The organism is Flavobacterium sp. JAS, from assembly GCF_020991455.1.
Taxonomy (GTDB): domain Bacteria; phylum Bacteroidota; class Bacteroidia; order Flavobacteriales; family Flavobacteriaceae; genus Flavobacterium.
On record NZ_JAJMOX010000005.1, the window covers coordinates 1 to 115,343 of the forward strand.

The 115,343-nt window shown below is 32.5% G+C and carries 106 protein-coding genes and 2 tRNA genes (1 of these 108 running past the window's edge); 54 read left to right on the forward strand and 54 right to left on the reverse strand.

What is annotated here, in order from left to right; all coding sequences use genetic code 11:
- Nucleotides 1-293 precede the first annotated feature (293 nt).
- Together LPB88_RS07870 and LPB88_RS07875 are read left to right on the forward strand one after the other, a co-directional pair.
- The gene (locus LPB88_RS07870) at nucleotides 294-746 is read left to right on the forward strand and encodes a DUF1569 domain-containing protein (protein ID WP_230714314.1); all 453 of its coding nucleotides are present in this window, start codon (nucleotides 294-296) and stop codon (nucleotides 744-746) included.
- A 24-nt stretch (nucleotides 747-770) separates the two neighbouring features.
- Complete coding sequence (locus LPB88_RS07875; protein WP_230714316.1) at nucleotides 771-1,205, forward strand: nuclear transport factor 2 family protein; 435 nt, start codon at nucleotides 771-773, stop codon at nucleotides 1,203-1,205.
- A 4-nt stretch (nucleotides 1,206-1,209) separates the two neighbouring features.
- Here LPB88_RS07875 and nth read toward each other — a convergent pair whose 3' ends face one another.
- Together nth and LPB88_RS07885 are read right to left on the reverse strand one after the other, a co-directional pair.
- Nucleotides 1,210-1,854, reverse strand: coding sequence for an endonuclease III (gene nth, locus LPB88_RS07880; RefSeq protein ID WP_230714318.1), 645 nt, complete (start codon nucleotides 1,852-1,854; stop codon nucleotides 1,210-1,212).
- Nucleotides 1,855-1,902: 48 nt separating this feature from the next.
- The gene (locus tag LPB88_RS07885) at nucleotides 1,903-2,769 is read right to left on the reverse strand and encodes an alpha/beta fold hydrolase (protein ID WP_230714320.1); all 867 of its coding nucleotides are present in this window, start codon (nucleotides 2,767-2,769) and stop codon (nucleotides 1,903-1,905) included.
- 138 nt (nucleotides 2,770-2,907) lie between these two features.
- On the opposite strand from LPB88_RS07885, the gene LPB88_RS07890 reads away from it, so the two are divergent.
- The 6 genes from LPB88_RS07890 to LPB88_RS07915 all read left to right on the forward strand — a co-directional run bounded on the left by LPB88_RS07890 (nucleotide 2,908) and on the right by LPB88_RS07915 (nucleotide 12,560).
- Entirely contained in the window at nucleotides 2,908-4,335 is a 1,428-nt protein-coding gene (locus tag LPB88_RS07890; protein ID WP_230714322.1) for a glycogen synthase, read from the forward strand.
- On the forward strand, nucleotides 4,325-5,605 hold the full coding sequence (locus LPB88_RS07895; RefSeq protein WP_230714324.1) for a glucose-1-phosphate adenylyltransferase: 1,281 nt from the start codon (nucleotides 4,325-4,327) through the stop codon (nucleotides 5,603-5,605). The genes LPB88_RS07890 and LPB88_RS07895 overlap by 11 nt, the downstream gene beginning before the upstream one ends.
- 55 nt (nucleotides 5,606-5,660) lie before the next feature.
- Nucleotides 5,661-7,565 carry a 1,4-alpha-glucan branching protein GlgB gene (gene glgB, locus LPB88_RS07900; protein ID WP_230714326.1) on the forward strand — a complete coding sequence of 635 codons (1,905 nt, stop codon included), beginning with the start codon at nucleotides 5,661-5,663 and terminating at the stop codon, nucleotides 7,563-7,565.
- A gap of 202 nt (nucleotides 7,566-7,767) precedes the next feature.
- Complete coding sequence (locus LPB88_RS07905) at nucleotides 7,768-10,167, forward strand: glycoside hydrolase family 31 protein (RefSeq protein WP_230714328.1); 2,400 nt, start codon at nucleotides 7,768-7,770, stop codon at nucleotides 10,165-10,167.
- Between the two features lie 85 nt (nucleotides 10,168-10,252).
- Nucleotides 10,253-11,062, forward strand: coding sequence for a M48 family metallopeptidase (locus tag LPB88_RS07910; protein WP_230714330.1), 810 nt, complete (start codon nucleotides 10,253-10,255; stop codon nucleotides 11,060-11,062).
- 178 nt (nucleotides 11,063-11,240) lie between these two features.
- Nucleotides 11,241-12,560 (forward strand): MFS transporter, encoded by a 1,320-nt coding sequence (locus tag LPB88_RS07915; protein ID WP_230714332.1) that lies wholly within the window; start codon nucleotides 11,241-11,243, stop codon nucleotides 12,558-12,560.
- A gap of 35 nt (nucleotides 12,561-12,595) precedes the next feature.
- Here the strand turns inward: LPB88_RS07915 and LPB88_RS07920 are convergent, their stop codons facing one another.
- From LPB88_RS07920 to LPB88_RS07945, 6 genes are all read right to left on the reverse strand, one after another.
- Nucleotides 12,596-14,434 carry a serine hydrolase gene (locus LPB88_RS07920; protein ID WP_230714334.1) on the reverse strand — a complete coding sequence of 613 codons (1,839 nt, stop codon included), beginning with the start codon at nucleotides 14,432-14,434 and terminating at the stop codon, nucleotides 12,596-12,598.
- Between the two features lie 28 nt (nucleotides 14,435-14,462).
- On the reverse strand, nucleotides 14,463-15,593 hold the full coding sequence (locus LPB88_RS07925; protein ID WP_230714336.1) for a serine hydrolase: 1,131 nt from the start codon (nucleotides 15,591-15,593) through the stop codon (nucleotides 14,463-14,465).
- Between the two features lie 53 nt (nucleotides 15,594-15,646).
- The gene (locus tag LPB88_RS07930; RefSeq protein WP_230714345.1) at nucleotides 15,647-16,372 is read right to left on the reverse strand and encodes a head GIN domain-containing protein; all 726 of its coding nucleotides are present in this window, start codon (nucleotides 16,370-16,372) and stop codon (nucleotides 15,647-15,649) included.
- A gap of 21 nt (nucleotides 16,373-16,393) precedes the next feature.
- Nucleotides 16,394-17,452, reverse strand: a complete 1,059-nt coding sequence (locus LPB88_RS07935) for a hypothetical protein (RefSeq protein ID WP_230714347.1) — start codon at nucleotides 17,450-17,452, stop codon at nucleotides 16,394-16,396.
- On the reverse strand, nucleotides 17,436-17,969 hold the full coding sequence (locus LPB88_RS07940; RefSeq protein ID WP_230714349.1) for an anti-sigma factor: 534 nt from the start codon (nucleotides 17,967-17,969) through the stop codon (nucleotides 17,436-17,438). The genes LPB88_RS07935 and LPB88_RS07940 overlap by 17 nt, the downstream gene beginning before the upstream one ends.
- Nucleotides 17,970-18,060: 91 nt before the next feature.
- Nucleotides 18,061-18,615, reverse strand: coding sequence for an RNA polymerase sigma factor (locus LPB88_RS07945; protein WP_230714351.1), 555 nt, complete (start codon nucleotides 18,613-18,615; stop codon nucleotides 18,061-18,063).
- Between the two features lie 269 nt (nucleotides 18,616-18,884).
- Here LPB88_RS07945 and LPB88_RS07950 point away from each other — a divergent pair, with 269 nt between their 5' ends.
- The 8 genes from LPB88_RS07950 (at nucleotide 18,885) to LPB88_RS07985 (ending at nucleotide 27,959) form a co-directional block, all read left to right on the forward strand.
- The gene (locus tag LPB88_RS07950; protein ID WP_230714353.1) at nucleotides 18,885-19,580 is read left to right on the forward strand and encodes a hypothetical protein; all 696 of its coding nucleotides are present in this window, start codon (nucleotides 18,885-18,887) and stop codon (nucleotides 19,578-19,580) included.
- A gap of 259 nt (nucleotides 19,581-19,839) precedes the next feature.
- Nucleotides 19,840-22,293, forward strand: a complete 2,454-nt coding sequence (gene lon / locus LPB88_RS07955; protein WP_230714355.1) for an endopeptidase La — start codon at nucleotides 19,840-19,842, stop codon at nucleotides 22,291-22,293.
- Between the two features lie 303 nt (nucleotides 22,294-22,596).
- The gene (gene porQ / locus LPB88_RS07960; RefSeq protein WP_230714357.1) at nucleotides 22,597-23,616 is read left to right on the forward strand and encodes a type IX secretion system protein PorQ; all 1,020 of its coding nucleotides are present in this window, start codon (nucleotides 22,597-22,599) and stop codon (nucleotides 23,614-23,616) included.
- Nucleotides 23,617-23,620: 4 nt separating this feature from the next.
- Nucleotides 23,621-24,223, forward strand: coding sequence for a murein L,D-transpeptidase catalytic domain-containing protein (locus LPB88_RS07965; RefSeq protein WP_230714359.1), 603 nt, complete (start codon nucleotides 23,621-23,623; stop codon nucleotides 24,221-24,223).
- 133 nt (nucleotides 24,224-24,356) lie between these two features.
- Nucleotides 24,357-24,959, forward strand: coding sequence for a murein L,D-transpeptidase catalytic domain-containing protein (locus LPB88_RS07970; protein ID WP_230714361.1), 603 nt, complete (start codon nucleotides 24,357-24,359; stop codon nucleotides 24,957-24,959).
- 46 nt (nucleotides 24,960-25,005) lie between these two features.
- Complete coding sequence (gene cmk, locus LPB88_RS07975) at nucleotides 25,006-25,698, forward strand: (d)CMP kinase (RefSeq protein WP_230714369.1); 693 nt, start codon at nucleotides 25,006-25,008, stop codon at nucleotides 25,696-25,698.
- 68 nt (nucleotides 25,699-25,766) lie between these two features.
- Nucleotides 25,767-27,143, forward strand: coding sequence for a nucleoside permease (locus LPB88_RS07980; RefSeq protein ID WP_230714371.1), 1,377 nt, complete (start codon nucleotides 25,767-25,769; stop codon nucleotides 27,141-27,143).
- A 156-nt stretch (nucleotides 27,144-27,299) separates the two neighbouring features.
- Nucleotides 27,300-27,959 (forward strand): hypothetical protein, encoded by a 660-nt coding sequence (locus LPB88_RS07985; protein WP_230714373.1) that lies wholly within the window; start codon nucleotides 27,300-27,302, stop codon nucleotides 27,957-27,959.
- Between the two features lie 2 nt (nucleotides 27,960-27,961).
- Here the strand turns inward: LPB88_RS07985 and LPB88_RS07990 are convergent, their stop codons facing one another.
- Nucleotides 27,962-28,477 (reverse strand): hypothetical protein, encoded by a 516-nt coding sequence (locus tag LPB88_RS07990; RefSeq protein ID WP_230714375.1) that lies wholly within the window; start codon nucleotides 28,475-28,477, stop codon nucleotides 27,962-27,964.
- 182 nt (nucleotides 28,478-28,659) lie between these two features.
- On the opposite strand from LPB88_RS07990, the gene LPB88_RS07995 reads away from it, so the two are divergent.
- Nucleotides 28,660-29,901, forward strand: a complete 1,242-nt coding sequence (locus tag LPB88_RS07995; protein ID WP_230714382.1) for a hypothetical protein — start codon at nucleotides 28,660-28,662, stop codon at nucleotides 29,899-29,901.
- A gap of 378 nt (nucleotides 29,902-30,279) precedes the next feature.
- Entirely contained in the window at nucleotides 30,280-32,058 is a 1,779-nt protein-coding gene (gene rpsA / locus LPB88_RS08000; protein WP_089354646.1) for a 30S ribosomal protein S1, read from the forward strand.
- A gap of 217 nt (nucleotides 32,059-32,275) precedes the next feature.
- Here rpsA and LPB88_RS08005 read toward each other — a convergent pair whose 3' ends face one another.
- The gene (locus LPB88_RS08005) at nucleotides 32,276-32,800 is read right to left on the reverse strand and encodes a biopolymer transporter ExbD (protein WP_230714384.1); all 525 of its coding nucleotides are present in this window, start codon (nucleotides 32,798-32,800) and stop codon (nucleotides 32,276-32,278) included.
- Between the two features lie 12 nt (nucleotides 32,801-32,812).
- Nucleotides 32,813-33,343: a biopolymer transporter ExbD gene (locus tag LPB88_RS08010; RefSeq protein ID WP_230714387.1), complete on the reverse strand. Its 531-nt coding sequence runs from the start codon at nucleotides 33,341-33,343 to the stop codon at nucleotides 32,813-32,815.
- A 210-nt stretch (nucleotides 33,344-33,553) separates the two neighbouring features.
- Here LPB88_RS08010 and LPB88_RS08015 point away from each other — a divergent pair, with 210 nt between their 5' ends.
- Complete coding sequence (locus LPB88_RS08015) at nucleotides 33,554-34,108, forward strand: fasciclin domain-containing protein (protein WP_230714389.1); 555 nt, start codon at nucleotides 33,554-33,556, stop codon at nucleotides 34,106-34,108.
- A gap of 414 nt (nucleotides 34,109-34,522) precedes the next feature.
- Here the strand turns inward: LPB88_RS08015 and LPB88_RS08020 are convergent, their stop codons facing one another.
- The 8 genes from LPB88_RS08020 to LPB88_RS08055 all read right to left on the reverse strand — a co-directional run bounded on the left by LPB88_RS08020 (nucleotide 34,523) and on the right by LPB88_RS08055 (nucleotide 42,872).
- A complete protein-coding gene (locus tag LPB88_RS08020) occupies nucleotides 34,523-35,368 on the reverse strand; it encodes a DMT family transporter (RefSeq protein WP_230714391.1) in 846 nt (281 codons plus the stop codon).
- 109 nt (nucleotides 35,369-35,477) lie between these two features.
- A complete protein-coding gene (locus tag LPB88_RS08025) occupies nucleotides 35,478-35,618 on the reverse strand; it encodes an SsrA-binding protein (RefSeq protein WP_089354517.1) in 141 nt (46 codons plus the stop codon).
- Between the two features lie 89 nt (nucleotides 35,619-35,707).
- The gene (locus LPB88_RS08030; RefSeq protein ID WP_230714393.1) at nucleotides 35,708-37,147 is read right to left on the reverse strand and encodes a serine hydrolase; all 1,440 of its coding nucleotides are present in this window, start codon (nucleotides 37,145-37,147) and stop codon (nucleotides 35,708-35,710) included.
- A 114-nt stretch (nucleotides 37,148-37,261) separates the two neighbouring features.
- A complete protein-coding gene (locus LPB88_RS08035) occupies nucleotides 37,262-39,019 on the reverse strand; it encodes a M56 family metallopeptidase (protein ID WP_230714395.1) in 1,758 nt (585 codons plus the stop codon).
- Nucleotides 39,020-39,024: 5 nt separating this feature from the next.
- Nucleotides 39,025-39,393 carry a BlaI/MecI/CopY family transcriptional regulator gene (locus tag LPB88_RS08040; protein WP_230714397.1) on the reverse strand — a complete coding sequence of 123 codons (369 nt, stop codon included), beginning with the start codon at nucleotides 39,391-39,393 and terminating at the stop codon, nucleotides 39,025-39,027.
- 27 nt (nucleotides 39,394-39,420) lie between these two features.
- A complete protein-coding gene (locus LPB88_RS08045) occupies nucleotides 39,421-41,019 on the reverse strand; it encodes a M56 family metallopeptidase (RefSeq protein WP_230714398.1) in 1,599 nt (532 codons plus the stop codon).
- Nucleotides 41,020-41,025: 6 nt separating this feature from the next.
- Nucleotides 41,026-41,394: a BlaI/MecI/CopY family transcriptional regulator gene (locus LPB88_RS08050; protein WP_230714399.1), complete on the reverse strand. Its 369-nt coding sequence runs from the start codon at nucleotides 41,392-41,394 to the stop codon at nucleotides 41,026-41,028.
- Between the two features lie 260 nt (nucleotides 41,395-41,654).
- Entirely contained in the window at nucleotides 41,655-42,872 is a 1,218-nt protein-coding gene (locus LPB88_RS08055; RefSeq protein WP_230714402.1) for an MFS transporter, read from the reverse strand.
- Nucleotides 42,873-42,970: 98 nt separating this feature from the next.
- On the opposite strand from LPB88_RS08055, the gene LPB88_RS08060 reads away from it, so the two are divergent.
- From LPB88_RS08060 to LPB88_RS08090, 7 genes are all read left to right on the forward strand, one after another.
- A complete protein-coding gene (locus LPB88_RS08060) occupies nucleotides 42,971-43,570 on the forward strand; it encodes a DUF1684 domain-containing protein (protein ID WP_230714404.1) in 600 nt (199 codons plus the stop codon).
- Entirely contained in the window at nucleotides 43,570-44,217 is a 648-nt protein-coding gene (locus LPB88_RS08065) for a TatD family hydrolase (RefSeq protein ID WP_230714406.1), read from the forward strand. The genes LPB88_RS08060 and LPB88_RS08065 overlap by 1 nt, the downstream gene beginning before the upstream one ends.
- 124 nt (nucleotides 44,218-44,341) lie before the next feature.
- On the forward strand, nucleotides 44,342-45,058 hold the full coding sequence (locus LPB88_RS08070; RefSeq protein ID WP_230714408.1) for a ThiF family adenylyltransferase: 717 nt from the start codon (nucleotides 44,342-44,344) through the stop codon (nucleotides 45,056-45,058).
- Between the two features lie 139 nt (nucleotides 45,059-45,197).
- Nucleotides 45,198-45,860, forward strand: a complete 663-nt coding sequence (locus LPB88_RS08075) for an HAD family phosphatase (protein ID WP_230714411.1) — start codon at nucleotides 45,198-45,200, stop codon at nucleotides 45,858-45,860.
- 69 nt (nucleotides 45,861-45,929) lie between these two features.
- Nucleotides 45,930-46,772 carry a DUF2911 domain-containing protein gene (locus LPB88_RS08080; protein WP_230714413.1) on the forward strand — a complete coding sequence of 281 codons (843 nt, stop codon included), beginning with the start codon at nucleotides 45,930-45,932 and terminating at the stop codon, nucleotides 46,770-46,772.
- A gap of 364 nt (nucleotides 46,773-47,136) precedes the next feature.
- Nucleotides 47,137-47,661: a TetR/AcrR family transcriptional regulator gene (locus LPB88_RS08085; protein WP_230714415.1), complete on the forward strand. Its 525-nt coding sequence runs from the start codon at nucleotides 47,137-47,139 to the stop codon at nucleotides 47,659-47,661.
- Between the two features lie 3 nt (nucleotides 47,662-47,664).
- Nucleotides 47,665-48,078 carry a nuclear transport factor 2 family protein gene (locus LPB88_RS08090; RefSeq protein ID WP_230714417.1) on the forward strand — a complete coding sequence of 138 codons (414 nt, stop codon included), beginning with the start codon at nucleotides 47,665-47,667 and terminating at the stop codon, nucleotides 48,076-48,078.
- Here the strand turns inward: LPB88_RS08090 and LPB88_RS08095 are convergent, their stop codons facing one another.
- The 13 genes from LPB88_RS08095 to LPB88_RS08155 all read right to left on the reverse strand — a co-directional run bounded on the left by LPB88_RS08095 (nucleotide 48,079) and on the right by LPB88_RS08155 (nucleotide 63,508).
- A complete protein-coding gene (locus LPB88_RS08095) occupies nucleotides 48,079-48,708 on the reverse strand; it encodes an MCP four helix bundle domain-containing protein (RefSeq protein WP_230714419.1) in 630 nt (209 codons plus the stop codon). It abuts the gene before it with no gap.
- Between the two features lie 37 nt (nucleotides 48,709-48,745).
- Entirely contained in the window at nucleotides 48,746-49,354 is a 609-nt protein-coding gene (locus tag LPB88_RS08100; protein WP_230714420.1) for a hypothetical protein, read from the reverse strand.
- Nucleotides 49,355-49,710: 356 nt separating this feature from the next.
- A complete protein-coding gene (locus tag LPB88_RS08105) occupies nucleotides 49,711-51,435 on the reverse strand; it encodes a sodium:solute symporter (protein ID WP_230714422.1) in 1,725 nt (574 codons plus the stop codon).
- A 122-nt stretch (nucleotides 51,436-51,557) separates the two neighbouring features.
- Nucleotides 51,558-54,089 carry a PIG-L family deacetylase gene (locus LPB88_RS08110; protein ID WP_230714424.1) on the reverse strand — a complete coding sequence of 844 codons (2,532 nt, stop codon included), beginning with the start codon at nucleotides 54,087-54,089 and terminating at the stop codon, nucleotides 51,558-51,560.
- Nucleotides 54,090-54,338: 249 nt separating this feature from the next.
- Nucleotides 54,339-54,875 carry a hypothetical protein gene (locus LPB88_RS08115; RefSeq protein WP_230714426.1) on the reverse strand — a complete coding sequence of 179 codons (537 nt, stop codon included), beginning with the start codon at nucleotides 54,873-54,875 and terminating at the stop codon, nucleotides 54,339-54,341.
- Nucleotides 54,876-55,065: 190 nt separating this feature from the next.
- Nucleotides 55,066-56,877, reverse strand: coding sequence for a hypothetical protein (locus LPB88_RS08120; protein ID WP_230714428.1), 1,812 nt, complete (start codon nucleotides 56,875-56,877; stop codon nucleotides 55,066-55,068).
- 85 nt (nucleotides 56,878-56,962) lie between these two features.
- Entirely contained in the window at nucleotides 56,963-58,063 is a 1,101-nt protein-coding gene (locus tag LPB88_RS08125; RefSeq protein ID WP_230714429.1) for an AI-2E family transporter, read from the reverse strand.
- A gap of 111 nt (nucleotides 58,064-58,174) precedes the next feature.
- Complete coding sequence (locus tag LPB88_RS08130; RefSeq protein WP_230714431.1) at nucleotides 58,175-58,705, reverse strand: mechanosensitive ion channel domain-containing protein; 531 nt, start codon at nucleotides 58,703-58,705, stop codon at nucleotides 58,175-58,177.
- 10 nt (nucleotides 58,706-58,715) lie between these two features.
- On the reverse strand, nucleotides 58,716-59,300 hold the full coding sequence (locus LPB88_RS08135; protein WP_230714433.1) for a Maf-like protein: 585 nt from the start codon (nucleotides 59,298-59,300) through the stop codon (nucleotides 58,716-58,718).
- Nucleotides 59,293-60,219: a geranylgeranylglycerol-phosphate geranylgeranyltransferase gene (locus tag LPB88_RS08140; protein WP_230714435.1), complete on the reverse strand. Its 927-nt coding sequence runs from the start codon at nucleotides 60,217-60,219 to the stop codon at nucleotides 59,293-59,295. Before LPB88_RS08140 ends, LPB88_RS08135 begins: the two co-directional genes overlap by 8 nt.
- Before the next feature lie 149 nt (nucleotides 60,220-60,368).
- Nucleotides 60,369-60,896, reverse strand: a complete 528-nt coding sequence (locus LPB88_RS08145) for an HAD family hydrolase (RefSeq protein WP_230714443.1) — start codon at nucleotides 60,894-60,896, stop codon at nucleotides 60,369-60,371.
- The gene (locus LPB88_RS08150; protein ID WP_230714445.1) at nucleotides 60,880-61,641 is read right to left on the reverse strand and encodes a Rossmann-like and DUF2520 domain-containing protein; all 762 of its coding nucleotides are present in this window, start codon (nucleotides 61,639-61,641) and stop codon (nucleotides 60,880-60,882) included. The genes LPB88_RS08145 and LPB88_RS08150 overlap by 17 nt, the downstream gene beginning before the upstream one ends.
- A gap of 178 nt (nucleotides 61,642-61,819) precedes the next feature.
- Entirely contained in the window at nucleotides 61,820-63,508 is a 1,689-nt protein-coding gene (locus LPB88_RS08155) for a glycoside hydrolase family 28 protein (RefSeq protein WP_230714447.1), read from the reverse strand.
- 311 nt (nucleotides 63,509-63,819) lie between these two features.
- On the opposite strand from LPB88_RS08155, the gene ccsA reads away from it, so the two are divergent.
- Nucleotides 63,820-67,041 (forward strand): cytochrome c biogenesis protein CcsA, encoded by a 3,222-nt coding sequence (gene ccsA / locus LPB88_RS08160; RefSeq protein ID WP_230714452.1) that lies wholly within the window; start codon nucleotides 63,820-63,822, stop codon nucleotides 67,039-67,041.
- Between the two features lie 95 nt (nucleotides 67,042-67,136).
- Here ccsA and LPB88_RS08165 read toward each other — a convergent pair whose 3' ends face one another.
- The 4 genes from LPB88_RS08165 to LPB88_RS08180 form a co-directional block, all read right to left on the reverse strand.
- Nucleotides 67,137-67,868, reverse strand: a complete 732-nt coding sequence (locus LPB88_RS08165; protein WP_230714454.1) for a DUF3667 domain-containing protein — start codon at nucleotides 67,866-67,868, stop codon at nucleotides 67,137-67,139.
- Nucleotides 67,869-67,957: 89 nt separating this feature from the next.
- Complete coding sequence (locus tag LPB88_RS08170) at nucleotides 67,958-68,347, reverse strand: DoxX family protein (protein WP_230714456.1); 390 nt, start codon at nucleotides 68,345-68,347, stop codon at nucleotides 67,958-67,960.
- Between the two features lie 92 nt (nucleotides 68,348-68,439).
- On the reverse strand, nucleotides 68,440-69,228 hold the full coding sequence (locus LPB88_RS08175) for an anti-sigma factor domain-containing protein (protein ID WP_230714458.1): 789 nt from the start codon (nucleotides 69,226-69,228) through the stop codon (nucleotides 68,440-68,442).
- Nucleotides 69,228-69,758, reverse strand: a complete 531-nt coding sequence (locus LPB88_RS08180; RefSeq protein WP_230714459.1) for an RNA polymerase sigma factor — start codon at nucleotides 69,756-69,758, stop codon at nucleotides 69,228-69,230. The genes LPB88_RS08175 and LPB88_RS08180 overlap by 1 nt, the downstream gene beginning before the upstream one ends.
- 350 nt (nucleotides 69,759-70,108) lie before the next feature.
- Here LPB88_RS08180 and LPB88_RS08185 point away from each other — a divergent pair, with 350 nt between their 5' ends.
- Together LPB88_RS08185 and LPB88_RS08190 are read left to right on the forward strand one after the other, a co-directional pair.
- On the forward strand, nucleotides 70,109-70,261 hold the full coding sequence (locus tag LPB88_RS08185) for a hypothetical protein (protein WP_230714461.1): 153 nt from the start codon (nucleotides 70,109-70,111) through the stop codon (nucleotides 70,259-70,261).
- Nucleotides 70,262-70,648: 387 nt separating this feature from the next.
- Nucleotides 70,649-71,236 carry a glutathione peroxidase gene (locus LPB88_RS08190; RefSeq protein WP_230714463.1) on the forward strand — a complete coding sequence of 196 codons (588 nt, stop codon included), beginning with the start codon at nucleotides 70,649-70,651 and terminating at the stop codon, nucleotides 71,234-71,236.
- Nucleotides 71,237-71,492: 256 nt separating this feature from the next.
- Here the strand turns inward: LPB88_RS08190 and LPB88_RS08195 are convergent, their stop codons facing one another.
- A complete protein-coding gene (locus tag LPB88_RS08195; RefSeq protein WP_230714465.1) occupies nucleotides 71,493-71,990 on the reverse strand; it encodes a GNAT family N-acetyltransferase in 498 nt (165 codons plus the stop codon).
- Between the two features lie 88 nt (nucleotides 71,991-72,078).
- Nucleotides 72,079-73,257, reverse strand: a complete 1,179-nt coding sequence (locus LPB88_RS08200; protein WP_230714467.1) for a thioredoxin fold domain-containing protein — start codon at nucleotides 73,255-73,257, stop codon at nucleotides 72,079-72,081.
- Nucleotides 73,258-73,431: 174 nt separating this feature from the next.
- Between LPB88_RS08200 and menD the strand changes: the two genes are divergently transcribed.
- From menD to LPB88_RS08245, 9 genes are all read left to right on the forward strand, one after another.
- Nucleotides 73,432-75,093 carry a 2-succinyl-5-enolpyruvyl-6-hydroxy-3-cyclohexene-1-carboxylic-acid synthase gene (menD, locus tag LPB88_RS08205; RefSeq protein WP_230714469.1) on the forward strand — a complete coding sequence of 554 codons (1,662 nt, stop codon included), beginning with the start codon at nucleotides 73,432-73,434 and terminating at the stop codon, nucleotides 75,091-75,093.
- A gap of 96 nt (nucleotides 75,094-75,189) precedes the next feature.
- Entirely contained in the window at nucleotides 75,190-75,531 is a 342-nt protein-coding gene (locus LPB88_RS08210) for a DUF2853 family protein (protein WP_230714471.1), read from the forward strand.
- Nucleotides 75,532-75,679: 148 nt separating this feature from the next.
- A complete protein-coding gene (locus tag LPB88_RS08215; protein ID WP_230714479.1) occupies nucleotides 75,680-76,537 on the forward strand; it encodes a S1 RNA-binding domain-containing protein in 858 nt (285 codons plus the stop codon).
- 854 nt (nucleotides 76,538-77,391) lie between these two features.
- Entirely contained in the window at nucleotides 77,392-78,225 is an 834-nt protein-coding gene (locus tag LPB88_RS08220) for a 1,4-dihydroxy-2-naphthoyl-CoA synthase (RefSeq protein ID WP_017498510.1), read from the forward strand.
- Between the two features lie 98 nt (nucleotides 78,226-78,323).
- Nucleotides 78,324-79,286, forward strand: a complete 963-nt coding sequence (gene menA / locus LPB88_RS08225) for a 1,4-dihydroxy-2-naphthoate octaprenyltransferase (RefSeq protein WP_110835213.1) — start codon at nucleotides 78,324-78,326, stop codon at nucleotides 79,284-79,286.
- A gap of 29 nt (nucleotides 79,287-79,315) precedes the next feature.
- Nucleotides 79,316-79,993: a metal-dependent hydrolase gene (locus LPB88_RS08230; protein ID WP_230714482.1), complete on the forward strand. Its 678-nt coding sequence runs from the start codon at nucleotides 79,316-79,318 to the stop codon at nucleotides 79,991-79,993.
- Between the two features lie 177 nt (nucleotides 79,994-80,170).
- A complete protein-coding gene (locus tag LPB88_RS08235) occupies nucleotides 80,171-80,683 on the forward strand; it encodes a DUF2199 domain-containing protein (RefSeq protein WP_230714484.1) in 513 nt (170 codons plus the stop codon).
- A 41-nt stretch (nucleotides 80,684-80,724) separates the two neighbouring features.
- Nucleotides 80,725-81,927 carry a M48 family metallopeptidase gene (locus LPB88_RS08240; protein ID WP_230714486.1) on the forward strand — a complete coding sequence of 401 codons (1,203 nt, stop codon included), beginning with the start codon at nucleotides 80,725-80,727 and terminating at the stop codon, nucleotides 81,925-81,927.
- Nucleotides 81,928-82,068: 141 nt separating this feature from the next.
- Nucleotides 82,069-83,115, forward strand: a complete 1,047-nt coding sequence (locus LPB88_RS08245) for an o-succinylbenzoate synthase (RefSeq protein ID WP_230714488.1) — start codon at nucleotides 82,069-82,071, stop codon at nucleotides 83,113-83,115.
- Nucleotides 83,116-83,161: 46 nt separating this feature from the next.
- Here LPB88_RS08245 and LPB88_RS08250 read toward each other — a convergent pair whose 3' ends face one another.
- Together LPB88_RS08250 and LPB88_RS08255 are read right to left on the reverse strand one after the other, a co-directional pair.
- Nucleotides 83,162-83,713 carry a hypothetical protein gene (locus LPB88_RS08250; protein WP_230714490.1) on the reverse strand — a complete coding sequence of 184 codons (552 nt, stop codon included), beginning with the start codon at nucleotides 83,711-83,713 and terminating at the stop codon, nucleotides 83,162-83,164.
- A gap of 19 nt (nucleotides 83,714-83,732) precedes the next feature.
- Nucleotides 83,733-84,644, reverse strand: a complete 912-nt coding sequence (locus LPB88_RS08255; protein ID WP_230714492.1) for an OmpA family protein — start codon at nucleotides 84,642-84,644, stop codon at nucleotides 83,733-83,735.
- A 198-nt stretch (nucleotides 84,645-84,842) separates the two neighbouring features.
- On the opposite strand from LPB88_RS08255, the gene LPB88_RS08260 reads away from it, so the two are divergent.
- Together LPB88_RS08260 and LPB88_RS08265 are read left to right on the forward strand one after the other, a co-directional pair.
- Nucleotides 84,843-85,316: a CYTH domain-containing protein gene (locus LPB88_RS08260; protein WP_230714494.1), complete on the forward strand. Its 474-nt coding sequence runs from the start codon at nucleotides 84,843-84,845 to the stop codon at nucleotides 85,314-85,316.
- 5 nt (nucleotides 85,317-85,321) lie between these two features.
- Nucleotides 85,322-86,287, forward strand: a complete 966-nt coding sequence (locus LPB88_RS08265; RefSeq protein WP_230714496.1) for a YpdA family putative bacillithiol disulfide reductase — start codon at nucleotides 85,322-85,324, stop codon at nucleotides 86,285-86,287.
- A gap of 118 nt (nucleotides 86,288-86,405) precedes the next feature.
- On the opposite strand, the gene LPB88_RS08270 is transcribed toward LPB88_RS08265, so the two are convergent.
- Both LPB88_RS08270 and msrA read right to left on the reverse strand, forming a co-directional pair.
- Nucleotides 86,406-87,974, reverse strand: coding sequence for a YdiU family protein (locus tag LPB88_RS08270; RefSeq protein ID WP_230714498.1), 1,569 nt, complete (start codon nucleotides 87,972-87,974; stop codon nucleotides 86,406-86,408).
- 168 nt (nucleotides 87,975-88,142) lie between these two features.
- Nucleotides 88,143-88,676, reverse strand: coding sequence for a peptide-methionine (S)-S-oxide reductase MsrA (gene msrA, locus LPB88_RS08275; RefSeq protein WP_230714500.1), 534 nt, complete (start codon nucleotides 88,674-88,676; stop codon nucleotides 88,143-88,145).
- Between the two features lie 181 nt (nucleotides 88,677-88,857).
- On the opposite strand from msrA, the gene LPB88_RS08280 reads away from it, so the two are divergent.
- The 3 genes from LPB88_RS08280 to LPB88_RS08290 all read left to right on the forward strand — a co-directional run bounded on the left by LPB88_RS08280 (nucleotide 88,858) and on the right by LPB88_RS08290 (nucleotide 92,348).
- Entirely contained in the window at nucleotides 88,858-90,345 is a 1,488-nt protein-coding gene (locus LPB88_RS08280) for an aminotransferase class V-fold PLP-dependent enzyme (protein WP_230714502.1), read from the forward strand.
- 258 nt (nucleotides 90,346-90,603) lie between these two features.
- On the forward strand, nucleotides 90,604-91,464 hold the full coding sequence (locus LPB88_RS08285) for an AraC family transcriptional regulator (RefSeq protein WP_230714503.1): 861 nt from the start codon (nucleotides 90,604-90,606) through the stop codon (nucleotides 91,462-91,464).
- Nucleotides 91,465-91,742: 278 nt separating this feature from the next.
- A complete protein-coding gene (locus tag LPB88_RS08290; RefSeq protein ID WP_230714505.1) occupies nucleotides 91,743-92,348 on the forward strand; it encodes an NAD(P)H-dependent oxidoreductase in 606 nt (201 codons plus the stop codon).
- Nucleotides 92,349-92,771: 423 nt separating this feature from the next.
- Here the strand turns inward: LPB88_RS08290 and LPB88_RS08295 are convergent, their stop codons facing one another.
- From LPB88_RS08295 to LPB88_RS08315, 5 genes are read right to left on the reverse strand one after another with little or no spacing between them, the layout of a single operon-like run.
- Nucleotides 92,772-93,242 carry a nuclear transport factor 2 family protein gene (locus tag LPB88_RS08295; RefSeq protein ID WP_230714507.1) on the reverse strand — a complete coding sequence of 157 codons (471 nt, stop codon included), beginning with the start codon at nucleotides 93,240-93,242 and terminating at the stop codon, nucleotides 92,772-92,774.
- A 47-nt stretch (nucleotides 93,243-93,289) separates the two neighbouring features.
- Nucleotides 93,290-93,817 (reverse strand): hypothetical protein, encoded by a 528-nt coding sequence (locus tag LPB88_RS08300; RefSeq protein ID WP_230714509.1) that lies wholly within the window; start codon nucleotides 93,815-93,817, stop codon nucleotides 93,290-93,292.
- Nucleotides 93,818-93,826: 9 nt separating this feature from the next.
- On the reverse strand, nucleotides 93,827-94,303 hold the full coding sequence (locus LPB88_RS08305) for a hypothetical protein (protein WP_230714511.1): 477 nt from the start codon (nucleotides 94,301-94,303) through the stop codon (nucleotides 93,827-93,829).
- Nucleotides 94,304-94,309: 6 nt separating this feature from the next.
- Complete coding sequence (locus tag LPB88_RS08310; protein ID WP_230714516.1) at nucleotides 94,310-94,987, reverse strand: peptidoglycan DD-metalloendopeptidase family protein; 678 nt, start codon at nucleotides 94,985-94,987, stop codon at nucleotides 94,310-94,312.
- An 11-nt stretch (nucleotides 94,988-94,998) separates the two neighbouring features.
- On the reverse strand, nucleotides 94,999-95,664 hold the full coding sequence (locus tag LPB88_RS08315; RefSeq protein ID WP_230714518.1) for a spermidine synthase: 666 nt from the start codon (nucleotides 95,662-95,664) through the stop codon (nucleotides 94,999-95,001).
- Nucleotides 95,665-95,728: 64 nt separating this feature from the next.
- Here LPB88_RS08315 and LPB88_RS08320 point away from each other — a divergent pair, with 64 nt between their 5' ends.
- Entirely contained in the window at nucleotides 95,729-96,280 is a 552-nt protein-coding gene (locus LPB88_RS08320) for a 1-acyl-sn-glycerol-3-phosphate acyltransferase (protein WP_230714520.1), read from the forward strand.
- An 83-nt stretch (nucleotides 96,281-96,363) separates the two neighbouring features.
- On the opposite strand, the gene LPB88_RS08325 is transcribed toward LPB88_RS08320, so the two are convergent.
- On the reverse strand, nucleotides 96,364-96,840 hold the full coding sequence (locus LPB88_RS08325; protein WP_230714522.1) for a helix-turn-helix transcriptional regulator: 477 nt from the start codon (nucleotides 96,838-96,840) through the stop codon (nucleotides 96,364-96,366).
- A gap of 312 nt (nucleotides 96,841-97,152) precedes the next feature.
- On the opposite strand from LPB88_RS08325, the gene LPB88_RS08330 reads away from it, so the two are divergent.
- The 4 genes from LPB88_RS08330 (at nucleotide 97,153) to LPB88_RS08345 (ending at nucleotide 102,086) form a co-directional block, all read left to right on the forward strand.
- Nucleotides 97,153-98,307 carry a M14 metallopeptidase family protein gene (locus LPB88_RS08330; protein ID WP_230714524.1) on the forward strand — a complete coding sequence of 385 codons (1,155 nt, stop codon included), beginning with the start codon at nucleotides 97,153-97,155 and terminating at the stop codon, nucleotides 98,305-98,307.
- A gap of 77 nt (nucleotides 98,308-98,384) precedes the next feature.
- A complete protein-coding gene (locus LPB88_RS08335; protein WP_007805990.1) occupies nucleotides 98,385-98,864 on the forward strand; it encodes an Lrp/AsnC family transcriptional regulator in 480 nt (159 codons plus the stop codon).
- A 90-nt stretch (nucleotides 98,865-98,954) separates the two neighbouring features.
- The gene (locus LPB88_RS08340) at nucleotides 98,955-101,540 is read left to right on the forward strand and encodes a phosphoenolpyruvate carboxylase (protein WP_230714526.1); all 2,586 of its coding nucleotides are present in this window, start codon (nucleotides 98,955-98,957) and stop codon (nucleotides 101,538-101,540) included.
- 30 nt (nucleotides 101,541-101,570) lie between these two features.
- On the forward strand, nucleotides 101,571-102,086 hold the full coding sequence (locus LPB88_RS08345; RefSeq protein ID WP_230714528.1) for a DinB family protein: 516 nt from the start codon (nucleotides 101,571-101,573) through the stop codon (nucleotides 102,084-102,086).
- A gap of 118 nt (nucleotides 102,087-102,204) precedes the next feature.
- Here LPB88_RS08345 and recQ read toward each other — a convergent pair whose 3' ends face one another.
- From recQ to aroB, 5 genes are all read right to left on the reverse strand, one after another.
- Nucleotides 102,205-104,523 (reverse strand): DNA helicase RecQ, encoded by a 2,319-nt coding sequence (gene recQ, locus LPB88_RS08350; RefSeq protein WP_230714530.1) that lies wholly within the window; start codon nucleotides 104,521-104,523, stop codon nucleotides 102,205-102,207.
- A gap of 171 nt (nucleotides 104,524-104,694) precedes the next feature.
- Nucleotides 104,695-105,102 carry a DNA primase gene (locus LPB88_RS08355; protein WP_230714532.1) on the reverse strand — a complete coding sequence of 136 codons (408 nt, stop codon included), beginning with the start codon at nucleotides 105,100-105,102 and terminating at the stop codon, nucleotides 104,695-104,697.
- Nucleotides 105,103-105,109: 7 nt separating this feature from the next.
- The gene (locus tag LPB88_RS08360) at nucleotides 105,110-106,078 is read right to left on the reverse strand and encodes a deoxyhypusine synthase family protein (protein ID WP_035681188.1); all 969 of its coding nucleotides are present in this window, start codon (nucleotides 106,076-106,078) and stop codon (nucleotides 105,110-105,112) included.
- Nucleotides 106,079-106,184: 106 nt separating this feature from the next.
- Complete coding sequence (locus LPB88_RS08365; protein ID WP_230714534.1) at nucleotides 106,185-107,588, reverse strand: arginine decarboxylase; 1,404 nt, start codon at nucleotides 107,586-107,588, stop codon at nucleotides 106,185-106,187.
- A gap of 296 nt (nucleotides 107,589-107,884) precedes the next feature.
- Complete coding sequence (gene aroB, locus LPB88_RS08370; protein WP_230714535.1) at nucleotides 107,885-108,952, reverse strand: 3-dehydroquinate synthase; 1,068 nt, start codon at nucleotides 108,950-108,952, stop codon at nucleotides 107,885-107,887.
- A gap of 270 nt (nucleotides 108,953-109,222) precedes the next feature.
- On the opposite strand from aroB, the gene LPB88_RS08375 reads away from it, so the two are divergent.
- Nucleotides 109,223-110,392, forward strand: a complete 1,170-nt coding sequence (locus tag LPB88_RS08375; protein WP_230714537.1) for a proline dehydrogenase family protein — start codon at nucleotides 109,223-109,225, stop codon at nucleotides 110,390-110,392.
- Nucleotides 110,393-110,491: 99 nt separating this feature from the next.
- On the opposite strand, the gene LPB88_RS08380 is transcribed toward LPB88_RS08375, so the two are convergent.
- Nucleotides 110,492-112,282 carry an ABC transporter ATP-binding protein gene (locus LPB88_RS08380; RefSeq protein WP_230714539.1) on the reverse strand — a complete coding sequence of 597 codons (1,791 nt, stop codon included), beginning with the start codon at nucleotides 112,280-112,282 and terminating at the stop codon, nucleotides 110,492-110,494.
- A 264-nt stretch (nucleotides 112,283-112,546) separates the two neighbouring features.
- Between LPB88_RS08380 and LPB88_RS08385 the strand changes: the two genes are divergently transcribed.
- From LPB88_RS08385 to LPB88_RS08405, 5 genes are all read left to right on the forward strand, one after another.
- A tRNA-Val gene (locus tag LPB88_RS08385) sits at nucleotides 112,547-112,624 on the forward strand.
- Nucleotides 112,625-112,925: 301 nt separating this feature from the next.
- Nucleotides 112,926-113,000: transfer RNA gene (locus LPB88_RS08390), tRNA-Val, on the forward strand.
- A 155-nt stretch (nucleotides 113,001-113,155) separates the two neighbouring features.
- Nucleotides 113,156-113,998, forward strand: coding sequence for a methylated-DNA--[protein]-cysteine S-methyltransferase (locus LPB88_RS08395; RefSeq protein ID WP_230714541.1), 843 nt, complete (start codon nucleotides 113,156-113,158; stop codon nucleotides 113,996-113,998).
- 63 nt (nucleotides 113,999-114,061) lie between these two features.
- On the forward strand, nucleotides 114,062-114,598 hold the full coding sequence (locus LPB88_RS08400) for a cysteine hydrolase family protein (protein WP_230714543.1): 537 nt from the start codon (nucleotides 114,062-114,064) through the stop codon (nucleotides 114,596-114,598).
- A gap of 35 nt (nucleotides 114,599-114,633) precedes the next feature.
- On the forward strand, nucleotides 114,634-115,343 hold the 5' portion of the coding sequence (locus LPB88_RS08405; RefSeq protein WP_230714545.1) for an MBL fold metallo-hydrolase. It continues 142 nt past the right edge of the window; the window shows 710 of its 852 coding nt (coding positions 1-710); its start codon is at nucleotides 114,634-114,636; its stop codon lies beyond the right edge, outside the window.

The window sequence follows — 115,343 nt, forward strand, 5'->3', positions numbered from 1 at the left end:
TAGTTTAACCGCAAAGTGCGCAAAGCTGTTTGTTATTATCTTTCTTTTTGCAACAGTAAGCTCTTTTTACCATAAAGCGCGTTAGGGATGGAAGCGATGTCCTTTTGTGATACTCAAAACTTCTCGAAATACTGAAACCTCTATCACAAAAGATTTAGCGGACAGCCCGACCCGGAGGGAAACGCTATAATCAGGATTATTTGTAATTAATTTACTAGTAAAATCCTCTTTATATCTAATATTTTATATTTTTGCTCCTCTATAATTACCAAAATTTAAAAGTCAACCACATTATGAAAAATATTTTTGATAAAGAGATTTGTGATGATTTTATAAATCGAATTAATAAACTTAGTCCGGATTCAAAGGGGCTTTGGGGAAAAATGAATGTTTCTCAAATGCTGGCGCATTGTAATGTATCTTACGAAATGGTCTATGATAATATTCATCCTAAGCCCAACGTTTTAATGAGGTTCATTTTAAAATCGCTTGTAAAGAATAAAGTTGTCGATGATAAGTCATACGCTAGAAATAATGGGACAGCACCACAGTTTATAATTAAAGGTGATCGTAATTTTGATATCGAAAAGGATCGGTTAATTGCTTATATTAGTAAAACGCAAGAACTGGGAGAAAAGGAATTTGACGGAAAAGAATCTCTTTCTTTTGGTAAATTGAGTTCTGGAGAATGGAATAATATGTTTAGTAAACATCTGGAGCACCATTTGAGTCAATTTGATGTTTAATTGTAAATTTTAATCTGATTTTTTATGAAAATATATGTTGTATTAGCTTTACTATTGGTTGGATTAGCCTCAAATGCACAACAGCAGGAAGTACAGAAAACTATTGAATCTTTTTTTCAAGGATTTCATCAAAAAGATACGATTAAACTGAAATCAGTATGTTTTGATAAGATTATTTTGCAATCTATTAGCGAAAGTAAAACTAAGGGGAATAAATTATCTGATGAAACGGCGAAGGAATTTTATAAATCAATTGCTACAATTCCATCTAATTTGAAATTCAACGAAAAGGTTTTAAGTTATAATATTCAAATAGACGGGAGTATGGCGCACGTTTGGGCACCATATGAGTTTTATTTGAATGATAAACTAAGTCATTCTGGAGTAAATACTTTTACTTTGTTTAAAGAAAAAGACACGTGGAAGATTATTTATCTGATTGATACCAGAAGAAAATAATATTTTAAATCACTTCTGTTAGATAATAATGGCAAGAGTCTGCAATTAGACATTCTTCGCATTTTGGTTTTGGTCTACAGGTTTCTCGGCCCAGGAAAGAAATTGCCATTCCAATTTCAGACCAGATATTTTTTGGCAGAACTTGCATAAGATCTTTTTCGGCTTTGATTCCATCTTTACTATCTTTTATTATTCCAATTCTTGGCGCTACGCGAATTACGTGTAAATCGGCAATAATACCTTCGGCAGGTTTATGAGTTTCTCTTAGAATTACATTGGCGGATTTTCTTCCGATACCTTTTAACGCTGTCAAATCCTTCATGTTTAAAGGAATATCTTCATCATTCTGGATCGTTTTGGCAATTTCCAAAAGCCATTGTGCTTTTGTTGGATAATTTCGAACTTTACTGATATAAGGAATAAATGTCTCCGAATCAGCTTTGGATAAACGGTTTAAAGTGGGATATTTTTCAAATAAAACAGGTGCAATTTTATTAATATTAGCATCAGAATCCTGAGCAGATAAAACAACCATTACCAATAATTGATAAATATTTTGATATTCCAGAGGATGTCTTTTTCCTTTATATTTCTCTAATATTGGTGCAAGTTTTGTTTCCCAATTAGATGTTTCTCCAAATAAATCCATTTTTATTTTCTTTAGAATTAAATAACTAAAATCGTAACTGTCACAAAATTAGTTAGTTTTGATGAAATCTAGTGCTTTTTTAATAACATTTTGATTTCCAAGTATTTTTCTGTGTCCTAATCCATCTGTTAGAAATAAAGTTCCGTTTTCGAGTTGTTTGTGAATATGAATTCCGGCTTTGACCGAAACTTCAGGATCATCATTATCATGAATAACTAAAACTGGAATTTTTACTTTCTGAGCTGCTTTATAAGCCGAAAAATCATCCATTTTTACTTGGTATTTAGCTTCAAAATGGTTGCGAAGACGTTCACTTATTTCTTGTTTTAGACCAAGTTTCAAGATAAAATCATCTATTATATCCTGAACAATATCTCCACTTCCTATTACTATGGCTTTATTTACCTTAAGCTCATCTTTTATTGCATTTAAAACTGACATTCCGCCTAGTGAATGTCCGATTGCGATTTCAAATGGACCATATTTTTTGTCAATTTCCAGAATAGAAGCAATAAACTCAGACATTATGGTCATTTTTCCTTTTGATTTTCCATGTGCCGGAGCGTCAAAACTAACAGTCGAATATCCATTTTTTAAAAGTTCGTCGGCTATTTTAAATAATTGCGTACCACGTCCTGACCAGCCATGAACTAGCAAAATTTTTCGGTCGCTTTGTCCGTAGTGATAGGTCACAACGCTTTGATTAATTACCGGAACATAAACTGTTTCCTGAATGCTTTTTTGATCCATCTCAAACTCACGTTTGGGAATTTTATGTTTTATTGGTGTGGTAAATAGTCTTGCTGCGTATGATGTAACCAATTTGGTTGAAATAAAAGCACAAATTTTGCAGGATATAATTATAAACTGCGGAATTTCTAATGATTTAATAGGATTATTTGTCTTTTTTGTCATATCAATAAATTTTATTTGAGGGAGGAATTGTGCTTATTTTTTCCTAAATTTAAAAAACATAAAAGTAGTACATTAATGAATGTTTACTGAAAAAAATAATTCACAAATTACTGTTTAATACGTTTATAAAATTTTAGAATGGAAATATTTCATATCAGTGCAGAATGTTACCCAATGGCAAAGGTTGGCGGATTGGCAGATGTAGTTGGCGCTTTGCCTAAATATCAAACCAACGCAGGTCATCAGGTTAGGGTTGTAGTGCCTTGTTATGATACAAAATTTAGACAGGAGAACGATTTTGAATGTGTTCATTGGGGTAGCGTTAAATTGGGAAACTTTAATTTTCCGTTTAGCGTTTTAAAAGAAACAACTAATAAGCTTGGTTATGAATTGTATCTGATAGAAATTAATGAATTGTTTAATCGCTCAAATGTATATGGATATGAAGATGACATAGAGCGTTTTTTATCTTTTCAAATAGCAACTTTAGATTGGTTTTTAGCACGTAAAACAGTTCCGGATGTTATAAATTGTCATGATCACCATACAGGAGTAATTCCGTTCATGATAAAATATGCTCATAAATATGAAAAGTTAAGTGCTGTAAAAACGGTTATTACAATTCATAATGGCCTATATCAGGGTTGGTTTGGTTTTGACAAACTTCATTATTTACCGGAATTTGATTTGATTCATGTTGGATTTTTAGAATGGAATAATTCTTTAAATTCTTTAGCCGTTGGAATTAAATGCGCTCACGCTGTTACAACTGTTTCTCCAAGTTATTTAAACGAAATAAATATCTCAGCTAATGGATTGGAAGTATTGTTTAATTCTGTTCGATTTAAATCAAGAGGAATTTTGAACGGAATTGATATTGAGGTTTGGGATCCTTGGAAAGATACGATGATTGCCGAAAATTATTCGATTGAAACTTTTGAACATGGAAAACAGATGAATAAAGAAAAGCTGTGTGAGCAATTTGAATTAGATCCCAATAAGCCTTTATTTAGTTTTATTGGTCGTTTGTTTGAAGAAAAGGGAGGAGATTTATTACCTCAGGCTTCAGCATTGGCTTTATCTGAAAATTTCGACAATATCAATATTCTGATTTTAGGATCTGGAAATTCCATTATTGAAGAACAATTGTTACAATTGCGAAACGATTATAATGGTAATTACAATGTTTTTATTGGTTATAACGAAGAATTAGCCCATTTGATTTATGCAGGATCAGATTATATTTTAATGCCTTCAAGAGTGGAGCCTTGCGGGTTGAATCAAATGTATGCTTTGCGTTACGGAACGGTTCCGATTGTGAGAAGAACCGGAGGTTTGCGTGATACTGTCGTTGACTTTGGTGATAATGGAAACGGAATATGCCATGATCAGGCTTCTGTTGGTGATATTTGTTATTCTATAAATCGTGCTATCAAGTTGTATGACGATAAAATAAGTTTCAATAAAATTGTAAAGAAGGGAATGGCAACAGATCATTCCTGGGAGAGAGTTTGCCAAGAATATATCGAGATATACAACCTAATAATTGAGAAAAATGAAATTTAAAAAGAAAAATGTAGTTGCTATTATTTTAGGAGGAGGACAAGGATCACGTTTGTTTCCGTTAACAGAAACAAGATCAAAACCAGCTGTACCAATTGGTGGAAAATACCGATTGGTTGATATTCCAATTTCAAATTGTATCAATTCTGATATTTTTAAAATATTTGTTTTGACACAGTTCAACTCAGCATCTTTGAATGCACATATCAAAAATACCTTCAATTTTAGCATTTTCAGCCAGTCATTTGTTGATATTTTGGCAGCAGAACAAACTCCGGATAATCCAACGTGGTTTCAGGGAACTGCTGATGCTGTTCGACAATGTATGTCACATTTTTTGAAACACGAATTCGATCATGCTTTAATTTTATCTGGCGATCAGTTATATCAGATGGATTTTAACGAAATGCTGGAAGCTCACATTGCCGCAGATGCTGAAATTTCGATTGCTACTTTGCCTGTAAATGCTAAAGATGCGCCGGAATTTGGAATCTTGAAGACTAATCACGAAAGTTGTATAGAAGCTTTTATTGAGAAACCTGATGCATCACTTTTACCGGAATGGGAATCTGAAGTTAGCGAGCAAATGCAGGAAAAAGGTAAAAAATATTTAGCTTCAATGGGAATCTATATTTTTAACCGTCAATTATTAGAAGATTTAATGGCAGATCCGGAAACGAAGGATTTTGGAAAAGAAATCATTCCGCAGGCCGTTGGAAAACATAAGATTTTGAGTTATCAATATGAAGGATATTGGACAGATATCGGAAATATTGAATCATTCTTTGAAGCAAATATTGGTTTAACGGCAGATATTCCGGAGTTTAATTTGTTTGATAACGACAATAAAATCTTTACAAGACCAAGACTATTACCTCCTTCTAAGTTTAGAAATTCAATTATAAATCAGTCCTTAATTTCGGAGGGTTGTATTATCAATGCAAAAGAAATCAAAAGTTCGGTAATAGGTATTCGTTCCAGAATAGGTGCAGGTACTGTTCTTGAAAACTGCTACGTGATGGGGAACGATTTTTATCAGGATCTTGATGAATTGAATCATGAAGCAAGTATCAATAAAATTCATGTGGGAATAGGCGAAAATTGCTTTATACAAAATGCTTTGGTGGACAAAAATGTTAGAATAGGAAACAACGTTCATATTGCGGGAGGAAAGCATTTGGATAATTTTACAAACGAATTATACAGTATAAAAGACGGAATTGTTGTGATTAAAAAAGGAGCTATTCTCTCGGATAATTTTAGAATAGAATAAAATTTGAAAGAAATTCCAATAAAAAAATGCCAAATTCCAATTATAAAAAACAAACATGAATAAAGTTATCACGCATTCTCTATTTACTGATTTTGATATTGATTTATTCAAAGCCGGAAAACACTTCAGATTATACGAAAAGTTAGGAGCGCATTTAGTTGAAGTTAACGGAGTAAAAGGCGTTTACTTTGCAGTTTGGGCTCCAACGGCTCAATCTGTTTCGGTAGTTGGTGATTTTAATTATTGGACACAAGGCGAGCATTTATTGCAAGTGCGTTGGGATTCCTCAGGTATATGGGAAGGGTTTATTCCTGAAATTACAAAAGGAGCGCTTTATAAATATAAAATTCAATCTAATATAAACGGAATCGTAACCGAAAAGGCAGATCCGTTTGCTTTATATTGCGAAAAACCACCTCATACAGCTTCTGTCGTTTGGGATTTGGATTATAATTGGAAAGACGAAAATTGGATGCAGAATCGTCAGGAGAATAATGCTCTCGATAAACCTTATTCGGTTTATGAAGTGCATTTAGGTTCTTGGAAACGTGCCGAAAATAATCGTTTTTTAACTTATTTGGAACTGGCAGACGATTTAGTAAAATATGTTAAGGAAACAGGTTTTACGCACGTAGAATTTATGCCAATCATGGAGTATCCTTACGATCCTTCATGGGGTTATCAATTGACGGGATATTTTGCACCAACGTCTCGTTTTGGGAAACCACAGGATTTTATGGTCTTGGTCGATAAATTACATCAGTCTGGAATTGGGGTAATTTTAGATTGGGTTCCGTCGCATTTTCCTGATGATGCACATGGTTTAGGTTTCTTTGATGGATCTAACTTATACGAACATCCGGATCGCCGTAAAGGATATCATCCGGATTGGAAAAGTTTGGTTTTTAATTACGGACGAAATGAAGTTCGTGCTTTTTTAATAAGTAACGCTGTTTTTTGGCTTCAGCAATATCATGCCGATGGATTGAGAGTTGATGCCGTTGCTTCGATGTTATATCTTGATTATTCTCGTAATGATGGCGAATGGGAACCTAATATTTATGGCGGAAGAGAAAATCTTGAAACCATAAGTTTCCTTAAAGAATTCAATGAGGTAATCTACGCTAATTTTGATGGAGTTCAAACCATTGCTGAAGAAAGTACTTCTTTTCCTATGGTTTCAAGACCTACTTTTACTGGTGGTTTAGGTTTTGGAATGAAATGGATGATGGGCTGGATGCACGATACTTTAAAATATTTTCAGAAAGAAACGGTTTATAGAAAATACCATCAGAACGATTTAACTTTCTCGATGACGTACGCTTTTACCGAGAATTTTATGTTGCCATTTTCTCACGACGAAGTGGTTTACGGAAAGAAATCTATTGCCAATAAAATGCCGGGTGACGAATGGCAAAAATTTGCTAATCTAAGATTGCTTTATGGTTATATGTTTACGCATCCGGGAACTAAATTATTGTTTATGGGATCTGAATTTGGACAAAGTGACGAATGGAATTTTGAGAAGAGTTTAGATTGGCATTTATTACAATATGATTATCATTCCGGAATTAAAAAAGTTATCACAGATTTGAATCAGTTATATAAATCCCGTCCTGCATTGTATGAAAAACAATTTACAGGAGAAGGTTTCGAGTGGATTAATTACTCAGATCATCAAAACGCTGTTTTATCTTATATCCGAAAAGGAAATAATCCGAATGAAAATCTAGTGGTAGTTTGTAATTTTACGCAAGTGGTAAGAGAAAATTACAGAATTGGAATTTCGCAAAAAGGTAAATTGGAAGAAATATTTAATAGTGATGCAACAATTTACGGCGGAAGCGGTGCTGGAAGCTCTAAATCAGTAAAAATAGAAGCTACTCCTTATGATGGCAGGGATTTTTCGGTCGAATTAACTTTGCCTGCTTTAAGCGTTACCGTTTATTCGTTTGTATAGAAAGATGGAGATTAATTTGTAGAATGCCGTTTTATCAGTTTAGCGTTCTTAAATTATCGAATTGGTGATTTTTCAAGCCGTTATTTAGTACTCATTCAGAAAAAACGTTTTCGTGAATAATCCTTTTATTCATAGGGGTTTACCAAGTTTTTTTGTATGTTTGAAATGAAGATTAGTTTTATATAATTAATTCATTAGCGATATGATTACAAATACATCATTAGAATATAAAGGCGATTTATACCCATCAAAAATTGTCTCATTTGATCATGAAGGCGATTCTATCTTTTTTCATACTGACAATAAAGTAATCTTAAAAGTCACTATTCTCAGAGATAGTCTAATTCGTTTTCGTTTTACTACAAAAGGATATTTTAGCAACGACTTTTCGTATGCAATTGATAAAACACAGCTTCACGGTTATAATTTCTTAGAACTTACTGAAGAGGAAACGTATTTTTTGATTAGAACCAGTAAAGTCAAATGCAAAATTCAAAAAGTAGATCTTCGTCTCTCTATTTACGATTTAAACGATCTTTTGATTCTCGAAGATGAACTTGGTTTTCATTGGGAAGAAAGTTATGAATATGGCGGAAATATCGTAAAAATGAGTAAATCTTCTAAAGATGGAGAATGTTTTTACGGTCTTGGCGACAAAGCTACTCAGATGAATTTGAAAGGCAAAAGATTAGAAAATTTTGCTACCGATCAATATGCTTACCAAAAAGAACAAGATCCTTTATACAAAGTAGTTCCGTTTTATATTGGGTTACACAACAAGCAATCTTACGGGATTTTCTTTGATAATACTTTTAGGACTTTCTTTGATTTTTGTCAGGAAAGAAGAAATGTCACCAGCTTTTGGGCTGAAGGCGGCGAGATGAATTACTACTTTATTTACGGGCCACAAATGCAGGATGTGGTAACAACTTATACAGATTTAACAGGTAAGCCAGAATTACCGCCACTTTGGGTTCTGGGATATCATCAATGTAAATGGAGTTATTATCCGGAAAGTAAAGTAAAAGAAATTACTTCAAAATTCCGAGAATTGAAAATTCCTTGCGATGCCATTTATTTGGACATTGATTATATGGAAGGTTTCCGATGTTTTACCTGGAATAAAGAGTATTTTCCCGATCCAAAACGAATGGTTGCAGAACTGGCCGAAGACGGTTTTAAAACGGTTGTAATCATCGATCCGGGAATTAAAATTGATAAAGATTACTGGGTTTATAAAGAAGCTTTAGAGAAAGATTATTTCTGCAAAAGAGCCGACGGTCCCTATATGAAAGGTAAAGTTTGGCCAGGCGAATGTAATTTCCCAGATTATACAAATCCCGTAGTTAGAGAATGGTGGGCGGGCTTATTTAAAGAATTAATTTCAGACATTGGTGTAAAAGGAGTTTGGAATGATATGAATGAACCTGCTGTTATGGAGGTTCCAAATAAAACCTTCCCAATGGATGTTCGCCATATTTACGACGGAAATCCTTGCAGCCATAGAAAAGCGCATAATATCTACGGAACACAAATGGCAAGGGCGACTTATCATGGTGTAAAGCGATTTGCATATCCCAAACGCCCATTTGTAATAACAAGATCTGCTTATTCAGGAGCTCAGCGCTATACATCGTCCTGGACAGGTGATAACGTTGCAACCTGGGAGCATTTATGGATTGCCAATATTCAGGTACAGAGAATGTGTATTTCCGGAATGGGTTTTACAGGTTCTGATATTGGAGGTTTTGCTGAACAGCCAACAGGAGAATTATATGCGCGTTGGATTCAATTGGGTGTTTTTCATCCGTTTTGCAGAACGCATTCTTCGGGAGATCATGGCAATCAGGAACCTTGGGCTTTTGATGAAGAAGTGATCAATATTACACGCAAATTTGTGAGTCTTCGCTACCAGTTATTGCCTTATTTATATACGATGTTCTGGCAGTACATTGAAGAAGGAATCCCGATGTTGAAACCATTGGTTTATTATGATCAGGATGATACTCAAACGCATTATCGTAATGATGAATTTATCTTTGGAAACCAGATTTTAGTATGTCCAATTCTTGAACCTAATGCTGTAGGTAGACGTATGTATATACCAAGAGGTGAGTGGTATAACTATTGGACAAATGAATTTGCAACAGGAGGAAGAGAAGTTTGGGTAGATACCAAATTTGATGAGATTCCGGTTTTTGTAAAAGCAGGAGCGATAATTCCAAAATATCCTGTACAGCAATATGTAGGCGAACTTGAGTTTGATGAATTAGTGCTTGATTTATATTTTAAAAACGGAAAAGAGAAATCAGTAGTTTACGAAGATGCTCAGGATGGTTACGATTACAAAAAAGGACGTTATAGCTTTTTATCTTTCACGGCAGTGGGAAAAGAGAAAGAATTAATAGTACAATTGCATAAAGAAGGAAAATACGATACGCCCTATAGCAAGTATAAAATTAACTTGATTGGTTTGCCGTTTAAAGTTACAGAAATTGAAATTGACAATGAAAATATAGCCTTTGACAAAATTGCTTTTGATGAAAATCATTTCTTAATTGTTGATAAAGAGTTTACAGAACTACATATTATTGGAGAATAAGTAAATTCTGATAAATTTTAAGAAAATTATATAAAACAAGATGTAATAATAATTGTATTTTTGTGCGTTGTAAAATATCAAAATCATGAAAAAACATTTAATATTAGGATTATTTGCCGTTGTTTTGGCTGGATGCGCAACGAATCCAATTACAGGAAAACAGAGTTTAAACTTTGTTTCAAACAGTGAACTATTTCCTACCTCATTTCAACAATACAGTACTTTTTTAACGGAGAATAAAGTTATTACAGGAACTGCTGATGCAAAAAGAGTTGATTTGGTAGGATCAAAAATTAAAGCTGCTGCTGAAAGATATCTCACTTATTTAGGTCAGTCACAGTATTTGAAAGATTATCGTTGGGAATATAAACTTGTAGATAACAAAGAAGTAAATGCATGGTGTCTTCCAGGCGGAAAAATTGTTGTTTATTCCGGAATTTTACCAATAACTCAAAACGAATCAGGATTAGCTACCGTTATGGGACATGAAGTTTCACATGCATTAGCCAATCACGGTGCACAAAGAATGAGTGCAGCACAATTGCAATCAATAGGAGGTGCTGTTTTGGATGCTGCTACAAGCAGTAAATCAGCACAAACCAAAGAAATATTTTCTCAAGCTTACGGAATGGGTACAGAAGTAGGAGTGATGCTTCCGTTTAGTAGAAGCAACGAAAGTGAAGCGGATAAAATAGGATTAACATTAATGGCAATCGCAGGTTATAACCCAGATGATGCAATTGCATTCTGGACCAGAATGTCTGCCAATTCAGGAGCTGCAGGAACGCCAGAGTTTATGAGCACACACCCTTCTGATGCTACAAGAATTGCGAATTTAAAATCGTTAATTCCAGATGCGAAAGCTACAGCACTTAAAGTTGGTGTTATTAAATAAAGATATTTAATCGATATAATCACAAAAGCTATTCTTTTTAGAGTAGCTTTTTTTGTTTCAATATAATACACTGTAGTTTCTGGATTGTTCATAATTTATTAATACAGGAATTTTTCAAAATATATCTGATTATGATAAAAATTAGATAAATTCGTAGCGCATTAACAAAACCATTTCTATGAAAAACCTACAAAAAGGAGATAAAAAATTATTAAATGCCTGGGCATTTTATGATTGGGCAAATTCAGTTTACACCCTTACCATTGCTTCGGCAGTATTTCCTATTTTTTATGAAGCTTTATTTTCTAAACGTGATCATTATATTGATGTTTTTGGGATGCATCTTAAAAACTCTGCATTAATTAGTTTTATAACAGCTTTTGCCTTCTTAGTTGTTTCTTTTATTTCTCCTTTACTATCAGGAATAGCCGATTATGTTGGAAATAAAAAGGCATTCATGAAATTTTTCTGCTATTTGGGAGCTTTGTCCTGTATGGGATTATATTGGTTTGATCTTGATGATATTTATATCGGGTTGGCTTTTTATTTCTTAGGTTTAATAGGATATTGGGGAAGCTTGGTTTTTTATAATTCTTATCTGCCGGATATTGCATTTGAAGAGCAGCAAGATAAAATTAGCGCCAAAGGATATTCTTTAGGATATATTGGAAGTGTAATTTTATTAATTATCAATTTAGCGATGATTATGAAACCAAAACTTTTTGGGATCACTGGTACAGAAGGAGAAGCAGCAATGAAAGCAATGCGTTATTCTTTTATAATGGTAGGTGTTTGGTGGGTATTATTTAGTCAATATACCTATTTTTATTTGCCAAAAGGAAACAAAGAAAACGGCGAAAAACTAACAAAGTCGGTTGTATTTAATGGCTTCAAAGAACTAAAGAAAGTTTGGGCATTATTGAATAAAAATATTCCATTAAAAAGATATTTAGGTGGATTCTTTGTTTCAAGTATGGCAGTACAAACCGTTATGCTTGTTGCAACTTATTTTGGAGCTCAGGAAATTCAATGGTCATCTAAAGAAGAAGGAACTATTGGATTAATTATTTGTATTTTGATTATACAATTAGTGGCAGTTATTGGTGCTGTACTAACTTCAAGAGCTTCTGCAAAATTCGGAAATATCCCAACTTTAATTGTTATTAATGCAATTTGGGCCGTGTTTTGTGCTCTGGCATACTTTATTACTTTGCCAATGCATTTTTACGTGATGGCAACTGTTGCAGGATTTGTAATGGGAGGAATTCAGGCTTTGTCACGTTCTACTTATTCTAAGTTATTGCCAGAAACTGAGGATACAGCCTCATTTTTTAGTTTTTATGATGTTGCAGAAAAAATCGGAATCGTAATTGGTATGTGTGTTTACGGTATCATTGATCAAATTACCGGAAGCCCGCGTGCAGCAATTGTAATTTTAGCAGTTTTCTTTGTTACATCAATTTTCTTATTGAGACGAGTACATAAAAAGGCACTTTAAAAGTGCCTTTATTTAGTATCTGAAATCTTATTTAATTAAAGCTGAGCATTGATTTTTGAAATCATTTGCTTTGCATTTTCATTTTTTGGATTTAAGTCTAATGATTTTTGATAGTTCTGTTTTGCAAGCTCTAATTTTCCAATAGTTTCATAAATCTCACCCAAACTATCATAAGCATTTGCAGATTGTGAATACTCTGAACAATTGAGTATGAAAATTTGAATAGAAATATCAGTTTGTTTTTTATTTAAGTAGCTATATCCCAAAGTGTTCAGATTTTCTTCAAAATTATAATCAGGGTATTTTAATCTTAATTTTTTGAATTGACTTACCGCTGTTTCAAAACTATTCTCGCTAAAGATTTCAATTAATTGAGTTTGCGGCGTTCTTATTTGATCTAATGTAAGCACTAGTTTTTTTGTAGTGTACTTTGGTCTGGAAATAGTTAGTCCTTTGAGTTCATTTTTATCCAGATTAAATCGTATAATATTTGGGTAATTATCTATTCTAAAAGAGTTGTTGCCAACGTAATACATTTCATTTTTTTCAGAATTATAATTATCTTTTAAATAGGGTGAATTAAGATATAAATGATTGTTTTCTTCAAAGATTTTAGTCACACCTAATCTATTGTAACCATATAGAATTTCAGTATAATATCCTTTTATAGCTTCTTTTAATATATTTGGAATTTGTTGGTTTGATAACTCATTAATTGGTTTATTCCAATGCAGTTTAGTAATGATTTCTTTTTCCAAATAACACATTACAGGCAAACGATTGGGCTTGTCTCCATTTGCCAGAACTGCAATTCCGTTACCATTTTTCATTGTTGCCAATAAATCACCGCCAGTTCCGGTGTTTGAACCATCATGTGAGAACCATTCCTGATTTCCAAAACCAATACTTCGCTGCAAGCCATAACTCCAACCGCGAGAGCCATCCATCGTCGTAATATCAGTTACTTTTTTAGCAACAGTTGTCGAGATAATTTTGTTTTCTTTTCCTGATAATGCTTTTTGCATTTCGATTGCAATCAAAGCTAAATCAGTAGGAGTAGACCACAGGCCAGATGGCGAAACCTGAGGAGTAATTGGTATTCCGGTTTTAATGATTTCGCCTTTGTTGTTGTGTACTTTAGCAATATTGGTTAAGAAACCTTTTTCGTTAGGCTGCACCATAGTTGAGTTTTGCAATTGTAAAGGATCAAGAAGAGTTTCTTTTACAATTTGAGCCAATGGTTTCTTTAAATGATCTTCAAGCGCGCATTGAATAATTACATAACCACCACCGCTATATTCCCAGTTTGTTCCGGGTTTAAAAAGAAATTCGATTGGCTTCTTGGATCTTGGCAATAGCTTTCCTTGCAAACTTTCTACAATAGTTGGTATAGAATCTCCCTGATAATAATCTTCAAAACCACCCTGACTTGTTCCTGCCGTGTGCGATAAGAGTTGTTTCCAGGTTACTTTAGTACCTTTGGTAAAATTACTTTCCGGAAGTTTCCATCTTTTAAGATAGTTTTCAATAGGATCATCAAGATTGATTAATCCTTTTTCTTCCAGCATTGCACAAACAATTGCTGTTATCGGTTTTGAAATCGAAGCAGTAGAAAATGCTGTATTTTGATCTATTTTTTCATCAGAATCAGAAGCTTTTATTCCCCATTGATTGGTCCAGATTATTTTATAATTTTCAAATACAGCAACACTTAAACCTTTAAGGTTATATTGTAACATCACAGCCGAAGTGCTGTTTTTTAAGCCTTCAAGAGAAATATTTTCGTTGGCAGAAGTGTTTCGGCTTACAGTTTTCTGCGCAAAAGATAAGGCACAAGAAAATGCCAGAAGGATAATAAGTATTGTCCGTCTCATTTTTTAGTTTTTAAAAAATTGAATTGATTTATTGTTCAGAATTTGAACTTAAAACATTTAAATTACTAAATAAATTGTTTGAAGCTGATTCTAGATAAGTGCCTGAATTTTTATCACTTTGGTTCATTAGAATTATAAAACCCATATTATTTTTAGGGTAGATTTTCAGGATGTTTTGTGTGCCATTTGAGCCACCGTCTTTTGCGTAGACGGTATTTCCATTAGGATCTGTTTGAATCTCCCAGAAATAACCCATATCAGGATTTGAGTATATTTTGTCGTGAGATTTGAGCACTATTTTGTTATTAGGATCCAATTCAAACTTGATAAATTTTGTGAGATCACCAAGAGTAGTTTTAAGAATTTTTGATGCGCCCCAAAGATTACTCGATAGCGGAGTCATTAATAAACCACTTTCATTATAGCCATTTGCGACAACATCATTTTTGCCCAATTTGATTTTTGTCGAATTCATTTTCAACTTAGCCAAAAAGGTCTTATGTAATAAATCTTCATATTTTTCTTTATAAACATTTTCAAGAATAGTTGCACATAACTCAGGTCCTAAAGCTCCATATTTAAAAGTTGTACCTGGCAGAGAATCAACTTTTACATTTCTTAAAGCATTGAAAAAATCTTTTTTTGTATACAATTTATCTAATCTGTTTTTATGAACTAAAAAACTATCAGGGCTATACTTTTGGCGAATTTCTTTAGTATCCGGAAAAGGAGTTAAAATACCACTTCTATGTGTTAGCAAATCCTTGATTCGTATTGGATTTCCTTTGTATTCTAAATTAGAAAAAGGTTCTTTTAAGTATATTCTAATATCGTCGTCAAGTTTAATTTTTCCTTCTAAAACAGCATTAGCAACCAGAGTTCCTGTAAAGACTTTTGTAACAGAAGCTATTTCAAACAAGGTGTTATCATTGGCCTTATTGCCTTTCCCTTTGTCAATTTCGCCATAATGTCTGGTATAAATTTTATCCTTACAGACAACAGCGATTGAAACAGAATTTGCTTTTGAGTCTTTTAATAAGAGATTAGCATTTTTGTCAATTATCGAAAAAATTTCCTGTTCTGATAAACTATTTTGTTTTTGCTGACTAAAGATTGAAATAGAAAAGCTCAATAATAGAAGAAGGATTGTTCTGTTCATTTTTGATTTAGATGATTGTTTAAAATTCTTTTATTATTGAGCTATCAGCAATATTAGGCTTTTGAGATATTTCCTGAGCCAGAAACTTTTACATCACGTTTTTCAGGATTTCCGCTGTATTTGATATCTCCTGAACCAGAAACTCTTGCAGTTAAGCTTCCGTTACAATTAACACTGCTATTTCCAGATCCTGAAACGTTTACATCAACATTTTTAGATTTTAATTGGGCGGCGTCAATATCTCCTGAACCGGAAAGTTTCGTAGTAAAGTTGTCAGCCGTTCCTTTTAAACGTACATTTCCAGAACCACTTAAATTAAGCTCTAAAGAATTAGAATCTACGTCTAAATTAAAGTTTCCTGAACCAGATAATCTTGCTAAGAACTTATCATTTTTAATTGGATTTTTGGATTGAATATCTCCTGAACCCGACAGATTTATCTCAGATATTTTCTCAAACGGAATTGTAACTTGTATCTTTTTCCCTATACTTGGGCGTAAGTTTAGATTCTTTTTACTATAAACTTTTAAGGTATTATCTTCGACTTCAATAATAATGTTTGCAATAATATTTTCTTCACCTTTAATGGTGATTTTGCCTTCTTTTCCTGCCACTAAATCAACATCATAAGAGCCCGATACTTTTATGGCATCATAATCAGATGTAGTTCTGGTTTCTGTAACTACTTTACCATTTCCTGATATTTTCTCGGATTGTGCATTTGCCATAAAACCTACTAAAAATGCACCAAAAACTGTTAATTGTAATACTTTTTTCATTGTTTTAAATTTTTAAGTTTATTATTTTTTGATTAATGTTACGTTTCCGTAATTTGAGTTTATCTGAACTTTATTCTGACCTTTTCTTTTATGATAACCACTTATGTTTTTGCTGCTGCTTTTACTTTCGCTGACAGAAGTTTCTAAATCATCGCCCGTTTTAATGCTTCCATATCGTGTTGCGATGTCAAAATCAAAAGCATAATTTGCACTATATCCCAATGAAACATCAGAATAACCTGCGCTGATATTGATATTGCCTGCTTTGTCATTTATAGTGCCAACACTTAATTTGCTATAAGTAATGTCAGCAGCTAAATTGCTTGAAATTTCAGAGATTTGAATAGTCAGATAATTTCCTGAACCGGAAAAGGAGTTGACTTTCTGAAACTTTAAAGTTCCGTAATTACAATCATATTTAATATTCTGACTATCTCCAACAGTCAAATCACTATAATTGGCATCAAGGTTTATATTTCCAGATTCGTTAATTTTTAAACCAGAATAACGTGCTTCAATATTTGAGCTTTTGATATAATCAATTACCGAGTTTTGACAATATTCGATTTGTACTCTATTACTGGATCCGTTTAATCTTCCCAGATTTATTTTTCCGTATTTACAAGTAATATCAGTAGTTGATTCTAAATTTAGTGTAGTGATATTTCCGTATTTGTTTTCGAGTTTTACAGTGCCATTTTTCGGAATTTTTATTACATAATTAATCTCGAAACTATTGCTGCTTCCTCTGCTTTTTAAAGAAGAATTTCCTAAGTTCGTTACCGCAGAAACCAATGATTTGAGGGCCGTAATATCAACATCGATACTGTTTAGTCGTTCGTTGACCCAGTTTTCATTTCCGCCTGTAACTTTTATTGTGATATCAAGATCAATTTTGTCTTCGTCCCAGGTTGATACCGTAATGTTTCCGTATTTGTTATCGATATCAATTCCTGCATTCGAATTTACGATGTAGGTTTTTTTGATACTTTTTTGTTTAGAGATGAAAGTATCATCATTTGAAAATCCTAAAAAAGGAATTAAAATGAATAGAATAAGTAAGTTATAATGTTTTCTCATCAGATGTGTTTTTTAAATTTTCGTTTTCTTCAATTCGCTGTAAAACAGTTTGCAAAAAAGAGATTCGTGTTTGCAGATTGCTAATCATGGCGTAAATAATTTGTTTGTTTTCGCCATTCTTTTGAAGCTCTTTTATGATTTTTGCATAATCGGCATCAAAAACTTTCATTTGTTTTAGCGCATCATTAATAATTTGCTCATTTTCAGGCGAACTTTTCTCTTTTAGTTTAACGAGTTCATTGTCGATCAAAATACTGAAGATAGAATCAGTTCGTTGCGTTTCTTTAGAGGCAAACTTGAATTCTTTTGGTTTGTCATTTTTATAAAAAACAGATATTCCTAACATCAATACAATTGAAGCCGCAACAGCCGTTACAAACCAATATTTCTTTCTGGATTGCTTTTTATTTAGTTTATTTAAGAAATCAACCTGATGGTCAGAATTCATTTCCTGAATGTCCCATTGATTCTCAAACTTGTTAAATAATTCATCTAAATTGTCATTTTCCTTTTTCATATATCTCAAATTTATTTTTCAGAGGTGATATATGGTATCGCCTTTTTATTTATTTGTTTTTGTTTGCACAAAATCGTTTTTAATGGCGATTTCATATTTCCTCTAATTTTTTTCGTAAACTCTCTTTAGCTCTGCTTAATGTCGTTCGACAATTGGCATAACTAATATTCAAAATTTCGCTAATTTCTTCCTGATCATAACCTTCAATATAAAAGAGCGTCAAAACCATACGATAATTATCTTTTAATGATAAAATGGTATCCAGAACCTGTTTCACTTTAAGCGAATTCAGATCTATATTCTCAGAAAAAAAACTGTCATTTTCTTCTACTTTATAAAGTGTTTTGCTCAAATCTTCGACTTGAAAAGCATTATTTTTTTTATAAAAATCAATACTGTAATTGATAATTATTTTTTTTAGCCAGGCTCCAAAAGCAACTTCCTGTTTGTAGTCGTTAATTTTTGTAAATGCTTTCAAAAAGCCTTCTTGCATGACGTCTTGTGCAAAATGTTCGTCCTTCACAATACGGTAAGCCACGTTGTACATAGCTTTACAGTAACGATTGTAAACTTCGAATTGGGCCTTTTGATTGTTTTCTTTACAAAGAGCGATTAATTCTTCGATATTTTGATTGGTTATGTTCAAGTTTTGATTGCTAGTTTTTTATAATGACTTTGCTTTTTTTGGTTTGTTACACTTTTGATAAAAATATTTTTATTTAAATGTATTCAAACTTTGTTCAGATATTATTTTTAAAAGCTTAAAAGTAATAAATGTCGTAAGATTTTTATGTAAATATTTGATTTTTAATCATTTGTATGTAAAAAGTAACTTAAGAATTTGTTTGTTAAAAAAAATATAAAACTTGTAAATTTTTGTAGTATTTTTGCCTCACCAAAAAACAAATTTATTCTATGAAAAAATTAAAAACCACAGTTTTTGTGACATTATGTATGTCATTATTTTTATTAAATTCTTGTCAGAGCGATTCTGGAGATGATAGTAAAGCCGAAGCTTCAATCGGAGATTATTGGCCAACGGCGGTTGGTAACCAATGGGTTATGAATCAAGACGGATCAGATATTACAATGAAAATTATTTCTGCAGAAAGTATAAAAGGAGACACCTACTTTAAGTTTAACCAATTTGCCGGAGCTACAAATGAAATTTCAGGAACAGCAACTCCTTCAATTAAAAAAGTAGGAGGTGATTATTATCTTAAAATGGATGATATCGTATATAATTACGAAGGTTTCTCTGCTAAGATAACTGGTTATGAATATATTTTCTTTAAAGATTATTTAGAAGCTAACAAAACCTGGACAGGTAATTTTACTCAGGAAACAACCATTAATATGCCAAATGTTCCTTCTGTAAAGATGACTGTAAATTATACTGGAACTATCTTAGAAAAAGGCGCAACAGCTACAGTAAACGGTGTTACATATAAAGATGTTATTAAGTTTAAATTGCTTCAGCAAGCTAAAGTTGACGGAGGGTCTTCAAATTCTGTAGAAGTGCAATATTGGGTTGCTAAAGATGTTGGAGTTATAAAAATGACTTCAGGAAGTATAGTTAGCTCTTTAAAAACTTATGTTGTTAAAAAATAAAAAATAAATAACTCAGTAGAAAACCCGAAAGTCATTTCGGGTTTTTTTATGCTTTATAATTAATCTTATTTAAGAAATTAAAATAGCAAAACTGACATTTCAAAACCTTCTTTTTTGCTTTTGGCATAATGATTGTCTATTTTTACCGCCTATCATGTAAATCAAACACTTAATGAAGTTGTACTAAAAACAGCAGGGTGTAGGGCTAAGTTTACCGTTAGGATTAAAAATTTAATGACAAAAAGACTTATATATTATTATGTCAAACCATAAAATACTTACGATTGACAATCTGTCACTTCAAGAATTTGATTCAGAAGCCGAATTAATTCCATTATTAACTCCAGAGGACGAAGAAGAAATGAACAACGAAGAGCTTCCGCTTTCGTTGCCTATTCTGCCTTTACGCAATACTGTTTTATTTCCGGGAGTTGTAATTCCAATTTCAGCAGGAAGAGACAAGTCAATTAAGCTAATTAACGATGCCAATGCCGGTGGAAAAATCATTGGTGTTGTTTCGCAAATTAATGAAGAAGACGAAGATCCATCAAAAGAGGACATTCATAAAATAGGAACTGTAGCCAGAATTTTGCGCGTTTTGAAAATGCCTGACGGAAATGTTACGGTTATTTTACAAGGAAAAAAACGTTTTGAAATTGACGAAGTAGTTTCAGAAGAACCTTATATTACTGCAACTATTAAAGAAGTGGCAGAAGAGCGTCCGGAAGAAGATGATACTGAGTTTACAGCTATTTTAGATTCTGTTAAAGAATTGGCTATCCAAATTATAAAAGAAAGTCCAAACATCCCGTCAGAAGCTACTTTTGCGATTAAAAATATTGAGAGCCAGTCGTTTTTGATCAATTTTGTTTCTTCTAATATGAATTTATCCGTAAAAGAGAAACAAGGTTTGCTATCTATAAACGGACTAAAAGACAGAGCGCTTGAAACCTTACGTTATATGAACGTAGAGTTGCAAAAATTAGAATTAAAGAATGACATTCAGTCAAAAGTTCGTTTTGATTTAGACCAGCAACAACGCGAATATTTCTTGCATCAGCAAATGAAAACCATTCAGGAAGAATTGGGAGGGGTTTCGCAAGAGGAAGAAATGGACGAAATGGGAGTGAAGGCGAAAACCAAAAAATGGGACGAGAAGACGCAGAAACATTTCGAAAAAGAATTATCAAAAATGCGACGTATGAATCCACAATCTCCTGATTTTGGAATTCAGCGTAACTATTTAGAATTGTTTTTAGAATTGCCTTGGGGCGAATATTCTAAAGATAAATTCGACTTGAAACATGCTCAGAAAATATTAGATAAAGATCATTTTGGACTTGAAGAAGTTAAGAAAAGAATGATTGAACATTTGGCAGTATTGAAACTTCGTAACGATATGAAATCGCCAATTATATGTTTAACAGGGCCTCCGGGAGTTGGTAAAACATCAATTGGGCGTTCAGTTGCAGAAGCTTTAGGACGTGAATATGTACGTATTTCGTTAGGTGGTTTACGTGACGAAGCGGAGATTCGCGGACATAGAAAAACGTATATCGGAGCTATGCCAGGCCGTATTATTCAGAGTTTGAAAAAAGCGGGAACTTCAAATCCTGTTTTCATTCTGGATGAAATTGATAAATTATCAAACGGAAATAGTGGCGATCCATCTTCTGCTTTATTAGAAGTTTTAGATCCGGAGCAAAACAGTTCTTTTTATGATAATTTCCTTGAAATGGGTTATGACTTATCAAAAGTTATGTTTATTGCAACATCAAACAATATGTCAGCAATTCAGCCGGCATTGCGTGACAGAATGGAAGTGATCAAAATGTCAGGTTATACAATCGAAGAAAAAGTTGAAATTGCAAAAAGACACCTTTTTCCAAAACAATTAGAAGCACACGGTTTAACTACTAAAGATTTGACAATTGGTAAAAAACAATTAGAGAAAATCGTAGAAGGTTATACACGCGAATCGGGTGTACGTAACTTAGAAACTAAAATTGCTCAGGTAATTCGTAATGCTGCAAAAGCAGTTGCAATGGAGGAAGAATACAATAAAAAAGTAACTGACGAAGATATTGTAACCGTTTTAGGTGTACCAAGATTAGAGCGTGATAAATACGAGAACAATGATATTGCAGGAGTTGTAACAGGTCTTGCATGGACAAGTGTTGGTGGTGATATTTTGTTTATTGAATCTTTAATTTCTGAAGGAAAAGGAGCATTGACAATCACAGGAAATCTTGGAAACGTGATGAAAGAATCGGCTACAATTGCTTTAGAATACATTAAAGCTAATGCTAAAAAGTTAGGTTTAAATGTAGAGCTTTTCCAAAAATACAATATCCATTTACACGTTCCGGAAGGAGCAACACCAAAAGACGGACCAAGTGCCGGTATTGCAATGTTAACTTCTTTAGTGTCTTTGTTAACTCAAAAGAAAGTGAAGAAAAGCTTAGCAATGACAGGAGAAATTACGCTTCGTGGAAAAGTATTACCAGTTGGCGGAATCAAAGAGAAAATCTTAGCTGCGAAAAGAGCTGGTATTAAAGAAATCATTTTGTGTCATGAAAACAAAAGTGACATTGATGAAATTAAAGCAGAATATTTAGAAGGCTTGACTTTTCATTACGTAAAAGAAATGAGCGAAGTTCTAGCTTTAGCTTTAACAGATCAAAATGTAAAAAACGCAAAAACTTTAAAGTAAAACTTTAAAGTTAAATTCCAATCTTTTGAAAATCCAAATTCCAATCTGATTAACGCAGTTTTGGAATTTGGAATTTTTATTTAATTTAGTCCCATTTATAATTGGAATTTGGAATTTAAATATTGGAATTTAATTGAGATTTGGAATTTCAAATATTGGAATTTAATTAGAATTTGGATTTTTTCATTATAATTTACATTTCAATTGGAATTTGGAATTTTTGTATTGGAATTTATTTTTTGTTAGTTATATAATTTTATCTTCGCATTTGCGTTATTCCCATATAGGAATCGCCCCAAAAGCATGTTAAAACGATTTGTTTTACTTTTTTTTAGTTTAGTTTGTTCGGTTTCGTACGGGCAAATTGGAGGTCGATATACTTATCAGTTTTTAAATTTAACGACTTCTCCGCGACAAGCAGCTTTAGGAGGGGAAACGATTACAATATATGATGAAGATGTGAATCAGGTTATGTCTAATCCGGCAGCATTAAACGAGGAAATGGATAATCATCTGGCATTGAATTACGGAAGTTATTACGGAGAAGCTTCTTATGGAACCGCTTCGTACGCATATACTTACGACAGACACGTTCAGACTTTTTATGCTGGTATGAGTTATGTAAATTATGGTTCATTTGAAGGATATGACGAAAATGGTCAGGCGACATCAAGCTTTACAGGAAGTGAAGGTGCCCTTTCGTTGGGATACGCGTATAATGTTCCTTTTACAGATTTGCATATTGGAGCTACTGCTAAGCTAATAACTTCAACTTTAGAAAGTTATAATTCAATTGGCGGTGCGATTGATGTGGGAATTATGTATCAAATTGAAAAAAATGATGTAACTTTGGCACTGGTATTTCGTAATATAGGTACACAGTTTACAACGTACTCAGGAATACAGGAAAAATTACCGTTTGAAATCATTGCAGGAGTTTCTCAGGAATTAGAGCACGTCCCAATCCGTTGGCATCTTTCGTTGGAGAATTTACAACAGTGGAATATTTCTTTTTCGAACCCCGTTCGCGGAGAAACTAACATTGATGGATCAACAAGTGAAGAGAAAGTCTCGTTTGTAAATAATGCTTTGAGACATGTTGTTTTTGGTGTGGAGCTTTTCCCAAAAAGAGCATTTAATTTGCGTTTAGGATATAATTTTAGAAGAGGAGAAGAATTAAGGGTAGCAGATCAACGGAATTTCTCAGGAATTTCATTAGGATTTGGTTTAAAAATGAACAAGTTAAAATTTAACTATTCATATTCGAGATATACATTGGCAGCAAATACGAGTCTTTTTGGTCTAATTTTAAATTTTCAATAGTTATATGAAAATATTTAGTTTGTTTTTGTTTATGACTGTAGGGTTTTTAACGGGTTCAAAACACTACTACAAAGAAGAAACTTCTATTACCAGTGTGGAAATAGAGAGGATTAATACGAGAGTTAGCGAGATAAGAAACAAGATAGGTATTGATCCCAAATACAATACTAAAATTGCTTTTTTTGTAGACATGAGAATACCATCAGGTAAAAATCGTTTTTTTGTTTATGATTTAGTAAACAATAAAATTATTGACCAGGGTCTTGTGGCACACGGTTCAGGATCTGAAACCGGAATAAAAGGAAGTTTAAGATTTAGCAATACACCAAACTCTAACTGCACAGCTTTAGGCAGATATTCTATAGAAAAATGTTACAAAGGATGTTTTGGAAAATCATATAAATTAAATGGTTTAGATGAAACAAATAGCAATGCCTTAAAAAGAGCTATAGTTTTACATTATTATTCGGCTGTTCCTTATGAAGAGCAAGATTATTATATCAGTAATAGTCACGGTTGCCCAATGGTAAACGAGCAATTCTTTAAACGAATCGAGAAAATAATTGATAGTTCTAAGTCTAATATCATTTTGGATATTTACTATTAGAAATTTTATCACATACAATTTCAATTAAATAAAATATTCTGCTGTTGTTAAAATTTTTCAACAGCATTTTTTTTGAAGTCATACCATTCTTTTTTAATCCTCAATTTCATCTAATCAAATAAAAAGCATTGTAATGAAGAAGATCTTTTTTGTTTTTCTTATATCACTGTTGTTTTTTATTGGATATAAAATTGTTAGGAAAGACAAAGAAATTACTTCTTCAATTGAGAGAAAAATTGACATAGTGCAGATTAATGAAGTTAAGAAAGTAATAAAGAGTAATTCAAAGTATAACAACAGAATTGCTTTTTTTATTGATATGAAAATCCCTTCGGGCAAGAATCGTTTTTTTGTGTATGATTTGAAAGAAAATAAAATTATTGATAAAGGATTAGTTGCACATGGTTCAGGATCTGAAACCGGCATTAAAGGAAAACTAAGATTTAGTAATGTGCCTAATTCATTAAGTACTTCACTGGGGAACTATGCTATAGGAAATCCTTATAAAGGCAAATTTGGGAAAGCGTATAAATTGTACGGATTAGATCAAACAAATAGCAATGCATTTGAGCGTGATATTGTTTTTCATTACTATTTTGATGTTCCGTATAAAGAGAAAGATGGCTATATTTGCAACAGCTACGGCTGTCCTATGGTCAATAAAAAGTATTTTGACAGGATGGCAAAAATAATTGATAACTCTGAGTCAGATATTGTAATGAGTATTTATTATTAAAATCATGCTAAAGCATAAAAGAAATTAAAATTTAAAAAATAAAAAATTGAAAAAAATTACCATTGCAATTGATGGATTCTCATCAACAGGAAAGAGCACTTTGGCCAAACAATTAGCAAAAGAGCTAGAATATGTTTATGTTGATACCGGAGCAATGTACCGTGCTGTGGCGTATTTTGCAATGCAAAATCAGCTTATTGGAGCCGATTTCTTTGATAAAAAAAGCTTAATTGATTCCCTTCCAAAAATTCAATTAGAATTTAAATATAATGCAGATTTGGGTTTTGCAGAAATGTATCTGAATGGTGAAAATGTTGAAAAACAAATCAGAACTATTGAGGTTTCTAATTTCGTAAGTAAAGTAGCCGAAGTTTCTGAAGTGCGTTCTAAACTAGTAGAGCAGCAACAGGAAATGGGAAAAAACAAAGCTATTGTTATGGATGGAAGAGATATAGGAACCGTTGTTTTTCCTGACGCCGAGCTAAAAATATTCATGACTGCCAGTGCCGAAACCCGTGCACAAAGACGTTTTGATGAGCTGCAGCAAAAAGGCGATAATGTATCGTATGAAGATGTTTTGAAAAATGTAGTCGAAAGAGACCATATCGATACACACCGTGAAGATTCACCTTTGGTAATTGCAGATGATGCTATAGAAATTGATAATTCTTATTTAAATAAAGAAGAACAATTCTCGGCTGTTTTAGAATTAGTAAATGATGTTGTTAAAACTGTTTAATTTTTTGTAGATATCATTTTTAATGGTAGTTTTACCGCTTCATTTTTACTAAAAGACAATTTCATCATATGGGAATTAAAAACAGGTTGATTATAATGAGCTTTCTTCAATTTTTTGTTTGGGGAGCGTGGCTTATAACAATTGGAAATTATTGGTTTGGTACTAAAAACTGGGAAGGAACTCAGTTTGGTCTTGTTTTCGGAACCATGGGAATTGCCTCTTTATTCATGCCCACACTAACAGGGATTATAGCTGACAGATGGGTAAATGCCGAAAAATTGTATGGTTTTCTTCATATATTATACGCAGTAGTTTTATTTGGTATTGCACACGTAACTACGCCGGATAATTTTATTTATGTAATGTTTGCAGCAATGTGCTGTTACATGCCAACAATTGCATTAAGTAATTCGATTTCGTACACTTCGTTAAAGTTGAACAATAAAAACATTGTAAAAGATTTTCCGCCAATTCGTGTTTGGGGAACAATTGGTTTTATTGCTGCAATGTGGATTACGAATTTGAGCGGAAGTAAAGCGACAGAATATCAGTTTTATATTGCTGGAATTGGCGCTTTAATTCTTGGAATTTATGCTTTTACATTACCAAAATGTCAACCACAGCGTTTGACTAAAGAAGATGCTTCATTGACTGAAACTTTAGGATTAGAAGCTTTTAAATTATTCGGAAATTACAAAATGGCCTTGTTCTTTGTGTTTTCTATGTTTTTAGGAGGCGCTTTGCAATTGACAAATGCTTACGGAGATGTATTCTTAGATGAATTCAAACATTTTCCAAAATATGCAGATTCTTTTGTAATCAAATATTCGACTATTATTATGTCGATTTCTCAGGTTTCTGAAACTTTATTTATCCTGGCAATTCCGTTTTTCTTGAGACGTTTCGGAATCAAACAAGTTATGCTTATTAGTATGTTGGCTTGGGTTCTGCGTTTTGGATTATTTGCTTTTGGAGATCCTGTTGGAGGATTATGGATGATTATTATGTCTTGTATCGTTTACGGAATGGCATTTGATTTCTTTAATATTTCAGGTTCGTTATTCGTAGAAAGTAATACAGATTCTAAAATACGTTCGTCTGCACAAGGATTGTTTATGATGATGACAAATGGAGTAGGAGCGGTTTTAGGAAGTCTAACTTCAGGTTGGGCAATTGATCGTTTCTTTACGAAATCGTTTCATAATACTTCTGAATTAGCTGGATTTTTACAAACAGATGCTACAAATTCAAAAATGCTTGAGTTTGTAAAAAGTCAGGGAAATACAATTTCGACTGACGGAATTTTTACAAATCCAATTTTAATGAAAGACTGGCACACCATCTGGTTGTCGTTTGCGGCTTATGCTTTGGTAATTGCGATTGCTTTTGCTGTTTTATTTAAGCATAAACATGATCCAAAGGAAATTGAGAATTTGAGTCATTAATTACTCTATGATATATTTAAAATCCCGTTTTCATTTTTTCGAAAACGGGATTTTTTTATGTGTATATTTGACTTTCAACACTTAATATTATAGATGCAAAATTAACAAAAATCCCTTCCTGCTTTTAAGTCTGTTTGTTCAGTTCCAATGATAATTTTGAATTTTATCTTTGGGTTATTTTGGATATTTTGTGTGCTTTTCTTTTTAGCGGGGTTGATTTATTTTGTAGCACATTCTTCCGAGGAAACCGGATTAGATGAAATAGGTTCTGTTGCAGCTTTTTTTATATTTTTAGCAGCTTTATCAGGTATAGTTGTGTTATTAATTTATTCAAGGAAAAAGATGTATACATCAACTATAATTGACGAAAAAGGGATTCGTTATTTAAATAAATTTAATGATAAGATTGTAAAAGAGTTCCCCTGGAGTAGTTTTTCCCAAAAAGAAGATTTTGTATATGTTTTGGAGTCTCTACAATATGATATTAATTCAAGTACTCCCACGAAGTCACTTTTTGATCAGTTTTATTGGCCGGTTTTGGTGAATGAAAAAGTAGAAATTCATACCGATGCTTTTTTAGGAAAACACTTTTTTAGCATGTTTTATGCAAATCGATTAGAGTTGATTCGGACTTTTTTACTTGGTGTACGGCACTATAAGCCAGGGATTACGATTGATCCGTCTATTTTTGCGAATCATTATATTAATCCGGAAACTTATGTGATTGATTATCGAAAACGCAGACGTATTGGAATTATTGGAAGCTTAATCTGTGTATTTGTATTAGCGATTTTGTATTATTGGATAGTTTATTAAGTTTAATCCAATGATGCAATCAAATCTTCAACTTGCTTTTTCTGATCGGCGTATTTTTGTTGAAGTTCAGAACCTTCGCCCATTCTGTTGTAATATTCTAATCCTTTTTGAGCAAAAAACTTCTTATGGAAATTTGAGATTTCAGAAAGTTGTGGAAACAGAATATTAAAATTCATTTCATAATATGCTTGCCATTCTCTTTCGTTTTTGTCTAAAACATAAGGTTTAATAGTTTTTTGATTTACGTGCACCATTTCATGAGCTATCAAAATAAGCATTAATTCTAGCGGAAATTCGAAAGTATTTTCGGGAATTCTGATAATTTGAGGTTCTCCAAATTCACCTTCAGTAGTCATTAAGATAAAATCAGGTTTAGCTTTTTCTCTAAATTCAAATCCTTTGAGATTATCGTTTTTAAGATTGTATTTTTTTAAAAGCCAATAAACGGCATTGATAACCTGTCCGTTTTCATGAAAGGTGTTTACTTTTTGTTTTATTTCATCGAGTGTTAAAGTCATTAAGTAAAAATAAAGAAAAATGTTTCTATTTGAAAGCTCTTCTGTGGGTTTTAAACTTTGACAAAGATAATCACGAGTAAACCCGACAGGGTTTAAAAACCTGTCGGGTTTGTTGTTTTTAAGAAGCACGCATTTTAAAATAAAAAGAATAACTTTAGTGATTCATTTATAAGGATTTAGTAATGATGAGAATTAAACTGTTTATACTGTTTTTGGTTGGAATTTCTGGTTTTGCTCAAACCAAAGTTTTGTACAATCAAAGCGTAGAAGCTTATAAAAACAAAGACTATGTTTTGTTTTTAAAGTTGGCAAGGCAATTAGACAGCATTCGGCCAATGCATCCAACTTTTGCTTATAATTTGGCTTCAGCTTATTCATTAAATGGTAAAAAAGAAGAATCTTTAAAGGTTTTAAAAATAGTTGTTTTGGCAAATAATACAGTAGCTTTTGAAGATGATTCTGATTTTGATTCGGTTAGAAATGAAAAAGGTTTTAAAGATTTGTTAGAATTAAAGAACTCTCAATCAAAAACAATAGAAAGTTCAAAAGAAAAATTTAGTCTCTCGGAAAAAGATTTACATCCAGAGGGTTTGATTTATCTCGATAAACATAAGCTTTGGCTAGCATCAAGTATTCGCAATAAAAAGGTGGTTTCTTTTGATGAAAAAGGTAATTGTTCTGATTGGTTTACGGATTGTTTGTATTCGGTCTTTGCTATTAAAACAGATTACAATCAGAAATATTTATGGATTACATGCTCGGCAATGCCAGAAATGAAAGGGTTTTTGAAAGAGCTTGAAGGGAAAAGTGACATTCTAAAAATAGACATAGCGACAAAAAAGCTTGTAAAGCAATATACAATCGAAGGAAATCATGTTTTTGGCGATCTTGTAGTAGCTAAAAATAATGAAGTTTATATCTCAGATAGTGCTGAACCGATAATTTACAAAATAGAAAAAGAGAGTTTGGTTTTATGGAAGGATCTTAGAAAGCAAGCTTTTAATTTGCAGGGAATTGCACTGAGTAAAAAGGAATCAAAACTATATATTGCTGATTACTTAAAAGGAATTTTAGTTATTGATATAAAGAGTCAAAAAAAAACCTGGCTAGATTTTCCGGATAATGCTTCTAAGAAAGGAATTGACGGATTAGTTTTTTATAGTAATTCATTAATTGCAATTCAGAATGGAGTAGTGCCGATAAGGATTGTACGTTATAAATTGAATGAGACTGAAAATAAAATAGTTGATTATACTGTTTTAGATAATAATCGAAAAGTTCTCAACGAACCGGCTTTGGCTACATTAGTTAAAAATAAAGTATGCTTTTTCGCCAATTCTCCCTGGCAATTTTATGATAAAAACTTTCAATTAGACGAAAGTAAATTTGAAAACCCGAAGTTGTTTGAACTTAGTTTAGATTAGCAATTTTGTTTTTAGTAGATTTCTTTTGATTGCTGCAAATAGAGACCTGTCAGGTTTGGCTGCAGAGTTCTTAAAAACTGCTACTGATTCTTGTTTAGCCCCGATAGGACTGATGTCCTTTTATGGTGGGGTTCACCATAAAAGATATAAGGAATAGCGGGACTGAAGGCCTTGAAAAACCCGAAATGTTCTGCTCCTGAACAATTGGCTGATAATCATTTAGAATTGTTTTGCTATTACAAATAAATGTATTAATTTTGCAAACCTTTTGGCAGAGAAGAGTTTCCATTAGGTATCAACTATTTATGTAAAACAACTTCTGTTTTTTCTATCGCATTAAGAAACTCGAGAAAAACAGAATACAAATTTTTTATCAGCATGTCTGAACAATTAAAATCACAAGAAGAGTTTTTAGCAAATTTTAACTGGCATAACTTCCAAGAAGGAATTGATGCAGTTGATGAGAAAAACTTACAAGAATTCGAAGAACTAGTTTCAAAAACTTTCATCGCTACAGATCAAGAAGAAGTAGTTGAAGGTGTAGTTGTTAGAATTACAGATAGAGACGTTATCGTTGATATCAACGCAAAATCGGAAGGTGTTATTTCTTTAAACGAATTCCGTTACAACCCAAACTTAAAAGTTGGTGACAAAGTAGAAGTATTAATTGACATCCGTGAGGACAAAACAGGTCAATTAGTATTATCTCACAGAAAAGCACGTACTATTAAATCATGGGATAGAGTTATTTCTGCAAACGAAACAGGAGAAATCGTTAATGGTTTTGTAAAATGCAGAACTAAAGGTGGTATGATCGTTGACGTTTTTGGAATTGAAGCTTTCTTACCTGGTTCTCAAATTGACGTTAAGCCAATTAGAGACTACGATGTATATGTAAACAAAATGATGGAATTCAAAGTGGTAAAAATTAACCACGAATTCAAAAACGTTGTTGTATCTCATAAAGCGCTTATCGAAGCTGATATCGAAGTACAGAAAAAAGAAATCATCGGTCAATTACAAAAAGGACAAGTATTAGAAGGTGTTGTTAAAAACATTACTTCTTATGGTGTGTTCATTGACTTAGGTGGTGTTGACGGATTAATTCACATTACTGACCTTTCTTGGAGTAGAATCAACCACCCAAGTGAAGTTCTTGAATTAGACCAAAAATTAAACGTTGTAATCCTTGATTTCGATGATGAGAAAACAAGAATTCAATTAGGATTGAAACAATTAAACGCTCACCCATGGGATGCTTTAGATGCTAATTTAACTATTGGTGATAAAGTAAAAGGTAAAGTAGTTGTAATCGCTGATTACGGTGCATTTATCGAAGTTGCTGAAGGTGTTGAAGGTTTAATCCACGTTTCTGAAATGTCATGGTCAACTCATTTACGTTCTGCACAAGATTTCGTAAAAGTTGGAGATGTTGTTGAGGCTGTTATCTTAACTTTAGATAGAGATGACCGTAAAATGTCATTAGGTATCAAACAATTGACTCAAGATCCATGGACTGACATTACTTCTAAATACCCAGTAGGTTCTAAACATACAGGTATCGTTAGAAACTTTACAAACTTTGGTATTTTCGTAGAATTAGAAGAAGGAATTGATGGATTAATTTACATCTCTGACTTATCTTGGACTAAGAAAATCAAACACCCATCTGAATTTGTAAATGTTGGTGAGAAACTTGATGTAGTTGTATTAGAATTAGATGTTGAAGGACGTAAATTATCTTTAGGTCACAAACAAACTACTGCTAATCCTTGGGATCAATACGAAGATTCTTTCGCTGTAGGAACTATCCACAATGGTGAAATTTCTGAAATCGTTGACAAAGGAGCTACTGTAGAATTCGGAGATGATATCGTTGCTTTCATTCCTACTCGTCACCTTGAAAAAGAAGACGGAAAGAAATTGAAAAAAGGTGATACTGCTGATTTCAAAGTAATCGAATTCAACAAAGAATTCAAAAGAGTAGTTGCTTCTCATACTGCTATCTTCCGTGAAGAAGAAGAGAAAAACGTGAAAGCTGCAACTGAAAATACTTCATCTGCTTCATCTACAAATGCACCAGCTGCAACTTTAGGAGATAACAATGATGTATTAGCTGCATTAAAAGCTAAAATGGAAAAAACTGAGAAAAAATAATTCTTAGTTTCCTCTAAATAGAAAGTCCCACAGTAATGTGGGACTTTTTTTATGCCATTTTTTTTGTTTCAAGTTTTCTTTGTTTCAAGTTTCAAGTTGCCGCCGCGATCTTGTCTTTGCGAGGAACGAAGCAATCTCATTTGCTAAATCGAGAATGCATTACTTATAATTTTGCCATTTCGAAGAACGAGAAATGACAAAAAAATGCTGAAATGTTTTAATTAGCTGCTAATAATTTTGTCTCTTCTGGTGTAAATTCAGGTACCACTGCATAAGTTTCAATTTCAGCAATTTTCATTTCATCTAAAATGTCAACTAGATTCCCATAATTCGATTTTTTGCTTGGTTTAATAATTACAATTATACTTTCAGGTTTTAGACTTTTAGAAGAATATTTAAGTAAACTATTTTTTCTTTTTAGTAATTCTCTTCGGATTCCGTCTTTACCATATTTAATTTCTTTTGGAGCAATTATCGGAGATTCTAAAAGCCCCATATAATAGATCAGTTTATCATTTTCGTCTAACATTACAGTTATTGACCTATTTTCTCCATAATCCGGATATGATGGACAATCACAACATCCATGGTCTGGAGAATCCAAAACCATAGCCTTAGGCTTCGCCAACTCAATCGTAACCATAAAAAATATAATCAACAAAAAAGAAACACTAACCATTGCAGTCAAATCAACTCTCGTACTTAGCTTTTTACTTCTTACTTTTTTAGCTAAATTTTCCATGTTTAAAATGTTTTAATTAGAAGCTAAAAGTTTTGTTTCTTCTGGAGAAAATTCATTTACAATAGCATAAGTGTCTATTTTTGCAATGGACATTTCGTCAAGAATATCAACTAAATTTTTATAATTACATTCTTTACTTGGTTTAATAATTACGGTAATTCCTCTTCCGGGTTTTCCCAATTGAGCGGAATATTCAAGCATAGATTTGTTTCTAATAAATAATTCTTGGCGAATTCCATTTTTGCCATAATCCATTTCTCTAGGCGGAACTAGTGGGATTTCTAACATTCCCGTGTATGAGATTAATTTATTATCATTCCCTAATAAAATAGTCATAACTCGGTTTTCTGTACCACATCCGCCATTCCATCTGTCACAAATGGGATCTTTATCTGGTAAACTTAAATCTACGGCTTTGGGCTTCGATAATTCAATTGTCACCATAAAAAATATAATCAACAAGAAAGAAACACTAACCATCGCAGTCAAATCAACTCTTGTACTTAGCTTTTTACTTCTCACTTTTTTAGGTAGATTTTCCATAATGAATCAATTTGTTACTAAAGTTAATAATAAAAGTAATACAAAGATATTTGTGATTTTAAAAATAATTAAAAATAAATTTAAGTTTTAATGTCTTGTTTTACAGTTGATATTAAGGATATTTCAATGATTTTGAATCTTTTTTGATTTTTTACTAAAACCAAAACGATTGTTATGGCGTAAATGAGCTTATAACTTAAAACATTCATTATGAAAACTAGAAAATTTTTAGCCGTAGCAATTTTAGCACTGGGATTTGGTTTTACATCATTTGCACAAAAATCTGTGATGGTTGGTGGAGCTGCAATGTATCCAAACAAAAATATTATTGAAAATGCTGTAAACTCAAAAGATCATACTACACTGGTTGCTGCTGTAAAGGCTGCCGGATTAGTAGAAACATTACAAAGTAAAGGACCATTCACCGTTTTTGCCCCAACAAATGCTGCGTTTGACAAATTGCCTGCCGGAACTGTCGATACATTATTAAAACCTGAAAATATCAAAACATTGCAAACTATTTTGACCTATCATGTTGTTGCCGGAAAATGGAATGCTTCTGATATCGCAAAAGCAATTAAAATGGGAAAAGGAAAAGCGTCTCTTAAAACGGTTAGTGGTGGCACTCTAACTGCGTGGATGGATGGAAAAGATCTTTACATAAGCGACGAAAGCGGAAACAAAGCTAAAGTAACCATTGCTGACGTTAATCAATCTAATGGTGTGATTCATGTAGTTGATACTGTATTATTACCAAAAATGTAATACTTACTCAAATTCCAATAAATAAAATTCCAAACTCCAATCTGTAGAAACTGGAATTTGGAATTTTGTTTTATCAGAGTTTAAAAAACTAAAAGTTGCAATTTGGTCTTTCAACAAGAGTCTTTCACGCAGATTTAAAAAGCTTTAAGCAGATCTATGGAGATTATAATTAAAATAAATCTGCTAAAATCTGCATAATCTGCGTGAAACAAAATCTTTTTAATCTGTATAATCTGTGGCAAAAAAACTTGGCGATTTTGCTCCCGATAGGTATCGGGACTGCGAGAAAAAGATTAAGCATAATTTGCTAAAAGAAAGCTTAACGTAATGACACTGGACTTCGGGATTAACTATTGAAATCTCAAAAAAAACTAAGTTGGAATTTGGAATTTCAAACTATTGGAATTTTAAAACTTATCGTTTGGCTGTCAAAGTCGATCCTGCAGAAGCAATAACAACACAAGCCACAGCCAAAATTTCGTAAAAGTTCAAACTTTCCTGTAAAAAGATAAAAGCACAAATTGTGGCAGCGGCAGGTTCTAAGCTCATTAAAATACTAAAAGTACGTGGAGGAAGCTGACCTAAAGCTTTCATTTCTAATGTAAACGGAATAGCACTTGACAAAAGAGCCAAAGCAACACCCATTCCGAGAAGTTTTGGAGTAAGATTTGATAATCCGTTTTCGTATAATCCAAATGGAAGGATTAGAATTGCACCAAACAACATTCCGGTTGCAACTGCCTGACCGCCATGCATTATTTTAGATACTTTTCCGCCTAATACAATATAAGCTGCCCAAAGAGCGCCTGCTAAAAGGGCAAATAAAACTCCTAATGAATCGATACTATTATTTGACCACGGCGCTATAAGAACTATCCCGATTGCTGCCAGGAGGACCCAACAATAATCCATTAGACGTGTTGAACCGATTATAGCTACCAATAACGGACCGATGAATTCTAAGGTTACTGCAAGTCCAATTGGGATTCTCTCTATCGCCATATAAAAAATCAAATTCATTGCACCCAACGCTAAACCGTATGGTAAAACAATTTTCCATTGGCTTGGGGTAATTTCCTTTAAATTTGGTCTGTAAGCTATAAGTAAAATTATGGCAGAAACGCCAATTCGGATTGATGCTGTTCCCGCAGCTCCAATTGCAGGAAATAAGGTTTTAGCAATTGCAGCACCACATTGCACACTAATAATTGCTAAAAGTACTGCGTAAATTGGAGGGATATTGAAATCTTTATTTTTCATGAGAATTGTAAAAGGAGATAAGAAACGAATCAAGAAAGAAACATCTTTTATCTCTTAAGAAAAAAGGGGAGCTGAAGGTAAATTCAACTTTTTAAAAGATATTTTATATTTATTGTAAAGCGCGTTTTGTAACAAAAGCCCGGTAACCTATAATTGCCATTTGCCATTTTTTTGCTTTAGAAATATCCAAACCTTGCTTGGTAAAACTCGGCAAAAGAATTTTGTTGATTTTGGCTAAGATTTTATACATAGTAGGTTAATTTTTTTGCAAAGATATAAAAAAAGACCTTGCGGTTATGCAAAGTCTTTTTGATTGGTTTAGTATTGAAAATTAAATGTTTATTCCGTTTTTAGAATCAAATTCTTGTCAGGTCCATTCTCTACGTTTAAGGCGTTTTTTGGAGCCTGAATCCAGCCTGTTTCATTAATTACAAATTTAAACATGTTGGTTTTGTCTTTTTCAAATTGGCTTTTAGGAACCGAAAGTTCAAATGTGTTTTTGTTTTTTCGGACCATTTGATAGTTTTTATCCTTTGGATTCCAATTGTCAAAAGAACCGGCTATTGAAACACTTTTCACCAAACTTGCATCAAGTGATTTATCATGTACATATCTAAATAGTATATTTTCAGAAGTAGTTGAATAACCGTAAATTTCCTTTTCCGTATCGGCTTTAGCTAACAATTCACCTGATAAACTTACGACGGCATTTCCTAATGCATTTGAAGTCTTTTCGTTACTGATATTTGCAATTATTGAAATTCCTAAATTTCGTTCCGGATAGACTAAAAACATATTTTGTGTTCCAAAAGCGCCGCCGTGTTTCCAACAGTTTCTACCATTGTTATCTACTTGAATACCGTCCCAGAAATAACCGTTCCAATCACTATCAGAATCCAGAAGATTTCTCTGAGATTCCAGAACTATTTTATTCTTGGTATTTAATTCAAAAGCAATGAATTTGGTAAGGTCACCTAAAGTAGATTTTAAATAGCCGGCTGCACCCCAGAGATTGTCTGAAATAGTTGGCATTAATTTTTTACCATTATAACCGTTGGCGATAACTGTATTTTTATCAGGATTTAATTCTGTCGATGTCATATTTAATTTTGACAAAATATTTTCTTTTAACAATGTTTCATAATTCTTATGATAAATATTTTCCAGTATATGCGCTGCCAATTGAACACTTCCGTTGCTATATTTAAATTTAGTCCCCGGTAAAGTATCTAATTTTATTGTTTTTAGATCTTGAAAGAATTTTTCACGAGAATAAGAATCATCTAGTTTTTTAAAGCCAATATAACTACTGTCGTTCGGGTTTTTTCTTAATTCTGAGGTATCGGGTAAGTCTTTGTTGAAGCCGGTTTTAAAAGAAACCAGATCTTTAATTCTAATAGGTTTGCCCTGATATTCTAAATTAGGATAAGAACCTGTTATGTATTTTCTAATATTATCATTAAGATTTATTTTTTGCTCTAAAACTGCTTGCGCTATCAATAATCCTGTAAACAATTTAGTGATCGAAGCGACTTCAAAAACCGTATTATTATTTGCCTGATTGTTTTTTCCTTTGTCAATTTCTCCATAATGTTTCGTATAGGTTTTGCCGTCTTTTACGATACCAATAGAGATAGAATTAGCTTTTGAATTTTCAAGCAAAACCAAGGCATTTTTATCCATTAGCTCCAGTATTTGTTTTTCAGAAAAAGAAGCGTTTTGTTGCGCAATGCAAGAAAAGTTAATTCCAATTAAAAATAGTAAGATTGATTTTTTCATTTTGCTGTGGTATCAATGTTGACTTTTTTCTTTTTATAATAAATTAAAAAACCAGTGGTATTAAACACTGGTTTTTATCTTTAAGAAGTTTCTAAATATGATTTTTGTTGGGATTTAAGATTTTTTAATATCTCTCTCCACTTTTTTCATGTTTTTTTCATGTGCTTTCATATTTTGCTCATACACTTTCATGTCTTTTTCAAATTGCTCCATTTTCTTTTCAAAATCTCCTCCAAATTGCTGGTCAATATATGCGCCATATTTATCCATTTCAGCTCCAAATTTTTCCATAGCGATTTCATACTTTTCCATTTCTTTATCATAAACAAGTTCACGTTTTGACATAATGTCTTCTACTTGATTTTGATAAGCGTCCAATTTCGGTTGAAATGCGTCCATTTTTTTCTGAAATTCTGCCATCTTTTTGTCAAAATCTTTCATAGCTACTTTATCCGAAGTGTTTCTTGGCAGCACAGGAGGTTTTGGCATATGTGACATATTTGGCGAAGCCGGTAGCTCTAAATCTTTTGGCAATACTGGCATTACCGGAGCAACTGGTGCTGGCTGTAATTCTGGTGTTGCAGGAGGTGTAGGAGGAACCGGAGGAGTCATTCTATCTGAGTCATTATAGCTTGCGATTTCTGCTACACGATCTTCATAATTAGTTGATTTGATATTTTCTGTATCTGTAACAACACCAATTTTTTTAATGCCGTTTTTTTCAGTTGAAACGGAAATTGCAAAGCTGTCTATAGCTTCATCACCATCAATTTCAATAGTTTGAACCTCTTTAGTTCCTTTTTTAATGTTGATTTTAATCCCTATTAATTCATTTTTAGAGTTTCTCTTTATATTAGAAACAGCAATATCTGCATCATGATTCTTTTTTAGTTTCTCAGCGATTACTTTTAGTTCCTGATCAGTTGTATTTTTATTAATGTTATAAATATCATCTGAATCATTAGTTTTAGAAATTTCCTGAGGCTGATTTTTCTCCTGTGCAATGGTTTTAATTTGAAACAACAGTACAAAAGCAACTAGTACCGGAAGTATGGCATAATACTTCCAATAATTCCATTTTTTTGATTGATTTTTGTTTAACATGACAATTCGTTTTTTGATTAATGATTGATAAAAATGATTGGTAATTGCAACACATGATTCGTGTGTTGTGATTTTTAAAAGCGTGTATTGATACGCTTTTTTGTCTGATATTTTCTTGGCAGCTTCACTATCAGCAATGAATTCAAGATTTTGAAGAATTGCTTTTTTGTACAGCCAAATAATTGGATTGAACCAAAAAAGTACGCAAAAAACTCTCGAAATTAAAACGTCTACAGTATGATTTTGATCACTATGCACTTTTTCATGCTCAATAATATTCTCTAATTCTGCAGCTGTGTACATTGATGAGTTGTACACGATATAATCAAAATAAGAAAAAGGAGCAATGTTCTCACGAACATCTATAAACTTGAAATCAGCTTGTTGGTGTACTTTTTTACCTTTTAAGACTGAGTTTAAACTATAAAAATCAAGTGCAAACTTTATAATCAAGGCAAGAAACCCGATGCAATAAATAGCTAGTACGACATAATTCCAGTTAATCTCAAAAGATTCCTGCACGATTGCATGATGCGGGCTATAGGCTCGAGAATAATTTACATCAGAAACTGGTATTGCGACCGGATCGATCCAGACTATTTTAGTATAAACCAAAAAAGGCAATATAATCGAGGTTATTAATCCGGCTAGCAAGAACCATCTGCTGCTGTTAAAAAAAGTTTCTTTGCGCAGTAAAAAATAATAAGCACAGTAAAACAATAGCATTAATCCGCTTGATTTTGCGATAAAAATAAAAAGAGCTTCCATAATGGTTATTTAACTTCTTGAGGAGTTTCGATCATTGCCAGGATTTCGCGTAATTCTGCCGCCGAAATTTTTTCTTCTTTAGCAAAAAATGAAACCATACTTTTATAAGAACTATTGAAATAATTATCAATCGCTGTACTCATAAAGCCTTTACTGTAATCTTCAATACTTACAATTGGGTAATATTGATGTGTATTCCCAAAAGCATTATGCCCCACATATCCTTTTTCTTCCAGATTACGAACAATAGTCGAAAGTGTATTATAATGCGGTTGATCTTCAGTAATTTCTATTTGAATCTCTTTTACAAAAGCTTTTTTAAGCTTCCATAAAATGTGCATGATTTCTTCTTCTTTGTTGGTTAGCTTTTGCATGATTTTAGATTTTACGAGTAATTGAAATTACTTTTTAGTTTCAATAATTATCACTCCGTTTATACCTTCGTCTCCGTATCTTGCAATAGCTTCTGGACCTTTAAAGACATTCATTGATTTGATATTAAGATCGTCAAGAGATTTGTTTTCATCTGAACTTAGACGACCAATTACTACTCCGTCGACAATGTACAATGGGTCAGAGTTTATTTTTATAGTCTGCTGACCATTATTATTGGTTACAGTAATATTTGTATTGGTATTTGTTTTTCCGTTTACGTTAGTGCTTACAACAGTGCTAGTAAGGGTATTAACATTGCAATCAGCTTTTGTGCTAGTATTAGAATTAATGTTAACATCAGTGTTGGTTTTAGAGTTTTGAACTTTTACGATTTCAATTTTATTTGCTTTATCAGTAGTTTTAGCATCACCTACTTTGTTATCATCGGTAACTAAACTGATTTTTTTAGAACCATTTTCATCCGTTACGATAATAATTCCGCAATCTTTAATGCCTTTGTCACCAAGAACCTCATATTCTTGTTCTTGTTCAGTGCCAATTTTCGCATGTAGTTTTATTGCAATTAGTTCGTTTTGAGAATTTCGTTTTAATTCTGCAATTGTAAAATCGACATTGTGATTTAATTTTAATTTTTCTGCAATAACCTTTAAGTCCTGATCTGTAGTTGTTTTTTTGATTTTGTAAACATCAACAGATTTGATCTCTTTTTTAGAAACCGCAGTTGTGGTTTCTCTTTTTTCTTTTGCAATTACTTCGATTTGAAATAATAATACAAATGCCGCAAGAGCTGGAACTACAACATAGTACTTCCATGAATTACTCTTTTTTGATTGATTTTTGTTTAACATAACGATTCGTTTTTTGATTAATGATTGATAAAAATGATTGGTAATAGCGAGACAACTCTCGTGTGTCGTAATTTTTAAAAGCGTGTATTGATATGCTTTTTTATCTGATATTTTTTGAGCAGCTTCTTTATCTGCAATAAATTCAAGATTTTGAACAATTGCTTTTTTATAGAACCACATTATTGGGTTGAACCAAAACAACATGCAAAAGACTCTCGAAATAAGAACATCTACAGTATGATTTTGATCACTATGAACTTTTTCATGTTCCAGAATACTCTCTAACTCTGATTCCGTGTACATTGATGAGTTGTAAACGATATAATCAAAATAGGAGAAAGGAGCAATGTTTTCTTTTACATCTATAAACTTAAAATCAGCTTGTTGTTGTATTTTTTTTCCTTTTAGAATGGAGTTTAAACTGTAGAAGTCGATGCCAAATTTGATTAAAAAACCAATGAAGCCAACTATATAAACAGCAATAAAGACCAGATTCCAATTAACTTCAAAAGAATTATTTTCTGTATTTAAAGGAGAAAGCTCTGAGTAATTTATATTTGAAATAGTAGCAGCGTTAATCCAGACTACTTTTGTGTAAACCAAAAAAGGCAATACAACAGAAGTAATTAAACCGGCTAATAAAAACCATCTGTTACTATTAAAGAATGTTTCTTTGCGCAGTAGAAAATAATAGGCACAAAAAAATAAAAGTAACAATCCGCTTGATTTTGCTATAAATATAAATAGTGCTTCCATAAATGCTTATTTTTCTTCTTTTGGAGTTTCAATCATTGCCAGGATTTCACGTAATTCGGCCGCCGAAATTTTTTCTTCTTTGGCAAAAAATGAAACCATATTTTTATAAGAGCTGTTAAAGAAATTATCAATAGCAGTATTCATAAACTTTTTACTATAAGCTTCCAGCGTAACGGCAGGATAATATTGATGCGTATTTCCAAAAGCATTATGTCCCACAAAACCTTTTTCTTCAAGATTTCGTACAATAGTCGAAAGTGTATTGTAATGCGGTTGATCTTCAGTTATTTCTGCCTGAATTTCTTTTACAAAAGCTTTTTTAAGCTTCCATAAAATATGCATGATTTCTTCTTCTTTGTTGGTTAACTTTTGCATGTTTTCTAATTTTAATTCAAACCTACAACTATTTTTCTAGTTACACAACTATAAAAATAGTTATTTAACTAAAAAATTCGTTTGATTGATCTTTTAACCGCAAAGTGCACTAAGCTTTTTTATCTATGAATATCAATAAAAACGCAAAGTTCGCAAAGCTTTGTGTAGATATAGCTTTGCGAACTTTGCGTTTTTATTAAGTCACAATAAGTAAAAAAAACTTAGCGGACTTTGCTGTAAAATTTTATAAGTAATCTATTTTAACCAATTTTCTCACGGATTAATGCTTTTTTTATCCAAAAGCAGCAAAGTGTTGCAAAAACTCCAATACAAGCCATAAAGAGCCAGTTGATTTGGTAACCCAAACGAGAGATAATTTCGAAACCGACTTTAGAACTAATAATATGAGCCAAACTAAAACTCATGGTATAAAGCGCCATATATCGTCCTTCCTGACCTTTTGGTGCTCGACTTAACGCAAAAGCATTCGAAAAAGGAAAGGTTAGAATTTCTCCAATTGATATACAAATCATGCTGATTACCAAAATTCCTGCCCAAACATTAATTAGCAATAAAAAGAAACTTGACGCCATGACAAATGAACCCAGAATAATGATTCGTATTTTCGGGAAACCTTTTCTCTCCATAAAGCCAACCGTTGGCATTTCTAAAGCAAAGATTAAAAGCCCGTTTAGAGTCATTAATAACCCGGTCTGAAACTCTGATAAACCAAATTTCTCATTATGATATAAAGGTAGAGTTGTAAAAAGCTGAAAGAAAATCATTGCCGTAACGAAACTAACAAATAAAAATACCCAAAAGATTCTGTCATGAAATACCGATTTTATTTCTGCAGCGCTCTCCATTTTATCTTCATGAACAACTTTTTTCTTTTCCTTAACCAATAGCGCAAATATTGAAATAGAGATAATACACGATGCACCATCAACCCAGAACAAACCAGAATAACCAATTCCCATAATAATTAAACCTCCTAAAGCTGGTCCTGCAGCAAAACCAAGATTTACCGCTAAACGTACTAAAGTTAAGGCACGTGTTCTATTTTCGGGTTTTGCATAAGCTCCTAACGAAACAAACATTGCCGGTCTAAACATATCTGCAATAGTCATTAAAACAAACATAGCAATACAAAGCGCCCAGAATGTCGTAATATATTGTACAAAGAAAAGCGAGACCCCGCTGGTAAATAAACTAAAAATCATGATTTTGTAAAACCCGATTTTGTCTGATAATTTTCCGCCTAACCAAGAACCTAACATTGATCCAAGACCAAAGGCTACCATAATCCAACCTACTTGATTATAAGTAAAATGAAGGTCTTCTTTTAGATATTTTGATAAAAAAGGAAGTACCATTGTTCCTGCACGGTTGATAAAAGTGACAATTGTAAGTATCCAAATTTCTCTTGAAAATCCTTTAAAATTGTTGATGTAATGGTTAAAAGCAGTTTTGAGCATTATAAAATAAGTTATTTACAACAAAGTTAGGAAACTTTGTCACTTAGAGTGGTTGTCGCATTGTTACTTTTAAACTATTTTTGTGGAAAATTTCTAAGATGAAAAATTCAATCGCATTTGTTGTAATGTTGGTATTTAATTTTGGCTTTAGCCAAAAGAAATTTGACCAAAATGATGCCAAAAAATTTCAGAATACAATCAATTCGGAATATGCTGATGCTAAGACAAGTCCGTTGATGGAAAAAGATTTAAAGAGTTTTAAAACTTTAGATTTTTACCCAATATCAGGTAAATATTTTGTTGTTGCAAAATTTGAAAAAGCACAAAACGAGAAAGTTTTTGAAATGAAAACGACAGGAACAAGAACTCCAAAATATATCAAATACGGAACATTATATTTTACGTTAGATGGTGTTGCTTTGAAACTGAATGTGTACAGAAGCATTGAACTTTCAAAAACAGAAGCGTATAAAGATCATTTGTTTTTGCCATTTTCAGATTTGACCAGCGGTAAAGAAAGTTATATTGGCGGAAGATATATTGATTTAAAAATTCCAAAGGGAAATACAATTGCAGTAGATTTTAATCAGGCTTATAATCCATATTGTGCCTATAATCATAAATATTCTTGTCCGCTTGTTCCTTTAGAGAACGATTTGAATGTGGAGATTAAAGCCGGAGTGAAAAATTTTCATTAATGGAATTCTTTAATTTTCATACTCATCAATTTACAAATCAATCCAATATTTTGGAGTTGGTCAATCAATATCCGCAAGAATTTGATGCTTCAATTCCGTATTACTCGATAGGAATTCATCCTTGGTATATTAAGGAAGATCAAATTGATACCGATTTGAAAATTATTGAAGAAAAATTACAAACTAAAAATTGTCTTGCGCTTGGCGAATGTGGTTTAGACAAACGAATCGAAATTCCGCTGGAACAGCAAATTATAGTTTTTGAAAAACAATTGGCTCTAGCCGAAAAATATCAAAAACCGGTTGTCATTCATTGCGTCGCGGCTTTTCAGGAAGTAATTGCTATTAGAAAAAAAATGAAAATTTCAGTTCCGATGATTATTCACGGATTTTCTAAAAATAGCCAAATTGCAGAACAACTTATCAAAGCAGGATTTTATATTTCGTTTGGAAAACATTTACTTAGAAATCATGAATTGAAGACGGTTTTTAAAGAAATTCCAAACGATCGTTTTTTTCTGGAAACAGATACGATTGAAGAGAATATCAAGCAAGTTTATGAATTAGCTTCAGAATATAAAAATATAACAATCAAAGAATTACAGGATATTATTTTAAGTAATTTTAGACTAGTATTTGAGAAATAAAGGTCGAAAAGCTTTGTCAAAGTTTAAAACTTTGACAAAGCTAGCGACAATTTAGGAACTTGAAACCTGAAACTTGAAACAAAAAAAACAAAAAGAACACAAATAAAAAAACAATAATTTAGATATGGCAGAGTGGACAGAAAGAGCCGAACTTTTATTTACTAAAGAAGGATTGCAAAACTTACAAAATTCAAATGTTTTGGTTGTAGGTTTAGGAGGAGTTGGATCATTTGCAGCAGAGTTTTTAGCGAGAGCAGGAGTAGGAAGTATGACAATTGTTGATGGCGATGTGGTTGATATTACAAATATTAACAGACAATTACCTGCTTTACACTCAACGGTTGGTCAGCCAAAAATTACAATTGTTGGAGATCGTTTGATGGATATTAATCCGGAATTGAAACTGACTCGCGTTCAGGAATTTTTATCTCCTGAGAGAGCTTTTGAGATCGTTTCGCCAGAGTTTGATTATGTCTTGGATTGTATTGATAGTATTACTCCAAAGATAAATTTGATTATCGCTGCAAAACGAAAAAGAGTAAAAATTATCAGTAGTATGGGTGCTGGCGGAAAAATGCTTGCTTCAAAAGTAAAAGTTACAGATATTTCTAAAACAATAAACTGTTATTTCTCTAAAACCATCAGAAAGCGTTTAAAAGTTGAAAAAATCAACAAATTAAAAGTAGTTTTCTCATCAGAAATTCAAGATGAAAAAAGCTTAAAACTAACCGACGGAAAAAACTTCAAAAAATCATTTTACGGAACAAACAGTTATATGCCAGGTTTATTTGGTCTTCATGTTGCTGAAACAGTAATCCGTCATTTGCTTAAAAAAGATTAGTTTTTGTTTCAGGTTTTCTTTGTTTCAGGTTTCAAGTTTTGGATATGTAGGAACTTCGTCAAAGTAACCACAAACAGATAACTTGAAACCTGAAACAAAAGAAACAAAAAAACTTAGAACCTTAGTACCTTTAAAAAAAATGATTAAAACAGTAATTTTTGACATGGATGGTGTAATTGTAGACACTGAACCAGTTCACCGTTATGCTTATTACAAACAATTTTCAGAATTGAATATTACAGTAGGCGAAGAAATGTATACTTCGTTTACCGGATTTTCGACACGTAATACTTTTCAGGCTTTGAAGGGGTTTTTCCCAACAATAGAGCATGAAGTAGAAGATTTGATTCAGAGAAAAAGAAGTATTTTTAACGATGCTTTTGATACTAAAGAAGATTTGTATTTGCTTGAAGGTGTAGAGGATTTGATTAAAGATTTGTATGCTAACGGAATACAATTGATTTTGGCTTCATCTGCATCAAAAGTAACGATTGAGCGTGTTTTTACAAGATTCAATTTGCATCAATATTTCACGGATATTGTGAGTGGCGAAGATTTTCCGCAATCAAAACCCAATCCGGCGATTTTTATACATGCAGCTTCGTTGTCAAAAGCGCCAAAAGAAAATTGCATCATAATTGAAGATAGTACAAATGGAGTAAAAGCGGCAAAAGCAGCAGGGATTTATTGTGTGGGGTATAACAGTCATCATTCTAAATTGCAGGACTTGTCTGATGCTGATTTGATTATCAATCATTTTAACGAATTAAACGCCCAAAAAATATCAGAATTAGGTGTTTGAATTATATTAAATTTAACATTTGTTACCTAATTGAATTTGTAAATTTGAACAAACAAAATAAACTCACACATGAAAAAACTACTTATTGCATTAGCCATTATTTTGGCTCCTTTTGCTACAGAAGCACAGATAAAAACACCACAAGCGAGTCCGAAAGGGTATATTAAACAAACAGTTGGTTTGACTGATGTTGAAGTTACATATTCAAGACCAGGCGCGAGAGGTAGAGCAGTATTCGGAAATTTGGTTCCGTTTGGTAAATTATGGAGAACTGGAGCTAATGAAAACACAATCATTAACTTTAGTGATGATGTTGTGATTGATGGTAAAACTTTGAAAAAAGGAAAATATGCAATTTATACTATTCCTAAAATCGAAAGCTGGGAAGTAATTTTCTATCTTTCTACTGACAATTGGGGATTGCCTGAAAACTGGAGCGATGCTTATGTTGCTTTAAGAACTACTGTAAAAGAGAATGCATTACCAACTCCGGTTGAGACTTTTACAATTGGTATTAATAGTTTAGATCCTAATTTTGGATATTTAGAAATGGCTTGGGAAAACTCTCATGTTGCTTTAAAATTTGAAGTTCCAACTGCAAAAAATGCTACAGCTAGTATCGAGAAAGTTTTAGGCGGACCAAGTTCAAATGACTATTTTGCTGCTGCTCAATATTTGTTTCAATCAAACGGAAATATTGAAACAGCCAGAACTTATGTAGATAAATCATTAGATATGAGTACTGAAAAACCATACTTTATTTTAAGATTAAAATCTCAGATTCAGGCAAAACAAGGTGATAAAAAAGGAGCTGTTGAAACTGCAAAAGCTTCACTTGCTGCCGCAGAAGCTGCTAACAATCAAGATTACGTAAAATTGAATAAAGATAGTATTGCTGAATGGAGCAGATAATAATTCTTTGAATTATTAAATTCCAATTCCCGATACTCGGGATAAAAATCCAAATTCCAAAGCTTTTAGAAGTTTTAGAATTTGGATTTTTTTTATGGGTTTAAGTTGCGATTATCTTTGTTAAAGTTTTAAACTTTGACAAAGATAAAACACAAGAAACACCGCAAAGTACCCCTTGTATTTGTCATTTCGAGGGACGAGAAATCTTCGGGAGAAGCTCGACAAAGATTGGATTATCGTTACGGAGTTACTTGCGAAGATTTCTCGTCCCTCGACATGACAATATAGTTTTTTAATAAAATAGACAGACTTGTCTGTTTGTTTTGAATTTTTTATATCTTTGTACTTCTAATTCATCATACAAATGCAACCAAAAGAAAGAATTTTAGATACTGTTTCAGTGTTATTTCACAAGCAAGGATATAACGCCACGGGTATAAATCAGATTATTGAGGAAGCAAAAGTGGCAAAAGCAAGTTTTTATCAGCACTTTAAATCAAAAGAAGATTTATGTGTAGCTTTTCTTAATCAGCGTCATGATTTTTGGTTTAATGAATTGGAAAAATTCACTTTAAACGAAAAAGATTCAAAACCCAGAGTTTTGGCCTCTTTTGATTTTTTGATATTTATGAATCAGAAAGAGAATTTTAGAGGATGTAGTTTTCTAAATATACTTTCCGAAATTCCATCGGATAATCTAAAAGTGCTTAGTGTAATTCAAAGCCATAAATTAGATCTACGCAATTATTTTAATAATATTCTCAATAATGAGCTTCTCGCAGATCATGTTTATTTACTTTTTGAAAGCTGTATTGTTGAAAGTCAGTTATTTAAATCAAACGATCTGATAGAACAATCTAAAAAAATCATTCAAACTTTAATTTTATAAAAAATGGAACAGAAATTACCATTGCCGCCTTTCACGTATGAAACGGCATTAGAAAAAATTCAGTTAGCAGAAAATGCATGGAACAGTCAGGATCCGGAAAAAGTTTCGAAGGCTTATACTGTAGACAGCGAATGGCGAAATAGAGATCAATTTGTAAATGGGAGGGAAGAAATTATTCGTTTTCTAACTCAAAAGTGGCAAAAGGAAAAAAACTATAAATTAAAAAAAGAATACTGGGCACATACTGAAAACAGAATTGCTGTTCGCTTTGAATACGAATATCAAAACCTTGACGGAAACTGGTTTAGAGCCTATGGAAATGAAAACTGGGAGTTTGATGCTAACGGATTAATGCAAAAGAGATTTGCCAGTATAAATGATCTTGCAATTAAAGAGGAAGATAGAAAATTCAGGTAATTAGTTCAGACTTGGCGGTTCCGGAATTTTGATATTTCTCTTGATTTTCTTTACAATTAAGAGGTAAAAAGTGATTCCGCCTAAAATGATAAGCAGCGCAATTTGCAATTGTCCAAGACTATTATTTTTGTTATACATTGCATTTGCGCTTGCCAATTTTGCTTTCCCTTCCTGAATCTGAATTTGAGATAAGGATTCTAATGTAGTTATAGCTTGTTGACTTAAGGCTACAATTTTACCCCAGTTTTTACTGGCAACATGATTGTTTATTTCTTTACAAGAAATTAAAAAGGCGTCAAAATATTGTTTCTCTTTATTTGTTAAAACCGTTTTTGCATACAAATCATCAATATTATGAATGATATCTAATGTATGAATGATTTCAATTTTTTTGGTATTATCGCTTAAGTCAAGTTTTTCGGCTTCGGATTTTATGTAATGCAGCTCTTTAGAATATTGAAAAATATAATGTGCTACAACCAAGCGATCATTAAAAATAGCATTGATATTTTCGTTTACGTTTTTTGAATTCTGAAGTGTATTAAAATTTCCCAGCAAAATTAAAAGCATCACAACCAATAAAATGTAAGCAGCTTTAGTTTTATTGCTGTATTTTTTTAAATCTTTCATAGTGATGCGTTGTTAAATTGATTATAAAGTAAGCTTCTTATTGAGCAATGAATCCGAATTTTAAATCCTTCTCTATATATTTTATTGCCGCAACAGGTGCGATCTTTATAATTTTGCTTCCTTTTTGAACATAAAAATAGTAAATGCTATTGGAGTTTATGAGATAAATTTGTTCTGATTCTCCACTGTTATAATTCAATTTATAATTATATTTTACGGTACCATTTTTAATTTTTTCCATAGCAAAATAGCCATTACCAATTCCCGTTCCGATGAAAAATGATAATAATATCATGGCAAACATTTTGAAAGAAACAAAAGTGTAATAATTTTTGGCTGCCTCTTCAGATAATCCTTCAGTAGATTTTAGTTCGAACACTTTTTGCAGCGATTTTTTGTCTTTATATTTTAGTAATAGTTTTGGTAAATAAAAATGAAATACAAACAAAAAGACTACGAATACTAATGTCAATGGGTTTGAAGTGAACTCTGCAATTGGACTAATTAAGATGTCCATAATTGTAGAATATTTCAAAATATTTATTCCGAATTGATAATAAAAAAGGCTCTCTTTTAATATTCCTAATATTACCAGGTAAAGGTAGCCTAGGGGAAGTAGTTTTTGTATTTCCTCTGAATATTTCATTTATGTAGTTTTGTTTTTGGCGAATACTAAAATAGTACTTTTTATTACAAAAACTGAATAGATGAATTACAAAGTAATTAAAAGATTGCTAATCTGACTATAATTGTTCCATTGGAACATCTCATAGGTAGTAAATAATAATTCGTTTTTTTACGTTCCGTAAGAACGTTTGATAAATAATATGCATATAAAATTTACCAAACCTGCCTACGGCATGATATTGAATTGTGATTATTTTTTTTCTACCTATGAAATGTTTCGATGGAACAAACAGTAATTGATGATACCTAACAGATTTGTTTTTTAATTCAGATTATTCAAAAAGAAGATTATTAGATAGAATTTTTTATTTTAAATTACTCCAAAACAACTTCCTCAGAATCCGCTTCATTTTTGAAAAACGCAACTTGCATCAGCAACGCAAGTATTATAGTTAACATTGCTCCAATAAAATTCAGCCACAAATAACCCAGTTTTTCCTCTTTATAGATCATAAAATAATAAATAATAAAAATGGTTGTCTGGCTAATAATAGCGCTGTAAAACATAGCTTTTGCTTTTACGCGACGCAAGTAGAATCCAACTAAGAAGATTCCTAGAACGGTTCCGTAGAAAATGGATCCAATGATATTTACTAACTGAATTAAATTCTCAAATAAAGTTCCAACGCAGGCAAAAAGAATTGCTACAACTCCCCAGAATAAAGTGAAGAATTTAGTAGCGTGTAAATAATGTTTCTCTGATTTTTCGGTTTTCAGGTTTCGTTTGTAAATGTCAATTGCCGTTGTAGAAGCCAAAGCATTTAAACCCGAAGCGGTTGATGACATTGCTGCTGAAAGAATTACGGCTAATAATAAACCAATCAATCCTTTTGGTAAATAATGCAGGATGAAATGGAAAAAGACATAATCTTTATCATTTGTTTCACTAGCCGGGTCAGCTTTTGTGATGATTTCTTTGGCGCGATCGCGTAAATCTTTTTCTTTATTGGATAAGGTAACCAATTCTTTTCTTAAAATCGGATTATCAAAATCCTGATTCAGCTGATCGATATACAATAAATTGATTACTTTTTTATCTTCTGAAAGTGTACTTAATTTCTTTTCTAGGGCGTGATATTCTTCTTTATAAGCCGATTTTTCTATAACAGTTTTATTATTCGGATTAAAATTTAACGGAACTGGATTGAATTGAAAAAATACAAAAACCATAACTCCGGTTAACAGAATAAAGAACTGCATTGGTACTTTTAAAAGTCCGTTCATTATTAATCCCATTTGGCTTTCGCGAATTGATTTTCCGGATAAATAACGACCAACCTGAGATTGATCTGTTCCAAAATAGGCGAGGGCTAAGAAAAAACCTCCCGTAATTCCGCTCCAGAAAGTATATTTTTCTTCAGGATTAAAAGAGAAATCTACAATATTCATTTTGTCATTTGCACCCGCAATATGTAAGGCACTTGTAAAAGTCATATCGTTTGGCAGATAATGTAAAATCAGGAAAAATGTAATAAACATTCCCGACATGATTACAAACATTTGTTGTTTTTGGGTTACGTTTACTGCTTTTGTTCCTCCTGAAAAGGTGTAAATGATCACAAGAACACCAATTATAACATTCATTAAAGTTAAATTCCAACCCAAAAGAGCTGATAAGATAATGGCAGGAGCATAAATGGTCAATCCGGTTCCTAAACCTCTTTGAACTAAAAACAGAATCGCAGCCAGTGAACGAGTTTTAAGATCGAATCGTTTTTCAAGAAATTCGTAAGCGGTAAATACTTTGTTTTTATGATATAAAGGAATAAAAGTCACGCAAATCACAATCATTGCAATTGGTAATCCAAAATAGAACTGCACAAAACCCATTCCGTCATGATAAGCTTGTCCCGGAGTAGATAAAAAAGTAATGGCGCTGGCTTGTGTGGCCATAACCGAAAGTCCAACGGTGTACCAAGGTGTTTCGTTGTTTCCTAAGATAAAATCTTCGACATTTTTACTTCCTTTGGTTTTCCAAGAGCCGTACCCAACAATAAATAAAAGAGTAACAATAAGTACGATCCAATCAAATAATTGCATAGGTTATGAGTATAATTGCATGATTAAGAAAAAAATCAAAATGTAAATAGCATTGGCCACCAAAACGTAGGTGTAGCTTTTTTTCCATTTTTTTGTTTTTTTAGCTTCCATTTTATGAATGTTTATTTCTTTAATTCTTGTTTTGGAGCTTCTATTGGCTGTTTTAACGAAATCATATTCGATAACAATCGATATGCACCTGCAACACCTTCGGGCAATTCTCTAAAGAAGCTTAAACCAGTGTAAATATAGTATCCTTTTCCGTATGGCGCTACCAATAATGCTCCATTCTTAGCAGATTCTCCTTTGTCATGCGAAGATAGAATAGGAATGAAGGCAGGATCGTATTGGTCAGGATAATACAAACCTTGTTCTTGTGTCCAACCTTCAAAATCTTTAGGACTAATTTTATTTGGTGTATTTAAAATGGGATGAGTTGGTGCCAGAAAAGTGACTTTAGCATTTTCTTCGGTCACACGATCATTTGAGATTTTTAGTGAATAAGGCGCAATTTGGTCCGTAACCATTTTGCCATAAGTATTGTACTGTACAATCATATTTTTACCACTTTTCACAAAATTAAAAAGGATATTTTGTTTGTTTGCCAAAGCATTTACGGTATTATAAGCGCGAACTCCGGTAATGACAACATTAAAAGAATCTAGTTTTTCAGGTGTAATTTCCTCAGGTTTTATAACCGAAACTTTATAACCCATTTGCGCTAAACTTTCCGGAACTTCGTCACCTGCTCCCATGATGTAAGCAATGGAGTCTCCATTTGTTTTTAAATCAATTCTGATACATTTTGACTCTGCTGGTTTCAATACCATTTGTTTGGTAATATGCGGGTAATCAATAATAGTTTCGTCTTTGTCAAAACGTTTATTGTCTACAATTGCAATGCTTTTTGCAACTACTTCCTCAGGATTTACGGGTGGTGTAACTTCAAAATAGAAGATTTGTTCGTTTCCTTTTTTCTCAAGTGTAAATGGAATTTCTTTTGGAGAAACATCCCAGCTTTTAGGTAATTCCAGTTGTAAATTCCCTTTAATTCCATCTTTTCCTGCACGTACTTTTACAGGGACCATTTTACTTTTTGTACTTCCAAAAATTAAAACTTTTTCAAGAACTGATGTTGTAACTTCTGGAACTATATCCAGAAAATTGTACATTTCTCCTTTTACACCATCATTGTATTTGTAAACAACAGTGCGTTCAAACGGAATTTCAACGCCGCTTATTTTTACATTAAAAACAACTTTTACTTGTCTGATAATATCCGGAATTCCAATATTTTCCTGATTCGAAACCGTATACATTCCTACGCTTGCTTTTTCTTTCAGCCAATACGGTTGTGTATATTCGATATTGCTTGGAAGCTGAATCTGCAGATTTATTTTTTGATCGTTATTATTCTTTAGCAGAATATTTTGAGCTGTATTTTTATTGTCCGGTAATGAAGTTACGCTGGTTAATTGCATTTCGGCAGAAGATCTATTAATTGCTTCTAGACTAAGTTTAATAATACTTCCCGGAGTTGCTTCCTGCTCAGAGACAACGGCTTCGAGATATAACCCGGAGCATGATGCTATTATGTTTTTTATTGCTGTAGCCTTTACAGTTTTCCAGTGATCATCCTCCAGAGCTTCAATCATAGCATAAGCTTTAACCAAATCAGGAATACTTGCCGATGGATTGCTGAAATCATATTTTGCAATAATAGTTGTGATCAACTCTCCAATAGGTTTTCCGTTTTTAACGCGGTTCCACGAGGTGTCAATTCCGTCAAATAAATTATCACGATCTATTGGACTATCTCCTTTAATAAGTTCGAGGTATTCTGTTTCTGCGCCACGAGATCCAGTACTTCCAAAACCTTGCGACTGGTGGCGGCTTCGACTTAAAGCTGCAATTTCTTGATTCGATTTTCCGATTCCAGTGTAATAAACTCCAGTTTCCAGTTTGGTGAATTTTGATTTATCAGCAGCATCAAATCTTTCCTGACTTCCATAAAACCACCAGGACGGATTAAAAAACAAACGTTTTACTTGCCATGGTTTTACATATTTTAATTGCTCCGGATAGACTTTAGGATCGTTTGTAAGCTTAAAACTTTCGACGCTCAACATTGCTGATGATGTATGATGTCCGTGCGTGGTTCCTGGCGAACGATGATCAAATCGATTTATAATTACATCGGGCTGAAATTTTCTAATCGTCCAGACAACATCAGCAAGGACTTTATCTTTATCCCAGATTACTAAAGTTTCATCCGGATTTTTAGAGTAACCAAAATCATTCGCTCGCGAAAAAAACTGTTCTCCACCATCAATTTTTCTGGCTTCTATTAATTCCTGAGTTCTTATAACACCTAATAATTCACGCAATTGCGGACCAATTAAATTTTGACCTCCATCACCTCGGGTTAGAGATAAATAACCGGTTCTTGCATTCATTTCATTTGCCATATAAGAGATCAAACGGGTGTTTTCGTCATCCGGATGCGCTGCTAAATACAAAACAGAACCTAAGAAGTTCAATTTTTTAATTTGATTGTAAATTTCGACTGAACTTGGTTTTTGTGGTTGTTGTGCAAAAGAAATTGAAATTCCTGTTAGAAAAATAAGAAGAATTTGTACTTGAATTTTTCGCATAGCGTGGTTAAGTGTTTTTTGATAGAGCTTCAAAAATACTAATTATATCCTTGAACAGTATTTAAATGAAATGTTAATGTTTGGTTATTGATTTGCTTTTTTAAGAAAAATGGTTCAAAAAAAAAGCTGTCAGACTAAATCTGACAGCTTTTAAGGGATTTGATTTAAAGTATTAAATCAAGTGGTATTTCTTAGGATTACAGAAATTATTTCAATTTGTTTTCTGTGTCTTTATAGTTTCCTGCAATTTTATCTTCTTCCATGACCGTAAGGACCATCATGTTTACGGTGGTGATCATGATCGTCATCGTCGTCATGTCTGTCGTGTTTATCATAACGCTTTTTGTCATAATGTTTGTAATCTCTACGATCATCATAACGATCGTTGTAACCATACGCTACTGGTCTTGGATTATAGCATCTTTGAGGTGCTCCGTGATATCCTTTATAATATTTTACTCTGTGACGATCAAAATAAGCGTAAGGAGTTCTACCATGATAATCATTCAAAACTACTTTGTAACCTCCGTACAAATCATAGTTTCTATATTGTCTAGGCAAATAAGTTGCTCTAACCCATCTTCCTCCTCCAAAATAAATAAACTGGGAAGCTCTAACATCATAATAAGCTTCGATATCCGGTAAATAGTAATATTCCATTTCCTCATATCCAACCGGTCCCCAAGCTGGAGGAGATCCAATATTAACGCTTATTGATACTTGCGCTTGTGTAGCACTTGCAACCAAAAGGAATAAACCAATGATTGCTATTTTTATTGTTTTCATTTTTTTTAGTTTTAATATTTGTTCTGTATAGGGATATTCATATACTGTGCCAAAAATTAAAACCAAATGCATTTCGTCGGATAAATTATGCTTTTTATCGAGTGTTATTTGTTTACTATTTTTGTAAATGTTTGATTTTTAAATTGTTTTGATAATATTAAGAAAATAAAAAAAAATGATGTTTTTTTACTTATTTATATTCAACAATTCTTGGCTTTGCCAGTTCAAAACTTTGCAAACCAAAATCTGAAGTTTCAAAAGTATTGGTTTTAAATACGTTATCTCCCTGGTAAGGAATTGTCGGGTAGTATGACAACGAAAGCTGAAAGGCGCTAAATACTAAGTAATCATTACTGATCAATAAACCTAAAGTCACTTTTGAATATCCTTTGTTGCGTCCCATTGCATTATCTGGGCCTCCTAATACCGCAATAGAATAGTTGAAAAATGGATTCATACGAAATCCCAAGATAGAATATGGAGAATAAGTTTGGGTCTGTAAAGATAAAACCATTTTATTAGTTCCGTATATCGCGCTATTGAAACCGGCTAAACCATTTTGTTCGTTTATATTAAGCTGATCGCCAATAACGTTCTCTCGGTTTGCGCCTATAACTATTTTAGGATTAATAAATTGTCTTAATTTCCAGTTTCCAATACTAAAGAGTTTGGTGAAGTAATTAGACTCAAATGAAAAAGCAGTTTCATACGTGTTTGAATCGTGAAAAAAAGTTCCAGCTTCAAAATTGGTGCTTAAGAATCCCCATTTATAATAATTCCCAAAAGAAAACTGACCTCCTATATAAGGTCTCCACATGGTATTTTTATACTGATACCCTAAAGTAATGCCATAAATTCGTCCGACAGGAACGTCTTCTATCTGTCCATTTCTAAAAATATAACTGTCTTTTATAAATTTACGAGTATTGATTCCAATCCCGCTTAAAATTAGTTTTTCATCAGAATAGAAATGTGTGGGATCATAAAGTTCAGCTGGAGATTCGGTATAATTGACATTTAAAAAGCGTCCGGAGACAATTAGATTTGTGATTCCGTTTGTTTCGTCTTCAAAAACCTTTGATGCTTTTCCGGCCCAAAAATCCTGAAAATTATATTTAAAAGGCTGAGAGGCATACGTGAGATCAGGAGCCTGCAAAGTATCTTTTCTAAAATTTTGTCCCACATAAACGCCACCCGCCCATTTGGTTAAAGGGGAATAAAAATCGCGTTCGATATCTATACTTTTTGTATAGTTGCCATCGAGATCAGTTTTATAATTTAAAATTGTTTTTATATAAGTGTTTTTGATATTTGGTATCGTATAAGTGGCTTCGTTGGCATTTCGACCATCATCAAACCTATTTCTATAACGATATTCGAGCTGCTGCCCAGTACCCAAAAAGTCTTTTTCTTTTATTCCAAATGAAACCTGATTACTTGATATTGAAAACTTTGGAATTGTACTCCACGAATCTAAAACACGAATAGTAACATCTACAGAATCGGACTCCTTATTTGCCAGTTGATTCGAAATTCTAACCGCAGTTACATAAGTTTGAGCTCGAATCAAACGTTCGGATTCCTGTACTTTATAAGTATTATAAGGTGTATTCTTCCTAAATAACAAGAGATTATAAATTGCTATTTTTTTTGTTTTTAAATGCAATCTGTTTCCGGTTCTTTCTCCCCAATTTTTAGGTACTTGAGTTGTATCAGTAATAGAATGACCAAAAGGATCTAGCGTAACAATAGTTATATTTCGGATGATTTTACCATCAAAATTTATGGTATCATTTAAATGAAGTTCCTCTTTTGCGCGGGGTTTATTTGTTTTAAAGAACAGTTTGTGAAGACTTTGCGTAAATTTATTTTTTTTAGAATAATTTCGAATTTTCTTATAGATTTCGCTATTGTCTTTTTTTTGTGGAGTAACCTGGGCATAAGTGCCTTGTAAGCAAAAGCATAATAGAATAAAAATAATTATTTTTCTGTTTACAAACATTAGATGATTTTTGACTGGCTTACAAATGGTTCTTAAATCAATATACGAAAATTATACTCTTAAAATTTATTAATTGGTTCTATTTTTAATTCTCCGCTTTAACTTTCCGTATTCTCCACGTAAATCTTTTAGGCATATGATTGCCCATAACATAACCCCATGCTTCTAATGATTCTATTCTGTCAAAAATAATTTTCAAAATTGCCAAAAGCGGAATGGCTAAAAACATTCCTGAAATTCCTGCTGAAGCTCCGCCAATAATAATTCCGATGATAGATACAAAAGCATTAATTTCTACTTTAGAATTGATAATTAATGGCACAATTAGATTATTATCAATCAATTGTACAATGATATTTACGATAAGAATTCCCAGAATAATTGAAATTTCAGCAGAACCTGTCAAAGAAGCCAAAACGGTTATTACACCAGCGATCAAGATTCCAATATATGGAATGATGTTTAGAATTCCCGTAATTAATCCTAAAAGAATAAAATATTTTACGCCAATAATCCAAAGACCCAAACTCGTTAATACTGATACAACTATCATTTCAATAATTAAACTAAGGATGTAATTGTTTATCGATACTTTTATTTGAGATAAAATATCTTTAAGAATGCCGTGATTTTCTTTGTTAATTAGTTTTGTAAGAAAAAGTATAAAATGGTCTTTATATAATAAAAACAAAAAAGTATAAATGGGTATAATAGTACAATCTAAAAGCAAATCGCTAATAGATACAATTGCTGAACTAATTGTTGTTTTACTGTTCTGGACGGAATCTTTAGTTACATTATCCAGATATTTTTTCTGTTCTCCAATACTTATGTGAAAATTCTCTCTAATGAACTTATGAATATCTGTTATAAAAGCGTTTGTATTTTTTTTTATTGTATTGAAATCATTGGCCATATCCGTTACTTCATAGGATATAAAAACTAAAATTCCAACAATAAAAGCAGCAAAGAGTAAAACACAACTAATCGCTGCAAGATGTCTCGAAAATTTAAATTTTGTTTTAAAAAAAGTAAATATCGGAAGCAATAAAACAGCAAACAAAAAAGCCATTAATACTGGTGTAATAACATCTTTTGCAATGCAAAAAATGTAGCCAAAGGAAATCAGGCTTATCAGTATACACGAAATTTTCGCATAGAAAGGCAATTTAATTGGCTGAATCATTTTTTATGGAGTTTTTGGTAAAAGTAAAATTGGCTAAACAAATATTACAATTTATTTCAGTAATAACGTTTTAGCTTTCTTCCTTTAGTTTATAAAATTACCATTTTAATTTTAGTCAAAAAACTCCTTTTCTTCGTATTGAGCAGGCATTATCGAAATACCTTTCTGCAGTAGTAAATTGTTTGGAAAAATAATTCGTTCGCCTTCCTTTGTTTTTAAATTGACATGGAATGCGCTAATGTCTTCGATTTCGGCTTCGATAGGAAAATCTTTATCGTGGATTTTTATTGTATCTCCAATTCTAAATGGAAATGAAAAAAACAAAATCATTCCCGAGGTAATATTGCTCAGTATAGACCATTGCGCAAACATTGCAACACCAATAACGGTAGTAATTGAAGAAACGGTTATAAAAATATCCTTGGTTTCAACGCCCCAAATTACAATCAGACTAATTACAACTAAGATATTCATTAAAATATGAATGTACTTTATAACTAAATTAGTTCGATGCTCTAATAACTGACTTGTACTGGCGTAACGGCGGATTAATTTTGCAATAATAACTCTCAATGCTACTAAAGCAAATAAGACAATTACGGTGCTTAAAATTTCCTCGCTATATTCTTTAAAAGAAAACATAAATAAATTTTTACACTAAAGTACTCAAATATTCGTAAACTTTAGCTGTTGGCAGTCCCATAACATTGGTATAAGAACCTTCAACTTTTGCAACTGCCATAAAACCAAACCATTCCTGAATACCATAAGCACCAGCTTTATCATAAGGTTTATAATTTTCGATATAATATAAAATAGCTTCGTCTGATAAATCATTGAAGGTAACTTTAGTAATATCATTCAAAAGGGTAGAAGTAGTGTTTGTTTTGAAGCAAACCGAAGTAATTACATCGTGTGTTGTATTCGACATTGATTTGATCATTTCAAAGGCTTCTTGGGCATTTTTTGGTTTTCCTAATGCTTTATTCTGGTGCCATACAATGGTATCGCTCGTAACCAGAATTTCGTTTTCTTTTAGTTCTCCTTCAAATGCACTTGCTTTAAGTTCAGCCAAATAATCAGTGATTTCCACTGCTTTTAATTCAGGTGGATATATTTCTTCGATATCTTTTAATCTAATTTCAAAATCCAGATCCAAATCCTTAAAGAATTGTTGTCTTCTTGGTGATCCTGAAGCAAGAATTAAAGTATATTTTTTGAGTTTTTCTTTAAGCATTGTAATGAATATTTAAGGTAATAACCAGAATTGATAAAATTCCGAAAAGCAAAATTAGTTTTAAAACGGTACTCAAATGGTGAAATTCTTTTGAAGTTTTTGCGCCAAATATCTTAACGATGAAGTATAATAACGGAGCTAAAACAAAAGCAAATGCATAAAGTGTAGCAAAAATAAGATTGTTTTTAAGAAAATAAGTATTGATATAAAGCAAACATAAAAGAAACGGAATAATAGCAAATCCAGACGCTATTTTTGCAGCTCTACTAATTCCAATAGCAATTGGTAATGTATTCATTCCTTGATTGTAATCGCCATTTACATCTTCAATATCTTTAACTATTTCTCGGATAAAGTTAATCATAAAAGCAAACAAGGCATAATCTGTCAAAATCGAAAACAGACTCGCCATTTGCGCCTGATTTTCAGAATTGGTTGCCGGAAAAATATCAAAAACACCAATAATAATAACACTCAAAGCCAGTGTTAAAGCCACAGCAATATTGCCTACAATCATTATTTGTTTTAATGTGGTAGAATAAAAATAAAGCAATGAAGCAATTAGAATAAAAATGGTTGCAAAACCAGGTCTCAAAATAACATTTGATAAATAAAAGCCTATCGCCACTCCTGTAATATTTAGGCCGATATAGATATTGTAAGCAAGGGTTTCAGAGACTCCTTTGCCAATTACAACATCATTTGGTTTATTGATTGTATCCGTCGCAACGTCATAAATATTGTTGATTACATAACCCGCTGCTGCTAATAAAACAGTACTTAAAACTAATAAACCATATTGAAAATCTGATAATGCCAATGGAATATTTTGCTGTTTTAAAAAGGCATAACGAAACAAAACTTGCATAAAAGCAAGCATCAATAGGTTTTGATAACGAATGAGTTTGAGGAATTTCATTTTTTTTAGGTTCTAAGTGGCTAAGTTACTAAGGTTCTAAGTTTTTCTTGATTTGAACTCTTTGTCAAAGTTTTAAACTTTGACAAAGTTAGTCGCAAAGTAGTCAAAAGTCTACAATCTAAAGTCTACAATCAAAAATCTAAAATTATTTAATCGTGTTTCCCGCTAAAATGTTCCATCCATTTCCCTTGTACTTTCATTACTTGTTCGATAACATCACGAGCTGCTCCTTTTCCGCCTTTTACATGCGAAATATAACGGCAAATATTTTTGATTTCAGGACTTGCATCTTGTGGGCAAGTTGGTAAACCGACTAATTTCATGACATGAAAATCAGGAATATCATCGCCCATATATAACACTTGCTCTGAATTTATATTATAAAGATCAGTGTATTCTTTAAAAGTTGCAACTTTGTCAGGAGTTCCTAAATGAATATCCTTAATTCCTAAATTATGAAGTCTCACGCGAACACCTTCGTTACTTCCGCCAGAAATAATACAAACATTATAGCCACTTTCTACAGCTGCTTTCATTGCATAACCATCACGAATATTCATCGTGCGAAGAATTTCTCCTTCATTGGTTACAAAAACCGAACTGTCTGTTAGTACGCCATCAACATCAAAAACAAATGTTGTAATATCGTTCATTATTTCTTTATAACTTTTTGCCATTATCTTGTATAGATTGAGTTAGTAGTTTATATATATTCTTTTGATTTTCATTTGTTAAATACTCCAAATGCGTTTCAATTGTCGTTGAATCCTTACGTTTTGCAGGTCCGGTTTGTGCATCAATTGGATCCAGAGTTTTTATTTTTTCGGCAGTTTCCTGAATTAAAGGTTTTAAAACTTCAAATGGCACCTGATGTTCGTTGCAAATTTCCTGACCAATCTGATATAAATGATTCGTGAAATTATTTACAAACACAGCCGAAACATGCAATGCTTTTCTTTGATCTGAATTAATTGGAAAAACGGCATTTGAAACACTTTTAGCCACAGCTTCCAAAACCCGAAAATCAAATGTATTTTCAGCTTCCAAGCACATCGGAACTGTTGAAAAATCAATTTCTTTGTTTTTAGAAAATGTTTGAAGGGGATAAAAAACACCTTTTCTATTTTTTGGATCTAAAACATCAAGTGAAGCTGCCCCCGAAGTATGAACTACAATTCGGTTTTGAAAAGGTAATTGCTTAGAAACTTCCGAAATTGCTTTGTCTGAAACGGCGATAATGTATAAATCGGCTTCAATTAATTCGTTAAAATCATTTACAATTTTATCAAAACTGATTAGGGAAGTTAAAGCTTCCTTTTTTCTCGAAAAAACCTGTACAATTTCAATAAGTTCACTTTTCGTGAAAGCTTTTATCAAATGCTGCGCAACATTTCCGGAACCAATTATCGTTATTCGAGTCATAGCGCAAAATTAGCATTATTTTTTTAATGTAGATTGCTTTTAATCCGTTTGTCTTTCGTCTACAGCCTGCTAACAATAGAGGGGTAAACTTTAGATTTTCATTTAAAAAAAGAAAACCGTTGTTGCTAATTAATGAGATAATTGCGAACAACGGGTTAGAGTATTGATTCTTATTTGCTTAAAACTTCACAGCATCTTTCGGCACAATTTCATTAATCGTTGTAATTTTCGAAAATTCTAATTTTGGAGACGATGTAAATTGAATATTTTTAGAAAACTCTCCGTTAACAGAAATCGCTTTATCTGAAACCGAATTAAATTCTACATTCTTAAATGACATATTTTTTCCGTTATAAATCTCAAAAACAGTTGGTTTTTCGATATCTAGTTTGATATTGCTAATTTTGATACCGTCAGCATCGATGATTGAAAAGCCATTTTCTGCTTTTGCAATTAAATTGGAGATTTCAATGTTTTTGAGATTCATTTCAGGCAATCCTTGTAAAAACACAGCCTGATAAGCTCCTCTTATAGTAATATTTTTTATCGAAATATTACTGAACTGTGGTGTTTCTTCATTTACAGGAACCATTTTGGTATTGATTTTATTTCCGCCTTCGGCTAAGGTTTCAGCAATAGATTTCCCTCCATAATAAAGGTCAAAAGAAATTGCCTGTGATGGAATATCGGTCATAAAAATATCTGAGATGTAGATGTTCTCTACAATTCCGCCACGCCCACGCGTGCTTTTAAAACGTAAACCAACATCAGTTCCCATAAAAGTACAATTAGAAACGTGAAGGTTTTTTACGCCTCCTGACATTTCACTTCCAACCGTTACGCCACCATGTCCATGATAAACAATATTATTTCGCACAATGATATTTTCGCAGGGAACGGCGCGATCACGGCCATCTTTATCTTTACCTGATTTAATGCAAATAGCATCGTCACCTACATCAAAACTGGAGTTTTCGATAATTACATTTTTGCAGGATTCTACATCCAGACCATCGCCGTTTTGAGAATACCAAGGATTTCTAACGGTTACGTTTCGAACAATTAAATCTTCAACCATCAAAGGATGAATATTCCATGCAGGTGAATTTTGAAATACTGGTCCATCAAATAATACTCTTTTACTATTTTGAATACTCACCAATACCGGACGCAGAAAATCGTGAATGGCTTCAAAATCTTCTTTGGTTTTTAAATCTAAACGAATATTCTGATCTGCACCTTTTGAACCTTTCAAATATTGCTCAGATGGATACCAAGAATCTTTTTTCTCATTAAGAACTCCGCCAGAAGCCACAAACTTCTTCCATTGTTCGTCTGTCAATTTGCTTTTTTTGACTTGCCTCCAAGCTTCTCCCGAACCGTCCCAAACACCATTTCCGGTAAAAGCAATGTTCTCCAGATTTTTACCATAAATAGGAGAGATGCATCTCCAGGTATTCAAGCCTTCAAAACTTGTTTCTATAATTGGGTATAAAGTCTTATCTGTTGAGAATTTTATTAAAGCACCAGTTTCCGCATGCAATTCAATGTTGCTCTTTAGAATAATTGGTCCCGTAAGCCAGATTCCGGGTGGAATAATTACTTTTCCACCGCCCTTTTTAGTAAGCGCTTCTATTGCATCGGCGAAAGCCTTAGTATTTAGGACATAACCACCATTTACAACACCAAAATCTTTAAGATTTACCGTGTTTTTGGGAATAACGGGTTCTTTGACTTTCGCCATCTTAAACTCAACGCCTGGATAATTATCCTTAGAATTTTGAGCAATTAAGGCATCTGAACAGTTTATCATTAAAACTGTCAGAACAATGTTTAATAGATTTAGTGAAGTGGTTTTTATACTCATTATCTAGGTTCTCTGTTTTGTTAATGGTGTCTTTTGTCTAAATTAAAGCTTTGATTTGTATTAACAATTCAATAACAAAGCTGTAAAAACAACAAATTGATATTGTAATCGATTACACAAACATATAAAAATATATTGAAAAACAAAAAGATCGCACAATTGTATTTTATTTGTAAATATATTCTTGTCATTATGAGAACTTGCCACAAAAAACCATACCGTTTTTAGTTTTTATTAACAAATGACAAATATTGGAACTCAACATTTTTAAGTACTTTTGTGGCACTTTTATACAATGTAATTCCCTAAAAATGGATAAAAAAATATTCTCTTTTTTGTTTTCTACACGTTTAATGTCTGTTCTTTTTTTAACATTTGCAATCGCAATGGGTGTTGGAACTTTTATCGAAAGTAAATACAACACAGATACAGCCCGAATTTTAATTTACAATACTTGGTGGTTTGAAGCGATAATGGTCTTTTTTATGATCAATTTCTTCGGAAACATCAAACGTTACCAATTACTTAAAAAGGAAAAATGGGCAACTTTATTGCTTCATATTGCTTTTATTTTTATTCTTTTAGGAGCTTTTATTACACGTTACATCAGCTACGAAGGTATGATGCCGATTCGTGAAGGTGCTACCGAAAATCAAATTTATTCAGATAAAACATTCTTAACTGTTTTTGCAGATGGAGAATACAAAGGCGCAATGAAACGTAGAGTTTTTGAGAAACACCTATTGTTTTCACCAGTAACAAACAACGATTTTACGCTTTCAGGTAAATTTAATGAAACGCCATTTGAAGTGACTTACGTTAACTATATAATGGGCGCAAAAGAAACTATTAAACCAGACCCAAAAGGAACTTTATACTTAAAACTAGTTGAAGCTGGAGCTGGCGGACGTGAAGAACATTTCCTGAAAGAAGGTGAAGTTCAAAATATCCATAACGTTTTGTTTGCTTTAAATAAGCCAACAGATGGTGCAATTAACATTAATACAACCGGAGAAAAATATACGATTCAAACGCCTTTTGAAGGAGAGTTTATGCGAATGGCAGATAAACTTAAAGGAGCGGTAACCAAAGACAATATACAACCGCTTATGATGCGTTCGTTATACAGTATTGGAGATATTAGAATTGTGTTTCCGGATCCTGCTGTAAGAGGAACGGTTGATTATGAGTCAAATAATGACTATAAAGCCAAATCTCACACTGATGCTGTAATTGTAAAAATTAAAGCTGAAGGTCAGGAAAAAGAAGTAAGACTTTTAGGATCGAAAGGTAGTGTAGGAGAGCCTCAAACAGTTAAAATTGGTAAAATAGAATACAGTTTATTTTACGGAAGTAAAGCTTATGTAACACCTTTCAAAATTAAATTAAACGATTTTATTGCTGCAAAATATCCTGGAACAGAAAAAAGTTATTCGTCTTTTGAAAGTCAAGTAACCGTTCAGGATTCTACAGAGACTTTTGACGCGCGTATTTATATGAACCACGTTTTAGATTATAAAGGATACAGATTTTTTCAATCTTCATTTGATCCGGACGAAAAAGGAACCGTATTATCTGTAAACCACGATTGGTGGGGGACATCAATTACTTATTTAGGATACTTTATGTTGTTTTTCGGATTAATGGCAATTATGTTCACAAAACACTCTCGTTTTGCAGATTTGAAACGCAAACTGGAAGTTGTGAAAAAGAAAAAAGAAAAATTAATTACCATTTTGGTTTTAATGATTGGTTTGAGCGGATTTGCTCAGGCGCCACACGTTCATACACCAGGTCATGATCACGATCATACAACTGATCCTAAAGATCACGCCAATCACGTAACTGCTCCGCCAAGTAAGAAACAATTAGACTCTTTATTGTCTATTTATAAAGCTCCGGAAGCACACGCAGCCAAATTTGGACGTTTGATTATTCAGGATGCCGGTGGTAGAATGAAACCTATTAATACTTTTTCATCTGAATTGCTTCGTAAAGTAAGTCAGAGCGATACTTATAACGGAATGAATTCTGATCAGGTATTTTTGTCTATGACGCAATACGCTCAGGTTTGGATACAGGTTCCAATTATTTATCTTAACACAAAAGATGATAGTATTCGTAAAATTATTGGTCTTGAAAGGGGAATGAAATTAGCACCTTTTGTAAAGTTCTTTGATGAAAACGGAAATTATAAACTTGCACCTTATTTAGATGCTGCATATAAAGCTGGAAATCCAAATAGTTTTGAGAAAGATTTTATCGAAGCAGATAAAAAAGTAAACTTAATGGAATCTGCATTAAGCGGAAGTATCTTGAGAATTTTCCCAATCCCGAATGATCCAAACAACAAATGGATTTCTTATTTAGAGTTAGATCACGCAGGATTAAAAGGAATGGACTCTACGTATGTTAAGCAAATTCTGCCTTTATATTTTAGTGCTTTAAACAATGGTTCTATTTCTAAAGATTTTAAAACCGCAGATCAATTAGTAGAAAGTATCAACGGTTTCCAAAAGAAATTTGGAAGTAAAGTACGTCCAAGTGAACAAAAAATTGATCTTGAGATTGCTTATAATACCTATAATATTTTGCCAAAAATGTTTTACTGGTATTCTCTTTCTGGAATCTTTATGTTGATTTTTACACTTTTCAGTATCTTTTTCGATAAAAAATGGTTGCGAATCACCGTAAATGGTTTTCATATATTAATAGGAATCATATTTGCATTTCATACTCTAGCATTAATTGGACGTTGGTACATTTCAGGTCACGCACCTTGGAGTAACGCTTACGAAGCAATTGTATATGTGGCGTGGTCAACAATGTTCTTCGGATTGGCTTTTGATAGCAAATCAAAACTTACAGTGGCATCTGCAGCATTTGTGACGGCGATGATTTTCATGGCATCAAACGCTAACTGGATAGATCCTGAAATTGCAAATTTACAACCCGTTTTGAATTCGTATTGGTTAATGATTCACGTTGCCGTTATTGTGGCAAGTTACGGACCTACCGCACTTGGAATGATTTTAGGTTTTGTGTCCCTGGTATTGATTTTCTTTACTAATGAGAAAAACAAAACTAAAATGGAACTAAACATTAAAGAGATCACTTATATCAACGAAATGTCAATTACAATTGGTTTAATTATGTTAACTATTGGTAACTTCCTTGGAGGACAATGGGCCAACGAAAGCTGGGGTCGTTACTGGGGATGGGATCCAAAAGAAACTTGGGCTTTAATCTCGATTATGGTTTATGCGTTTGTAATTCACGCTCGTTTTGTTCCTTCACTAAGAGGAAAATGGTTCTTCAATTTAATGACTATGTATGCCTTTGTATCTATTTTATTCACGTATTACGGAGTAAACTTCCACTTAGTTGGACTGCACTCTTACGCAAGCGGAGAAGCACATTCATTAAGCTGGGTTTATTATTCATTAGGAACAATTACCGTAATTGGAGCATTAACATACCCAAAATACCACAAATACTATAAAACCAAAAAGGTTAAAAAGATTAAAAAATAGATAATTAGAAGTAATTATTAATTCATAAAAAAGGTTCAACGTTAAGTTGAACCTTTTTTTATTGCTATAGATTAAATTATTTTATTACAAATTTATTAAGTTATTCTTCCGGTAATCAGAAGCAATAAGCTAGCGATGATTAAAAAACAGACCAAAAAAATGAGATGACTTAAAATTGATAGAAAGAATGCCCTGGTTTTAGTAATTTTATTAAAAAACTGGATATTAGTCCAAAATATCAATACAATACTGAGTATGTAAATTATTTTTGTAAGTATCAGAATATGCGACGTTCCATTAAAGTACAGTATAAATGGAAACATTAAAATTTGTAAAAAGAGTCTTTGTGCAGCCTTAAAAGTATTTAAAACAAAATATTCAACAAAATTATAACCTTGGTTCCTGAAAGCAATATAAGTTCCTATAGTAAAAAGCGGAATCGTTGCAATGGTGGTCCAAGCAAAATGAGTGGCATTCCACTCGTTAAAATCTTTTAGATCTAAATTAGAGTTATCAGAAGACTGAAACAAATTGATATGATAATAATGATATAAAAAACCATAAAATGCTGCCAAAATTGCAACCAAGGATAAAGGTTTAAAATGTCTAACGCGTTTTCCTTCAATAAACTCTCTAATGGAATGACCTGGTCTGGTAAATAATTGTTTTAAAGAATAAGGAACCCCTCCATCAAAATGAAATAATCCATGCTGAATATCGTGCCATAAAAAGTGCGCATTTATTTTGTGTGTATCAGCAGTTTGCCCACAATTATTACAATACTTTCCGTGAAAAACGTGCCTGCAGTTTTTACAAATTATTTCCATTTTTGTGGTATTTTCAGAATTAAGTTCTGCAATGATAAGAATATATTCTTTAGTTTTTTATGATATTTGAATGATAAAAAATCAAAAAATTAACTGAGAACACTATCCTTTTTTAATCCATTAGGATACATAATTGCAAGCAGAACAATAATCAGTAAAAAGTTGTATTCAACGCCGTTTCTTCCACCGCCAACAACAAACCAGCCTTCTTGAAAGTGTACTAAAATGATTCCCATAATCAAAATAAAAATGGTTACAAATCCAGCTAACTTGATGTATTTATTCCAGATTAAAAGTACAGCCGCAACTATATGAGACAACTTAATGGCCCAGGCTAAAACTACGCCAAAAGGAGCAAAGCCAATTTGATTGAGAAATAAATTTCCAAAATCATTAATTCCGTTATTAAAAATTCCAAAAACAGAATGCGCTAAGAGGATAATAGCAACTGCAATTCTTAAAAGTAAGGTTCCGTTCATAATTAATTGTTTATGTGTTAGTTTGATTAAAAATAATAAAAAAACGCATATTAAAATATAATATGCGTTTTAAGTTTTATCAAAGCTTAATTTTAAACTTTTCCTAAAGTATATAATTGTGTCATTGTTGGTGTTAAGCTTCCGCCAGCAGGCTCTAAAGTAATTCCAAAAGCCTCAGCCGATTGTGTTTGATCAACAGCAAATATTTTTTGCGAATTTCCTTCAAAGTTATCCAGTAAACCAATGCTTGTAGGCGTTAGTACCGGACTCAATTTTAAAGCCCAAACCTGATAAACCATTCCTTTTGGAGGTTTTGGTAAACCGGCAGCATCAATATAAGTCGTTTTAGTATCTTTATTCCAATACACTTTTGCAAATGAGTTTGGAGAAACCGCTTGTCCGCCCAGAGTTACGCCAGTATTTTTAATATCCCTTACAATAGTCAAACTTTTAGAAATCTCTTTGTTTTGTTGTCCTAAGTAAGCATAATCTTTTTCGATTTTACTTTTCTCAGTTCCAACAGTAGCAATGGCTTCTTTTGTTTTTGTAAGTTCCAGAGTTTGGTAACCAAGACCTAAAAGCAGTAAAACTGCTGCTACCCAGCCCACATATTGTGTCCAGCTCGAAGTCGGTTTCATGTCGACAACTTTGCCATGTTTCAATTCTAAACGGGCTTTTATCTTCTCGAAATTGGCTACAGAATGGAAAGGGGAGAAGCTCGATGATAAAGCTACAATCGCTTTTTCGATCGCAATAATTTCCTGATCCATTTCTGGATGTTTTTTCGCCATTTCGGCTATTTCTAAATTTTCAGCTTCGGTCAACAGACCAAAAACATATAGTTCTAGAGTTCCTGATTCAATATATTCTTGTGCTTCCATTAGATCTTTAAATAATTTCTTAAATCGTTAATACAGTTTCTGTTTTGCGTTTTGATAGTTCCCAACGGCATTGCCAATTCTTCTGAGGCTTCTTGTTGGGTATATCCTTTAAAGAATAACAAATCGATAATTTCGATACATTTTGGTTTTAATTTTTTTACAAATTCTTGTATACCAATGGTATCAATTTTATTAACGAGTTTGTTACTGTCGTCTAACAGATTTACGAAATTATCTGATGAAAGGTTTTTTTTGTTGTCATTAAAATTTTTAGATCTCAGCTTATCTATTGAAGTATTCCTGGCAATATTAAGGATCCATGTATAAAACCGACCCTTGCTTTCGTTATAAGAATCTATGTTTTTCCAGATTTTAACAAAAACATCCTGTAAAACATCTTCAGCTTCTTCTCGGTTTTTTATAAGAACATTGATTACCGAAAACAAACTTTTAGAGTACATATCGTACAAATGGGTAAAAGCTCGTTCGTCTTTCTTGTAAATTAATACTAATAATTCTTCTTGACTCATAGATTTGGATTTTAAAGCTTAAACAAAATTTATTAAACATTATTTCATTACTTGAGATAAAGATAATTTATTTTTTTATGAAAATTAGATTTTTTTTAACAGCAATACACTTAGTAAAATAAGGGATTTGGAAAAAAGTTTAATTTTTTTTCATTTTTTTAAAACCAAAAGCAATCCAATTACGTAGATGCTATTATAACATAAAATGATTATTTAAGAAAATAGCAGAAAACGGAAAATAAAGGCTTTTAGTTTGATTATTAGAAGCTTATTAAAGAAGTTGGAATTGTAAAATTTAACATTTGTTTAAAGAAGTTCGGGAAGTAAAAACTAACTTAAAATTAAATGTCATGAATAACATAACTTATTTAAGAATATTGATTGTTTGTCTAACCGCTGTACTGGCGCTTAGCAATTTTGGAAATGAAGAATTTAGAAAAGGGAAAGTAAAATGCTCATACTCGTCTTCAAGTGTTTTATTTGACCCAATTACCAAAGTATAAGAAGATAAAAAATCAAAATATATAGTAGTTGATGTCCTCGGACTTCCGCTCGAAATTTTTTAATAATAGAAAGTACAGATAATCGAAATTACTCACATACAAATAAAAGAAAACTAGTCACAATCAACGCCATAAAAGAATCATTTAGTAATTAAGAATATTGTAATTCTATAAAAAAAGTTCTCTATAACCGAGGCATCAACTATAATCTAAAGAAATTGCATAAAAGCATAATAATTAATTCATGGTTTGATTTGTTTGTATGGGGGGAAGCCTAACGTCTGATTAACGTTAGGCTTCATTTTTTTAACTAATCTTTAATAAAAATAATAGAAGTAAAAACTTTCTGTGAGACAGATTTTAACTAAATTTATAAAAAATTAAACAATGAAAAAAGTAGTATTTATAGCTTGCAGTGTGGTATTTTTCCTGAGTTCTCAGCTTCAGGCACAAACAAGTAAAACTAAAGGATCTAAAACAGATAAAGTCATGACAAAAGAAACGATTTATCAATTTAAAGTACAAGATTTATCCGGAGATCCGTTTGATTTTGCATCTTTGAAAGGGAAAAAAATTCTGATCGTTAATACCGCTTCAAAATGCGGATTAACACCTCAGTACAAAGATCTTGAAGCTGTATACAAAGAGTATAAAGACAAAGGTTTTGTAATTGTAGGTTTTCCTGCTAATAATTTTGCTTCTCAGGAACCGGGAACAAACAAAGAAATTGAGACATTTTGCCAACAAAATTATGGTGTAACTTTTCCTATGATGGATAAAGTTTCTGTAAAAGGAGATGATATGTGTGAGGTTTACAAATTCCTGACTCAAAAATCTAAAAATGGTTTACAGGATTCTGAAGTAGAATGGAATTTTCAAAAATACTTAATCAACGAAAAAGGAGAATTAGTAAAAGTGATCAAACCAAAAACTTTAGTAACAGAACCAGAAGTTATAAACTGGATTAAAAGCTAATTTATAAGTATCTAAACAAAAATCCACAAATTTGAGTAAATCAGATTTGTGGATTTTTTTTTTGGAGCTATTTCCTGCTGTCCTTCCAAATCTTTTGCTTTTTAAAGAAAAAGGCAAAAGGATTTTTCCTCCCATCAGGGCTAGGGCAATTGTTTTTACAAGAAATATATGATTTAAAAATGAGAAAAAAAATCCGTTTTAATCCGTGTTTTCGCTTTAATGAATCCGCGTCATCCGCGTGCCATCAACTTCAACGCTATTTCAATATCAATTGCATGAAAACCAAATCAAGCCAATGATCAAATTTATAACCTACTTCGCGAATGGTTCCTATTGCGACAAATCCAAATTTCTCATGAAAAGCAATACTTCCCGCATTATCAGCATCAATAGCGCCAATCATAACATGAAAACCTTGTTCTTTTGCCAACCGAATCAACTCTGTCAGTAATTGAGATCCAATTCCTTTACCAATTACATTATCAACCACATATACAGAATGTTCAACAGTATATTGATACCCAATTTTTTCCCTGAATTGCCCATAACTCCCAAAGCCAACTACTTTGCCGTCTAAATCAGCTACAACAATAGGCAAGTTTTTAGCTTTTTTGTCTTCAAACCATTTTGTTTGAACTTCAAGAGTTTGAACATCATAACTATAATTTGCTGTAGTATGCAAAATAGAATGATTTACAATTTCCAGAATTTTTTCTAAGTCGTTTGTGGTTGCTGGTCTAAGATTAAGGCTCATGGTTTTTGTTTTTTTTCGCCACGAATTCACGAATTATTATCTAACATTTTTTATTTTAATTCGTGAATTCGTGGCTATTTTTTTGATATTATTTAGTATTTAATTCAGTCAATAAAGTATCGACTTCTTTAGTGCTCCAGGTCATTTCGGTACAAATTTCTTTGGCGTCTTTAGCATATTGCAAAGCTAATTTTTTATCTTTTATTTTATTGTAAAGCCTTGCTACGAGTAAGTTTCCATCATAAGAATCATTTAATTCTAAAGAATGTTTTACCCAGAAAATAGACTTTTTCAAACTCTCAGCATCAGAAATATGTTTCAAATAAGTTTGTCCAATATCTTTTAGAAAACTTGCATCATTCCACACTAGTTTCTGAGTGTCTTCAAGGGTCACTTTTTTATAAAACTGCCATTTCTCTGTTCTTTCAGCCAACGTCAAATCAAACTTAAAAACAAGAGAATCTGTTTTTTGCAATTTAATAGATTTTGCAACTTCCCTTTGTTTATAATAGTTTATCGTATCCAGATTGTCCACATAAGGACGGAGTAATTCCGTTACAATACTTTCTATTTTTCTATCTACACGATTTTGAGATGTCACAGCTGCAAATTTCTTTTGATGTTTTAAAACATATTGAAATTCCCTCGATTTTATATCAGTAACACCATTTGCGATAATACGCCAATTGGTTTCGCTAACTAATTGTTCATCAGATTGTGTATTCAAATAAACATGTGTCGGAATTGATAAATCAGTTCTGTCTTTTCCTTTTTTCAAAGTATTCAAATACTCAAAAAACTTAGTCGAATTACTCGGGTCATTCAGAAATTCTTTCTCTAAATAAGGTAATTGCATCCTTGAATTCAATGCATATTTTACCTCAGTCATAAATTCCGGCGTTTTCATTTCGCCTTTTAAAGCATACAAAAGTGTTTCTGTATTTGAATCAATAAATAAGAAAGTAGGTAGCGATTTAGTATTGTATTTGTCTTTAAGCGCAATTCCTTCCTCTTTTTCAATATTTTTCCAGGCGCAAACATAGTTTTCTTTCAGAAAAGCTATCACATTTGGATCACTAAAAACTTCTTTCTTCATTTGATTACAATGCGGACACCAATCTGCGTAAAGCATCACAAAAAGAGGTTTGTTTTGTAGTTTTGCCGTTTCTAGTGCTATTTTATAAGGTGTATCGTCAGGAACAAACTGATTTTGAGACTTTACAGTTTGCAACGACAAAAAAAGAAGGAGTATAGAGAGAAAACGCATATCAAGTTTGTTTTAATCAAAAAAATCGCTTCTACAAATATATTCCCTTTTTCTAAAAGCTACCTTAATATCTTCCTATTTATAAGTTAAATACAATGCGAAGTTTGTAACTTTGTAATATCGAAAAGAACGTTTAAACTCAGGCGTTTCTTTAAAAAAGTAATACACATACGAATGATTTACCCCAAAATACCGCTTGCACAAAGCATTATCGAAATTTTTTCTGCAAAAGGAATCACCAATATCATAATTTCTCCCGGTTCTAGAAATGCACCTTTAACAATAGGATTTGCCCAGAATTCAAACTTTAAATGTTACAGTATTGCTGATGAACGCTGCGCAGCATTTTTTGCATTAGGAATTGCACAACAAACCAAACAGCCAACTGCAATTATCTGCACATCAGGGTCTGCACTTTTAAATTATTATCCGGCTGTGGCCGAAGCCTTTTATAGTCAGATTCCGCTGATTGTAGTTTCAGCAGATCGTCCGCAAAGCAAAATTGATATTGGTGACGGACAAACTATTCGTCAGGTAAATGTTTTTCAGAACCATTCTGTTTTTAATGCCAATTTAACCGAAGAAGCGTCTCATGACAATGATTTAAAAATCAACAAAGCCATTGAAACTGCGATACTTCAAAAAGGACCAGTTCATATCAATGCCCCTTTTGAAGAGCCTTTATATGAAACGGTAGAAACACTTTCGGTTCAGCCAACAATTACACATTCAGATGAAATCCTTGAAATTAAAATCATTGAAAATAGCGAAGAAGTTATTTCAAAATGGAATTTAGCCAAGAAAAAAATGGTTTTAATTGGTGTAAACGAAGCAAATTCTATAGATCAAAAAATAATAGAAAATTTTGCAAACGATCCGTCAATTGTTGTGCTTACAGAAACGACTTCAAACTTACATCATCCAAGTTTTGTGGGCAGTATCGATACTTTAATTACACCGTTTGAAGATGCAGATTTTGAAGTATTTAAGCCAGAAATTTTAATCACTTTTGGCGGAATGATTGTTTCAAAAAGAATTAAAGCCTTTTTGCGAAAGTACAAGCCAAAAGAACATTGGCACATTGATACCTTGCGCGCCTATGATACTTTTAGTGCCTTAACACAGCATTTTGTAATGGAACCAAATGACTTTTTCAACGAATTATTACCCAAAACTATTTTTGTAGAAAGTGATTATTTTTCTAAAATTGATAAAATTTACGATTTAAGAAAAATCAGAAGACAAGAATATCTTGAAAAAACTAAATTTTCAGATTTTAAAGTATTCGAAAAAGTAATTGAGTCTTTACCAAAAAATAGTCAGTTACAAATTAGTAATAGCTCAGCTATTCGTTATGCGCAATTAATAGAAATTGATCCTTCAATCGAAGTTTTTTGCAATCGAGGAACTAGCGGAATTGATGGAAGTACATCAACTGCAATTGGTGCTGCTGTTGGCAACGACAAACAAAACGTTTTTATCACCGGCGATATTAGCTTTTTATACGACAGCAATGCTTTGTGGAATGCTTATATACCTGAAAATTTCAAAATTATTTTGATTAATAATGGAGGAGGAGGAATTTTTAGAATTTTGCCTGGTCATGAAGAAAAACCTGTCTTTAATACATTCTTTGAAACATCACACCATTTAACAGCCGAACATTTGGCTAAGATGTATAAAATGAATTATTATACAGCATCTGATGTAGATTCTTTAGAGAAAAACTTAGAGTTGCTTTATGCAAAGAATGATGCACCAACTATTTTAGAAGTTTTTACCCCAACTTTTGAAAATGACGTGATTCTAAAAAGGTTTTTTAGTGAGTTAATTTAAAAGTAAATAAAATAGTGTTAATTTTTGTTTATTACTAAATATTTGTTTTAGATTTGGAGTTTTAAAAAGTAAGAAAAATAATCTAAAATTAATATTATGAGTACAAGAGAAGAATTAATTAAAAAATATGCATTAGACTTAAAAGAAAAATGCGGAGTAACTCCAAATATGGATTTATTGACTAAAGTAACTATAGGTTGCGGGCCATCAATTTATAATGCAGATGCTTCAACAGTTGCGGGAACTCAACATTCTGAAGTAGATACAGTTAGAAAAAACTTCCTAGTTAAAAAATTAGGCTTGCCAGATGGTCCAGATTTAGAAGCGGCAATCAATGATGTTCTTGCAAAATACGGACATTCTAATAAACATAAATACAGAGCAGTGGTTTATTATTTACTTACTTTGCATTTTAAAAAAGAAAGTGTCTACAAATAGACTCAATTTTATAGATATTATAAGAAAGCACCCATTCAGGTGCTTTTTTGTTTATTATATATCAAATATTTTTCGTCGTACCATTTTCAAACTTCGTACATTTGCAGCTTAGAAACTTAGTCGCTTTTCGGCTTAGAACCTCAAGAATATGATTGAAATAGGAAAATACAACACCCTTACCATACTACGTGATACCAAAGTTGGTTTATTTTTAGGAAACCCTGAAAAAGATCCTGAAGGAATTCACGACATTTTATTACCAAACAAATATGTTCCAAATGAATTTGAAATAGGCGAAGAACTAGTGGTTTTCGTTTATTTAGATCATGAACAACGCCCGGTTGCAACTACACTTGAACCTTATATTTTATTGAATGAATTTTCACTTTTAAGAGTGAATTACATCAATCAGGTTGGTGCATTTATGGATTGGGGAATGGAAAAAGACATTCTTGTTCCGTTTAAAGAGCAAGCACGTCCAATGGAAAAAGGAAAACGTTATTTGGTTCACCTTTATATGGACGAAAAAACAAATCGCTTGGTTGCTTCAAGTAAATTGAACCAATTTTTAAGTAACGATCAGCTTACAGTTGAAAAAGGAGAAGAAGTTGATTTAATCGTTTCGCATATTACTGAATTAGGAATCAACGTAATCATCAACGAGCAGCACAAAGGATTGTTGTACAAAGATGAAGTTTATGACGACGCTATAAGAACCGGAGACAGAATGCGCGGTTATATTAAAAACATTCGTCCTGATAATAAAATAGATGTTGCATTACAAGTGCAAGGATATCAAAGTATTGAGCCAAATGCAGAAAAGATTTTAGATGAATTAAGAGCCAATCGTGGTTTTTTACGTCTAAATGACAATTCACATCCTGAAGATATTAAAACGGTATTAAAAATGAGTAAAAAGACCTTTAAAAAAGCCATTGGAGCTTTATATAAAGACAAACTCATCGAAATCAAAGAAGACGGGATTTATCTTGTAAAAGAGAATTAAGATTTAATTTTAAATCTCAATATTTTTTAAAATCCAAATTCCAATGTGCTTGATATTACATTGGAATTTGGATTTTTTTTATTTGGAATTTAGATTTTCCATATTGGAATTTGGAATTTAAAAATATTGGAATTTATTCGCAAGAATCAATAATAACAGGAAAGGCTGCTCATTACAAGCAGCCTTTCCCTTTTTATTCTAGTTTTAAAAAAAATTGTAATTAAAAAAAAACAGAAATAAAATAAATTCGGATCCATTCAAAAAATAATAGCTTTATTAATTTTAGAAATTACTTCTTGAAACGGTATGTCTTTAAATAATATATACATTCATATTAAAAGCAAAAAATCAAGTTCACGGCTAGTCCATTTGGTTTGATAAAATAACTTATAGAAAGTTTTAGTTAGCATTTTTTCCTCTTTTCGTAATCAATTTGATACTAATTACTAAACAATTCTAGCGTTTAACCTTAGGTGTTACTATTTCCTTTTTGAAGTTTCAACAAATGAATAAATCATTTGCCCATTAATTATAGGTTTACGAATTAAAACCATAAAAAAATGAGCGACAAATTTTTTAAATTTTCTCAAAAAAATCATTTTTTAGGTTAATAAATCAGTGAAAGAAAATCAATCTTAAACCAATGAAATGAAATGTATCTCATTGATTTCTAGGATGTAAAATTAAATATTATTTTTTAAAACTAGTGTTAAAAAATGTTATTTTTTGTAAGTAAATCCCAATTGTTAACATTGCGGGCAATTATTAGTACAGACTTAAACTAAATTGAGTAGGTAAAAATATAAAAATGCTTTATTTTTACACTATAATTATTTAAAATAAAACAAATAGAAATGGATTGGATAACTGCCAGAGAATTTGAAGATATAACCTATAAAAAATGTAACGGAGTTGCGAGAATTGCTTTTAACAGACCAAATGTTAGAAATGCATTCCGCCCAAAAACAACTTCAGAATTATACCAGGCTTTTTATGATGCTCAAGAAGACACTTCGATAGGTGTTGTTTTGCTTTCTGCCGAAGGACCGTCGACAAAAGATGGTGTATATTCTTTTTGCAGTGGAGGAGATCAAAATGCTCGCGGACATCAGGGTTATGTTGGAGAAGATGGTCAACACCGTTTGAATATTCTTGAAGTGCAGCGTCTGATTCGTTTTATGCCAAAAGTTGTCATTGCTGTTGTTCCAGGTTGGGCAGTTGGTGGCGGACATAGTTTGCACGTGGTTTGCGACATGACACTGGCAAGTAAAGAACATGCTATTTTTAAACAAACAGATGCCGATGTAACTAGTTTTGATGGTGGTTACGGATCTGCTTATCTGGCCAAAATGGTAGGACAGAAAAAAGCACGTGAGATTTTCTTTTTAGGAAGAAATTATTCTGCTCAGGAAGCCATGGATATGGGAATGGTAAATGCCGTAATTCCTCATGACGAGCTAGAAGCAACGGCTTACGAATGGGCACAGGAAATTTTGCAAAAATCACCAACTTCTATAAAAATGCTAAAATTTGCGATGAATTTAACAGACGACGGAATGGTAGGACAGCAGGTTTTTGCAGGAGAAGCTACTCGTTTGGCCTATATGACCGAAGAAGCTAAAGAAGGAAGAAATGCTTTCTTAGAAAAAAGAAAACCAAACTTTGGCGAAAATAAGTGGTTGCCATAAAGAAATAAAAATAGTTTCAAGTTTCAGGTTTCGAGTTACGAGACCAAAACTTGAAACCTGAAACTTGAAACTTTTGCACATTTAAACAAAAAAATATAATGAAACATTGGATTGAAGCCGCGAGATTGCGCACATTACCTTTATCAGTTTCCGGAATTATAGTAGGAAGTATATACGCCTTATCAAACCCAACAGAAACCATCAATACGCCAACAGAAGTATTTAGCTGGAAAATCTTTGGTTTTGCACTATTAACAACATTAGGTTTACAGGTTTTATCCAATTTTGCAAACGATTATGGAGATGGAGTAAAAGGTACAGATAACGTTGATAGAATAGGTCCGAAAAGAGCTATCCAGAGTGGTGTTATTACGCCGCAAGCCATGAAAAAAGCAATTATAATTACGGCTGCATTGACATTATTATCAGCCATAATTCTAATTTATTTTGCTTTTGGAGAGAGTAATTTCGGATATTCAATCTTCTTCTTGTTATTAGGAATCGCTGCAATTGTTTCGGCTATTCGCTACACAGTTGGTAATTCAGCCTACGGATACAAAGGTCTTGGAGATGTATTTGTTTTCATCTTCTTCGGGCTTGTAAGTACGTTGGGAGTAAACTTTTTGTACTCAAAAGAAGTAGATCCACTATTAATTTTACCTGCAATTTCTATTGGTCTATTGAGCGTTGGCGTTTTAAACCTAAACAATATGCGCGATGAAGAATCAGACAGAAAATCAGGAAAAAACACAATCGTAGTTAAAATGGGCGGAGCAAAAGCTAAGATTTATCATTTTACCTTGATTATTACTGCAATGGTTTTAGTGCTTCTTTTTGCTTTTTTAAGTGATTATAACTTTGATCAATACTTATTTATATTGGCTTTTATACCTTTAACTAAACATTTAATTACGGTCTATAAAAACCAAAACCCTAAGCTATTAGACCCAGAATTAAAAAAATTGGCACTAAGCACATTTTTACTTTCAATATTATTAACAGTATGTATGATCTCATTGATTTCAGACATTATTGTTAATCTCTTTTTAGGTGGCAGATAAATTAAAGTTCAACTTTAAAATTTATAAAAATGAAAATCACATTTTACGGACACGCTTCTTTAGGCATTGAAGTTGGAGGAAAACATATTATTGTAGATCCTTTCATTACAGGAAACCCACTGGCATCAGCAATAGACATAAATACATTAAAAGCAGATTATATTTTGCTTACACATGCACATGGTGATCACGTTCTTGACGTTGAAGCGATTGCAAAGCGAACCAATGCAACAATTGTTTCAAATGCCGAAATCACAAGTTATTACGCACAAAGAGAATTTAAAGCGCACCCAATGAATCACGGTGGAAGCTGGCAGTTTGACTTTGGAAAAGTAAAATATGTAAACGCAATACACTCAAGTTCTTTTCCTGACGGAAGTTACGGCGGAAATCCCGGAGGTTTTGTAATCGAAGGCGAACACAAAAATATCTATATTGCCGGAGACACAGCATTGACAATGGATATGAAACTAATTCCGTTGCGTACAAAACTGGATTTGGCAATACTTCCAATAGGTAATAATTTTACAATGGATGTTGAAGATGCTATTATCGCTTCAGATTTTGTAGAATGCGATAAAATCTTAGGATATCATTTCGACACCTTTGGTTATATAGAAATTGATCATGAAGAATCAATCCGTAAATTTTTCGACAAAGGAAAAGATTTGATGCTTCTTGAAATTGGAGAATCAATCGAATTATAATCCTGAGCTAAGTCGAAGGAAGGAGCTAATCCCGCTTTCGGCTATATCTTTTTTTGAGGCAAAGAAAAATTGTTTCAAAAAAAGGATACCGCCTCAAACGAAGTTCACTGAACTCCTTTTAAAATAAATATTAAGTGAAGTAATCGGGGCTAAAAACACCTTTATGTTTATAAAGAAATGGACGAAATTAAATTTATTTGTGAGTGCTGCGGTAAAGAACATGTGAGTTGGCCCGCACTGACGTACAATTCACCAAGTAGTTATCATAATCTTTCCGATCAGGAAAAAGAAGAAATAGCAGTAATCGATCAGGATTTTTGCGTTATAAAATATTCAGATCAGGAGATAAATCGCTTTATCAGATGCGTTCTAATTCAAAAAGTTAATGATCATTGCGAAGATCTGGAATATGGTTTCTGGGTTTCATTAAGTGAAAAAAGCTTTCAGGATTACCTTGATAACTTTGATAACAAAAATCACGAAACCCAATATTTTGGATGGCTTTCCAATTATATTTCGCAATACCAATTCTCAAATAGTATTCCAACAACCGTAGTTACCAAAAGCGGTAACGATAGACCTGAAATTTTTCCGCATCAGGATTTTGATCATCCCTTTGTAAAAGATTATTACAATGGAATTACAAAAGAAGAAGCTGAAAAAAGAATTAGGGAAATGTTAAAAAATTAGGCCTGAAATTTGCACAAGACATTTAAACTAAATTTTATAAAATGAATTTAAAAAAAGTTGCCCTATTTCTTTTAATTGCAGTTTCTTATAGTACGTATGCCCAAAAAGATGGTTATTGGGATAAAGAACGTTCTACAACAAAAGAAATCATAGTTTCTGCCCGAGACAGAATCCTTCTTAAAACAGAAGATTTGCCCGTTGGAACCACAGAAATTGTATACAGAATTACACTTCTGGACGAAAATCAGCAAATGGCAAATAGTTTAGTTTCAGTACTAAAATCAATTCCGGATCCAACCGGAATTAGTCAGGGATCAGCCGGAGCAGTTTTTTTAATGTCTAAAATCTCTGGGGACGACACTTGTTCTTATGCACTTTTCATTTCAAATGATAGTGCTAAAAAGTACGTCGATGACGGAAAAACAGATAAATCCTGTTATGCTCAGGAAGAACCATTAAGCAAAGATGCAAAGCGATTATCACTTGATAAATCATCGTGTTTAGGAGATAATATCAATACGATTTGGTTTGGTTTTCACAGCAAAAACTGGCTTCTGAATCAGAAAATAGTGTTGGAAGTTGTGCCTTGGGTTGATACAAAATTAAATCGTGGCTGGAATCAGGATAACAAAAACGAAATCATAAGTCTTTGTAAAACATCGACAATGGCGCAAAAAATGGCCAATTCTGATGATTTTTGTGTTTGTATTCTGGATAAAATCATGAAACAATATCGTTACACAGAATTTCAGAAATTATTGGCAATCGAGAAAAGTAAAGTCTATAAAGACTTCGGAAATAGCTGTTATAAAGATGCCGATATTTCTAAAAACGTTTTTAATGATTTACGAGCACAAATTACATCTTTAATAAAAGCGCAAAAATACAACGAAGCAATTCCGAAATTAAATACCATAATAAACGACGGAAAAGCAACTGCTGTAGATTACAGTTCTATTGGATATTGCTATATCTTGACGAAACAATACGCAAAAGCGATTAAGTTTCTTAAAGAAGGCGAAAAAGTAGACGATACAGAGTTATTGGTAAAACTAAACTTAGCACACGTTTATCTGGTTAGCGATGATTATAGCGAAGCAAAAGTTATTTATAAAAAATACCAGACTCAAAATGTTACAGATAGTTTAAGCTGGAAAGAAAAAACAAAACAAGATTTTACAGTTTTTCAAAAAGCAGGCTTACCATCAAAAGACTTCGAAAAAATTCTAAATCTTTATAACTAACTTAAAAAAATACGCCACGAATTACACTAATTCCCACTAATTGTATTGGCTGAGATAAGATTTTGATCAACTTTGTGTTATTTCAAATAAAGCTAAATTTATTCGTGAAAATTAGTGAAATTCGTGGCAAAATATATTATTTTGAAAGCAACTTACCACAAATATATGCTTGAGTTTAAGCGTCCTTCGGGAACTTCACGGGGTATTATGACCGAAAAAGAAACCTGGTTTATTGTTCTTGAAGAGAATGGTAAAAAGGGAATAGGTGAGTGCGGCATACTTCGTGGTTTGAGTGCTGATGATCGCAATGATTATGAAGAAAAATTACAATGGACCTGCCAGAATATTCATTTGGGAGAAACAACACTTTGGGAAGCTTTATTAGAATTTCCGTCCATACAATTCGGAATCGAAATGGCTTTTTTATCACTAAAAAGCGAAAACCCATATTTGTTATTTCCATCCCATTTTACAAATTATTCAAAATCGATTGTTATAAACGGTTTAGTCTGGATGGGAGAAGCTTCTTTTATGAAAGAACAAATTGAAGAAAAAATAGCAACTGGTTTTAAGTGTGTCAAACTTAAAATTGGCGCTATAGATTTTGAGAAAGAATTAGAATTATTACACTTTATCAGAAGTCATTTTTCGGCTAAAAAGATAGAAATTAGGGTTGATGCCAATGGTGCTTTTGCTTTAAATGAAGCTTTAGATAAACTAAATCAACTCGATAAATTTCAATTACATAGTATTGAACAGCCTATAAAAAAAGGCAACATTCAGGCAATGGCTGATTTGTGTAAAAACACCCCGTTTCCTATTGCACTGGATGAAGAGTTAATCGGCGTATTTTCATTAGAAGAAAAAGAAAATTTACTACTTGAAATCAAACCACAATACATTATTTTAAAACCAAGTTTTGTAGGCGGATTTAGAGGAACAAAAGAATGGATTGATTTAGCTAATAAATACAACATTGGTTGGTGGATAACATCAGCCTTAGAAAGCAATATTGGTTTAAATGCGATTGCACAATGGACATTTTTGCAAGATTCTGAAATGCCTCAAGGTTTAGGAACAGGAGCACTTTACACTAATAATTTTGATTGTCCGCTTGAAGTTTCTCAAGGACAGTTATGGTACAATACCTCAAAAAGTTGGGATTCCGGTTTTCTTGACAAAGCATAAAAAAACTGGCCGTTAAGCCAGTTTTTCGGGTTATTATGATCGTGGTTTATTCTTTTCCGCCATCCAGAGCATCTTGCCAGTCTTTTAATTCCTGCCATTTTCCTTCATAAGCCAGTTGAGCTTGTTTTGCCCAGGTACCGGGATTATGAATAGCAAAGTTTTCGCCGCCTGCATCCAGAATTTCTTGTGATCTCTGTGTTGGAGTTTCTGATAGTGCCAACCAGGTTTTAATTCCCGCGTTATGGTATAATTCCTCAATTTTAGGTCCAATTCCTTCAACAATTTTCAGGTCATTTTCCTTAATTTTTTTACCATAAACACTTGCTGCAAGAGCATCATTAAAAATTATTGCAGGAGCTACATTTGCTGCAAAAGATTGTACTGGTGAAGCAGCTTTTGCTTTAGCAGCTAAATCAGCTTCAAGTGAAGCAATTTTAGCATTCAAACTACGTGTATTTGCTTTACAAGCATCTAAATCTGCTTGTAGCGACAATGCAAGAGAATCATCTCCTTTAGAATTCATTTTTCCTAGTAAGTAACCTAAAATTCCACAGATTAATCCCACTAGCGCAGGTATTAAGATACAAGGTATATTCATAATAGTATATTTTGATTAATTATTTGATTGTAATAACAGTTCGTCTGTTGTTTGCTTTGCCCTCAGCAGTAGTATTTTCGCCAACTGGTTCATCCGGGCCTTTTGATTCTGTCGTAATTCTCGAAGCGTCAATGCCGTTTTTCGATAAATAGTTTTTAGAAAACTCAGCACGTTTTTGTCCAAGAATCACATTTGAATCGCGATTTCCAACATTATCACTATGCCCAACGATAAGAACAACAGCTTCTTTAACATGGTCGGTATATTTTACAAGCGCTTCTACTTTTAATTTTTCAACAGAACTTAGCTTATCACTGGATTTGTTCGTGTTAAAATGTAGAATTAGAGGATCTGAGTTGATTTTATCTTTCAGAGCAGTCCATTCATCGCTTGCAACAGCAGTAGTATCTATAGTTTCAAATTTGTATTCAGCAGGACCTAAAAGAGTGTCGGCACTCATTTTCCATTTATCTATAATTTCTCCTTTTGTATCAAACTGAGCATCAGATAAACCTTTAGAAACAAAGAACTTTTTAATATCATTTGCCCTCGCCAAACCTAGATTCTCAAAAGTCGTCGTATTTGTTTCATCAGAAGTAGCATAACCGGTTATGGTAACCTTTTGCTTAGGATTTGCAATCAAAAATGTTTTAAGATTTTCAATTCCAATAGATACAGAATCACCAACAGGCAGAATTACTGCAAAACTGTTTTTAAGGAACTTGATGTTATCATTGGTATGATAATCAATTCCAGAACCATTTAGAATAAAAGGGACAATAGTAGCGTCCTGAGCCACGACAGCAGGTACTTTTTCAGTATCAACCATTGGTGTTTTCATAGTACAATTGCAACAAAAATTCACATACAAAAAAGTACCCAGAATAATTGTAAGTGCAATGCCTAATAGATAAAGTGCTTTTTTAGACATAAGTGATGAAGTTAAGATTCTATCAAATTTAACAAAAAAATAAATACAGAATGCATTAATAATCAGTTATTTTAAAGTTACAATTCTAACTGTGAGACGATTATAAAAACGCAAATAAATAAGCAAGGATTCTTAAATCACAATTTTAAGAGACAATTAAATTGAGTAACTTGCATAAAAAATTAATTTAGACACAAAATGGTCGAGATAGAAAGAAAGTTTCTTGTAAAATCAGATGATTTTAAAGAACAGGCTTTTACCCAAAATAGAATAGCTCAAGGATACTTAAGTTCTGCACCTGAAAGAACTGTCAGAGTAAGAATTAAAGGAGAAAGAGGCTTTATAACTATAAAAGGAATTGGCCACCATGGAGGAATGACCCGGTTTGAATGGGAAAATGAAATTCCGCTTGGCGAAGCACAGGAATTACTTAAATTATGCGAAAAAGGCAAAATTGAAAAAACTCGTTTTGAAATAAAATCCGAAAAGCACACTTTTGAAGTTGACGAGTTTTATGGAGAAAATGAAGGATTAGTAATGGCAGAAATTGAACTGGAATCTGAAACAGAACCTTTTGAAAAACCTGATTGGTTGGGAGAAGAAGTTACAGACGACGAAAGATATTATAACGCATATTTGAGTAAAAATCCTTTTAAATACTGGGAGAAGTAAGAATTATGGGAGAATATGATTTGATTATTGTTGGCGGCGGACCAATTGGGCTGGCGTGTGCAATTGAAGCTCAAAAGAAAAACCTACGATATTTAATTATAGAAAAAGGTGCAATTGTAAATAGTATTTTCAATTATCCTTTGTACATGACTTTTTTCTCTACAGCAGAAAGGCTTGAAATTGGAGATATTCCGTTTAACTGTCTGGCACCAAAACCCGGACGTCAGGAAGCTTTAGAATATTACAGAAATATTCATCGCTATTTTAACTTTTCAATCCATTTGTTCGAAAAAGTAACACAAGTACAAAAACTAGAAAAGGCTTCTTTTAAAGTAACAACCGACAAAGCTATATATAAAGCTAAAAATGTTGTGATCGCAACCGGTTTTTACGACATTCCGATAGAGATGAATGTAAAAGGAGAGGAGTTACCTAAAGTTCGTCACTATTATAAAGAAGCGCATGAATATGCTTTTAGAAATATTCTGGTAGTTGGCGCTAATAATTCATCTGTTGACGCGGCCTTAGAATGTTGGCGAAAAGGAGCGAATGTTACAATGGTAATTCGTAAAAACGAAATAAACAACCGAGTAAAATATTGGGCAAAACCGGATATTGAAAACCGAATTGCTGAAGGAAGTATAAAAGCATATTTTGAATCGAATATTACTGAAATTCGTGATAATGCTGCAGAAATCGAAACTCCAAACGGGAAAGTTACAATAGAAAATGATTTTGTTCTGGCTTTAACCGGATACAAACCAGATTTAACTTTTCTTGAAAAAATGGGAATTAAATTATCTGAAGATGAATTAAAAACACCATCTTATAATCCTGAAACTATGGAAACAAATGTAGAAGGTTTATTCCTGGCCGGAGTTGTCTGTGGCGGAATGCATACTCATAAATGGTTTATTGAGAACTCTCGTATTCATGCCAATATGATTGTAGATTATATTACTTCGAAATAGAAAAAGGTTGCCACAAATTTCACTAATTGACACTAAATTTTATTTGAATTACTATAAATTTAATTCGTGAAGATTCGTGAAGATTCGTGAAGATTCGTGAAATTCGTAGCAAAAAAACTTAAGAGCTACAAGAAAGCATAGAGCAACCTACTTTTGAGCGTGCCCAATCTGGTCGTTTTGCAAACCATTTTTGGTATTCCGGTTGCTCATCATAAGGTTTTTGTAATAATAAATACAATTCATTTATCAAAGAATAATCACCTTGATCAGCAGCGTCAATAGCCAATTGAGACATATAATTTCTTAAGACATATTTTGGATTAATCCCATTCATTTTTTCTGAGCGTTCTTTATCAGAAAGTTTCTCTGTATTTAATCTTTGGATATAGATAGTAAACCAATTATTCCAGGATTCTAGTATGTCTCCAGAAATTTGCTCCGGAATATAAAAAGAATATTGAATTTTCTCTATCGCTTTCTCAACAGAATCTAATTTCTGAACCGTACTTAAATTTCTAAAAAAGATGGTCATATCCGTTTCTGATAATTGCAAAGCAGTTTCCAAATTAGCAATTAATTCATCATCAGTTTCACTAGAAGTAAACAATCCTAATTTACTTAAAAACATTATTTTATAGTCAGAATTAAAATCTAAAATAAATGATTCAAGTATATCTTCAAGCGGTTTAGCTTCGTTAATTAGAGGATAAATTGCATTTGCCAATTGGTATAAATTCCATTGTGCGATTTGTGGTTGATTGCCAAAACGATATCTTCTGTATTGACTGTCGGTCGTGTTTGGAGTCCAGTTTGGATCGTAATTTTCTAACCAGCCATATGGACCATAATCGATCGTAATTCCGTGAACGGACATATTATCTGTGTTCATTACACCGTGTATAAAACCAACGCGTTGCCAATGTAAAATCATTTCTCGGGTTTTATCTGCAACTGTTTTAAAGAATTGCAAATATTGTTCTTTTGGCTCTCCTTTTATTTCAGGAAAATAATGCTTGATATTGTACTCCACAAATTCTTTTAAATTTTTGAGCTCATTTCGTGCAGTCAGCATTTCGAAACTTCCAAAACGAATAAACGATGGCGCTACACGGCAAACGATTGCACCTTTTTCATAAGCCGGATTTCCGTTGTATAAAATATCCCGTAAAACTTCGTCACCGGATAACATTAATGAAAGTGATCGGGTAGTGGGAACTCCCAAATAATACATCGCTTCGGCACATAAATATTCTCTAACCGAAGATCTCAAAACTGCCAAACCATCGGCAGTTCTTGAATAGGGAGTTTTTCCGGCACCTTTTAGCTGAAGTGTGAAAAACTGATTGTCATTTTCTACTTCAGTTAAATTAATAGCGCGGCCATCACCCAATTGTCCGGCCCAATTCCCGAATTGATGTCCTGCATAACACATTGCGTACGGACGAGTTTCTGCTAGAACTTCTTTTCCTGAAAAAACATTCAAAAACGATTCAGATTGGATTTCGTCTGGAGTAATTCCAACCAATTCAGCAACTTCTTTAGATGCATGGATTAATTTTGGATTCGATGGTATTGTTGGATTCACGTAAGAAAAAAGCGCATTTGATACCTGACGAACTTCATTGACTTCATTAGGATCTGCAGGCAATTCAGCTGTAAATCTGTTATTTATTTTTAAATTTTTCATTGTAATTTTTATTCTTTTGCAACAAATTCCACAGATTAAAAAGACTTCTATATCTGAGAAATAGCCACGAATTCACGAATTTATTAGACAAATATGCACAATTATTCGTGAATTCGTGGCGGAAAACCTTTTTAGATTGTTATAATAAATCTGTGGCAAATCTTTTATTTAATCAACCAGTTTATTCGCGTACATTTTTTTTAATTTCTGCACTTTTGGATCTATTACAATCTGGCAATAACGAGCTTCCTGATTGTTATTGTAATAATTTTGATGATCTTCTTCGGCTTCGTAAAACACCTCAAAAGCAACCAACTTAGTTACAATTGGATCTTCATAAAAAGGTTTAACTTCTTCAAAAGCCTGCTCTGCAATTGCTTTTTGTTCTTCGTCATGATACAAAACAATAGAACGGTATTGTGTACCTACGTCTGCACCCTGACGATTTAGAGTTGTTGGATCGTGACTTGTCATGAAAATAAAAATTAAGTCATGATATGAAATTATGTCAGGATCAAAAGTTACTTGTATAACTTCTGCATGACCAGTTCTGCCAGTGCAAACTTCACGATACGGGGGATTTTTAATAAATCCGCCTGAATATCCTGATTTTAAAGATTTTATTCCTTTTAAACGCTGAATTACAGCTTCTATACACCAAAAACATCCACCACCAAAAGTAGCTACTGATAAATTTCCCATAAATGTTATAGTTAAAGTTTTACATGCCCTATTAATCCGATAGAATATTATGATAATTTATTCAAAAAAAGACTATTTAATTAAAGATACTAAAAGGTTATTTAATGTTTGAAGTTTACAATTGATAAATTCGCAATTCTATAAAAAAGCAATATATTTGCAATCAAACTCAGGCACACTAATGAATAGCAAAAATAATACCATCACTTTAGAGACCTATTTTCAGGATTTTAGACAGCATATTGTTGGGGTTAATCAGGAATTTACCTCTCCTTATGGCACAAAAAAGATTGTTTACACGGATTGGACTGCCAGCGGACGCTTGTATCGACCTATTGAAGAGAAACTTCTGAATGAATTTGGCCCTTTTGTCGCCAATACTCACACAGAAACTACTGTGTCAGGTACTGCCATGACAAAAGCTTATCATCATGCAAGAAACATTATTAAACGTCACACAAATGCGAGTAATGATGATGTTTTGATTACTGATGGTACTGGAATGACAGGTGTTATCAATAAATTTCAACGCATTTTAGGTCTAAAAATCCCGGAAAACTTAAAGGATTGTACGATAGTTCCTGCTGAAAAACGCCCTGTTGTTTTTATCTCTCACATGGAGCATCATTCTAATCAAACCTCATGGTTAGAGACTATTGCAGATGTTGAGATTATTCCGTCTTGTGAAAAAGGGCTTTTTTGCTTAGATAATCTGGCTTTATTATTAGAAAAATATGCTGATAGAACGATAAAAATTGCTTCTATCACTTCATGTTCAAATGTTACTGGTTTAAAAACTCCGTTTCACGAAGCCGCAAAAATAATGCACCAGCATAATGGAGTTTGCTTTGTAGATTTTGCCTGTTCTGGACCTTATGTAGAAATCGACATGCATCCTGCAGATCCTGAAGCTTACTTAGATGCCATTTTCTTTTCTCCTCATAAATTTCTAGGTGGTCCCGGAACTTCGGGAGTTTTGATTTTTAATAAAAAATTGTACAATAACATGATTCCTGATTGTCCTGGCGGAGGAACGGTAAGCTGGACAAATCCTTGGGGTGAACACAAATATGTTGATAATATTGAGGATCGTGAAGATGGCGGAACTCCAGGTTTCCTTCAAGTGATTAAAACCGCTTTGGCGATTGAGCTTAAAGAAGAAATGGGAATTGAAAACATCTTACAGCGTGAACATGAGATTGTTGATTTTGTTTTTAACGAATTAGATCCTGTTTCGAATATTAAAATTCTTGCCGGACAACATAAAAATCGTCTAGGTGTAATTTCTTTCTTTATTGAAGATCTTCATTTTAATTTAGGTGTGAAATTATTGAATGATAAATTCGGAATTCAAACCAGAGGTGGATGCAGCTGCGCGGGAACTTACGGACACTTTTTGCTACACGTAGATCAGGAAACTTCGAATAAATTGGTCAATGAAATTACGATTGGTGATTTAATCAAAAAACCGGGATGGATTAGAATGTCTATTCACCCAACTACTACTGATAAAGAAATTGCTTTTGTTTGCGAAAGCATTAAAGATTTAGCTCAAAACCACAAATCGTGGGCTTTGGACTATTCTTATAATAAAAATACAAACGAATTTATTCATAAAAATGCTAATTCATTTGAAGATGAATTGGTTGCTGGCTGGTTTAAGTCATAAAAATTAACAACAAAATATAGTATTGAACCCGACTGTTTTTTTAAAACCTGTCGGGTTTGTTATTTAATTAACCGCAAAGTCTACAAAGTTTTTTCGCAGAGGAAGATAAGTTTATTATGTTTACTATGTCTTTTTAAGGACGCAAAGCTTTGTCATGAAAGTAGATTTGTAAGCCCCGAAACCTTGAAATTAAACCTGTCGGGTTTGTTGTTTTATAGTTTTTTTTCTAACCTTTGTTAAAATTAACAATACAATAAAATGATAATCTTTAAGGATTTTGAATCATTTAACGAATACGTTGGATTAAAAAAGCCAATCGATAATGATATCGATATTGGTTATTATGATTCTGCAAATATGCGTTCGCAATCTGAGCCTGTGAAGGCTGATTTTTATCGTATTTCTATAAAAATTGATTATACAGATAAAACATTAGAAGTTCCAAAACCGATAACAGCAATATTTTTTAGCAGTCCTGAAATGGTGAACGGATGGAATGTTGAACCAAATTATACTGGAATGTATGTGCAGCTTTCTAAAAAAATCATTGAAGAAAATAGGTTTTTATTCAAAACGTATCTTGATTATGGACAACATGAAGCTTTATATTTAACTGAAAGTGAGGTACAGGAAATACAAACACTATTTGGTTTGATGTACAAGTACTATAAAAGTGAAAAACAAGATTTTGGTGTACTACTTTCTTATATTAATGTATTGATTTCGGTAGTTGAAGCTTTTTATAATAGACAATTTTCTACAAATCCAAAACAATACAATCGTATTGTAACCGATTTTCAGCAAAATTTAAAAGATTATTACAATCAACCGATTAAGCAACTTCCAAATGTTCAGTATTTTGCCGATCAGTTGGGTTTGACGCCAAATTATTTGGGTGATATTATTAAACATTTTACGAATAAATCTGCCCTTGAGAATATTCATGAATTTGTAATAAAAAAAGCAAAGGAGTTATTGGAAAAAAATAATGCAATGAATAATACTCAAGTGGCTTATGAATTGGGTTTTGAGTATCCCAATTATTTTTCTAAGTTTTTCAAGAAACAAGTCAACTTAACTCCTAAAGAATATCGGGAACAAATAAAAACTAATAATTAATACTAACCCTGTTGGGTGTAATTAGTTTTAACACATAGAAGCATAGATTCTACACGCTCAAAAAAGACGTGTCACTTCTTTAAAAGACACAGAGTCCAGCTATGTGCAAGAAAGATATTTCTTTTTATTCTCTTTTTACAGATCCTAAATCTATGTTTCTATGTGTTAAGAGATTTTTTTTGTTATCAGTAATTTGTCTCTTTTTTACTGGTAGTTTGTTTCTTCGTTCCTGATGATCCATTTTTACTTTTGCTGAGTAGAAAATAGAAAATATTAAAATGGAAAAACAAAAGAAAGTATTATTGATTAATACGCATTTAACTTACCCAAATTGGACGGAAGGAAAATTAAATAACTCCTTTATTGAAATTGCTAAACAATTTTTTGAAGAGAAGAATTATGAAGTTCTCGAAACTAAGGTTGAGAATGGATACAATCCTGATGAAGAAGTTGAAAAACATTTAAGTGCTGATATTGTTATTTTGCAAACTCCGGTAAATTGGTTTGGCGCACCCTGGATTTATAAAAAGTATACGGACGAAGTTTTTAATAGCGGATTGCACAGTCAAAAGTTTCTTTCGGGAGATGGAAGATCGCGTGAAGATTCGACAAAACAATATGGAAGTGGTGGAAAATTACATGGAAAAAAATTCATGATTTCGGCAACATGGAATGCTCCTGAAGAGGCTTTCGGAAATCCTTCTCAGCAGTTTATGCAAGGAAAAACAACCTCAGATTTATTTTTGAATCTTTCAAGCAGTTATCGTTTTTGTGGTTTTGATATTTCACCGGATTATAATTGCTTTGATATTTTTAAAGGCGGAACTGTCGAAAATTATCTTGAAAATTATCCTGAGCATTTAGCTGAAGTTTTTAGTTTGTAGAGAATTAATCGCAAAGATTACAGAGTAATATTGTAAGGAACTTCAACAAAAAATTATATTCAAATTGGCCTGCGTATTTTTGTCATCCCGAGGAACGAGGGATCTCCGTAAGTAGCTCGACAATCTAAAAAAAAACTTTGTGTTAGTTTCTTGCGGGGATCCCTCGTTCCTCGGGATGACAATATTATGTTTGCTTTGTGTAAAATATGTCTTAATAACAAACCCGACAGGTTTTTAGAATCTGTCGGGTTTGTTATTTTTATGAATTATAGATTTCTGGCCTAGCCCCGATAGAGTCGGCATCCTTTGAGAGGAACCTACAAAGATATAGGCGAAAGCAGGACTTTGGGTCTTGAGAAATCTGATTGATCTGCTCCTGAAAATTTTCTACATAATATATTTAGAATATCCAGTTTAAGAAAGTTATTTGGATTCCTGAAACTTTTTAAGCGATGACAAGGCTTGTTGCTGAACTTTCTTTTGGAAGAAACCTGTCCAGCCCAATAAGTATCCGGTTGGACCAAAAGCTTGTTTTGACCATTTCCAGACATCAAAATTATCTGTATGTTTGATGATTAGCCCATCCTGAAAGGCAAATTCGGCAGCGATTCTATTAATTACTTTTCGGTTTGTTTTACTAAAATTATAAGTTGCAACCCAATTTGCAGAGCCCGAAAAATCATCGGCTTTCACATTTGAAAATTCAATTTTAATGTTGCCTTTGCTTTTTAAAATCAGCATTTCCCACATTTTAGACACTTGTTCTTCTTTTAATAAGCCAAAAGCCGGATCGATAAAGTGAATTTTTGGATGGTAGCATTCACACATTGTTTTAGCGTCGGCATATGCAAAAGCAGTATAGAATTTTGTGATTAAAGCTTCGTTGGCATTCATAGGAAAAAAATTAGAATATAAATATAAGATTTATTTTATTAAATGTTCTACTTTAAAATACTAATTTCTTTTGCTGTATCATACGATTTTTTTGATTTGTCGTATGCAGTAGAAAAATAATTCATTTTATTAATTGCCGTAAAATATCCGGTTTGATTCCCAAAGGTGTTTGAACCTCCCGAAATGATAAATCGAATGGCATAAATGTCTGTTTTTCTAAGTTTTGCAAATTCGGCAGGAGTGAAGTAATAGTAAGCCGAGGTCTTGCCATCAGTAGATTCTTTGACATTTTTATCTACGCATGGAATTACGTCTCCGTTGGCTAAGTCTACATATACACCGCCGGCAATTCTGGCTTTGTCATTAGCAGTTGCAACAGTTAACTTTAAGATTCCGCCTTTATCTGTTTTTGCAACCTGAACATTTGCCTCACCTGTAAAGGCATATTTTTCGCAAATGAAAGTATAATTTTGTGTTGCCTCAAAAGGTTTTGAGTCTTTTACACTCATGTTATTCTGAGCATTGGCAAAAGTAGAAATTAGCAATAATACAAATAGCGGTAATCTTAAATTCATAGTTTTAGTTTATTGATCTGTTATTTTTGAATCAAATTTTTCATCCCAATCCATTGATTTTATTGCCGAAATTAGATTGTCTTCGTTTACAAAAATGCGCAACTCCTTATTGGCCACTTTTTTAGAATATAAAGCATGATAGCGATATATTACTTCTTGCTTGGTTTTGTAAACGCCATCTAATTTCAAATCAATAAAACTTCCGTAATATTGTCTAAATCTCAAACAAGTTTTAGTCAATCGTTCTTCAGTCGTGTTTTCTCTAACAGACTGTGTTACTTCGGTTTCATTAAATGGTTTAAATTTTGAGGTATTGCAAGTTTCTAAAACTCTTTTGCCTAATTCGTAGGCTTTTTTCTGCTGACTCGCATTAATTTCGGCACTGGAAACTTTCTTTACTTTTAAATCTTCTGTATCTCTGGTAATGGTTTTAGATTTACATCCAATTAATAACAACAAACATATAATCAATCCTGCTTTCTTCATAACTATTTAAGTTATTTTTAATAATAAGTTAGGGTCGGGACAGTTTTCTATATAAAAGTTAAGGTCATTTGTGTTGCAAACTCCGGGATAATCTCCCCAGTATTCTTCAATATTTTGTATAATTTGAAAATGTACATGAGGTGCGTAATCTCCGTTAACGTCTGAATTTCCTAAAGCAGCAATTTTTTCGCCTTTTTTAAATAATGTCCCAACGGTGAGGTTCTCTATGCTTTCTAACGATAAATGTCCGTATAAAGTATAAAATTTTTCATTTTCGACTTCATGTTCCAGAATAATCGTTGGGCCATAATCGCCCAAACCAATATTATTTTTAAAACTATGCACTTTTCCGTCAAGCGGAGCTAACACCGCAGTATTTGCTTTTGTCCATAAATCCAGACCAATATGAATGTTTCGTTCCGGAATAGAATCGTTTTTAAAAATTGTACTTCGCTGGTACAAAGTCCGTCCTTCTATATAACCGCCAAAAGCGACTTCGGCGTTGTTTTTTTTGAGATAGTTTGAAATAAAATTCTCGAATTCAACAGCATTTTCAGGCTTGTATTGTACTAATTCGTGATTCATAACAGATAAATCCAAGGGTATGTATTTAGAAAAATCAATACTTGAATCAATTACTTTTGTAGGTGGTAAGGCTTTTAAAATAGAGGCAAGAGGTTTCATAAAATTTAGATTTAGGCGACTTTTTCAATAATTATTAATTCGTTATGAACTTCTATGCGGGGCAGCATTTTTGAAGTAAATAACTTGGGGTTAATTTCGGCAATGTATTTTTTGTTTCGAACATTATGAGCTTCATCCAGAATCATTGTATTGAATAAAACAAAGCCCTGATCCTTAAGAAGCGAACAAACGCGATCGCTAAAAAATTTCTCAAACAAAAAGTTAGGCATGTGAATGTCTTCAAAAATATCAATGATAATCAAATCGTATTTTTCTTTTGTTTTTAAAACAAACTCAAAAGCATCATCAATAATAACGTTCAGCTGTTTTATCTGATTCAGGTTAAAATACTCATTTGCAATTTGAATCATATCTGAGTCAATTTCAACACCGGTAATTTTACCTTTATATTCAATTTCGTTAACTAATGTTTTTATCACGCTTCCTCCGGCAACACCTAGTAATAAAACGTGATCCATTTCAAGAATTGCTTTGTATCCAATATTTCTAAGTCCATACCTTAATATACGTTGCAAACTTCCGTAAGAGTAATTGGTGTTTTCAGAATCTAAAACTAACTCACCATTAGCCCATGTAACTTCGATTATTTTGCTTCTGGCTGATTTTTTTTTGAATATCTTGATTGGAATTAGATAACTGAATAACTTTTGAATCATTTTATAAGCTTTTACTCAAAATTACCACTTTAAATCTTTTATTTTGCATGAAAAATAAATTTTAATGAAAAAACAATTATATAAATTCATCTTTTTAAAACTAATGGGCTGGAAGGTTGTTGGGCTTGAAAATGCTGAAGTAAAAAAATGTGTACTGATGGTTATGCCGCATACAAGTAATCATGATTTTTACTTAGGAATTTTTACCCGCGGAATCTCCGGATTGCAAATGAATTGGGTTGGAAAGAAGGAATTATTTAAGTTTCCTTTTGGATATTATTTTAGAAGCGCAGGCGGTGAACCACTTGATCGCTCGGGCGGTTTAAATAAAGTCGATTCGATTGCTGCAATTTTTGAACGTAAAGAAATTTTTAGACTAGCAGTTGCTCCAGAAGGAACTCGCAAAAAAGTAAAAGAAATAAGAACCGGTTTTTATTATATAGCACTCAAAGCAAATGTGCCAATTGTTCCCGTTGCATTTGATTGGGGTAAAAAAGAAGTTAATTTAGGAAAGCCCGTTTTCCTGACTGGAGATTACGAAGCCGACTTACAAGTTTTAAAAAAGCATTATGATGGAGTTATTGGTAAAATTCCTCAAAACGGATTTCAACTCTAAATTTTCGATATTTTTTTGATTGCGTGAGAATCGCTTAAATCAAAAATATTTTGAAAAAATTTCAAATACACGATTTTTATAATTTATGGGACATAGGACTTAAATGTCCCATTTTTGTAAAAAATAACTATTTTCTCAATTTCACTTTCTTCAGATCTCAAATTTTGATTTTTTACTTCCAGAGAATATCTTGGTTGTGATTTTTCATCTTCCTTATTATTTATTTGAGAAAACAAATCTCCTGCCATAAAATTTTCATTTGATGAAGTAGGAGCATGCAGATTTTCAATTTCTGGAGTTTCATAGTTTTTTACATTACTGCTTTCTTCTTCGCTTTTAGGAAAATTTCCTTTTCCATTCAAAATCCAATAGAGATCAACATCTGGAAAAACATCCAGAATTTTAAGTACAAAATCTAAGCTTGGTTTGTTTCTGCCCGAAAGTAGGTGAGACATACTAGAGCGTTGTACGCCAATTCTATCTGCAAAAGAAGAAGCATTCAAGCCATAATAATCCAATATAATTTCTAGCCTTTTTACAAAATCATCGATGTTTACCATTGTAAATTATTATAATTGATTCCTGTGTTTACAAATGTAACTAAAAAGGATCACATAACCTATTTTACAGTTGTAAATTGAATTTATAAGCCATATAGTAGAGAAGTATTACTTTAATAAGTAATGTATAACTTATTGAAAAATAGATTTTTAATACTTACTAATTAAAGTAATAACATTTGTTAACTATAATAGAATCAAGCTTTCGATAATTGAGCTTTTTACTGTTTACATTTCTAAATTCTGTTACTTTTTCATTGTTTACAATTGTAAAAAGAAAGATGTTTACTTTTGTAAACTAATCAAAAGACAATGAATTTAGAAGAACTATTTAGCCAATACAAAGAACAATCTATAGAAGGTCGTTATTTAACTTTAGACCACATTCAACCTTTATTAGATAAATTAAATACAAACAATCAAGTCAAAATTATTGGCACATCAGTTTTAGGCGAACCTATATATAGTTATGAAATTGGTACCGGAGAAACACGTATTTATCTTTGGTCACAGATGCATGGAAACGAAAGCACGACTACAAAAGCATTATTTGATTTCATTAATGTATTAAACAACGGGTCTGAATTTGCAGAGAAAATGCTTAAAACATTTACTTTTTACAGCATTCCGATATTAAATCCTGACGGTGCAAGACTTTATACACGCGAAAATGCTAATAAAATTGATTTAAATCGCGATTCCCAGAACCTAACTCAGCCAGAAAGTAAGGTTTTACGTGAGGTTTTTGAAACTTTTAAGCCTCATTACTGCTTTAACCTTCATGATCAGCGAACTATTTTTGGTGCAGGCGAAACAGGAAAACCGGCTACAGTTTCATTTTTAGCGCCTTCATATAATGAAGAAAGAGAGATCAATGAGAACAGATTAAAAGCCATAAATGTGATTGCAGGAATCAATGATGTTCTACAAAAATACATTCCGGGGCAGGTAGGCCGCTTTGATGATTCGTTCAATATCAATTGTATAGGAGATACTTTTCAGTTTTTAGGAGTGCCTACAATCTTGTTTGAAGGAGGTCATTTTCCTAATGACTACGAAAGAGAAATTACCCGAAAGCTCTTATTTTTCTCACTTATTACGAGTTTCAAACTGATCGGCGAAAACGATTTAGTTGATAATAGAATTCATGATTATTTGAATATTTCACAAAATAAAGTCGTTTTTTATGATTTTATGTATAAAAATATCAAAATAAATTATGATGGTATCGAAATTATTACGAATTTTGTCGCACAATACAAAGAAGAATTGATTGAAAATAAGATTCACTTTAACGCTTACATAGTTGAAGTTGGCGAGTTGGAAAATTATTTTGGACATTATGAATACGATGCAAAAGGAGCCGTTTATTCAGATGACTTTACAAATTTTCCGAAAATGAATCAAAAAGCAGATTTTTGTTTAGATAAAAATGTTAAATTTGTTAACGGATTGATAAAAAGTTAATTTTTATGTGAATTTGTTGTTTTTTATATATATTTTTATACTTTGTAATAGCAATTAGTAATATTAATTAAAGAATTATGAGTAAATTTCGTTTAGATGAAGTAGATCACCAGATTTTAGATATGTTAATAGACAATACGAGAGTTCCGTTTACTGACATTGCAAAAAAACTATTGATTTCTGCTGGAACAGTACATGTTAGAGTAAAAAAAATGGAAGACGCCGGAATAATAATGGGTTCTTCATTGGCCTTAGATTACGATAAATTAGGGTACTCATTTATTGCTTATGTAGGTGTATTCCTTAATAATACGTCTCAAACTAAATTTGTATTAGAGCGCATCAATCAAATTCCTTTCGTTACAGTAGCGTCTGTAACTACAGGTAAATTCAACATTTTTTGCAAAATTAGAGCAAAAGATACTAAGCACGCAAAAGAGGTTATCTTTATGATTGACGATATTGAAGGTGTTTACAGAACTGAAACAATGATTTCATTAGAAGAAAGTATAAACGATAAGAAGCGTTTGATGCATACTATTTTTAAAAATATGTAATATTTTCTTGAATGCTATATTTAAATATAACCTCAAGTTTATTCTTGGGGTTTTTTTATGACTAATTAACCAACCAACTACAACACAATTATGTACACGTTACCCAAAATTGAACGTTTTAATCAAGATGTTCTCTCTAAATATCACATTTATAATAGTGTTTTTATAACATTACCATTTGATTCTATTGATAATACAGGGGTTTTACTTCCTTTATTTACAGAAACTTGCGAAACTGGCTTTAAAAAACAAGAAACTCCAAAAGAGATCTTTGATTTCTTTTCTAATAAATACTTAAACAATGCTTCAGAGACTGAAAAAATCGACTTAATGTTTCGATTTATTCAGTATATAGAGCGTCAAATTGTGCTTTTTGATGCTATTGAAGACGCTGCTTTTCCGGTTGTTAACAATATGGAAGGCCGTGGATCTTTACGTGATATCAAAGAAAAATCAGATGCTAAGGAAAAAGACGAGGAATTAATGGAATTCCTTGAAAGTTTTAACGTTAGAACGGTTTTAACAGCGCATCCAACGCAATTTTATCCTGGACCTGTTTTGGGTATTATAAATGATTTAACCGAAGCTATTCGTTTAAATGATTTACTAAAAATCAAACAATTATTGGCGCAATTAGGAAAAACTCCTTTTATCCAGAACGAAAAGCCAAATCCTTATGATGAAGCGGTTTCTTTGATTTGGTATTTAGAAAATGTGTTTTATGCTACTTCTGGAGAAATTGTTCATTATTTGCAAAAAAACATCCACGAGGGAAAAGCCATTCAGAATCAATTAATCAAACTTGGATTCTGGCCAGGAGGCGATCGTGACGGGAATCCTTTTGTTACTACTGAGATTACTTTGAAAGTAGCTGAGCGTTTACGTACTTCTATTTTAAAGTGTTATTATGTTGAAATGAGAAATCTAAAACGTAAGCTAACTTTCTCAGGAGTAGATACTTTAGTAGCAGAACTTGAACATAAACTTTATCGTTCTGTTTTTTATTCTAAAGGTGAAATCTACATCACATTAGAAGAGTTATTATCGCAATTAAACAAAATAAGAAATATTATTATTGAGAAACACCAGTCATTATATCTTGATGAACTGGAAGCTTTTCTGGTAAAAATTAATCTATTCGGATTCCATTTTGCTACTTTGGATATTCGCCAAAATAGTAAAATTCACGATGCTGTATTCAAAGATGTAGTGAATCATTATTTGAATTCTGGTTCAAATATATTCCCTGAGAATTATTTTGAATTGTCTGAATCTGAAAAAATAGCGGTTTTATCAAAAGTTAAAGGAGAATTGAATCCTGATGATTTTAATGATGAAATTACAAAATCGACTCTGGAATCTGTACAAGCTATAAAAGCCATTCAAAAAGCTAACGGTGAATCTGGAGCTAATCGCTACATTATTAGTAATAATGAAAGCGCATTGAACGTGATGGAAACCTTTGCAATGATTCGTCTGAATGATTGGGAAAATCCTAGTGTAGACATTATTCCGCTTTTTGAGTCAGTTGATGATTTACAAAATGCTCATGAAATCATGGAGCAATTGTATACTAATCCGGAATATTCAAAACATCTTGAAGCAAGAGGAAACAAACAAACTATTATGCTTGGTTTCTCTGACGGAACTAAAGACGGTGGTTATTTAATGGCGAACTGGAGTATTTATCAGGCAAAAGTTGCTTTGACAGAAATCTCCAGAAAATACGGAATTAAAGCCATTTTCTTTGATGGACGTGGTGGACCTCCAGCTCGTGGTGGTGGAAAAACACATAAGTTTTATGCTTCTTTAGGGCCAAAAATAGAGAATAACGAAATTCAGATTACGGTTCAAGGACAAACAATTAGTTCTAATTTTGGAACTCTAGATTCTTGTCGCTATAATATTGAGAATTTATTAAGTGCTGGTGTTACAAATCAAGTTTTCAGTAAAGCGCAAAATGAATTGTCTGCTGAAGAAACTGCGATTTTAACACAATTAGCAGGTTTGGGATATGATAAATATTTGAGTTTTAAAAATCACCCAAAATTTATCCCGTATTTAGAGAAGATGAGTACGTTGAAATACTATTCTAAAACAAATATTGGAAGCCGTCCGTCAAAAAGAAGTAAATCTGAGCAATTGGATTTTGCAGATTTACGTGCAATTCCATTTGTAGGTTCATGGAGTCAGTTAAAACAAAATGTACCTGGTTTCTTTGGAGTAGGATCTGCTCTAAAATATTTTGAGGAAAGTGGTCAATGGGACAAAGTATATGATTTGTATCACAATTCTTTATTCTTCAAAACCTTGCTTGAAAACAGTATGATGTCATTGGCAAAATCATTTTTCCCACTTACGGCATACATGAAAAAAGATCCTGAGTTTGGAGAATTTTGGCAAATTATCTATGATGAGTTCTTAGAAACAAAACGTCTTTTACTTAAAATAGCCGATCATAAAACCCTTATGGAAAATTACCCTGATGGTATAGCATCGATTCAAATAAGAGAACGTATTGTATTGCCGCTCTTGACAATACAACAATATGCTTTGTTAAGAATTAATGAATTAAATAAAGAAAATAGTACTAACGAAGACCTAATTAAAGTATACGAGAAAATCGTAACAAGATCACTTTTCGGAAATACCAACGCGAGTAGAAATTCAGCATAATCAAATTATAATATAAAAAAGTTGTAAAAAATGAATGCAGATCAATTAACAGAAAATGAATATTCAGGTGGTTTTGCTAATTATATTAGAGAAGCCGGAAATGTAAATTTATTTGAAGAACTAGAAATCTCTTTGCATGATTTTATAAAGTTTGTTCAAAATATTCCAATGGATAAATTTGATTATCGCTATGCAGAAGGCAAGTGGACGATAAAAGATATTATCCAGCATATCATGGATTGCGAGCGTATTTTCGCTTATCGCGCGTTGCGATTCTCCAGAAATGACAAAACACCTTTACCTAGTTTTGAAGAAGATGATTACGCAAATAGTACAGATTCAGGAAGTAGAAGTATTCAGAGTTTGTTGACTGAGCTGTCAGCTTTAAGACATTCTAATTTGTTATTTTTCAAAAGTTTATCTGAAGAACAACTTAAAAGAATTGGTACAGCTTCTAACAATCAAATTTCTGTTCGTGCTTTGGGATTTGTAATTATTGGACACCAAAAGCATCATCAAAAAGTTTTTGAAGAGAGATATTTGTAACTTTCTATTAAATATAAAAAAAATCCTGTGAAGTTTCTTTCACAGGATTTTTTTCACAGATGATTTATAATTTCTACTAAGTCAAAAATGAAATAAAAAAATAAAAAAACCGAGAAAATTATTTTTTTAATTCTAATTTTTTCAATCTGGAGTTTATTGCGCCTTCATTTCTTCCTAACAAAAGCGCTATTTCTTTCACTTTCTTTCCTTGATAAAAATTATGAACAAGATTTGAATCTTCCTCTGAACTCCATTTTTTATAAGCTTCAGGATTTTCTAATCTTTTCTCATCCAATGAATAAGCTTTAATTTTTAGCTTTTCATCATCATTTTTGTGCCTTTCTAGAATAGCTAATCCAAATCGAATTTTATCGTAAGATATTTTTTCTTCAAAATAATCATAATAAGGTTTCAATGCAGTTGGAAATTCAAGCTCGATTTGCGCTTTTTGCAATTGAGAAATTTCTTTTTCTGAAACAAACTGACTTAAATCAAAATCATGTCCGTCAACATATAATTTTGCCAAATGCGACACGATAGTTGCTTGTCCCAAATTTCTTTTTTTGGCAATTTCTTCAATACTATTACCACTTTTAAAAAGTTCTAAAGTTGTTTTATAAGTGTTGCTTTCTTTTTTAACTTTAGCATTTGCCTTCTTTACTTTTTCATAATAGACAATAGCATCTATAAATTCCGAACCATATTTTTCAAGTTTAGCTTTACCAACACCATCAATCGCCAGAAATTCTTCATCATTCGTTGGCTTTAAACTTTCCATTTGCCTTAAAGCAGCGTCGCTAAAAATCACATACGCCGGAACTTCTTCGTCTTTTGCAATTTCATAACGAAGTTTTCTAAGAATTTCAAAAAGAGAATTTTTAGCAGCTTTAGTTTTTGTTTCTTTGATTTCGGTTTTATCTATTACTTTTTTGACAACAGTATTCAATTTTACCTTTTCTCCTTCAAACAAAACTTTTTTTGCAAAAGAAGTCAGTAAAATTTTATTATGCTGATGAAAGGCAATTTCGCAATATCCAAGATTAATTAATTGAATCAGGTATTGATTCCAATCGTACCAAGAAATGTCAGCGCCAATTCCGTACGTTTTTAAGCTTTGATAATTTTTTTCGTAGATATACGCGTTTCTCGAGCCTCTTAAAAAATCTACAATTACAGCCAATGGCTCAGATTCGTGTAAACGACTAATTGCCGACAATGCTTTTTGCGCGAGAATCGTACCATCGAAAAAAGTTGGAGGATTTTTGCAAATATCGCAGTTACCGCAATTCTCTTTAACGAGTTCACCAAAATAGGAAAGCAAAATTTTTCTACGACAACTTAATGCATCTGCATATTGTTTCATTCTTTCCAGTTTTGCCAACTGCACATCTGAGTTCAATCCTTCGGACGCAAACTTCTGAAGCTGAATCACATCGGCATAACTTTCAAATAAAACTGTTTCGGCAGGTAAACCATCACGACCCGCACGGCCAATTTCCTGATAATAACCTTCTATATTTTTTGGTAAATTATAATGAATAACCCATCGAACATTCGATTTGTCAATTCCCATCCCAAAAGCGATTGTAGCGCAAACTACCTGACAATCATCATTTATAAACTCATCTTGCGTTTTTGCACGAAGTTTATTATCTAAACCTGCATGATAAGCTTTAGCTTTTATACCGGTTTTTCGCAATTTATCAGCAAGTTCTTCTGTGGTTTTTCTGCTTAAGCAATAAACAATTCCAGATTCATTGGGTTTCTTTTCGACAAAATCAATAATTTGTTTTACACGGTCTAGTGCCGGACGAACTTCTAAACTTAAATTTTTTCGATCAAAAGACGCTACAAATGTCTTTGGATTTTTTAGATTTAATTGTTTTGTGATATCTGTACGTGTTGCTTTATCGGCAGTTGCAGTCAAAGCCAGAATTGGAGTAGAAGGGAAGCGGTTTTTTAAATATCCTAAATTAGTATATGCCGGACGAAAATCATGTCCCCATGATGAAATACAATGTGCTTCATCAATTGCAATTAAACTGATTGTCAATTCATTAAAAACAACATCTAAATAAGACAAACTCTCTGGAGCTATATAAACGAGTTTAAATTTATTAGATTTTAAATTATCAATATAAAACTGCTGTTCTTCACTTGACTGGCTGCTGTTTATATAACAAGCATTGATTCCGTTGGTTTTTAAACTATCAACCTGGTCTTTCATCAGGGCAATTAATGGCGAAATCACAATTGTAATTCCAGGTAAAACCAAAGCCGGCAATTGAAAGCAAATTGATTTCCCTCCACCTGTTGGCATAATAGCCAAAGTATCCTGACCTGAAAGAATTGTGTTTATAATCGTTTCCTGATTAGGTCTGAATTTTTCAAACCCAAAATTTTCTTTTAATTTGGCGTGTAGTACTTCTGAACTCATTTGGCAGATATTATCATTATTATTTTGAATGTTGTAAAAGTATTAAATGTACTATTTTTCTTATAAAATAAAAAATTATATTTAAAATCAAATATTCCAACCATTTTTATTGCTTACATAAAAAAAGGAACCCTAGTAGAGTTCCTTTAGTTTATTTTTTAAAGATATAAATTAATCTTCGTCGTCTTCGTCATCATCTTCGTCAGCGATGTCATCCGGGTCTCTATCTTCATCATCGTCATCTCCGCCATCAACGTCCGGTTTATCTTGTGTATCGTCATCGTCGTCGTCATCACTATCATCATCAAGATCAAGACCTTTTACTGGTTCGATTGTATCAACATCAAGATCAATGTCGTCATCTTCATCGTAGTTCTCAATTCTGTCAGCAAGTTTAGTACTAATTTTTACTAAATAAATAGTGTCTTCAGTACGAACTTCAACAGCTTCGATCAATTCGTTTTTAGCATTTCTAAAACGGATTACATCCGAATCATCATAACCATCAGGAAATTTTTCTACCAAAAGGTTTAAAATTTCGTTGGTAAGTTTAGCGTAGTCTACTATAACTCTTTTCATAAATATCCTATAAATCTAATAAGTAAGCAAAAATTAACGGAGCAACAATTGTAGCATCCGACTCAATAATAAATTTAGGGGTTTTAATATCTAATTTACCCCAAGTGATTTTCTCGTTTGGAACTGCTCCTGAATAAGAACCGTAACTTGTCGTTGAATCTGAAATCTGACAGAAATAACTCCAAAACGGAATATCATGCATTTCCATATCCTGATACAACATTGGTACCACACAAATAGGGAAATCTCCTGCAATACCACCACCAATTTGGAAAAATCCAATTCCGTTAGTGCTATTTTTTGGATACCAATCTGCAAGGAATGTCATGTATTCAATTCCTGATTTCATGGTAGAGGCTTTTAATTCACCTTTGATTACGTATGAAGCAAAGATATTTCCCATTGTACTATCTTCCCAACCTGGAACAATAATAGGTAAATTTTTCTCTGCAGCTGCATACATCCAGCTATCTTTTAAGTCAATTTCGTAATATTCTTCTAAAACGCCAGATAACAACATCTTGTACATGAATTCATGAGGAAAATAACGTTCTCCTTTATCATCAGCATCTTTCCAGATTTTGTAAATGTGTTTTTGTAAACGACGGAATGCTTCATGCTCAGGAATACAAGTGTCAGTAACACGATTTAAACCTCTTTCAAGCAATGCCCATTCGTCTTCTGGTGTTAAATCACGATAATTTGGCACTCTTTCGTAGTGAGAGTGTGCTACTAAATTCATGATGTCTTCTTCTAGATTGGCTCCAGTACATGAAATAATTTGTACTTTATCTTGTCTAATTATTTCGGCAAAAATTTTACCAATTTCTGCTGTACTCATAGCGCCAGCCATACTTACCATCATTTTAGCACCGTTTGCCAATTGTTGTTCGTATGCCTTTGCAGCATCAACTAAAGAAGCAGAGTTAAAGTGTAAATAATGTTTTTCAATAAACTGACTGATTGGTCCTTTCATTTGTCTTTATTTTTTATTTTTTTTTGAATTAAAAGTGTTAACCTTTTAAGTTGTTATGCAAATTAATAATTTTTAAGATATTAAATTTTCAATTTGCAGTTTTTTTTTAGATTTTTTTTGTGTACCCAAGAATCTTTAATACATCGTCAGAAGTTTGTTGTTCTGAGAAAACTTCGGTAGCTAAAATCCCGTTTTCATCACGATCTATTAAAATATGCTTTGGTTGTGGAATCAAACAGTGGTGTAAACCTCCATAACCTCCAATTGTTTCCTGATACGCGCCAGTATTAAAGAATCCAATGTATAGTGGTTTTTCTTTGTTGTATTTAGGCAAATAAATGGCGTTCATATTTTGTTCTGAGTTGTAATAGTCGTCACTATCACAAGTCAAGCCTCCTAATAAAACCCGCTCGTAAGTATCATTCCAACGGTTAACCGCAAGCATAATAAAACGTTTGTTTATTGCCCAAGTATCTGGCAAAGTGGTAATGAATGATGAATCAATCATATTCCATTTTTCTCTATCATTTTGTTGTTTTTGATATAAAATCTGATAGATAGCGCCACCGCTTTCACCTACCGTAAATGATCCAAATTCTGTAAAAATATTTGGAACATCAACTTCAGCTTCATCGCATGCAATTTTAATCTGATTGATAATTTCATCAATCATATATTGGTAATCATATTCAAATGCCAATGAATTTTTAATCGGGAAACCACCTCCAACGTTTAAGCCATCAAGAGTAGGACATTCCTTTTTAAGTGCAATGTAAACTTTAATACATTTTACCAACTCATTCCAGTAATATGCTGTATCATTTATTCCGGTATTGATAAAAAAGTGAAGCATTTTAAGCTCTAACTTATCATTTTCCTGAATTTGTTTTTTGTAAAACGCAACGATATTTTTGTATCCAATACCTAATCTCGAAGTATAAAACTCAAATTTAGGCTCTTCTTCAGCAGCGATACGAATTCCAATTTTGAATTTTCCTTTTATTTCAGCCTGAAGCAAATCAAGTTCTTCATAATTGTCAATGATCGGAATAGTGTTTTTATGTCCGTTATTGATTAATCTCGCAATATTGCTAATATATTCATCTCTTTTAAAACCATTACAAATAACATAAGTACTCTTGTTGATTTTACCATTTTCTAACAAATTCTCTACGATATTGATATCAAAAGCAGATGAAGTTTCAACATGAATATTATTCTTGAAAGCTTCATTCATAATATATTCAAAATGAGAACTTTTTGTGCAATAACAATAAAAATATTTTGCTTCGTATTTGTTTTTTTCCATCGATTTTCTGAACCAGGCTTTTGCCTTATTAATATTGTTCGAAATCTGTGGTAAATAAGTGAATTTTAATGGCGTACCGTATTGTTCAACCAATTTCATCAAATCGATATTGTGAAATTGCAAGTTGTCTTTGTTTAATTTGAATTCTTCTTGTGGGAAGTAGTAAGTTTGATTAATTAGATCAGAATATTTTGTATTCATTATATTTTTAAATATTAGATTGTGATTTTTAATTTAGGAAACTGTGCTAAATCTAAAATTCAAACTCTAATATTTGCAAATACAATTGGCAATTTTTCATGTTCTGCTTTCGAACACAAGAAAACATCAAAGCAAAGCGGACTTTTACTATTATAAAAACGATTCAACATCCTAAGTAAGGAACTATTGAGCCGGTTTCTATAAGAGCTGAATTGTCTTTGTTTATTGTTTGTTTTCATCGTGGCAAATGTAAAAAATAATATATACCTAAAGCAAAGCTTTTTATTAAAAAAAGTTTAAGATTTATAATCCTGAAACGCGTCTAGAATTAATTTATTTTCAACGGATTGGTTAATTTTTATTTTACCGATGCCTTCAATTAATGCAAATTGAATCAAACCGTACTCATTTTTTTTGTCGTGAATAAGCAATTCAAGAATCGGATCGATGTCGTTTTCTTCCACTTTTACATCGTCATAAATACCCTTAATTGCAGTTTTAATTTCGGCATATTCTTCTGCTGTAATTAAATCTTTATGTAATGAAATATAACTTTCCAGGATCATTCCAATTGCAATTGCTTCTCCGTGTAATAAAGTCTTCTTGGTTTCGCTTTCCAAAAAATAACTTTCGATAGCATGTCCTAAAGTATGTCCGAAATTCAATGCTTTACGGATATTCTTTTCTGTTGGATCCTGTATTACAATATCATTCTTAATTTCTACAGAACGATAAATTAATTCGTCAAAATCAGCAAAATCAATTGCTTTTAAATCTAAAAATTGCTTCCAGTAAGCGGAGTCATATATTAAACCGTGTTTTAGCATTTCTGCCAATCCAGAACGCATTTCGCTTTGCGGCAAAGTATCAAGATATTGAGTATCAATTAAAACCATTTGTGGAACGTTGATAACACCAATTTGATTTTTAAGATTTCCTAAGTCTACTCCGGTTTTTCCCCCTACAGAAGCGTCAACCATAGACAATAGAGTAGTAGGGATGTTTATAAAGTCAACCCCACGTTTGAAAGTCGAAGCAACAAAACCTCCTAAATCTGTTACAACACCGCCACCAAGGTTAATTACAAGTGATTTCCTGTCGGCACCTAGTTCTGTTAGCACATTCCAGATTTCAACACAGGTTTCTATATTTTTATTAGCTTCTCCAGCTTCAAATTCAATAATTTCTATCGTTAAATCAGTTTCAAGCAAAGGCAAAAACTTTGGCAAACAATATTCATTTGTTTCATTATCAACTATAATAAACAAATTAGAATATTTATTTTCTTTTAAATGACTATTTAAAGCTTCGTATGCATTTTGGTTAAAATGTACGAGATAATTATTGGCTTGAATGGATTGCATATATCTGTAGTTAATTGAAAGCGCAAAATAAGGCATTTTTAACTAAATAATATTCAAACTTTCGTTCTAATTTGTTTTAAAATGAATCATTCCAGATAAGAATGAAGGGATTTGTTTTGATTTTTGTTTATCAAAATTTCGCAAAGCAGTAAACTCTTACGTAATATTCTAATAATTATAAGAATGATATTGATGATATTAAAAATTATGATACTTATTAGTAAATAATATTCAAAACTCTATCTATATTTGCATAAAAAACTGACCTTAATGGAAAAAATATTCGATAACACTCAGGTTGCATTTTCACTAAAAAGTGATACTGAACTTGATAGAGCTTATTTTCTTTTTAAAATGATCGACAGCCAACCCTTGGTGAGGATAGGAACTGCTGTTACCAATTTTGCTATAAAAGCAAATCTTCCGGTAGAAGGATTGATTCGTGCAACTGTTTTTGACCATTTTTGTGGTGGCGTAAACGAAGACGATTGTATTACAGTAGTAGATAAAATGTTTACCAAAGGCGTTTCATCTGTGTTAGATTATTCTGTTGAAGGAAAAGAAGAAGAAGAGCAGTTTGATGCTGCTTTAGAAATGACTTTAAAAACGATTGAATTTGCTAAAGAACGTTTAGCGATTCCGTTTGCTGTATTTAAGCCAACTGGTTTTGGCCGTTTTGAATTGTATGAAAAATTAGGAGAAAAACAAACGTTGACTCCTGCAGAACAAGCAGAATGGGATAGAGTAGTAGCTCGTTTTGATCAAGTTTGCGCTGAAGCTCACAAAAAAGATGTGGCTTTATTAATTGATGGTGAAGAAAGCTGGATGCAAGATGCAGCCGATGATTTGGTTACAGATATGATGCGCAAATACAATAAAGAGAAAGCTATTGTTTTTAATACTTTACAAATGTACCGTTGGGATCGTTTGGATTATTTAAAAAAATTGCATGAAGTTGCCAAAAACGAAGGTTTCTTTATTGGAATGAAATTGGTTCGTGGTGCTTACATGGAAAAAGAAAACAAAAGAGCGGAAGAGAAAAACTATGTTTCGCCAATTTGTGTTTCTAAAGAAGCTACTGATGTAAATTATGATGCTGCTGTACATTATATGTTAGAGCATTTGGAGATAATGTCAATTTTTGCAGGTACTCACAACGAATTGAGTTCTTATAAATTGATGGAAATGATGCAGGAAAAAGGAATTGCCAAAAACGATAATAAAATCTGGTTTGGACAATTGTACGGAATGAGTGATAATATTAGTTACAACCTTGCCGAGAACGGTTATAATGTTGCTAAATATTTACCTTTCGGACCTGTAAAAGATGTTATGCCATACCTAATTCGTCGTGCTGAAGAAAACACTTCAGTTGCAGGGCAAACAAGCCGCGAATTATCTATGATTAAAGCTGAACGCAATAGAAGAAAAGGGAAATAGTCTGGATTTTAGATTTTACATTTTACAAAAAAATCCATTTGCATAGCAAATGGATTTTTTTTTATTGGAATTTGGAATTTAAAAAATTGGAATTTCCTTTTAAGAGTTACTAAACTGTAGATTGCTCAGGTTTTTATAAATACCGTTTTCGAGATTTATTAATTCCTGATGCGTTCCTTCTTCAGTGATTATTCCGTTGTCTAAAACTAAAATTTTATCAGCGTTTCTAATAGTTGAAAGTCGGTGAGCAATGATAATACTTGTTCTTCCTTCCATCAACAATTCTAATGCTTCCTGTACTAATTTTTCGCTTTCGCTATCTAATGATGATGTTGCTTCGTCTAAGATTAGAATACTTGGGTTTTTAAGCAATGCTCTGGCGATCGCAATACGCTGACGCTGACCTCCTGATAATTTTACCCCACGTTCTCCAACCAAAGTTTCGAATTTCTCTGGGAAACCTTCTACAAAGTTTAAAGCATTGGCTTGTTTTGCAGCCAACATAATTTCTTCGTTTGTAGCATCTGGTTTTCCGTAAGCAATATTTTCTCTAATAGTTCCTCCAAATAAAATAACATCCTGAGGAACAATACTCATATTTCCACGAAGATTTTCTAAATCATAATCGTAGATGTTCTTTCCGTCAACTAATATTTCTCCTGAAGTTATATCGTAAAAACGTAATAGGAGCGACGAAATAGTTGATTTTCCTGCTCCACTTGGTCCAACTATAGCGATCTTTTGACCAAATTCAGCCGAAAAATTTACATCTTTCAAAACCTGAACTTCTTTTCTTGAAGGATAACTAAAAGCTACATTTTTGAAAGAAACAATTCCTTTAATTTTTTCAATAGGAGATGTTCTTGGATTTGCATTGATTGCTTCCGGAGTTTCTTCTAATAATTCAAAAACACGTTCTGTTGCTCCAACTGCCTTTTGAATCTGCGCATACATTTCGGCAATTCCTCCAAAAGAAGCACCTATAAATGTCGTATAAAGTACAAATGAAATTAAATCTCCAACACCTTCAACTTCTCCTTTGATAGTCAATGTGATTCCGTACCAAACAACAGCAACCACACATCCAAAAAGGCATAAAATGATAAATGAAGCGAAATAACCTCTGTATTGACCGCCTTTGATAGCGATTTTTACAATTTCTTTGATTTTGTTTTTATAACGCTGAATCTCGTACCATTCATTAGCGAAAGCTTTTACATTGCTTATTCCTTGAAGTGTTTCTTCAACGATTACCTGGCTTTCGGCAACTTTATCTTGGGTTCTCTTTCCGTATTTACGAATAAATCTTCCGAAAATAACGGCCGCAACTGCAACGATTGGTACAATGGCCAACATCATCAAAGTTAATTTAGGACTAATGTTTCCTAAAATAACAAATCCTCCAATAATCAGGATTAACTGGCGTAAAAACTCCGCAATTGTAGTTGTAAAAGTGTCTTGTAGTTGCGATATATCAGCACTTATTCTACTATTTAATTCTCCAACACGTTTTTGTGAGTAGAAAGACATTGGCAGTTTTACCAGATTTTCATATAAAGCAAAACGAATATTAGATAATGAATTCTCTGTAAAATTCACAAAAAGTGAAATTCTGAAAAAAGAGAAGATTGCCTGAAGCGTCAAAATCACCATTAATCCAACAGCAATTTCGTTGGCTCTGTTTAAGTTTTTATTGGTAACACAATCGACCAACATTCCCATTAACTTAGGAAAGGCTAGGGCAGTGGCACTTGTTAATAATAAGAAGATCAAACCAAGGAAAAATTTCCATTTGTGTCCTTTTCCGTATTTAAAAATTCTGAAAGCTTTTTGAAGTGAGTTAGAGTCTAATTTAGCCTTTGGTAAATCATTTTCTTGAAATCTTGCCATTTGAGTATACAATTAAGATATGCAAATGTATGATTATAGCAAACGATTACAAAAGAATATTATAAATTAGGGCTTCGTATTCGTGTTTTTAACTAAACGTAAAGAAATTGCGGTTTTTCTTTTATTTTTAAAAAGCTGTAATAGAGATTAGTAAAGAAAATGATAAAAAAAGTTTTCATTTTTTTTCTAAAAAGGCTTGTAAATACAAAATCTAACTGTACATTTGCACTCGCAATCACAAAATGATAGCAACCTAGTAAAATAGGGCGATTAGCTCAGCTGGTTCAGAGCACCTCGTTTACACCGAGGGGGTCGGGGGTTCGAACCCCTCATCGCCCACCAAGAAACTCCTTAAGAAATTAAGGAGTTTTTTTTATGTTTATACTTTTCGAATTTTAACTTAATCAGGGATCAGTTGCAAAAGTTGGGGATTAAACAAAAAAATAAATATCACCTATTTTTATTCGAAACCTCTAAAAAAACTATAGATCAAGAACATTTGAGTTCACAAAGCTTTGCACACAGGGCTGGTAAGTAACATTGTATAAAATTATTTGTTTTTTTTTCGCAATATCCTTGCAAATACAAAATCTAGCTGTATATTTGCACTCGCAATCACAAACGATAGCAACCTAGTAAAATAGGGCGATTAGCTCAGCTGGTTCAGAGCACCTCGTTTACACCGAGGGGGTCGGGGGTTCGAACCCCTCATCGCCCACAAACTTCCAAAAACTCCAAAATTATTTGATTTTGGAGTTTTTTTATTTTCTAAACTCATAGAATTCATTCTTTATATCTCAATTTAGTATTTCGCAAGTTTCGGATTGGTTTGCTCATTTCTAGTTTTTATCTTTGACTTCTATTATAATGATAATGAGCAAAGAACTGATAAATTATTATAGAATTGAAAAGGCTATTGGTTATTTAACCGACAATTTTAAGGAGCAGCCTGACTTGGATGAAATTGCCAGAAAAGTATTTATGAGTCCCTTTCACTTTCAGCGAATTTTTACTGATTGGGTAGGCATTAGTCCAAAAAAATTTATACAGTATCTTACTTTAGAATATCTCCGCAATAAGATTAGCGAAACGGAAAACATGATGGATGCAGCCGAAATAGTTAGGTTGTCAAGCCAATCAAGAGTGCATGATTTATTTGTAAGTATTGAAGGAGTAAGTCCACAACAATATAAAACTGCTGGCAAGGGTCTTGAAATCTTTTACGGATACCATGCCTCGCCATTCGGTTTATGCTTTATAGCTGTTACAGAAAAAGGAATTTGTACATTAAAGTTTATTGATGAAGAAAAAAGCAGGAATGAATTTGAGTTATTTTCACAACAATGGCAATTTGCTTATTTAATACATAAGCCTGATTACACCCAACAATTTATCCAGAAAATATTTCATCCAGACAAGACAAACCCGGAAAAACTTAACTTATTGACTCAAGGCACTGACTTTCAAATAAAAGTTTGGGAGGCGTTGCTTAAAATTCCATTTGGATCTGTTAGTTCTTTTCAACAGATTGCTCAATTAATCGGTCAGCCAGAAGCTGCAAGAGCTGTTGGCTCTGCAGTTGGAAAAAACTCAATTCTGTATCTAATTCCCTGCCACAGAATTATCTCAGGAGATGGCACTTTAGGTAATTATCATTTTGGTAAAGTTCGTAAACAAGCAATGATTGGATGGGAAATGAGTAAAGCTCAACTTTAGCAAGAACTGGATTGCTAAACTCTTATGATGAATCTACATTTGTGTGTATAAAATTAAAAAGATATGCAAGCACTTATTGTAATTGATGCTCAAAATGAGTTCTCCGGAAATGGTAATAGACCTGTACCAAATCATGATATGGCTATCGCTGTAATCAGTAAAAGAGTTGAAGAGGCAAGACTTGAGAGCCGCCCTATAGCATGGGTAAGACATTTTAACAAACCTACAGATTCGCCAGCCTTTATGCCAGATACATGGGGTGCCGAATATGTTTCAGGATTTGGTCCTAAAGAAGGATTTGGTATTGAAAAAGAATTTCAAAAAAATGTTTATGGTGCTTTCACAGGAACCAATATTGGTGCATGGCTAAAAATAGTTGGCGCTGAGGAAGTATTGATTGTTGGGTTTTATACGCATGGTTGTGTTGCCACCACTGCCCGTGAAGCTATTATGGCAGACCTTGACGTTTCGCTTGATCCTGATGCAACCGGTGCCTGTGACATGACCAATGAAATACTAGGAAATCTTTCAGCAGATGAAGTTCGCCGTTCAGCTTTATTACACCTCTCAAGCATGGGTGCATCAATAACTCCATTATAGCATTTTACTAAAAGGGATAAAATAAATTTACTAAAATGACACGAAGGGAACTATTAAAATATACTGCATCAGCTATTTCAATTGCAGCTATACCTACAGTATTAAAAGCGCAGCTGAATAATAAAGTAGATAAATTACCGCAAAACAATAATACTATGAAAATACAAAGACTCGCCTGGGCAGGAATTAAGATTGAACTTGATAAAACAACGTTATTTATTGACGCTACTTCCTATGCTGATGAAAAGGATATGAAACTAACCGTTGAAACTGAATACAGTCATGCTCTTATCACACATCATCATTCTGACCATTATGACCCTGCAGCGCTTAAAACAGTTTTTGACAAAAGAAGCCGTTTATATTGTCACGAAGATGCGTTACCCTGGCTTGATACAAAAGATTTGCGAACTCAATCTGTAAAATTATACCAGCCTATAGATGCTTCAAGGTGGGCATCTGATTTGGTAGCTATACCTGTGCCTGCAGTGGACGGCTTTGGTCATCCACAGGTATCTTGGATTGTGCAAGGCGGAGGAAAAAAAATCATCCATTGCGGTGATACACTATGGCATGGCTACTGGCGCGATATTGCAAATGCGTATGGCCCCTTTGATATTGCTTTTATGCCTATCAATGCGGCTCGCTTAAACCAAGGAAAAGTAAGTGATACCGGAGTTCCTGCAGTGATGAACCCGGAGCAGGCTGTTGTTGCTTCAAAGCTTTTAAATGCAAAATTAATTTG

Excerpts from the sequence above, each read along its gene's own strand:
- LPB88_RS07870 (WP_230714314.1), top strand. The coding sequence starts at position 294 with ATGAAAAATATTTTTGATAAAGAGATTTGTGATGATTTTATAAATCGA.
- LPB88_RS07875 (WP_230714316.1), top strand. The coding sequence starts at position 771 with ATGAAAATATATGTTGTATTAGCTTTACTATTGGTTGGATTAGCCTCA.
- nth (WP_230714318.1), bottom strand. The coding sequence starts at position 1,854 with ATGGATTTATTTGGAGAAACATCTAATTGGGAAACAAAACTTGCACCA.
- LPB88_RS07885 (WP_230714320.1), bottom strand. The coding sequence starts at position 2,769 with ATGACAAAAAAGACAAATAATCCTATTAAATCATTAGAAATTCCGCAG.
- LPB88_RS07890 (WP_230714322.1), top strand. The coding sequence starts at position 2,908 with ATGGAAATATTTCATATCAGTGCAGAATGTTACCCAATGGCAAAGGTT.
- LPB88_RS07895 (WP_230714324.1), top strand. The coding sequence starts at position 4,325 with ATGAAATTTAAAAAGAAAAATGTAGTTGCTATTATTTTAGGAGGAGGA.
- glgB (WP_230714326.1), top strand. The coding sequence starts at position 5,661 with ATGAATAAAGTTATCACGCATTCTCTATTTACTGATTTTGATATTGAT.
- LPB88_RS07905 (WP_230714328.1), top strand. The coding sequence starts at position 7,768 with ATGATTACAAATACATCATTAGAATATAAAGGCGATTTATACCCATCA.
- LPB88_RS07910 (WP_230714330.1), top strand. The coding sequence starts at position 10,253 with ATGAAAAAACATTTAATATTAGGATTATTTGCCGTTGTTTTGGCTGGA.
- LPB88_RS07915 (WP_230714332.1), top strand. The coding sequence starts at position 11,241 with ATGAAAAACCTACAAAAAGGAGATAAAAAATTATTAAATGCCTGGGCA.
- LPB88_RS07920 (WP_230714334.1), bottom strand. The coding sequence starts at position 14,434 with ATGAGACGGACAATACTTATTATCCTTCTGGCATTTTCTTGTGCCTTA.
- LPB88_RS07925 (WP_230714336.1), bottom strand. The coding sequence starts at position 15,593 with ATGAACAGAACAATCCTTCTTCTATTATTGAGCTTTTCTATTTCAATC.
- LPB88_RS07930 (WP_230714345.1), bottom strand. The coding sequence starts at position 16,372 with ATGAAAAAAGTATTACAATTAACAGTTTTTGGTGCATTTTTAGTAGGT.
- LPB88_RS07935 (WP_230714347.1), bottom strand. The coding sequence starts at position 17,452 with ATGAGAAAACATTATAACTTACTTATTCTATTCATTTTAATTCCTTTT.
- LPB88_RS07940 (WP_230714349.1), bottom strand. The coding sequence starts at position 17,969 with ATGAAAAAGGAAAATGACAATTTAGATGAATTATTTAACAAGTTTGAG.
- LPB88_RS07950 (WP_230714353.1), top strand. The coding sequence starts at position 18,885 with ATGAAAAAATTAAAAACCACAGTTTTTGTGACATTATGTATGTCATTA.
- lon (WP_230714355.1), top strand. The coding sequence starts at position 19,840 with ATGTCAAACCATAAAATACTTACGATTGACAATCTGTCACTTCAAGAA.
- porQ (WP_230714357.1), top strand. The coding sequence starts at position 22,597 with ATGTTAAAACGATTTGTTTTACTTTTTTTTAGTTTAGTTTGTTCGGTT.
- LPB88_RS07965 (WP_230714359.1), top strand. The coding sequence starts at position 23,621 with ATGAAAATATTTAGTTTGTTTTTGTTTATGACTGTAGGGTTTTTAACG.
- LPB88_RS07970 (WP_230714361.1), top strand. The coding sequence starts at position 24,357 with ATGAAGAAGATCTTTTTTGTTTTTCTTATATCACTGTTGTTTTTTATT.
- LPB88_RS07980 (WP_230714371.1), top strand. The coding sequence starts at position 25,767 with ATGGGAATTAAAAACAGGTTGATTATAATGAGCTTTCTTCAATTTTTT.
- LPB88_RS07990 (WP_230714375.1), bottom strand. The coding sequence starts at position 28,477 with ATGACTTTAACACTCGATGAAATAAAACAAAAAGTAAACACCTTTCAT.
- LPB88_RS07995 (WP_230714382.1), top strand. The coding sequence starts at position 28,660 with ATGATGAGAATTAAACTGTTTATACTGTTTTTGGTTGGAATTTCTGGT.
- rpsA (WP_089354646.1), top strand. The coding sequence starts at position 30,280 with ATGTCTGAACAATTAAAATCACAAGAAGAGTTTTTAGCAAATTTTAAC.
- LPB88_RS08005 (WP_230714384.1), bottom strand. The coding sequence starts at position 32,800 with ATGGAAAATTTAGCTAAAAAAGTAAGAAGTAAAAAGCTAAGTACGAGA.
- LPB88_RS08010 (WP_230714387.1), bottom strand. The coding sequence starts at position 33,343 with ATGGAAAATCTACCTAAAAAAGTGAGAAGTAAAAAGCTAAGTACAAGA.
- LPB88_RS08015 (WP_230714389.1), top strand. The coding sequence starts at position 33,554 with ATGAAAACTAGAAAATTTTTAGCCGTAGCAATTTTAGCACTGGGATTT.
- LPB88_RS08020 (WP_230714391.1), bottom strand. The coding sequence starts at position 35,368 with ATGAAAAATAAAGATTTCAATATCCCTCCAATTTACGCAGTACTTTTA.
- LPB88_RS08025 (WP_089354517.1), bottom strand. The coding sequence starts at position 35,618 with ATGTATAAAATCTTAGCCAAAATCAACAAAATTCTTTTGCCGAGTTTT.
- LPB88_RS08030 (WP_230714393.1), bottom strand. The coding sequence starts at position 37,147 with ATGAAAAAATCAATCTTACTATTTTTAATTGGAATTAACTTTTCTTGC.
- LPB88_RS08035 (WP_230714395.1), bottom strand. The coding sequence starts at position 39,019 with ATGGAAGCTCTTTTTATTTTTATCGCAAAATCAAGCGGATTAATGCTA.
- LPB88_RS08040 (WP_230714397.1), bottom strand. The coding sequence starts at position 39,393 with ATGCAAAAGCTAACCAACAAAGAAGAAGAAATCATGCACATTTTATGG.
- LPB88_RS08045 (WP_230714398.1), bottom strand. The coding sequence starts at position 41,019 with ATGGAAGCACTATTTATATTTATAGCAAAATCAAGCGGATTGTTACTT.
- LPB88_RS08050 (WP_230714399.1), bottom strand. The coding sequence starts at position 41,394 with ATGCAAAAGTTAACCAACAAAGAAGAAGAAATCATGCATATTTTATGG.
- LPB88_RS08055 (WP_230714402.1), bottom strand. The coding sequence starts at position 42,872 with ATGCTCAAAACTGCTTTTAACCATTACATCAACAATTTTAAAGGATTT.
- LPB88_RS08060 (WP_230714404.1), top strand. The coding sequence starts at position 42,971 with ATGAAAAATTCAATCGCATTTGTTGTAATGTTGGTATTTAATTTTGGC.
- LPB88_RS08065 (WP_230714406.1), top strand. The coding sequence starts at position 43,570 with ATGGAATTCTTTAATTTTCATACTCATCAATTTACAAATCAATCCAAT.
- LPB88_RS08070 (WP_230714408.1), top strand. The coding sequence starts at position 44,342 with ATGGCAGAGTGGACAGAAAGAGCCGAACTTTTATTTACTAAAGAAGGA.
- LPB88_RS08075 (WP_230714411.1), top strand. The coding sequence starts at position 45,198 with ATGATTAAAACAGTAATTTTTGACATGGATGGTGTAATTGTAGACACT.
- LPB88_RS08080 (WP_230714413.1), top strand. The coding sequence starts at position 45,930 with ATGAAAAAACTACTTATTGCATTAGCCATTATTTTGGCTCCTTTTGCT.
- LPB88_RS08085 (WP_230714415.1), top strand. The coding sequence starts at position 47,137 with ATGCAACCAAAAGAAAGAATTTTAGATACTGTTTCAGTGTTATTTCAC.
- LPB88_RS08090 (WP_230714417.1), top strand. The coding sequence starts at position 47,665 with ATGGAACAGAAATTACCATTGCCGCCTTTCACGTATGAAACGGCATTA.
- LPB88_RS08095 (WP_230714419.1), bottom strand. The coding sequence starts at position 48,708 with ATGAAAGATTTAAAAAAATACAGCAATAAAACTAAAGCTGCTTACATT.
- LPB88_RS08100 (WP_230714420.1), bottom strand. The coding sequence starts at position 49,354 with ATGAAATATTCAGAGGAAATACAAAAACTACTTCCCCTAGGCTACCTT.
- LPB88_RS08105 (WP_230714422.1), bottom strand. The coding sequence starts at position 51,435 with ATGCAATTATTTGATTGGATCGTACTTATTGTTACTCTTTTATTTATT.
- LPB88_RS08110 (WP_230714424.1), bottom strand. The coding sequence starts at position 54,089 with ATGCGAAAAATTCAAGTACAAATTCTTCTTATTTTTCTAACAGGAATT.
- LPB88_RS08115 (WP_230714426.1), bottom strand. The coding sequence starts at position 54,875 with ATGAAAACAATAAAAATAGCAATCATTGGTTTATTCCTTTTGGTTGCA.
- LPB88_RS08120 (WP_230714428.1), bottom strand. The coding sequence starts at position 56,877 with ATGTTTGTAAACAGAAAAATAATTATTTTTATTCTATTATGCTTTTGC.
- LPB88_RS08125 (WP_230714429.1), bottom strand. The coding sequence starts at position 58,063 with ATGATTCAGCCAATTAAATTGCCTTTCTATGCGAAAATTTCGTGTATA.
- LPB88_RS08130 (WP_230714431.1), bottom strand. The coding sequence starts at position 58,705 with ATGTTTTCTTTTAAAGAATATAGCGAGGAAATTTTAAGCACCGTAATT.
- LPB88_RS08135 (WP_230714433.1), bottom strand. The coding sequence starts at position 59,300 with ATGCTTAAAGAAAAACTCAAAAAATATACTTTAATTCTTGCTTCAGGA.
- LPB88_RS08140 (WP_230714435.1), bottom strand. The coding sequence starts at position 60,219 with ATGAAATTCCTCAAACTCATTCGTTATCAAAACCTATTGATGCTTGCT.
- LPB88_RS08145 (WP_230714443.1), bottom strand. The coding sequence starts at position 60,896 with ATGGCAAAAAGTTATAAAGAAATAATGAACGATATTACAACATTTGTT.
- LPB88_RS08150 (WP_230714445.1), bottom strand. The coding sequence starts at position 61,641 with ATGACTCGAATAACGATAATTGGTTCCGGAAATGTTGCGCAGCATTTG.
- LPB88_RS08155 (WP_230714447.1), bottom strand. The coding sequence starts at position 63,508 with ATGAGTATAAAAACCACTTCACTAAATCTATTAAACATTGTTCTGACA.
- ccsA (WP_230714452.1), top strand. The coding sequence starts at position 63,820 with ATGGATAAAAAAATATTCTCTTTTTTGTTTTCTACACGTTTAATGTCT.
- LPB88_RS08165 (WP_230714454.1), bottom strand. The coding sequence starts at position 67,868 with ATGGAAATAATTTGTAAAAACTGCAGGCACGTTTTTCACGGAAAGTAT.
- LPB88_RS08170 (WP_230714456.1), bottom strand. The coding sequence starts at position 68,347 with ATGAACGGAACCTTACTTTTAAGAATTGCAGTTGCTATTATCCTCTTA.
- LPB88_RS08175 (WP_230714458.1), bottom strand. The coding sequence starts at position 69,228 with ATGGAAGCACAAGAATATATTGAATCAGGAACTCTAGAACTATATGTT.
- LPB88_RS08180 (WP_230714459.1), bottom strand. The coding sequence starts at position 69,758 with ATGAGTCAAGAAGAATTATTAGTATTAATTTACAAGAAAGACGAACGA.
- LPB88_RS08185 (WP_230714461.1), top strand. The coding sequence starts at position 70,109 with ATGAATAACATAACTTATTTAAGAATATTGATTGTTTGTCTAACCGCT.
- LPB88_RS08190 (WP_230714463.1), top strand. The coding sequence starts at position 70,649 with ATGAAAAAAGTAGTATTTATAGCTTGCAGTGTGGTATTTTTCCTGAGT.
- LPB88_RS08195 (WP_230714465.1), bottom strand. The coding sequence starts at position 71,990 with ATGAGCCTTAATCTTAGACCAGCAACCACAAACGACTTAGAAAAAATT.
- LPB88_RS08200 (WP_230714467.1), bottom strand. The coding sequence starts at position 73,257 with ATGCGTTTTCTCTCTATACTCCTTCTTTTTTTGTCGTTGCAAACTGTA.
- menD (WP_230714469.1), top strand. The coding sequence starts at position 73,432 with ATGATTTACCCCAAAATACCGCTTGCACAAAGCATTATCGAAATTTTT.
- LPB88_RS08210 (WP_230714471.1), top strand. The coding sequence starts at position 75,190 with ATGAGTACAAGAGAAGAATTAATTAAAAAATATGCATTAGACTTAAAA.
- LPB88_RS08215 (WP_230714479.1), top strand. The coding sequence starts at position 75,680 with ATGATTGAAATAGGAAAATACAACACCCTTACCATACTACGTGATACC.
- LPB88_RS08220 (WP_017498510.1), top strand. The coding sequence starts at position 77,392 with ATGGATTGGATAACTGCCAGAGAATTTGAAGATATAACCTATAAAAAA.
- menA (WP_110835213.1), top strand. The coding sequence starts at position 78,324 with ATGAAACATTGGATTGAAGCCGCGAGATTGCGCACATTACCTTTATCA.
- LPB88_RS08230 (WP_230714482.1), top strand. The coding sequence starts at position 79,316 with ATGAAAATCACATTTTACGGACACGCTTCTTTAGGCATTGAAGTTGGA.
- LPB88_RS08235 (WP_230714484.1), top strand. The coding sequence starts at position 80,171 with ATGGACGAAATTAAATTTATTTGTGAGTGCTGCGGTAAAGAACATGTG.
- LPB88_RS08240 (WP_230714486.1), top strand. The coding sequence starts at position 80,725 with ATGAATTTAAAAAAAGTTGCCCTATTTCTTTTAATTGCAGTTTCTTAT.
- LPB88_RS08250 (WP_230714490.1), bottom strand. The coding sequence starts at position 83,713 with ATGAATATACCTTGTATCTTAATACCTGCGCTAGTGGGATTAATCTGT.
- LPB88_RS08255 (WP_230714492.1), bottom strand. The coding sequence starts at position 84,644 with ATGTCTAAAAAAGCACTTTATCTATTAGGCATTGCACTTACAATTATT.
- LPB88_RS08260 (WP_230714494.1), top strand. The coding sequence starts at position 84,843 with ATGGTCGAGATAGAAAGAAAGTTTCTTGTAAAATCAGATGATTTTAAA.
- LPB88_RS08265 (WP_230714496.1), top strand. The coding sequence starts at position 85,322 with ATGGGAGAATATGATTTGATTATTGTTGGCGGCGGACCAATTGGGCTG.
- LPB88_RS08270 (WP_230714498.1), bottom strand. The coding sequence starts at position 87,974 with ATGAAAAATTTAAAAATAAATAACAGATTTACAGCTGAATTGCCTGCA.
- msrA (WP_230714500.1), bottom strand. The coding sequence starts at position 88,676 with ATGGGAAATTTATCAGTAGCTACTTTTGGTGGTGGATGTTTTTGGTGT.
- LPB88_RS08280 (WP_230714502.1), top strand. The coding sequence starts at position 88,858 with ATGAATAGCAAAAATAATACCATCACTTTAGAGACCTATTTTCAGGAT.
- LPB88_RS08285 (WP_230714503.1), top strand. The coding sequence starts at position 90,604 with ATGATAATCTTTAAGGATTTTGAATCATTTAACGAATACGTTGGATTA.
- LPB88_RS08290 (WP_230714505.1), top strand. The coding sequence starts at position 91,743 with ATGGAAAAACAAAAGAAAGTATTATTGATTAATACGCATTTAACTTAC.
- LPB88_RS08295 (WP_230714507.1), bottom strand. The coding sequence starts at position 93,242 with ATGAATGCCAACGAAGCTTTAATCACAAAATTCTATACTGCTTTTGCA.
- LPB88_RS08300 (WP_230714509.1), bottom strand. The coding sequence starts at position 93,817 with ATGAATTTAAGATTACCGCTATTTGTATTATTGCTAATTTCTACTTTT.
- LPB88_RS08305 (WP_230714511.1), bottom strand. The coding sequence starts at position 94,303 with ATGAAGAAAGCAGGATTGATTATATGTTTGTTGTTATTAATTGGATGT.
- LPB88_RS08310 (WP_230714516.1), bottom strand. The coding sequence starts at position 94,987 with ATGAAACCTCTTGCCTCTATTTTAAAAGCCTTACCACCTACAAAAGTA.
- LPB88_RS08315 (WP_230714518.1), bottom strand. The coding sequence starts at position 95,664 with ATGATTCAAAAGTTATTCAGTTATCTAATTCCAATCAAGATATTCAAA.
- LPB88_RS08320 (WP_230714520.1), top strand. The coding sequence starts at position 95,729 with ATGAAAAAACAATTATATAAATTCATCTTTTTAAAACTAATGGGCTGG.
- LPB88_RS08325 (WP_230714522.1), bottom strand. The coding sequence starts at position 96,840 with ATGGTAAACATCGATGATTTTGTAAAAAGGCTAGAAATTATATTGGAT.
- LPB88_RS08330 (WP_230714524.1), top strand. The coding sequence starts at position 97,153 with ATGAATTTAGAAGAACTATTTAGCCAATACAAAGAACAATCTATAGAA.
- LPB88_RS08335 (WP_007805990.1), top strand. The coding sequence starts at position 98,385 with ATGAGTAAATTTCGTTTAGATGAAGTAGATCACCAGATTTTAGATATG.
- LPB88_RS08340 (WP_230714526.1), top strand. The coding sequence starts at position 98,955 with ATGTACACGTTACCCAAAATTGAACGTTTTAATCAAGATGTTCTCTCT.
- LPB88_RS08345 (WP_230714528.1), top strand. The coding sequence starts at position 101,571 with ATGAATGCAGATCAATTAACAGAAAATGAATATTCAGGTGGTTTTGCT.
- recQ (WP_230714530.1), bottom strand. The coding sequence starts at position 104,523 with ATGAGTTCAGAAGTACTACACGCCAAATTAAAAGAAAATTTTGGGTTT.
- LPB88_RS08355 (WP_230714532.1), bottom strand. The coding sequence starts at position 105,102 with ATGAAAAGAGTTATAGTAGACTACGCTAAACTTACCAACGAAATTTTA.
- LPB88_RS08360 (WP_035681188.1), bottom strand. The coding sequence starts at position 106,078 with ATGAAAGGACCAATCAGTCAGTTTATTGAAAAACATTATTTACACTTT.
- LPB88_RS08365 (WP_230714534.1), bottom strand. The coding sequence starts at position 107,588 with ATGAATACAAAATATTCTGATCTAATTAATCAAACTTACTACTTCCCA.
- aroB (WP_230714535.1), bottom strand. The coding sequence starts at position 108,952 with ATGCAATCCATTCAAGCCAATAATTATCTCGTACATTTTAACCAAAAT.
- LPB88_RS08375 (WP_230714537.1), top strand. The coding sequence starts at position 109,223 with ATGGAAAAAATATTCGATAACACTCAGGTTGCATTTTCACTAAAAAGT.
- LPB88_RS08380 (WP_230714539.1), bottom strand. The coding sequence starts at position 112,282 with ATGGCAAGATTTCAAGAAAATGATTTACCAAAGGCTAAATTAGACTCT.
- LPB88_RS08395 (WP_230714541.1), top strand. The coding sequence starts at position 113,156 with ATGAGCAAAGAACTGATAAATTATTATAGAATTGAAAAGGCTATTGGT.
- LPB88_RS08400 (WP_230714543.1), top strand. The coding sequence starts at position 114,062 with ATGCAAGCACTTATTGTAATTGATGCTCAAAATGAGTTCTCCGGAAAT.